Origin of the sequence: Micromonospora sp. AKA38, assembly GCF_027925725.1 — a bacterium.
In the GTDB taxonomy this organism is placed as follows: Bacteria; Actinomycetota; Actinomycetes; order Mycobacteriales; family Micromonosporaceae; genus Micromonospora.
Genome location: NZ_BNEI01000001.1, coordinates 1 through 113,116 on the forward strand (window position 1 = coordinate 1; position 113,116 = coordinate 113,116).

Genomic DNA, 113,116 nt, shown 5'->3' on the forward strand with positions numbered 1-113,116 from the left:
ACCTCGTGGTCGAGGTCGGCACGCGGGCCGGGACCCGGCCGGGCAAGCCGGCCATGATGCTCGAATTCAACGAGCGCGCCTACCAGACCGTCGCCCTGGACCTGAGCCACTCGACGCTCTACCGGGGGCCGTCCTTGACCTCGGCGGCACCGTGGTGGCCCGCCAGCAGGTCGAGATCGAGGGCAGCACCGGCGCCGACGCCCTGGCGAAGGTGACCGGTCTCGTCGAGGCGCTACACCGGCAGGTGACCGCGCCGCTCCTCGGCATCGGCATCGGCACGCCGGGCATCGTGGACCTCGGCGGCGTCGTCCTCAGCGCACCCAACCTGGGCTGGCAGGACATCCACCTCCAGGCGCTGCTCAGCGAGCGTTTCGCCTGCCCGGTGGTCGTGTCCAACGACGCCAACGCCACCGCGCTCGCCGAACGCAGCTACGGCGAGAGCGCCGCGGACACGCTCCTCGTCCGGGTCGGCGTCGGCGTGGGGGCGGGTCTGCTGCTCGGTGGCACCCCGATCCTGGGCAGTCGGTTCGCGGCCGGCGAGATCGGCCACGTGGTCGTGGACGCCGGCAGCGAGCGACCCTGCGTGTGCGGCAAGACCGGCTGCCTGGAGACCTGGCTGTCGACCCGGCGCATCCAGGAGGACCTGTCCGGGGCCCGCACCGACGCGGAGCGCGCCCGGGTGCTGACCGTCGCGGGCGAGGCGCTCGGCTCCGTGCTGGCACCGATCGTGGCCGCGCTCAACATCTCCGAGATCGTCCTCAGCGGACCGCACCGGGTGCTGGAGGGGCCGCTGGCCACGGCCGCGATGGAGACCATCCGCCGGCGCGCCCTGACCGAGGTCCACGGCGACATCGTCCTCCGGCTCTCCGAGCTGGGCGACGACATCGTCCTGCGCGGCGCGACCGCCATGGTCATGAGCCAACAGCTCGGAATCGCTTGACCCGACGCCGACCGGCGCTGGCTTTGCAGCAACAGAAGGGAACATGGTGCAACTACCCCGCACGCTGACGGCAGCGCTTGCCGCAGTCGCTCTCGCCCTCGCCGGTTGTAGCGGTGGCGGGCAGGCCAGTGAGGCCGGCTCCGCCCAACTCGTCCTCGGCAACAACGGCGACGTCCTGACCTGGGACCCGGCGGAGATGAAGGAGGGCGCGGTCATCCACTACGCGGAGGCCGTCTACGACCCGCTGCTCCGCAAGACCGCCGACTCGAAGATCGAAGGCAACCTCGCCTCCGAGTACGCGTACAACGACGACCTCACCGAACTCACGCTGAAGCTGCGCGACGGCGTCACGTTCAGCGACGACACCGCACTCGACGGCGAGGCGGTGAAGGTCAACATCGAGGCGCGGAAGAAGGGCGCCGGCAGCGCGTCCGAGGCGGCCCGGGCGATCGAACGGGTCGAGGTCGTGGACCCGAAGACGGTCCGTCTGCACCTCAGCGAGCCCAGCCCCGGCCTGCTCGCCGGCCTGGCGACGTACCTGGGATACATGGTGAGCCCCAAGGCGCTCGCTGCGGGCGGCATCGCCACCACCCCGGTCGGCTCCGGGCCCTACCTGCTCGACGCCGGCGCGTCCGAGAAGGGCGTCAGCTACAAGTTCACCGCGCGTGAGGGCTACTGGAACCGCGAGGCGTTCCCGTTCGAGACCGTGGTGATCCGTCCGTACGAGGAGTTCACCGCCCGCTACAACGCGCTCGCGACCGGTCAGATCCAGTTCATGTACGGGACCTCCGACATGGTGCCGAAGGCGAAGACCGACGGGCTCACCGTCAAGACGGTGCCCGGCGAGTGGCAGGGCATCATCCTCCAGGACCGGGCCGGCAAGGCGTCGGCGGCGCTCGGCGACGTGCGGGTGCGGCAGGCGATCAACCACGCGCTCGACCGCAAGGCCATCCTGGAGACCCACTACGGCGGGTTCGGCCAGGTCTCCACGCAGACGTTCAACCCGGCCAGCGAGGCGTGGGTGCCGGAGCTGAACGAGCGCTACCCGTACGACCCGGCGAAGGCGAAGGAACTGCTGGCGGCGGCGGGCTACGGCAACGGCTTCAAAATCAAGATCTCGTTCAGTGAGGGCTTCATGTCCCCGCTGGTGCCGATCGTCGCGCAGTACCTGTCCGACGTGGGCATCACGGTGGAGCAGGTGCCGGTCAACGGCTTCGCCAACGGCGGCCTGGAGACCCTGAAGGGCCAGCCGGCGTTCATGCTCTCCTTCTCCACCAACATCCCGGCCTGGACGGACGTGCTGAACAAGCTCACCCCGACGTCGCTGTGGAACAACTTCAAGTACACCGACGACACCGTCACCCGGCTGCTCAAGGAGATCCCCGCGGCGCAGGGCGACAAGCAGGCGGCGCTCTACAAGGAGCTGAACACCCACCTGGTGGAGCAGGCCTGGTTCGCCCCGATCGTCACGCAGGAGAACGTCTACCTGTTCAAGCCGGACATCGACGTGACCATGCAGCAGGCACAGCTCATGCCGAGCCTGCGCTTCTTCGCCCCGGCCAAGTAACCCGCCCGTCGATCCCCGGGTGGGCCGGTCACCACCGGCCCACCCGGCGGACCACCCCAGGTCAGCTAGGAGGTAGCAGGCATGTTGGGCTTCATCGGCCGGCGACTGGCCACGGGCCTGCTGTTGGCGTTCACGGTGGTGACGGGGATGTTCTTCTTCCTCATGCTCACCGGCTCCGACCCCGCCCGGGGCGCGCTCGGCCTCTACGCCACGGAGGAACAGGTCGCGGTCAAGCGCGCGCAGCTCGGCCTCGACCGGCCGGTCGTCCAGCAGTACCTGGACTGGCTGGGACACGTCGCGCGGGGCGATCTGGGTGTCTCGTCCGCGCAGAACGCCGACGTCATGGACCTCATCGTCTCGCGCCTGCCGGTCACCGTGTCCCTCGCGCTCGGCGCCGTCCTGGTGGCCGCCGTCCTGGGCGTCGTCCTCGGGCTGCTCGCGGCGACCCGGCCCGGGACGTTCGACCGCGCGCTCCAGGTGGTCATGGTGCTCGGCTTCAGCCTGCCGAACTTCTGGGTGGCGATCATCCTGGCGCTGGTCTTCGCCGTACGGCTGGGCTGGTTCCCCGCCACCGGCTACGTCCACCTGGGCGACTCACCCAGCGGCTGGCTCTGGTCCATCACCCTGCCGATCATCGCGCTGTCGATCGGGTCGATCGCCGCCATCGCCCAGCAACTGCGCAACTCCGTGATCACCGTCAACGGCCAGGCGTACGTCCGGACGCTCCGCAGCCGGGGCCTGTCGCAACGCCACATCCTGCTGGTGCACGTGCTGCGCAACGCGTCGCCGCCGGCGTTGACCATGCTCTCGTTGCAGTTCATCGCCGCGATGAGCGGCGCCGCCATCATCGAGCGGGTGTTCGGCCTCCAGGGCATCGGCGCGGTCGCCATCAACGCCTCGGGCAACAGCGACATCCCCGTCATCATGGGCGTCCTGCTCTTCACCGTGCTCGTCGTCGTGCTCGTCAACCTGACGGTCGACATCCTCTACGCCGCTTTGAATCCGAAGGTACGCAACGCATGAGCGCCGACACGACGGTCCGTGCGGGCCGCACCTCCAGAAGGCTCCGCGCCTTCCTCGGCAACCCGATGGGCGTGGTGGCCGGCGCCGTGCTGCTCGCCATCGTCGCCGCGAGCGTCCTCGCCCCGCTCCTCGCCCCGCAGGACCCCAACCTGGTGGTGCTCTCCGAGGCGCTCCGGCCGCCGAGCGGCGACCACCCGCTGGGCACCGACGGGAACGGCCGGGACATCCTCAGTCGGCTGCTGTGGGGCGGCCGGGTGAGCCTCCAGGCCGGCGCGATCATGGTGACCGTCGCGCTGCTGTGCGGGATTCCCGCCGGCCTGCTCGCCGGCTACCGCGCGAAGTGGTTCGACGGGGTGTCTAGCTGGATCTTCAACATGCTGATGTCCCTGCCCGAGATCCTGATCATCATCGTGGTGATCGCCTCGCTCGGCAGCGGCCTCGCCCCCACGATGATCACGCTCGGGGTGCTCGCCTCGCCGGACATCTTCCGGCTGACCCGGAGCGCCGTGATCGGCGTACGCGAGGAGCTGTACTTCGACGCCGCCCGCGTCGCCGGGCTGTCCGACGTCCGGATCATCTTCCGGCACGTGCTCTCCGTCGTGCTGGGGCCGGTGCTCGTGCGGTCCTCGTTCATCTTCGGCATGGCGATCATCGTGCAGTCCGGGCTGGAGTTCCTCGGCTTCGGTGACCCGCAGCGCCCGAGCTGGGGCGGCGAGCTGAGCAACGCGTTCCAGAACTTCCACCGCGCCCCCGAGCTGGTGATCGCGCCCGGCGTGGCGATCGGCCTCACGGTCATGGCGCTGGTGCTCTTCGGCACCGCGCTCGCCGACTCGCTCGGGATCAGCCTGCGGCGCAAGGCCAAGCGCGCGGCCCGCCCCGCCCGCACCGGCGACACCCCGGTCGACCGGATCGAGACCGGCGAGACGCCGGCCGACCGGGCCGCGTTCGGCGACGCGCCGCCCGCCGACACCCTCCTGCGCGTCGAGGACCTGGCGGTCCGGTACGTGGCGGAGGACGGCACCATTAAGGAGGTGGTACGCGGCGTGTCGCTGCACGTCGCGCGCGGCGAGGTCCTCGGCCTGGTCGGGGAGTCCGGCTCCGGGAAGTCCCAGACGTCGTTCGCGATCCTCGGGCTCCTGCCACCCGACGCCACCGTCTCCGCCCGGCAGCTCGCGCTGGACGGGCAGTCGCTCGTGGGATTGCGCGAGAGCGAGCTGCGCAAGCTGCGCGGCACCCGGATGGCGTACGTGCCGCAGGAGCCGATGTCGAACCTCGACCCGTCCTTCACGATCGGCGCCCAGCTCACGAAACCGATGCGGCACCGGCTCGGCCTGTCCCGGAAGGCCGCGACCGCGCGGGCGCTCGACCTGCTGGACCGCGTCGGCATCCCCGACCCCCCGCGTACCCTCGCCGCCCATCCCCATCAGCTCAGCGGCGGCATGGCCCAGCGTGTGCTCATCGCCGGTGCCGTCTCCTGCGACCCGGAGCTGCTCATCGCCGACGAACCGACCACCGCGCTCGACGTCACGGTCCAGGCCGAGGTCCTCGAACTCCTCCGCGGCCTGCAACGCGAGCGCGACATGGGGCTCGTCCTGGTCACCCACAACCTGGGTGTGGTCGCCGACATCTGCGACCGGGTGGCGGTCATGCGCGACGGCCTCATCGTCGAGCAGCAGCCGGTCGCCGGCCTCTTCGCGAACCCGCGACACGAGTACACCCGCATGCTCCTGAACGCGACCCTCGAAGACGCGCCGCCCCGGCGGGAGCGCGGCGACCTCCAGGAGGTGGGGTCGTGAGCGCCCCCGACGACACCGGCACGCCCCTGCTCGACATCCGCGACGTCGACGTCGTCTACCGCGGCGCCGGCTGGCGTCGCCCGTCGTTCCACGCGCTGCACGCCGTCTCGATGCGGGTCGGCGCGGGCGAGACGGTCGGTCTGGTCGGCGAGTCCGGCTCCGGGAAGACCACGCTGGGCCGTGCCGTGCTGGGCCTCGCCCCGATCACCGGCGGCACGGTCACGTTCGACGGCGTCGACATCACCCGCGCGAACCGGCGCGCCCGCCGCGCGTTGAGCCGCGACATCCAGGTCGTCTTCCAGGATCCGTACTCGTCGCTCAACCCGGCCATGACCGTGGAGACCATCCTCGCCGAGCCGTTGCGGGCCCAGGGCGTGGCCCGGGCCGAGGCCACCGCGCGGATCGGTGAGCTGCTGCGCCAGATCGGCCTGGAGGCGGACGCCGGCCGCCGGTATCCGCGCGAGTTCTCCGGCGGGCAGCGGCAACGCATCGCCATCGCGCGCGCCCTGGCGCTGAAACCCCGGCTCATCGTCTGCGACGAGCCGGTGAGCGCGCTCGACCTGTCCACCCAGGCCCGCATCCTCGACCTGCTCATCGACGTGCAGGAGAAGACCGGCGTCGCGTATCTCTTCATCTCCCACGACCTGTCGGTGGTCCGCTACGTCTGCCACCGGGTCGCGGTGATGCTCAAGGGCCGGATCGTCGAGACCGGCGACGGCGACGTGGTCACGTCCCGGCCGGAGCATCCCTACACCAACCGGCTCCTCATGGCGTCCCCCATTCCCGACCCGGTCCGCCAGGCCGAACGACGCCGCCGGTACGCCGCCCTCTAGGAAAAGGAAACATCGTGCAATTCGGCTTCAGCTCCTACTCCTTCTACCAGCACCTGCGTACCGGCCGGATGAGCCTCTTCGAGGTCATCGACTGGATCGCGGCCAGCGACGCCACCCACATGGAGATCGCGACCGTGTCGCTCTCCCCGGAGATCTCCAACGACACCTCCACCCTCGACCAGGACCCCGATCTCGTACGCGAGATCAAGACCCGCGCCGCCGACCAGGGCGTCACGCTGTCCAACCTGGTCGTCCCGGCCGACCTGCTCGGCGCCGACGCCGACCGGCACATGCAGCGGGTCAAGCGGCACCTCGACGTGGCCGCCGAGCTGGGCATCACGCTCTTCCGCCACGACGTCGCCAAGTGGGCGCACCGGGCCAGGGACGTCGCCGAGTTCGAGGCGCTGCTGCCCCGCATGGTCGAGGCGTGCCAGGAGATCGCCCGCTACGCCGCGCAGTACGGCATCACCACCAGCGTGGAGAACCACGGGCTGCTGATGAACGGCGGCGAGCGGGTCCGACGGCTCATCCACCTGGTCGACGAGCCGAACTTCAAGACCACGCTCGACGTCGGCAACTTCATGTCGGTGGACGACAACCCGGTGGTGGCGGTCGCCGGCAACGCGCCGTACGCCAGCATCGTGCACCTGAAGGACTTCTACGTCCGCTCGCAGTTCCCCGGCGACGGCTGGCACCACACCCCCGGCGGCACGTACCTGCTCGGCTCCATCGTCGGCTACGGCGACCTGGACATGCGCCGGATCGTGCGGGGGATCCTCGACGCCGGCTATGACGGTTTCGTCTCCATCGAGTTCGAGGGCATCGAGGAGTGCCTGATGGCGAACCCGATCGGCCTGGCCAACGCGAAGCGGCTCTTCGCCGAGGCGGGGGCCCCCTCATGAGCCGGCTCGGCGTGGGCGTGATCGGCGTCGGCAGCATCGCGGACATGCACCTGGGCGCGTACGCCGCCAACCCGGACGTCCATCTCGCCGGCGTGTTCGACGTCAACCAGGAGCGGAGCGCGCAGAAGGCGGAGACGTTCGGCGTGACCCGCGTCCATCCCACGCTCGACGGCCTGCTCGCCGATCCGGAGATCGACGCGGTGAGCATCTGCACCTGGAACGACACCCACGCGGAGATCGCCACCGCGGCGCTGGACGCCGGCAAGCACGTCCTGGTGGAGAAGCCGTTGAGTCGTACCGCCGGGGAGGCGCAGGCGCTCGTCGACGCGGTCGCGCGCAACGACCGCCATCTCCAGGTCGGTTTCGTCCGGCGGTTCGGCGCGAACGCGCTGGTGCTCAGGTCGTTCGTCGACGCCGGGATGCTGGGCGACGTCTACCACGCGCGGGCGACGAACATCCGACGGCTCGGCAACCCGGGTGGCTGGTTCGCCGACCGGGCGCGGTCCGGCGGCGGGCCGCTCATCGACATCGGCGTGCACGTCCTGGACCTCTGCTGGTACTTCATGGGCACGCCGCGGGCGGTCACCGTCAGCGCGGTCACCCACTCGCCGCTCGGCAACCGGGCGAACGTCACCTCGCTGTCGCGCTACAAGGTCGCCGACTACGACCCGACGCGCAGCGACGTGGAGGACTTCGCCGCCGCGCTGATCCGGTTCGACAACGGCGCGTCGTTGATGCTGGAGACCAGCTACTCGCTGCACGCGCTGGAGGACCGCCTCGAAGTGGCGGTCTTCGGCGAGCGCGGCGGCGCGGAACTCGAACCGGCGCTGCGCATCGCCACCGAGATGCAGGACACTGTGCTGAACGTGGCACCCCAGATCGACCATCTGTCGTTCGACTTCGCCGAGGGGTTCGCCAACGAGATCGCGCACTTCGTCGCGCTCTGCCTCGGCGAGGCCGAGGAGGTCGCGCCCGTCTCGCACGGCGCGGAGGTGATGCGCATGCTCGACGGGATCTACGAGTCAGCGCGGACCGGTCGAGAGATCAGGCTCTCCTGACATGGCCGACGCACGGGGACCGGTCCGGGTCGGCGTGGTGGGATGCGGCAACGTCAGTTCCCGGTACCTCGCCAACCTGGCCGGCCAGCCGGCCGTCACGGTCGCCGCCTGCGCCGACGCCGACCCGGCGCGGGCCCGGGCGCTCGCCGCCGCCCACCGGGTGCCGGCGGTGCTCCCGGTCGACGACCTGCTGGCGGATCCGGGTCTCGACCTGGTGCTCAACCTCACCCCGCCCCGGGCGCACGCCGAGGTGAGCCTGCGCGCGCTGGCGCACGGCAAGCACGTCTACACGGAGAAGCCGCTGGCCACCACCATGACCGACGCTCGCCGCGTCCTCGACGCCGCGCGGGCCCGGTCGTTACGGGTCGGCACCGCGCCGGACACGTTCCTGGGCGTCGGGGCGCGGACCTGTGCGGCGCTCGTCGCCCGGGGCGCGATCGGCACGCCGACCTCGGTGGCCGCCGCGATGATGAATCCCGGGCCGGAGCGGTTCCACCCGGAGCCCGAGTTCCTCTACCAGGAGGGCGCCGGCCCGCTGTTCGACATCGGGCCGTACTACCTCACGGTGCTGACCGCGCTGATGGGTCCCGTCGTCCGGGTGGGGGCGCTGGGCGGCACGGCGCGGGCGCAGCGGGAGGTGCTGACCGGGCCCCGCGCCGGGTCGACCTTCCGGGTGGAGACCCTCACCCACATCAACACCGTGCTGGAGTTCGCCGGCGGGGCGCTGGGCACGCTGGTGACCAGCTTCGACGTCGCGGCGACGCGTACGCCGCACCTGGAGATCCACGGCACCGAGGGCACCATCGTCGCCGCGCAGGCCAACTCGTGGGGTGGCCCGGTGCTGCTGAAGGGGCCGGGCACCGACTTCGTCGAGGTGCTCCCCGGCCCGCGGGGGTCCGACGGGTTCATGGGGATGGGGCTGGTGGACATGGCCGAGGCCATCCGGACCGGAAGACCGGCGCAGGCGACGGGCAACCGCGGGCTGCACGTGCTGGAGGTGCTCACCGCCATCGCCGACACCGCCCGCACCGGCGGCGGCTTCGCCACGATCGGGTCGACGCTGGAGACCGCCGGCTGAGCGGAGGCTTGCGCTGGAGCGAACTCCAGCGCCTGGCGTCGCCGCCATGGCACAGACGACAGGCATGGCACTGACGTCGCCCGGCGGAAGCTGGACGCCGTACACGTTCGAACGCCGGGCTCTGCGCCCGGACGACCTCGCGGTCCGCGTCACCTGGTGCGGGGTCTGCCACACCGACCTGCACGCGGCCGAGGCGCTGACCGCGGACGCCCCGCCGGGCCATTTCGTGGCGCTCGGCCCCGGCACCCGGAGCACTCCGCGCAGCGGCTGCGGATCCTTCAGGAGCAGGAGGAACGGCTGCACCGCCGCCGCGCCGAGCTGGACGAGGACCTGCGGGTGATGCGGCACAAGATGGCGGATTTCCGCGACCTGATGGCGCACGGCCGCACCTGCGAGGACGACGACCTGCCCGACGACTGCGGTGGCCCACCGTCACCACGGTGAGCCACCGCCTGTCGGTCAGTTGGCGACGAGCCGGAACTGCTGGTTGGCCTGGCCGTTGCAGTCGTAGAGCTGGACCTGCTGGCCGTTGGCGGTGCCCCAGACGTCGAGGCAGCGGCCGGACTGCACGCCGCTGATGGTGCCGTTGGAGTTGACGTTCCACTGCTGGTTGGCCTGCCCGTTGCAGGCGTAGATCTGGACCGCCGCGCCGTTGCCGGAGCCGGCCGCGTCCAGGCAGCGGCTGCCACCGTAGATGGTCAGTTGCTTGCTGCTGGTGTACGTCCACTGCTGGTTGGTCTGGCCGTGGCAGTCGTAGAGCTGCACCCGGGTGCCGTTGGTCTGCGACGAGTTGGGCACGTCGACGCACCGGCCGGACTGGCTGCCGACGATCCGGCTGGCGCCGCCGGACGGCGGCGGCGTGGTCGGCCCGGAGGTCGGCGTCGCGGTCGGCGAGGTGGTCGGCCCGGGGCCGTCCGCGTTGAGCGCGTTCAGGACCGAGGTGTACGCGGCCTTCTTGTTGCCGCCGCCGTCGAACAGCAGCGGGTTCTCGTTGGAGCGCCACGAGTCACTGTCGCGCACGCCCCCACACGGTGATGCCGATGCAACGCGGCACGTTCAGGCACGCCTGGGTCAGACCCTGGTACTGCGAGGTCGACGAGTTGGTGACGTCGACCTCGGTGAGCGCCACGTCCACGCCGAGCGCGGCGAAGCTGGACAGCGTGGTCTGGAAGTTGCTCGGCAGCGAGCTGCCGCCGGTGAAGTGGGTCTGGAGACCGACGCAGTCGATCGGCACGCCCCGGGACTTGAAGTCCTGGATCATCCGGTAGACACCCTGCGTCTTGCCGTACGACCAGTTCTCGATGTTGTAGTCGTTGTAGCAGAGCTTCACCGACGGGTCGGCCGCCCGCGCGGTGCGGAACGCCACCTCGATCCAGTCGTTGCCGGTGCCCTGGAGGTTGGAGTTACGGCGGCTGCCGTCCTCGTTGAACGCCTCGTTCACCACGTCCCACGCGGCGAGCTTGCCCTTGTAGTGGGCCATCACACCGTTGATGTGGTTGATCATCGCGTTGCGCAGCGTGCTGCCCTGCATGTTCTGCATCCAGCCGGGCTGCTGGGCGTGCCAGGCCAGCGTGTGACCGCGCACCTTCAGGCCACGCTGGGTGGCCCAGTTGTAGATCTGGTCACCGGAGTTGAAGTTGAACTGGTTCTGGTTCGGCTCCGTCGCGTCCGGCTTCATCTCGTTCTCGGCCGTGATCATGTTGAACTCACGCGCCGCGATGGTGCTGTACGTCGAGTCGTTCAACCGGCTCGCCGCGATGGCGGTGCCGAAGTAGCGGCCCGACTGCGCGGCGGCGGCGCCCAGCGTGCTGGCGGCCTGGGCCGGGCCGGGCACCACAAGTGCGGCCCCGGCCAGGGCCAGCGAGCCGGCGGTGGCGGCCAGCAGCAGGCGGTAGGGGCCACGCCTTAGTAGACGTTTCATGACACTCCTCTACATATCGGATGAGGATGCGCAAGGCTGTGTGCACGGACCGCGCACCTGGCGGGGACACCACCGGGACGGTGGTGCGCGGTCCGGGTCACCGGCCCCGAAACTTCCGGAAGACTACCGGTAACTTCACCGCAACATACTCGCGACATGTTGATCGGTCAACGTCAATGAGCCCAGAAGCTGGCTCGGCACAGTCGCCGAAACTTCCAGTCCCCGGGTGCCCCGCGTCAGGCGATGCGGGGACCGACCGAGATCCGTCAACTCGTCCGGACCGCGGCTCGCACCGCGCCCGACGACGATCAGCCGAGCGCGGTGTACTGCGGCGGGAACCGCAGTTCCAGCTCCACCGTCTGCGCCTCCGTCCGGCTGACGGTTATCGGCTCGGGTCGTCCGGTCCGGTAACCCTGGGCGAAGTCGACCCCGAGGTTCCGCAGCAGCTCGATGGTCTGCTCGTCCTGGACGTACTCGGCGGCGACCCGGATGCCGAGCGCCTCACAGAGCTTGACCAGCATGGACACCAGGGCCTGACTTGCCGGCGACTGGCAGAGGTCGACGATGAACGTCCCGTCGATCTTGACGAGGTCCACCGGGAGTTGCTTCAGATGGGTGAGCGTGCTGTAGCCGGTGCCGAAGTCGTCAAGTGCCAGGTGGCAGCCGACCTCTCTGATCCCCGTCGCGAAGGCCAGCGCCTCGTTCCGGTTCTCGATGAGGGCGGTCTCGGTGATCTCGAACGTCAGACACTCCGGCTTGACGCCGTGCCGGTCGATCGCCTCGGTCACGAAGGCGAGCAGCCCCGGGTCGGCGAGCGACCTGCCGGAGAGGTTGACCTGGTAGTGGGAGGTCTGGGCACCCCGGCCGATCAACTCCAGGGCGTGGTCGACGACCCACTTGTCCACCGTGAGGATCTCCCCGACCCGCTCGGCCATGTCGAGGAAGGCCCAGGGTGCGACCGGCTCACCGGTGTCACTCCGCACCCGCAGCAGGATCTCGTGGCGGGTGACCTGGTTGAGCTGGAGATCGACGATGGGCTGCGCGTACAGGGCGAATCTGTTCGCCGAGACCGCGTGCCGCACCCGGGAACGGCACCGGTCCGCCCGCTCGCCGTCGGCGACCGGCTGGTCGAGCACGGTGATGGAGGCCGCGTTGCGGCGGGCGTCGCGGGCCGCGTGCTCGCCGTCGACGAGCAGGTCGAATCCGCTCGCACTGATCCCACCGCCGAAATGCACCACGCCCGCCGAGGTGTTGAGTCGCACCGTCTTCTGCCGGACGCTGAACAGGTGGTTCCGGAACCGCTCGACGATCCGAGCCGCCAGGCGCTCGGCGTCGTCCCCCGCCGGCGTGAGGAGCACTCCCCACAGGCCGGAGCCGACCAGGCCCCCCGTCAGCTCGCTCCCGACGACCGTACGCAGGAGACGGGCGACCGCCGCGGTCAGCTGGTCGCGGTCCTCGTCGGTGAGTGCCTCCGGCAGCCGGGTGGCGGGTTCGGTCGCCACGACGACGACGGCGCCACCGGTGGTGCGGCGGGCCCGATCGACCTTGTCGATGACGTAGCCGCGGGTCGCCAGCCCGGTGAGGGCGTCCCGCGCGGCCGGGTCGGCGCAGAGCATGCGGCTGCGGACGGCGAGCCGGCGACGTTCGCGCCGGGCGAGTTCGAGCGTGGTGACGTCCTCACCGGTGGCGACGATTCCGGACGGCTCGCCCTGGTCGGTCGTGATCTCCAGGTGGCAGTGCACGTGGCGGATGCTGCCGCCGGGGCGGATCACCCGGAAGCCGACCTCGCCGGGACGCTTCCGCTCCCATACGGCCCGGACCGCCGCACGGACCCGCCCCGCGTCCCCGGGATGCACGAGGCCGAGAAGCGTGTCGGGGGTGAGCCGGAACGTTCCTGGCGCGTGCCCGAAGATCCGCGCCATCTCGTCCGACCAGAAGATCCGCCCGACGCCCTCGGTCCCACCGGCCGTCCAGGTGACGGTGCCCAACTTCGACAGTTGGGCGGCGCGCGCGACCCGGGCCGCCTCGTCTGCGTCGCAGGTCAACGGGTCGACGAGGTCGGCGTCGACCAGGATCTTGTAGCCCTCGGCGAGTGAAACGTCGTACTGGCTCTGCGCGGCGCGCGCGACCCGCCGCGCCCGGGCGAGTTCCAGCGGGCTGGGCGTGGTCTCGGCCAGGGCCAGGATGTCATCGAGATCCACGGCTCTCCCCCTGCCGCCGGTGACCGTCCGGGCCGGTGTAGCCGGCCTCCTCGGCCAACTCGCGCAGCCCTCGCCGGGCGGCCACCTTGTAGGAGCGGACGCTGTTCTCGGTCAGCCCGAGGATGCGGGCGATCTCCTGGTTGGAGAATCCCTCCTGCGCCATCTGGAACACCTCGGCGTGCCGCGTCGGGAGCTGGTGCAACCAGCCCCGCAGCGTCTCCTGCGCCTCCCACACGTCGGCGATGTTCGAGCGCGGCACCGGCGGCAGGTCCTCCGGGGCCATCGCGGCCTCCCGCTGACACCGCTGACGGTCCTTCATGATCTTGAACCGCGCGGTGACCACGATCCAGCCGATCGGCCGGTCGTGGGCCCGCAGCTCGGACCACTTGACCCGCCCGTGCAGGTACGCCTCGTTGAGCGCGTCCTCGACCACCTCGCGGTCCCGGCACGCCGACCTGAGGATCCGCTCGACCTGGTGGTAGGAGGCCTCGGCGAACACGGCGAACTCCTGGTCGTGCGCGGCCTTCACGCGAGCGGCCTCAGCCTTCCGTGCCGTCTCGCGGTCGGCCTGGTCCGTCGTCAGGACGGCGGTGCCCTCGAACTCCATCACGCCGCCTCCTCGACGGCCTCGGCCTTCGCCACGCCGCGGCCACCCAGCTCCACCTCGCGGTGCCCGTCGCGGTCGCGCTCCACGATCCGCACCATGTCGTGGTCGGTCTCCGCGAGCCTGATCAACCAGGTGACCCGGGCTGTGGTACGTGTCGTCGCCTCGCGTTCCTCCTGTATGCGTGCCCGGTACGCGACCCACGCGCGCACCAGTCCGGCCGCTGCCCCCGCGACGGCCACAGCCACGGCCATCACCTGATAGCCGGTGAGCGGTTCCGCCAGCGCTTCGTTCATCGTTCCCCTGCCCCCTTCGGTCGCCAATTACTATCCGTGGCGGGCAGCGGATGTAGACGCCTCCGCGTCCACAATGTTCTCGAAGATCGATGATCAAGGCTTCTGGCAGCGCATACAGCACAAAGTCATCTCATCGGAACGCTGCGCAAAGTGGTCATGACAATCCCATGGGGGCAATTTGCGCGCAGCTTTCCGTCACTCTCGGCTACCGATCAACCACCACGACCGGTCCCGCGCGCCCGGTCCAGCACCTCTTCGACCGTGAGCGGGCTGCGCGGGTGGTGGCTCAACGACAGCGGCGTGCGGATCTTCCGCGGCGCGGCGCCCTCGGCGGCGAGATAGAACTCGCCCACCGTCAGCCGGGAGATGTCCGGCACGTCCCCGCCCTTGGCCCGGGCCATCTCGCGAGCCGCCTCGATCTGGATGGGGCTGTTCATCAGGCCGTACACCTGGGTCGCCGCGTTGCCGGGGATGCGGTTGTGCAGCCCCTTCGGCGCCTGCGTGGCGAAGATCAACCCGAGCCCGTACTTGCGGGCCTGGGCGGCCAGCGCCAGCGTGCTCTGGGTGCAGGCGGTCATCGCCCCCGACGGGGCGAACGTCTGCGCCTCGTCCATCACGAGCAGCCCCAGCAGCGGCCGGTCACCGGCCGGGTGCTTCTTGATCCAGGCGAACAACGCCATCTGGAGCTGGTTGACGAAACTCTGGCGGACGTCGTCGGACGGCAGCCCCACCAGGCTGACGACCGAGACCCGGGACCGCTTGCCGGCGGCGGGGGTGAGCAGCACACCGGGGTCCATCGGTGTGCCCTCGCCGCCGAAGAGCGGGTCGTTCACCATGGCGGCGGTGAGCGTCTGGGCGAGGCCGAGACCGATCTTGTCGGCGTCCTCCAGGTGGATGATCCCGTCCGGCAGGTCGGCGAGCGTGTCGACGAGGCCCTTCAACCGGGAACCGCCGCGCCGGCCGTAGTGCTCGACGGCCTTGCGCAGCACCGCCAGCCCCAGGTGCGCCCGGGTGGCCCGTCCGGTGACCATGGCGCGTGGCGCGAGCGCCACGACAGCCGCCTCGACGGCTTCGCCGAACTCGTCCGGGTCGTCGCGCACGCTGGTGAAGTCGGGCAGCGGCTGGAAGCTCAGCGGACGGCCCGAGCTGCGGCGCGGCGTCCAGACCACCACGTCGGTGTGGGCCAGGTAGTCCGCCGCCCGGTCCGCGTCACCCGGCCGCCACTGCGGCGGCGGGTCGGGCCACGCCTCCCCGAGCCGGGCGAGGTCGTTGTTGGGGTCGAGCACGATGGCGGAGACACCCGCGAGGGCGCACTCCTCGACGATGCGGCGGATGAGCACGGTCTTGCCCGACCCGGAGCCGGCGAAGATCGTGGCGTGTTTCCGGAGCGCTTCCAGGGCCAGCGGGACCGGCGCGTCGTCGTCGTACCCGTGTCCCACCACGAACGCCGACCCGGTCGCCGCCGTGGGACCGCTCGCGGCCGAGGGCGGCGTGGGCCGGGTCGCGGGCCGGGTCGATGCGGGCGCCGGTGGCGGTCCGCCGGCCGCCGTCCACCCGTCGACGTCCGCCAGCGCGTGCCGCAGGAACGCCAGGCTCCGGGTCGGACGCCGCTCCGCCAGCCAGCCTCGCAGGTCCATGGTGGTCTCGGCGAGCATCACCCGAAGCGCCGAGAGGGTCCGCAGGTCCTCGTCGTCCAGGCCGATCGTCCGGCCGCCCGCCGCGTGGAACGCGTCGAGCGTCCTACGGGTGGCCGCGCTGGTCGACCAGTCGCGGTTGCGCAGCAGGAACAGTTTGCGTTTCGTCAGCCCGGTGTCCAGGGCCGACGCCACGCTCGCCTTGCGGAGCCGGGCCAGCGCCGCGTTGCCGTGGTGGTTGTCGCTGATTGCCCGGAAACACCAGTGCACCTGGTCCTCGGTGTGCTCGTTCAGCGTCAGGCGCAGCCGGGCGTGCAGCGGCGGGTCCGTGCTCGGCGGCGGATCGACGCTGAACGCCGCCCCGGCGTCGCCGCGTTCCAGGATCCAGGCGGTGAGCCCGGCGGTCAGCAGTGCCGGCATCGTCCCGTCCTCCGACGCCCGATCGCGCGGCGCGACGAGGTCCGCGGCTGCTCGCAGCTCCGCGAAGCGGGCGTCGTAGCGGTCCGTCTCCTCGGCGGTGGCCGTCGCCGGAGTGGGCCGGGGCACCCGGGACGACGCGGCGGACGGTTCGCCCAGGCCGGTCATCTCCCGGACCTCGTCGTCGGCGAGGCAGGCCCGGATGTGCCCGTCAATCTCGATCAGCAACTGGCGCGGGGTGAACGATCCGGCCCCGGCGAAGGCGCGCGGGGACACCGGCCACGAGGGGTACGGCGGGGAGAATCCGACCCCCTGGTAGCGCAGCGCGAACCGCTTCTCGACGATCGCCCGGCCCAGGTCGGCGTCGTCGATGCGGCGCAGCATCGGCGTCTCCCGGAACCGGTCGGCCACCGTGTCGGCGGCGGTGGACCGGATGATGGTCCACGAGTTCGGGATGCAGGCGAGCACGGTCAGCGTGCGCCGCGTCGTCTGGCGCAGCGACATCAGGCCGTCCGCCATCCGGGCCAGCGTCAGCGCCTGCTCCGGGCTCATCGCGGCGCCCACCACGGCCGGGTCGCTCTGGATCGCCAACTGGGCGATCAGCGTGTCGATCTGGTCGATCGCCACCACGGACGGGCCGGTGAGCGCCAGCAGCCAGGACAGGTCCTGCACGATCTGCTGGGCCGGGCGCGGCACCCGACGCATCCCCCAGGCCGCGCGTTCACCGGGCGTCATCTCCTCGCCGGAGAGGAAGTAGTTCTCCGCGACGTCCCGGTGGGAGATGTTCTCGGAGGCGCTCAGCGCGAGCGCCCGCGCCGTCTCCTGGCAGGTACGGGCCGCGTGCCTGTCGAAGTCGCCAAGCCCCTCCAGGAACGCGTCGAGTGCGGCGCGGGTGAGTTCGGTGTCGCCCATCACCGCCCGGCGGGCCGTCCGGGGCGCGCCCACCAGCGCCGACAGGCGCCGCAGCAGCAGCTTGAGCTGCGTCTCCGGGCTACCGGGCACCGGCCGGGCCAGGCCGTCCAGCATCGCGGCGAGCACCCCGTCCCAGAAGCTTTCGGCGTCGAGCAGGCCGACCAGGAAGAAGTAGCCGCCCCGCTCCTGCACCCGCTCGCGGATCACGCCCAGCAGGTGGGTCTTGCCGGACCCCCGCTGACCCTGGACGACCAGGCCGAGCGGGCTGCCGTGCGGGTTCGACGCGGCCTCGTCCACGCCGGCGAGGACGTCCCGGACGACCGGGAGGTGCAGGCCGTCGACGTGGAAGGGCAGCGGGCGCCACACGTCGTCGGGCACCGGCGCCCAGTCGAACCGCAGCGCTGCCAGCGCGGCCCGTTCCGCCTCGTCCATCACACGCCGATCGCCAGCAGGTGGTTCTCCTGCCCGCCGAGTCGCAGCGCCGCCACGTGGTCCGCCTCGGTGAGCGTCTTCTGGTTCGACTCCGGTGCGATGCTCACGCCGTCGCTCCGGCTGAGCCCGCGCAGCGCCTCGTCCAGGTGCTCCCGCGACACGTCGGCGAAGAACGGGCGCAGCCGGCGCAGGCTCACCCAGGCCCCCGGCTCGTCGGCGAGCGCCCGGTAGGCGCTGACCACGCGCGCCTCCATCGACCCGGTCGGCCCGGCCGCCGGAGCGGATGCCGGAGCGCGCACGTCGGTCAGGGCGAACAGCTCAGCCAGCGTGGCGCAGCCGCTGCGCGCCAGGACGCGTTCACGCAGATTGGTCTGGAGGGCGGCCAACGCGGCACCGAGCGCGGACGCGCCGCGCAGCGTGAAGTCGAGGTCGGTCTGCATGCGTACCCAGCCCTTGTCGTCGAGCTGGAGGGCGTACGTCGACCCGCTCCGGCGGCTGGCGACGTACTGCAGACGGGTGAGCTTGTCCCGCTGCGGCTTACGTACGTCAAGCTGGTAACGGTCGCGGAGTTCGGTGTTCAACACCTCCCGCGCCTCGGCCATGAGCACGACGAGGATCGCGCTCTCGGATGCGGTCAGCTCATCGCCGGCCATGCTGCCGTCCTTCCGCCATGTCCCGGCGACGGGCCCGCAGATACGTGCCGATCTGCTGGACCACGGCGCCGACGTCGTGGATCACCCGGGCGTTCGTGAAGCGCAGGACCGTGTAGCCGTCCAGTTGGAGCTGGACGTCGCGCTGCCGGTCCGCCTCGTAGTGGACCGGACGGCAGTGCTCCGGCCCGTCGATCTCCACCACGCACCGTTCGTCCGGCCACAGTAGATCGAGTCGCACCGGCGTGGCCAAGCCGTGCGACTGAAAGCTCTGGTTCCACCGTCGTCCGGCCGCCCAGCTCTCGGCCGCGAGTGCCGCCTCCAGCCGTTTCTCGACGTCGCTGCCCGGATGTGGCTTCCCCACCGCCGGGCCGCCGGGGAGCAGGGCGCGCGGTGGCGCGAGCCGGAACGCCGGCAACCCTTCCGGCCCGGCCGCGCCGGCCCCCACCAGCCAGACGGCCGGACCGCCGTGCTGCCCGAGCCAGGTGGCCCCGGCCGCGACCACCGCGCCGTCGGCGGCCGCCGGTTCGACGAGCAGCACCACCCGCCGCCGCCCGAACGCGCCGGCGACGAGGCGGGCCAGCGCCGCCGCCCGGGTACGCACCGGAAGCGGCGTGGTGGTGTTGGTGGTGGCCCGTCGGCCGGTCACCGCGTAGCGGGCCAGGTCGGGCAGGAACGTGCCGGGATACCGCTCGCGGCGGGCCCGCGCGGTGGCCGCGGCCCGGACCGCCGCCAGCCCGGCCGTGTCCGGGCGGACCCCCTCGGCGATCTCGGGCAGCCAGGCCGGCAGCAACTCGACGGCGACCTGTTCGAGCCGGTCCAGCGCGGCGTGCACGACGTCCGCCGGCATGACGGGTCGAGTGGCCGGGCGGTGCACCACGGCGGCCAGGTCCGGATGGTCGCGGGCGATCAGCATGGCCAGCGCGTCGGTCTCCGCGTCGGGCAGGGCGACGACGCGATCGGTGGGGACGTCGGCGAGGCTCCGGTTGGACAGCAGCGCCAGCCCTCCCCACCGTCGACCGAGACGTCCCGGATCAGGGTACGAATCCGATTCGGACCACGCCAGGCTGTCGCACTGACCGCAAACCGACAGTGCCCCGGACCTCACTGGGGTTCCGGGGCTCCTTACTCCTGCTCGTCGAGGTGTGGCCGGTACTCGCGGATCCAGGCTTCGATGTCCTCGGTGCGCCACACGCGCCCCGTCGCGAGCGTCTCGTACGGCTCCGGCCAGTCCGGGCGCTTCATCAACTGCTCCACGCGCTGACGGCTGACGCCCAGCCGGGTACGGATCTCGTACGCACCCATCAGACGGCGTCCCATGCTCGGGACGCTAGACACTCCCTCACTAGGGCGTACCCTAGTTGGGCGAGGCCCTACTAGGGCCTTGACTAGAGGGTAGGGTTCGCACACCCTGGGGTGATGACCGGTCAGTACACCGCCCCCGGGCAGGACCGCAGCCGCCGGGCAGTCCGTCCGCACGGGCCCATGCGACCCCTCTGGCGATGCCGGGTGTGCGCAGCACCGTGGCCGTGCCAGCCGGCCCGCCTCCTGCTGCTGATGGAATACCGGCGTGACCGGGTGGCCTTGTCGATGTACATGGCCGGCTGCCTGTTCGATGCCACCGCCGACCTGATGAAACTCAATGACAACCCGGGGCCGTCGCCGGTCGAGTTGTTCGAGCGGTTCCTCGCCTGGACGGCTCGCCGCACCCCGGGCAGCGACCGGTAGCGGCCCGGCCCGGAGACGATCCCCGGACCGGGCCGATCCCCCGTTCTTCAGCCGAGCGCGGCGGCGAACATGCCGGCCTCGTACGAGCCGCCCGGCTGGTGCGCGATCACCGCGACCCGGTTCGCCGCGTTGATCAGCCCGACCTGGCAGACCAGCGCCGCGAGCTGGTCGTCGTCGAAGTGCTTGCGCACCTGCGCCCACGTCTCGTCGGAGACCCCCTGGTGGGCGTCGGCCAGCCGGGTGCCCTCCTCGGCGAACGCCAGGGCGGCGCGTTCGGCATCGGTGAAGACGGTCGACTCGCGCCAGGCGGCAACCAGGTGCAGCCGGACCGCGCTCTCCCCGGCGGCGGTGGCCTCCTTGGTGTGCATGTCGATGCACCAGCCGCAGCCGTTGATCTGGCTGGCCCGCAGCGACACCAACTCCTGAACGGAGTGCGGCAGCGACGACTGTTGGATCACCAGACCCGCGTTGGCGAACCGCTTGAAGAACTTGGCGGAAATCGGGTTCTCGAACAGGTTGATTCGGGTTTCCATGGGTTCGCCCTCTCCGGTGGCGTGGCGTTCGGTCGAACACGAGATGCCGGCGGCGGGGGCGGCGTGACACCGTGACCGGGTGACGCCGGCCACAGGGATGAGGTGTCACATCGTGCCGGCGGCCGGCGTCTGGTGGGGAACGCAACCGAGCAGTGGAGGAGCCAGCCATGACGGACCCGGCCACCGAGGAGTTCCTCGCCCACCGGAACCTGCTCTTCACGGTCGCGTACGAGATGCTCGGCTCGGCCGCCGACGCCGAGGACGTGATCCAGGAGACCTGGCTGCGGTGGGCCGGCGTCGACCTCGACGAGATCCGGGACCGGCGCGCCTACCTGGTCCGGATCACCACCCGCCAGGCGCTGTCCCGGCTGCGCGCGCTCGGCCGGCGCAAGGAGTCGTACGTCGGGTCGTGGCTGCCCGAGCCGCTGCTGACCGCGCCCGACGTGGCCGACGACGTGGCGCTGGCCGACAGCGTCTCGATGGCGATGCTGCTGGTGCTGGAGACGCTCGCGCCGACCGAGCGGGCCGTGTTCGTGCTGCGTGAGGTGTTCGACGTCGGGTACGACGAGATCGCCGAGACGGTCGACCGGACGCCGGCCACGGTGCGGCAGATCGCGCACCGGGCGCGTGCCCACGTGGCGGCGCGCCGGCCCCGCCGTACCGTCTCCGCGGCCGAGACCCGCGACGCGCTCGACGCGTTCCGGCGGGCGGTCGAGACCGGCGACCTCCGGTCGTTGCTCGCGGTGCTCGCCGAGGACGTCGTGCTGGTCGGTGACGGCGGCGGGATCAGGCAGGCGATCCCGCGCCCGGTCGCCGGCGCCGACAAGGTGGCCCGCCTGCTGGCCGGCGGCTGGCGTCGGGTCGCCGAGGCGGCGTCGATGGCGCCGGCGCAGGTCAACGGCTATCCGGCGCTGCTCGTGCGGCTCGACGGCGAGCTGGACACGGTCGTGGCGGTACGCCTCGACGACGGCCTGATCACCGGGCTCTACGCGGTGCGCAACCCGGAGAAGCTGTCCCGGATGACCCGGGAGACCACGCTGAGCCGACGTGCGACGATGCCCGGATGAGCAGCGACGCCCCCGCCCGAGCCGGGATGAGCAGCGACGCCCCGCCCGACGTCACCGCCCTCGCCATCAACGTGGCCGTTCCGGAGGCGCTGCGCTGGACCGACACCCGGCGCGGCGAGGAGTTCACGCTGACCACGCTCAACATCCGGCTGCTACCGGACGGCCGGCTCGCCGCGAAGGCGTACGGCCGGCCCACGGCGGGTGGGCGCGGCGCGTACGTGTCGTTCCGGGTGCCGGACCGGCCGGAGCTGGCCGCGCTGGTGGCGGCGGCGGCCGACCGGGCCGCGGCGCTCTGGGCCGCCCACCGCGGCCTCGGCTGAGCGTCACGCCGGCCGGTTCCGCTCCGCCCGGCGCACCACCTCCGGCGTCACCAGTCCCACCACCAGGAACACGCCGCCGAGCAGCAGCCAGCCGGGCGCGCCCCAGGTGATGCAGCACAACGCCAGCACGGTCGGTGCCACCACGTTCGCCAGCCCGGCGCCGAACCCGAACACGCCCATGTACTGCCCCTGCGCGTGCGCCGGGGCCAGGCTGAAACGCAGCTCCATCGAGCCGGCGGTGTGCCACAGCTCGCCGACGGTGTGCACGCAGACACCGAGCCCGATGCCGGCGACGGCGAGCCAGGTGGGCAGCGTGGCGGTCGCGGCGACGACCGCCATCCCGGCGAGGAAGGCGACCCCGGCCCGGCGTACGGCCCGACCGGCCGCGTCGCTGCTGTCCACGCCCCGGCTCGCCCGGACCTGGAGCAGCACCACGAGCGCGGTGTTGGCCAGGGCGGTCGCGCCGACCAGCCAGCGGGGCGCGTCGGTGTGCCCGACGATCCACAGCGGCAGCGCGAAGAGCAGCACCTGGTGGTGGATCGACATGACGCCGTCCAGCACGGTGACGGCCACGTACCCCCGGTCGCGCAGGGCCGTCCAGCGGCCGGCGCGTGGCGGCGCGGGCACCGGCGGCAGCGCCGGCAGGGCGGCGACCACGGCCGCGGCGGCGACGAAGCTGAGCGCGTTCGCCAGCACCAGCGCCAGGTAGGCCGGGCGGCTGTCGAACTGCACGGCGAACCCGGTCGCGATCGCGGCGCAACTGCCGGCCAGATTGGCGACCGAACGCAGGTACGCGCGATATCTCGGTAGGTCGTCGCCGCCGATTCCGCGAACGAGTGGTCCCCGCGCCGCGCCCCCGGCGGAACGGGCCAGTTCACCGACGCAGAGCGCCACCAGGACCAGCCAGAAACTGCGGACGACAAGCAGCGCGCCCATCGCCGCGCCCTGGATCACGAGCATGCCCAGGTAGACCTCCCGGGGCCCGCGCCGGTCGGCGAGATGCCCCACCGGTACGCCCGCGAGCAGGCCGGCGCCGGCGGCGACGCCCATGCCGAGGCCGACCTGGGCCAGCGGCAGACCGACCACGCGGGTGAAGAACAGCGCGGCGGTGACCATGAAGACGCCGCTGCCGATCATGTTGACGAACGTCGCCAGCGCGAGAATGCGCTGCGGTCGCGTCTCCGGCACGAGTCCTCGCCGGACCAGTGGCGGAACACGCTTCTCGATTGTGGGCACAGTGGACATCGGTGACCTCCCCGTCAGATCAGCTCGGCGAATCTAACGAGGATTTCCGCCCGATCTGATCGGTTCGTCGGCCGATACCGCAGATGCCCGATGCTTGCTAACTTGGATGTCGTGGGGAGGTCAGCGCCGCACGCCCACCCCGCCGTAACCGTGCGACACCGCCGCTCGCGGCTCGCCGTCCGGCCGCCAGTCGGCCAGCCGGACCAGACCGGGCTCGACCAGGTCGTACCCGTCGAGGAAGCGGGCCACGTCGGCGTGGGTGCGGGGCACCAGCGGCGCGCTGCTGCGCCGGTAGACCTCGGTGCCGGCCCGCGCGGGCAGCGGCGGCGCGCCGTCCAGCGTCAGGTGCGACAACGCGAGCAGGCTGCCGGGCGCGGTGGCGTCGCGCAGGCGGGCCACGGCCGCCCACGGGTCGTCCGCGTCGGGCACGAAGTGCAGCACCGCGACCAGCAGCAGCGCCACCGGCTCGCTGAGGTCGAGCGTCGCGCGCAGCGTCGGGTCGGCCAGCAGCTCGTCGGGCCGCCGCAGGTCACCGCGGACCACCACGGTGCGACCGCCGTCGGTGGGCAACAACCACCTGGCGTACGCGACGGCCACCTCGTCGGTGTCCACGTAGACCACCCGGGCGTCCGGGTTCACCGCGCGGACCACCTCGTGCACGTTGCCCTGGGTGGGCAGCCCGGCGCCGACGTCGAGAAACTGGCGTACGCCCCGCTCGGCCGCCCACCGCACGGCCCGGCGCAGGAAGGCGCGGTTGGTCTGGGCCGCCACGCCGGTGTCCGGAAAGATCTTCAGGATCTCCTCCGCGGCGGCCCGGTCGGCCGCGAAGTTGTGGCATCCGCCCAGGTAGTAGTCGTACATCCGGGCGACGTTGGGTCGCGTTTCAGCAGCCGTCACGCCCTGATGTGTAGCACCCTGGGCGACGAACCGCTGACCCGTTGTTCCCAGGAGGTACCGATGACCGATCGGCGGCAGACCGTGGAGGTCGACCCGGTGCTGTTCCGCGCCGTCTACGACTCGCCTGCCTCGCTACCGGGGCGGCACCGGTGGACCACTCCCGAGTCGGACGTACGCCGGATGGAGCGACTGCTGAACATCCCGGCGCACAGCATCGGCGCGCCGCTGTGGGTCAGCGGCGACGAGCCGGACTGTCCGAAGTGCGGACGCCGGGTGACCTGGTACGACATCGTCTCGTCCGCGCTGCACGGGGTGCACGACACGGCGATGATCGCGCGGGTGGTGCTCGGCGAGCGCAAGTACGTCAACACCGAGGTGCCGGACGCGGTGCCCGGTGTCCACTGCGCCGACTGCCGTACCCCGATCACCGGGCTGCGCAGCTTCAAGTGCCACAACTGGGCGTACGCGTTCGAGGCGCTGGAGAAGATCGTCGAGCGGATGTCCGGCGTACCGGCCCAGCCGCCGGGTGACCGGGGCACGGATCGTTAGGCGGGGCCCCTTCTCTACCGCAGGCGTTAGGCGGGGGCCCGTCCTTACCCGCCGCCGGTGGTGAGCACCAGCGTGGCGGCGGTGCCGAGGATGAGGAACGGCCCGAACGGCAGGTGACTGCGCCAGCGGACCCGCCGGGCGGCGAGCAGCACCAGCCCGGCCAGCGCGGCCAGGGTGACCGCGAGCACCAGCCCGGCCACCAGGACCGGCCAGCCGTACCAGCCGAGCAGCGCGCCCGCGCCGAGGGCCAGCTTGGCGTCGCCGAGGCCGAAACCGCGCCGGCCGAACAGCACGGTGGTGGCCGCGAAGCCGGCGCCGAGCGCCAGCCCGGCCGCGACGGCCCGTACCCAGGGCGCCGGACCGGGTCCGGCCAGGGCGGTCGCCCCGAGCAGCACCGCGGTGCCGGCGGCGGCCGGCCAGGTCAGCCGGTCGGGCAGCCGGTGCGCCGCGGCGTCCACAAGCGCCATCGGCACCGCCCAGGCGAGCCACCAGGCCAGCGCCAGACGCGCGCCGGGCAGCCCGCCGGCCAACGCCAGCACCGCGACGGCGACCGCGAGCGCCACCTCCGCCACGGCCGGTGGCGCGCCGATCCGCGCCCGGCACCCGGGGCAGCGGGCCGCCGGACCGAGCGCCGGCCACGGCCGGTCCAGCCCGATCGGCGTGCCGCAGGCGTCGCACGTCGTCCGGTCCGGGCGGTCCGGCGGTACGGCGTAGCGGGCCACCGCCAGCCGGACCGGCGGCCCGACCGCGAGGGTGGCCAGCAGCCGGACGAGCGGGCGGCGGGTGACGGCCGGCGGGTCGGGGTGGCGGACCCGTTCGGTGGTCATGCCGGCTCCCCCGTCCGGTCGCCGGTGGTTCCACTGCGGAGCACGCAGAGTGACGTCACGGTGATCGGCGTGTGGCGGATGGCGCGGAAAGTGGCGTCCGGCGGGGCCCCGGGGCGTCCGGTGCCGGCGACGGGTGCCGGGCCCGGCCGGCCGACGGGACGGATCGGACGAGCGGGGTGCACCCCACCCATACCGATGGCGCGGCGGCCGGCCGGCGCGGGCGGGTGGACGGGTGCGGGTGAGCGCACACCGACTGTCGGGGCGGCCGGGGAGGACCCGCTCGTCACCGTCCGGAACGCCACCGGCCGCCACCACCCGTCTTCACTCAACGTGTTCACGTGAATTGCCTCTGTTGCATCGGCGGACGTCAGCCTATGCTCGCCCCTTGGGTACGACGCAACCCCCCGCTCAATGGCGTCGGAGGCGGACCGGAGACATCACTTCCACATTTGACGAAGATCAGCACAGGTAAATGCACACGGTGGCGGTCGAGGTCCGGTCCGACAGATCCGGGCGTGCTTCCGCATGCCCGGAGCGCTCCGCGCGACCGCACCGGGCCGGCACCGAGGAGGGCTCGGCGTTGCGCACATGGCAATCCCGCCGATGGGAAGGCGGCCTGCTCAGCCTCGTGCTGGCGGTCGGCGCCGCCGGCTGCGGCACCGGGCCCGAGGCGACCACCGGCCCACTGACCGGCCGCGCCGCGGCGCCCGCCGCGCATTCCACCGCCGAGGAGAAAGCGGCCGAAAAAGCGGCACTCACCGCCTATTCCGGCTATCTCGCCGCGTCCCGGGCGGCGAGCGCCCGCAGCGATCCCGGCCATCCCGCCCTCGGCCGATTCCTGGCCGACCCGCTGCTGACCCAGGTTCGGTTGGCAATTCGTGACGCGAAGGAGCACGGCGCGATGCGTACCGGAAAACTGGTTTCCACCCCCACGGTGGTCTCGGTCGACCTGGCCGCCGAAACGCCTACCGTCGAGATCCAGGACTGCCTGGACGCGACCGGCTACCGGCTGGTCTACGTCAAGAACCGCAAGCCCGTGCCCGGCACCGACGGCGGCCGGTACCTGGCCACCGCGACCGCGGCCCGCTATCCCGACGGTCGGTGGCTGGTCAACGCCGGCGCCGCGCACCGGGACCAGCCGTGCTGACCTGGGGAGGAGGGAGCGTCCCGGCCGACCGGGTCGGGACGCCCCGCCGGTGGTTCGTCGCCGGCCTGGTGGCGGTGCTGACGCTGGCCGGCTCCCCCGCCCGCGCCGCCGACCCGGGCGGCTCGTGCCCACCCGACCAGACCAACTGCGACGTCTGGGACGACGACCCGGGCGTTCCGGGCGGCGGCGGCGGGCCGGGCGGCGGCGGGAACGACGGCGGCGGGAGCGGCACCGGCGGAGGCACCGCGAAGTGCCAGTGGAACGGCCAGGTCGTCAAGTGCTACGACGACGTGATGGGCTGGTTCAACAACAGCGACGGCTGCTACTACAAGCTGGCCGAGCCCCAACTCCCCGCGCCCGACGGCAAGCAGTGGTACACCGCCAGTTGCGTCGGCGGCGCCACCGGCCAGCAGGGGAACGTGCTGCTCGACGCGCCGCCGGGCGGCTTCGGCGCCCCGCCCGACCCGGAGGAACTGGCCCGACGCGCGCTGGCCTCGATCTCGCTGCTGCCGCCCCGGGCGGCGGTCGCACCCCGGCGCAGCAAGGGGCCGGGGCTGGTCGGGCTGCCGGTCTGGATGTGGGCCAGCCCCGGCAACTCCTACTTCGGACCGTTGAGCGCCTCCGCGTCGGAGCGGGGCCTCACCGTCTCGATCACCGCGAAGGTGAGCCGGATCGTCTGGCACATGGCCGACGACCTCGACGTCACCTGCCACGGGCCGGGCACGCCCTACAGCTCCAGCGGGCCGCACGCCGGCGCCCCCTCGCCCGACTGCGGCCTGCCCAACGGCTACTCCAAGGCCGACACGTACCAGGTCTACGCCACCACGTTCTGGACCGTCACGTGGTCCGGCGGCGGGGAGAGCGGCGTGATCGACCAGAGCCGGGTCAGCGGTGTCGTCCCGGTGCAGATCAACGAACTTCAGGTGGTGACCCGATGAGTGTCGTGGCGGCCCGGAACGGGACCCCGGTGGAGGCGCCGGTGGCGCCGCCCAAGGTGGTCCGGCAGCGGCGCATCCGGCCCGGCCTGCTCGGCCTGGCGATCCTGCTGATCGCGCTCGGCGGGCTGGGCGCGGCGTTCGCGGTCACCTCGGTCCGGTCCACCGGCAGCTACCTGGCGGTGGCCCGGCCGGTCGAGGTGGGACAGCAGCTCACCGCCGACGACCTGGTGCCGGTCCGCGTCTCCGGCGGGCGCGAGCTGCGGCCGGTGCCGGCCGACCGGATGAAGGAACTGATCGGCCTGCGGGCCGCCGTGCGGCTCACCCCCGGCACGCTGCTCACCCCGGCCCAACTCACCGACGCGCCGCTGCTCGGCCCCGGCCAGCAGCAGATCGCGCTGGGGCTGGCGGCCGACCAGGTGCCCGCCCGCAAACTGCACCCCGGCGACAAGGTGCTGCTGGTCAGTACGCCGACCGCCGGCACCAGCGGCTCCGACGCGGCCCGGGGCGGCGGCACCCGGTTCGCGGCCACCGTGATCGACACCGCCACCCCGGAGAACGGCGACGTGGTGGTCTACCTGGCGCTACCCGTCCGGGACGTGCCGGCGGTGGTGGTGCTGGCCGCGGACGACCGGATCGCGCTCGTGCTCACCGAGGCGGCCTGATGGCGATCATCGCCCTGGTCTCGGCGAAGGGTTCGCCCGGCGTCACCACCACCACGCTGGCCGCCGCGCTGAGCTGGCACCGCCGGCTCGTGCTGGCCGAGTGCGACCCGTCGGGTGGCTCCATCCTCGCCGGCTACCTGGGCGGCGCGCTCGACGGCCCGCGCGGCATCGGCGAGCTGGCCGTCGGCGAACTGCGCGACGGCAGCCTGGAGAGCACGTTCTGGTCTCAGCTCGTCGACCTGGACGCGCCCCGCCGCGAGCGGCTGCTGCTGCCCGGCGTGGTCGACCCGGCCCAGGCCGGCAGCGTGGTCCCGCTCTGGCAGCGCTTCGCCGACTACTTCACCGGGCTGGAACGCGGCGTGCCCCCCTACGACGTGCTGGTCGACTGCGGTCGGCTGGCGGTCGCCGGTCCACCCTGGCCGCTGCTGCGGGCCGCCGCGGTGGTGCTGCTGGTCACCCGCGCGCACCTGCCCGACCTCTCCGCCACCCGGGCCACGGTCCGGGCGATCGAACGGGACCTCACCGAGCACCGCGTCCCCCCGGGCAACCTGCGCCTGCTGGTGGTCGGCGACGGGCACGGCACCAGCGAGATCAGCAAGGCGCTGCGGCTGCCGGTGATCGCCCGCCTGCCGCACGACCCGCGTACCGCCGAGGTGCTCGGCCGCGGCGGCACCGTACGCGCCAACCGGCCGCTCATGCGCGCGGCCGGCGCGTTGGAGGTGCCGGTCCGGGCGCTGCTCGACCGGCGTCGGGCCCGGCTGTCCTGGCCCGGCGTGACCGCCGCGGCAGCGGTCAGCGCGCCGACCGCGCCGGGGGTGCCCGGTGCGGTTTGAGCCGGTCTCGCACGACCCGCGCGGGCAGCAACCCGGCGTCGTCTCCACGGTCCCGCCGCTGGCGCCGCCGAACGGACGGCACCACGTGGCCGGCCCGGCGCTCCCCGCCGCACCGCCCGCCCCGCCACCCCGTCCCCGGGTCGACTTCGCGGTCGTCCGCGAGCTGCGCCGGGAACTGAGCGAACGACTCACCCACTGGCAGCGCGGCCAGGAGTTCGACGCCGACGCCGAGGAGGTCGAGCGGGCCCGACTGGCGGTCGCGGTGGTCTCCGCGTACGCCGACTCGGTGCGCCGGGCCGGCACGCCGATGCCCGCCGACGCGGAACGGCTGCTGCTCGACCAGGTGACCGCCGAACTGGTCGGGCTGGGCCGGCTCCAGACGCTGCTCGTCGACGACACCATCGAGGAGGTGCACATCCTCGGCTGCGACCAGGTGCGCATCACCCGGCACGGCGGCGGCGTCGACTGGGCCGAGCCGATCGCCGAGACGGACGACGAACTGGTGGAGATCCTCCAGGCGGCGGCCCGCCGGGCCGGGGCCACCGAGCGGTCGCTCTCCACCTCCAAGCCCACGCTCGACCTGCAACTGCCCGACGGCAGCCGGCTCGCCGCGGTCTTCCTGGTCAGCCACCGCCCGTACGCGGTGATCCGCAAGCACAACACGCTGGACGTGAGCCTGGAGGACATCGCCGGCGGTCGCCCCGACCTGGACGAGATGATCGATCCGCTGCTGCGCGACTTCCTCCGCGCGTCCATGCGCGCCGGGTTGAACATCATGGTCGCCGGGCTGGCCGGGGCCGGCAAGACCACTGTCATCCGGGCGCTGATGGACGACATCCCGGCCGACGAGCCGTACGTGCTGCTGGAGGAGAGCCGGGAACTGCTGCCGGCCCGGCGCGGGCACAAGCACCGGGCGGTGATGAGCTTCGAGTCCCGGGAGGGGCACGGCGAACGCGGCGCGGACGGGCGACCGGCCGGTGAGGTGAGCATCGCCGACCTGATCCCGGTGTCGCTGCGGATGGGCGTGCTGCGGATCATCGTCGGCGAGGTGCGGTCCCGGGAGATCGTGCCGATGCTCCAGGCGATGACCACCAGTCGTGGGTCGATGTGCACCATCCACGCCCGTACCCCGGCCGGGGTGAGCGAACGGATCATCGAGCTGGCGCTCTCCCACGGCCGGGAGATGACCGTCGACCAGGCCCGCCGGATGGCCGGCAACGCGCTCGACCTGATCGTCTACGTCACGGTCGAGGACGAGACCGCGATCGGTGGCCGCAAGCACCGCTTCGTCTCGCACGTCGAGGAGGTCATCGGCGTCGGCGAGGGCAACCGGATCACCACCACCACGGTCTTCGGTCCCGGGCCGGACGGCCGGGCGGTCCCCCGCCACCTGCCGGAGCGGATCCGCGACCAGTTGATGCGCGTCGGCTACGACTCGCGCCTGCTCACCCGGTTCGTGGAGGCCGGCGTCGGCGCCTGGCGTCGGCCCCGGCACACCCGCCTCGGGCGGCGGCCGAACGGGGGGCCGGCGTGACGCAGATCGAGCTGATCGCGCTGGTCTCCGGCGCGGCCTGCGTGGCCGGGCTGGTGCTGGCCGTGGTCGCGCTGGTCGGCACCCGCCGGCCACCGGGGTCGACGCCGGGCAGCGCCGGGCCGGGTCTGAGCCGACTCTGGACCGGCGCCGGGGCCGGTCGCGCCGACCAGCGACGTCACCAGCTCCTGCTGGGCGGCGCGGTGGCCGCCGGCGCGTTGGCGTTCCTGCTCACCGGGCTGCCGGTGGTGGGCCTGCTGGTGGCGCTCGCGGTGCCCGGGGTGCCGTGGCTGTTCGCGGTCGGCCGGGCCGAGCAACGGGCCATCGCCCGGGTCGAGGCGGTCGGCGAGTGGACCCGGCGACTCAAGGACATCTCGGCCACCGGGCAGGGGCTCCAGCAGGCCATCGTCGGCACCATCACCACCGCGCCGGAGGAGATCCAGGAGGAGGTACGCACGCTGGCCGCCCGCCTCCAGGCCGGCTGGCTGGCCAAGTCCGCGCTGCTGGCGTTCGCCGACGAGATCGCCGACCCGGTGGCCGACCAGGTGGTGGCCGCGCTGATCCTGCACCTCACCGACCGCGGCGAGCGTCTCGGCGACGTGCTCCGCTCGATCGCCGGCGCCGCGTCCGCCGAGGTGGCCACCCGGCGCGAGGTGGAGGCGAAGCGGACCCAGCCCCGGTTCGCGGTCCGCTTCCTGACCGGCATGACGCTCGCCACGCTGGCGTACGGGCTGGTGAACAGCGACTACATCCGCCCCTACGGCACGCTCACCGGCCAGCTCGTGATGGCGGTGCTCGGTGCGGCCTTCATCGGCCTGCTGGTCTGGGTGCGGTCGATGAGCCAGCCGCCCCGCCCGGCGCGTTTCCTGCCGGCGCCCGACCCGGAGGAGGCGATCGCATAGTGGTCCTCAACTGGCAGCTCGCGGTGGCGGTGCTGGGCGGATCGGCGATCGGGCTCGGTCTCTTCCTCGTGGTCCGCGAGGCACTACCGGCCACCCCGGCGCTCGGCCCGGCGCTGCGCCGGCTGCACCAGCCGCCCGGTCAGGCCCCGACGGCCGGCGCGGGACCGGACTGGCTCGGCGGCTTCGCCCGCTGGCTGCGCCCGCCGACCCGGCAACTCGCCCTGCTCGACCAGACCCCCGAGCAGTACGCCCTGTCGGTGCTGCTCTCCGCGCTGATCGGGTTCGTCACGCCGGCGGTCCTCTCGGCCGTGCTCTTCCTGGGCGGGGTGTCACTGCCGGTGGTCGTGCCGGTGCTGGCCAGCCTCGGGATGGCGCTGCTCGCCGGCCTGGTCGCGCACCGCTCGGTGCTGACCAGGGCGGCCGCCGCCCGGGACGAGTTCCGCCAGGCGGTCTGCACCTACCTCGACCTGGTGGCGTTGCAACTCTCCGCCGCGCACGGCCCGGTGCAGTCGCTGGAACGCGCGGCGGCGGTCTGCGACGGCTGGGTGTTCGACCGGATCCGGGAGGCGTTGCGGCTCGCCCAGCTCCAGATGCACTCGCCGTGGGACGAGTTGCAGGAGCTGGCGGACCGGATCGGTATTCCGGAGCTGGGTGACGTGGGCGCCATCATGCGCTCCTCCGGCAGTGAGGGTGCCCAGGTGCACGAGACGTTGCGGTCCCGTGCCGACTCGCTGCGCGACCAGATCCGTACCGACAACCTGACCCGCGCCGAGGGGGTGACCAGCAAGTTGGACATTCCCGGATCGCTGCTGGTCTTCGTCCTGCTCGGCTTCGCCGTCTATCCGTTCCTCGCCCGCCTGTGAACCCCACCCCCGAGAAGGAGAAGACCATGCACCTCTATGCCTACCTCTACGCGACGGTGAGTACCCGCCTCGCCGAGCTGCGCCGGGACAGCGAGCGCGGCGACAGCCCGGTCCCGACCGCCGTGATCATCTTTGGCTTGGTCGCGGTGGCCATGGCGGTCACCACGCTCGCTCTGACCAAGGCGAACGACTGGATGAACGCCATCCCGAACAACACCGCGCCGTGATCTCCCACCCCGCCCGTACGGCCCGGAGCCGACCGGCACCCGCCGGTCGGCCCGGTCCGCGCGGTCCGGGGCGGATCGCCGCCACGCTGCGCGCCCGCCTCGACGCGGGCGGGCGCGAGCGGGGCGCCAACCCGGTCGAGCTGGCCGTGATGATGCCGGCCATCCTGGTGCTGCTCTTCGGCTCGATCCAGGTCGGCGTCTGGTTCGTCGCCCGGTCCACCGCGCTCAACGCGGCGCAGACCGGTGTGAACGCGCAACGCACGTTCGACGCCGGGCCGGACGCCGGCCGGGCACAGGCGATCACGTTCCTGCGCCGCTCCGGCGACTGGCTGGTCGGTTGGGACAAGAACGGACCGACCTGCGTGGAGACCGCCGTCGACGTCACCTGCACGGTGCGCGGGCGCTCCCTGTCGGTCGTCCCGGGCGTCGACTTCGAGGTCACGCAGACCGCGCACGGTCCCGTCGAACGCTGGACCACGGGATGAGGCCGGCACCGCGGGACCGCGGTTCCGTCTCGATCGAGGTGGCGGTGCTCGCCCCCGCCTTCATCGGGCTGATGGTGCTCGCCGGGGTCGCCGGCCGGACCGCCGTCGCCGACGAGGCGGTGGAGTCCGCCGCGCACGACGCCGCCCGGGCCGCCTCCCTGGCGCGCGACGCCCGCGCCGGCGAGAAGGCCGCCGAGCAGGCGGCCCGCGACCAGCTCAACTGGTCCGGCCTGCGCTGCACCGCCCCGCCGAGGCTGGACCTGAGCGGGTCGGTGGCCGGGCAGGAGACCACCTTCGCCACCGCGTACCGGAGCGCGGCCGGCGTGCCGGCGACCGTCACGGTGACGGTCACCTGCACCGTCTCCTTCGACGACCTGCGCGCGCCCGGTCTGCCCGGGGTGCCGGGCGGCAAGACGGTCGAGGCGCGCTTCACCTCGCCGCTTGACACCTACCGGAGCCGCGGATGACCGGCCGGCGCGAGGCGGAGAGCGGCCGGGTGAGCCTGTTCCTGGCCGTGGCGATGACCGGCGTGCTGGCCGTCGTCAGCCTCGCCTACGACGGCGCCGGGCAGCTCCGGACGCTGCAACGCGCCGACAACCTGGCCGCCGAGGCGGCCCGCAGCGGCGGCCAGATGATCGACCGCGCGAGCGCCATCGAGGGCGGTCCGAAGCGGATCGACCAGGTCGCCGCCCGTGCGGCCGTCGCCGACTACCTCCGCGCGGCGGGTGGGGTCGGTGGCCACGACGTCGACTTCCCCGTGGTCGGCCTCGAGACCCAGATCCGGGTACGCGTCCGGATCACCTACCGCCGGGACCTGATCGGGCTCTTCGGCGCGCAGAAGACCGCCACCGTCACCGGTGAGGCCACCGCTCGGGCGCTCACCGGACCGTAGGAAGGGAAGGCCGCCATGGGTGCACCCCGACGCTCCGCCGTCCACCGCGCCGGCCAGGTTCTCACCGGGCTCGGCGCTCTCGTCGTGCTCGTGGGGCTGCTGGCCGGCGGACCGGTCGCCCTGCTGGCCTTCGCCGGCAACCCGCTGCCCGACCACCTGCCCACCCTGGCCGAGGTGGGTACGGCGTTGACCAGCCGCGACGACGGGCAGCTCTTCCTGCGGGCGCTGGCCGTGGTGGGCTGGTTCGGCTGGGCCACGTTCGCGTTCTCGGTCGTGGTGGAACTGCTCGCGTCGGCGTTGCGCCGACCCGCGCCGAAGCTGCCCGGCATGCACCGCCAGCAGCGGGCCGCCGCCGCGCTGGTCGGCTCCGTGGCGCTGATCCTGGCGGCGAGCCCGGCCGCGGCCAGCGCCGCGACGCTGGCCGCCCCGCAACCGGTGGTCGCCGCGCCGGCCGTCACCACGGCGTACACCGCACCTCAGCTCGCGACGCCGACTTCTGCCGCACCGGACGCCACCGGCCCGGCGGTGTACCGGGTGGCGAAGGGCGACTACCTGGGCGAGGTGGCCGACCGTTACCTGGACGACTTCGACCGCTACCGGGAGCTGGCCCGGCTGAACCGGCTCGCCGACCCGGACCGGATCCGCCCCGGCCAACTGCTCGAACTGCCCGGCGGCGCGGTGGACGAGGGGGCCCGCCGACACGCCGCCGGCCGGCTGGTGGTGACGCCGGCGAAGCCCGCCCCGGCAAAGCCCGACGGGGGCGGTACGTCCGCGATGGCGCCGAAACCGAAGCCGAAGCCCGCGCCGCACACGCCGGCGCGGGACACCACGCCCACGGTGGAGGCACCGGAGGGGCAGCCGCCGGCCATGGCGGCGGGCGCGTCCCGGGCCACGGCCGAGGAGGGCATCAACCGCCCGTTGGCCATCTCGGCGGTGCTGGCGGTGGCGAGCATCGTGGGCGCCCAGATCGGTGCTGTCCTCGGGCTGCGCCGCCGGCCGGTGCCGGCCCGCGCGTTGGGCAGCCGCGCGCTGGGCAACGGACGGCACCGCCGCGACTGAGGCGGTGCGCCGCCGCCGCGACTGAGGCCGGTGCGCCGCCGGTCGCCGGGTGCCGGATGCGCCGCCGGCGCGGGCGGCCGGATCAGGGCAGCCGGGCCTCGACCCGGCCGGAGACCACGCGGGTGGGCAGCACGACCTGGTCGTTGGCGGCCGGGCCGTGCACCACCTCGCCGCCGTTGAGGCGGAACGCGCTGCCGTGCCACGGGCACACCACGCAGGCGTGGCCGTCGATCTGCCGCACCTCACCCTCGCCGAGCGGGCCGCTCTGGTGCGGGCAGCGCTCCAACATCACGGTGACGTCGTCACCGTGCCGGTAGAGGATCACCGAGACGTCGTCGATCTCCCGGGTGACCAGTTCGCGCTGCGGCAGGCTGTTCAGGTCGCCCACCGGGTGCCAGCCGTCGCCGATCAGGTGCAGGTCGGAGACGCTCTGGCTGACCTGGGCCCCCTGCGTGTAGGCGAGGTGCCCACCCAGGTACGCGCCGCCGCTGGCGGCGGACAACCCCAGGTAGGCCAGCGCCCGGCCGAGGCCGTGCCGCCCGTTCAGTCGGGCCGCCAGCGAGCCGGCGTAGAGCGTGAGGCCGACGATGTTGGCCCCGGCGTGCACGAGCCCGATCCGCCGCTGGTCCCGGGAGAGCGCCGCCCAGTCGTTCCACCCGGCGACCGCCGCCGGCAACGCGCTGACCGTGCCGAGCCCGACCAGCGCGGTGGCGGCTCGGCGCTGGCCGGGCAGCAGGTCCACCACGGCGGCGGAGATCCACGCGCCGACCGGGACCTGCACCATGGCGGGGTGCAGCGGATGGCCCAGCCAGACGCCGTGCAGCGCGTCCCGGACGCGTTGCGAGCGCAGCGTGCCCTGCACGACGCGCTGGACCCGGTCGCCGACCCGGTCGAGCCCGGAGGCCTGTTCGAGCTTCGTCAGTAGTTGGCGCACCTGTTCCGACTTCCCGGCAGCAGAGCCCCCAAACCGGACGCCGGCATTCCTCGCCTGCAAATTCACGGAAAGAGTGCTCATCGCGCGCTGGATGGGCACTCTTTCCGTGAATCGGCGCGGCCAGGCTTTGCTGGCGTGCCCGGCGGGGGCGCGGGCATGCTGAGGGGATGGGGGTGCGGGTTGAGCATGTGGGTGCGGTGACCACGGTGATCCTGGACCGGCCGGAGGCCCGTAACGCGGTGGACGGGCCGACCGCCCGGGCGCTTGCCGACGCGTTCCGCGCGTTCGACGCCGACCCGGACGCGGCGGTCGCCGTGCTCTGGGGCGCGGGCGGCACGTTCTGCTCGGGCGCCGATCTCAAGGCGATCGGCACGGCGCGCGGCAACCGGGTCGAGGCCGAGGGCGACGGTCCGATGGGCCCGACCCGGATGCGCCTGTCCAAGCCGGTCGTCGCCGCGATCTCCGGGTACGCGGTGGCCGGCGGCCTGGAGCTGGCGCTCTGGTGCGACCTGCGGGTCGCCGAGTCGGACGCGACGCTCGGGGTGTTCTGCCGGCGGTGGGGGGTGCCGTTGATCGACGGCGGGACGGTCCGGCTGCCCCGGCTGATCGGGGAGAGCCGGGCGATGGACCTGATCCTCACCGGACGGCCGGTGCCGGCCGACGAGGCGTACGCGATGGGGTTGGTGAACCGGCTGGTCCCGCCCGGTGCGGCCCGGGCGGAGGCCGAGCGGCTGGCCGCCGGGATCGCCCGGCACCCGCAGACCTGCCTGCGCAACGACCGGGCGGCGGTGCTCGACGGCGCCGGCCGGCCCGAGCCGGAGGCGCTCGCCGTGGAGCTGGCCTACGGCACGGAGTCGCTCGCGGTCGACGGGGTGCGTGGCGCCGGCCGGTTCGCCGCCGGTGCCGGCCGGCATGGTGCGCCGGCCGGCTGAGGCGTCACTTCAGGTTGCGCAACGCGTCCTCGATGGCCCGGTGGAACGTCGGGTACGTGTAGATCATGTGCCGGAGCTGGCTGATCGGCACCGCCGCGTGCACGGCCACCAGCAGCGCGGAGAGCACCTCGCCGCCGGCCGGGCCGGCCGAGGTGGCGCCGACCAGTACGCCCTGGTCGGCGTCGGCGACCAGCTTGACGAAACCGGCGTTGCCGGTCTTGTGGATCCAGCCCCGGGTGGACGAGGTCAGGTCGGTGTACCCGATCTGGACGTTGATGCCCCGGTCACGGGCCTGCTGCTCGGTGAGGCCGACGGCGCCCACCTCGGGGTCGGTGAACGTAACCCGGGGCAGCGCCCGGTAGTCGGCGACCGGGACGCTGCCCGGCGCGACCGTCGACCCACCCGCGCTCATCGCACCGCCGACGGCGCTGACCACGCCGGCCGCGCCGCCGACCACGCTCGCGGTGCCGCTGGCGTCCGGCCCGCCCCGGGTCCGCCGCGTGTGGTCGAGCACGTCGGCCACCACGATGCCGGCCTGGTACATGGCGATGTGGGTGAACGCGCCCTCGCCGGTGAGGTCGCCGACCGCCCAGATGCCCTCGGTGACGTGCATCCGGTCGTTGACCGGCAGGTAGCGCTGCGTGGCGTCCACGCCGACCGTGTCCAGCCCCAACTCCTCCAGGTGTGCCCGGCGGCCGGTCACCACCAGCAGCTTCTCGCCGCGGAACGTGGCGTCGTCGCCGTGGACGGTGAACTCGTCGCCGTCGTGGCTGACCCGGCCGGCCTTGACCCCGGTGTGGATCTCCACCCCGTCGGCGCGCAGCGCGTCGGCGGCGAGCGCGGACGCCTCCGGTTCCTCGACGGCGAGCACCCGGTCGCCGGCCTCGACGACGGTGACCCGCACGCCGAACCGGGCGAACACCTGGGCCAGTTCCAGCCCGATCGCGCCGCCGCCGAGCACCAGCATCGTGCCCGGCAGCTCCTCGACCTCGATGGCCTGGTGGTTGGTCCAGTACGGCGTGTCGGCCAGCCCGTCGACCGGCGGGATCGAGGGCCGGGTGCCGGTGCCGAGCACCACCCCGTAGCGGGCCTCGAAGACCTGGTCGCCGACGCGTACCCGGTTCGGGCCGTCGAGCCGGCCGCTGCCGCGTACGAACCGGCCGCCCTTGCCGGTGAAGCGGTCCACCGCCGCCTTGTCGTCCCAGGTGTCGGTGGCCTCCTGGCGGATCCGCTTCGCGACCGGCGCCCAGTCGGGGCGCACCTGCGCGGACCCGGCCAGCTCGTTCACCCGGTGCGCCTCGGCCAGCGCGTTGGCCGCCCGGATCATCATCTTGCTCGGCACGCACCCCCAGTAGGGGCACTCGCCGCCGACCAGGTCCCGTTCGATGCCGACCACGTCGAGGCCGGCCTCGGCGAGCCGCCCGGCCACCTCCTCGCCGCCGACGCCGAGCCCGACCACGACCACGTCCACCAGTTCCGGCTCTGCCATCCCGCCAGCATTCCGCACGGCCGGGGTCGCCGACCACCGGACCCGGCCGGAATTCCTCCGCCGGTAATGAGTGCGACCGCCTACCGTGACCGGATGCACGCGCGTTTCGCCCCGGTCCGGGACTGCTTCCACGACCTGTTCACCGCCGGCCGGGAGACCGGCGCGGCGCTGTCCGTCTGGCACGACGGCACACCGGTGCTGGAGCTGGTGGGCGGCAGCCGCGTGGCCGTACCGCCAGGTGCGGTGACGCCGGCCGTCGGGGCGGGTCGGCCATGGCTGCCGGACACGCTCGTCGACGTCTACTCGGTGGGCAAGCCGGTGGTGGCGTGCTGCCTGTTGTTGCTGGTCGACCAGGGTCGGGTCGACCTGGACGCGCCGGTGTCCGCGTACTGGCCGGGGTTCCGCGCCCCGGCCACCGTGCGGCAGGTGCTCGACCACACCGCCGGGTTGCCGGCCTTCCCGGTGCCCCGGCCCGCCGAGGCGGTCACCGACTGGGAGCTGCTCTGCGCCGACCTGGCCGCGGCCGAGCCCGAATGGGTGCCGGGCACCGTCGCGGGCGAGCACGCCTGGACGTACGGGCACCTGGTGGGTGAGCTGGTCCGTCGGGTGGACGGGCGGTCGGTGGGGCGTTTCCTGGCCGAGGAGATCGCCGGCCCGTGGCGGCTGGATCTGGCCTTCGGACTGGGCCCGGCCGACCGACGGCGGTGCGCCGACCTGTCGTACGGCGATCCGGGCTGGCCGGACCGGACGCGCGGTGAGCCCGGCTCGCTGCGGGCCCGGGCGCTGGACAACCCGCCGGGCGGGCGGGACGTCGCCGTGGTGAACGGCGACGCGTGGCGGGCCGCGGAGATCCCGGCGGTGAACCTGCACGCCACCGCGTCCGGGCTGGCCCGGTTCTACGCGGGTCTGCTCGCCAGCGGCATCCTCGACGGGATCCGGCTGTTCGGTCCGGACCTGGTGGCCGAGGCGACCCGGGTGCAGTACGCCGGCCCGGATCTGGTGCTGGACCGGACGGCGCACTGGACGCTCGGCATGCAGTGGGAGCCGGACGGCAGTTGGGGCATGGGCGGGATCGGTGGCAGCAGCGCCTGGGCCGACCCGGCGCGCGGCTACACGTTCGCCTACGCCACCGCGCGGCTGGCCGACCACGACCGGGTGGACGAGCTGGCCGAGGCCTTGCACGCCTGCCTGTGACCGGGTGCGGTCAGCGCATCCAGACCGGGTCGCTGCCGGGGACGTCCAGCGGCGGCGGGTAGTCGAGGCCCCGGCGGGTCTCGTCGGGCAGCCGCCACGGCTGGTGCACCGCCTTGCCCGGCACCGACTCCAGCTCCGGCACCCAGCGCCGCACGTACGCGCCGTCCGGGTCGTAGCGCTCGGCCTGCCGCACCGGGTTGAAGCCCCGGTACGGCCGGGAGTCGTTGCCGGTGCCGGCCACCCACTGCCAGTTGCCGGAGTTGTTGACCCGGTCGCCGTCGAGCAGCCAGCGGAAGAAGACGTCCAGGCCCGGCCGCCAGTCCAGCCCGAGATGCTTGGTCAGGTAGCCGGCCGTGATCAGCCGGGCCCGGTTGTGCATCCAGCCCTGGGCGCGCATCTGCCGCATGCCGGCGTCCACGATCGGCATCCCGGTGCGCCCCTCCGTCCAGGCCGCCAGCGCGTGGCTGTCGTCCCGCCAGTCCTCCCGGGCACCCCGTCGGTAGGCGGTGGTGGACAGGTCCGGGAAACCGGCGACGACCTGGTGGTAGAAGTCGCGCCAGCAGAGCTGCCGGACGAACGGCCCGTCGCGGTCGCCGGCCCGGTTCGCCACCGCCAGCGGGGAGACGCAACCCCATCGGAGGTACGGGCTGAGCCGGGAGGTGTCGTCGCCGGCCATGTCGTCGTGGATGTCGTCGTACCGGTCGAGGGTGGGCAGCCAGGCGGTGAGGCGGCGCCGGGCGACGCTCTCCCCGCCCTCGGCGGCGTCCGGGCTGTCGCCCTTCGGCGGTTCCGGCAGCCGGCCCGGGTCGACGCCGTCGGGCAGCCGGACCCGCTTCGGCGCGGCCAACTCCTCCCGGAGCTGCACGCCCTGCCAGGCGCGGAAGTAGGGGCTGAACACCCGGTAGTGGTCGCCGCCGGTCGGCCGCAGCGCGCCCGGCTCGACGATGGTCAGCCCGGGGAAGAGCCGGAGGGAGATCCGGTGCCGCTCGCACTCGGCGCGCAGGCGGCGTTCCCGCCGGTGGGCGTACCGGGTCACGTCGGCGGAGAGCCCGATGCCCTCGGCGTCGACCCGGCGCGCCAGCTTGACCGTCTCGGCCACCGGGTCGCCGCGTCGGACGACCAGGTCGCCGCCGCGTCTGCGCAGCGACTCGCGCAGCTCGGCCAAACTCTGGTGGAGGAAGCGGGTGCGGTTCGGGGAGAGCGTCGCAAGCGTCGGGTCGAGCACGTAGAGCGGCACCACCCGGTCGAACGCCGAGACGGCCGCCGCGAGCGCCGGGTGGTCGTGCACCCGCAGGTCGCGGGTGAACAGCACGACGGCCGTACGCTCGGTCATCCGGCCAGGGCCGGGGTGAGCGCCGGGCCGGGCACCCGCACCGGCGTGCCGGTCGGGGTGAGCAGCGACCGGGCAGCCACCGACATCCGCCGCCGTTGCGGCACCAGGGCCCGGCGGACGAAGACGTCGAAGTCCTGGGCGGCGACCTCGTCGAGGATGCCGCCGTAGAGCGCGTACGCGGTGCGCATGCACGCCTGCGAGGCGGGGTTGAGCAGCGGGATGCCGGGCGCGGCGGCGAGGTAGTGGGCCTGGGCGCGGGTCACCTCGTACTCGATCAGCTCGCGGATCGCCGGCGTGGTCCGCCCGGCGGCCTTCGCGGCGAGCAGGTCGTCGCGGGTGACGTCGAACTTGGCCAGGTCCTCGTCGGGCAGGTAGGTCCGGCCGCGGTCGAGGTCCTCGGCGACGTCCCGGATGAAATTGGTGAGCTGGAACGCGAAGCCGAGCTGGCGGGCGGGTTCCCGGGCGGCGGCCGGATCGGAGCTGCCCAGGATCGGCAGCATCATGGTGCCGATGACGGCGGCCGAGCCCTCCATGTAGTCGAGCAGGTCGTCGTAGGTCGGGTACGACATCACCGTCAGGTCCATCGCCATGCTGCGCAGGAACGACGCGAAGTCGGCGCGGTCCAGGTCGAACACGGCGATGGTGTGCAGCACGGCGGGGAGCAGCGGGTCGTCGACCGACGCACCGTGCAGGCCGGCGACGAACCGGTCCGACCATTCGCGCAACCTGGCGGCCCGCTCGGCGGGCGGCAGGTCCTCGGTGCGGTCGACGATCTCGTCCGCGTAGCGGGTGAAGCCGTACAGGGCGTGCACATGCCGCCGTTTCCAAGCGGGGAGCAGCCGGGTGGCGAGATAGTAGGTACGGCCGTGACGCCGGTGCAGCTCGCGGCAACGGTCATAGGCAGCGGTGAGATCCGTGTCCACCGACCCTCCTCGGTTTCGACGCAGCAATCGACGCAACTCGTAACCCTAGGGTACGCTCCCTCACATGGCCAACGACGCAGTTGCGGGTAATGCGCTCCGCGTCGCGCCGGCACAGCCGGAAGCGACGGACGATCCGGTCCGCGGCGTACTGGCCGCGTTCACGAAAGACCTGGTCAGGGGCGTTGACGACACGTTGACGGCATTCCTGGCCGCCGAAGTCGACGCACTGACCGAGATCGACGCAGCCATGGGTGGTTTCGCCGCGACCGCACGCGACTGCGTGCTGGCCGGCGGCAAGCGGGTGCGCCCCACGTTCGCGTACTGGGGCTGGCGCGGGGTGGTCGGCGGCGACGCGCCGCTCGGCACGGTGCTGCCCGCCCTGTCCGCGCTGGAGCTGCTGCACGCGTTCGCACTGGCGCACGACGACGTGATGGACGGCTCCGACACCCGGCGCGGCCGGCCCACCGCACACCGCGCCGCCGCCGCGCGGCACCGGGCCGCCGGGCACACCGGCGATCCCGACCGGTACGGCGAGGCGGTGGCCGTGCTCATCGGCGACCTCTGCATGGTCTGGGCCGACCGGCTGATGGCACACGCCGCCGTGCCCGCGGACCGGCTGCTCGACGTGCGCCGCTGCTACGACCAGATGCGGGTGGAGACGGTCGCCGGGCAGTTCCTCGACGTGCTCGGCGAGAACGACGCGGCGAGCTGGTCGGTCGACCGGGCGCTGCGGGTGGCCCGTTACAAGACCGCCAGCTACACCGTGCAGCGACCGCTGCTCTTCGGCGCCTGCCTGGGCGGCGCGGACGCGGACGGCCCGCTGATCGCCGCGTACACCCGCTACGGGCTGGCCGTCGGTGAGGCGTTCCAGCTCCGCGACGACCTGCTCGGCGTCTACGGCGACCCGGCGACCACCGGCAAGCCGGCCGGGGACGACCTGCGCACCGGCAAGCCGACCGCGCTGCTGATGCTGGCCCGGCAGCTCGCCGACCCGGCGCAACGCCGCACGCTGGACCGGGCCGGCACGGTCGCCGACGCGTCCGAGGTGGCCCACCTGGCCGACCTGGTCCGGGACACCGGGGCCACGGCCCGGGTGGAGCTGATGATCGCCGAACGGGTGACCGAGGCGCTGGCCGCGCTCGACACCGCACCTATCGACGAGACCGCGCGCACCGCGCTGACCGGCCTCGCCACCGCCGCCACCGCGCGGCGGTCCTGATGAACACCTTCGTGAGCACGAGCAAGGGAGCCGGAATGCGGACCGTGAACGGACGGACCGACCGGGTGGTCGTGGTCGGCGCCGGGCTGGGTGGGCTGGCCTGCGCGCTGCACCTGGCCGGCAGCGGCCGTCAGGTGACCGTGCTGGAACGCGAGCCGGTGCCCGGCGGGCGCGCCGGCCGGCTCAGCGTCGACGGGTACGAGTTCGACACCGGGCCGACCGTGCTCACCATGCCCGACCTGATCGCCGAGGCGCTGGGCGCGGTGGGCGAGGAGCTGGGCGACTGGCTCGACCTGACCCCGCTCGACCCGGCCTACCGTGCCTACTACCCGGACGGGTCGACGCTCGACGTCATCACCGACACCACCCGGATGGCCGCCGAGATCGCCAAGGTCTGCGGCCCCCGGGAGGCGGACGGCTACCTGCGCTTCGTCGACTACGCGCGCAACCTGTGGAAGTGGGAGCGGGCCGACTTCATCGAGCGCAACCTCGACGCGCCGACCGACCTGCTCACCGGCAACCTGCTGAAGCTGTTCGCCAACGGCGCGTTCCGGCGACTCCAGACGAAGATCAACCAGTTCTTCCGCGACCCGCGTACCCAGCGGATCTTCTCCTTCCAGGCGATGTACGCCGGCCTGTCGCCGCACGACGCGCTGGCCATCTACACGGTCATCGCGTACCTCGACTCGGTGGCCGGGGTCAGCTTCCCGCGCGGCGGCATCCACGCGGTCTCCCGCGGCATGGCCGGCGCGGCCGAGAAGCACGGCGTGCAGATCCGGTACGGCACCACGGTGACCCGGGTCGAGACCGCCCACGGCCGGGCCACCGGCGTGATCACCTCGGACGGCGAGTTCGTCCCGGCCGACGTGGTGGTGCTCAACCCGGACCTGCCCGTCGCCTACCAGGAACTGCTGCCGGAGAGCCGGCAGCGCAAGCTCACCTACTCGCCGTCCTGTGTGGTCCTGCACGTCGGTTCGACGCAGGGCTATGGCAAGATCGCCCACCACAACATCCACTTCGGACGCGCCTGGAAGGGCACGTTCGACGAGGTGATCCGGCGAGGCGAGCTGATGACCGACCCGTCGCTGCTGGTGACGAACCCGAGCCGCACCGACCCGTCGGTGGCCCCCGCCGGCAGGCACACCTACTACGTGCTGGCCCCGGTGCCGAACCTCGACCGGGCGCCGTTCGACTGGGCCGGTGACCTCACCGGGCGCTACGCCGACCAACTCGTGGCCACGCTGGAGGAGCGCGGCTACGTCGGTTTCGGCGACGGCATCGAGGTGCTGCGCACTGTCACACCGGCCGACTGGGCCGCGCAGGGCATGGCCGCCGGCACCCCGTTCGCCGCCGCGCACAGCCTCTTCCAGACCGGCCCGTTCCGGCCGTCGAACCTGCACCGCACGCTGGGCAACGTGGTCTTCGTCGGCTCCGGGACCCAGCCCGGCGTGGGGGTGCCGATGGTGCTGATCAGCGGCAAGCTGGCCGCCGCGCGGATCACCGGGCAGTCCCGGTGAGCGCGAGGAGCGCAGCGAAGCGGAGCCCCGCAGTCGCGAACGAAAGGCGGGCCCGGTGAGCGCGAGGAGCGTAGCGAAGCGGAGCCCCGCAGTCGCGAACGAAAGGCGGGCCCGATGACCGGGCGGGAGAAGCACCTGGTCGAGCTGGTCGACGACGGTGGCCGGGTGATCGGCGAGACCACCGTGGCCACCGCCCACCAGCCGCCCGGCCGGCTGCACCGGGCCTTCTCGGTGCTGCTCGTCGACCCCGCCGGCCGGGTCCTGCTCCAGCGGCGGGCCGCGGTCAAGACCCGGTTCCCGCTGCGCTGGGCGAACTCCTGCTGCGGGCACCCGCTGCCCGGCCAGTCGCTGGCCGACGCCGCCAACCGCCGGCTAGGTGAGGAGTTGGGCGTCGATCCGGTCAGCCTGACCGAGGTGGGGACGTACCTCTACTACGCCGAGGATCCGGCCACCGGCCGGGTCGAGTTCGAGTACGACCACGTGCTGCGCGCCGACGTGCCCGCCGACCTGCCCACCCGGCCCGACCCGGACGAGGTGGCCGAGTTGCGTTGGGTGGATCCGGGCGCGGTGATCGCCGACCTCGACGCCGACCCCCGGGCGTACGCGCCCTGGCTGGGCGGCGTGGTGAACCGGCTCCTGCATCCGGCCGATCCGGCCCGGTCGGGCGGGCCCGCCGAATCATCCCGGTCGGGCGTGCCCGCCGCCGAGGCACCGGAGCGGTCGGGTGGCCGATGAGGCGCTGAGCGCGGGGGCCGTCGCGCGCCGGTTGGGCGTGGCGGTCACCACGCTGCGCACCTGGCACCAGCGGTACGGTCTCGGCCCCAGTGAGCACGTGCCCGGCCACCACCGGCGCTACACGCCCGCCGACCTCGCCCGGCTGGAGATCATGCGGCGGCTCACCGTGGAGGGGGTCTCGCCCGCCGAGGCGGCCCGCTGGGCCCGGCAGGCGCCGGCCGTGCCGCCGCCGGAACGGGCCGGCCTGAAGGCCGGCGTCAGCACCGCCCGGGACGGCGGCGGGGCCACCATCCCGGTCGGGCGGGCCGGCCCGGTCGCCCGTGGCCTGGCCCGGGCCGCCATGCGGCTGGACTCGGTGGCGATCGGCCGCACCATCGCGGACTCGCTCGCCGCGGACGGCGTGGTGGCGACCTGGGAGGGGCTGCTCCGGCCGGTGCTCGCCGGCATCGGGGAGCGGCACGCCGCCACCGCCGGTCTGATCGAGGTGGAGCACCTGGTGTCCCGGTGCGTCTCCGAGGCGTTCGCGTCGGTGGCGCGCGCGCACCCGGCCGTCGGAACGCCTCGGATCCTGCTCTCCTGCGCGGACGAGGAGCAGCACTCGCTACCCCTGGAGGCGCTGGCCGCCGCGCTGGCCGAGATCGGTGTGAGCTATCGCATGCTCGGGGCCCGTGTGCCGACGCCCGCCCTGGTCGAGGCCGTCAACCGGACCGGGCCGGCGGCCGTGGTGGTCTGGTCGCACATCCGCGCCACCGCCGATCCGCACCAGCTCATCGCGCTGCTGGCCGCCCCGCGCCGGCCGCTGCTGGTGCTGGCCGCCGGGCCGGGCTGGCGGGCCGACTCGCTACCGGCCGGAGTGGTCCGCCCGGTCGACCTGGCCGAGGCGCTCTCGCTGGCCGTGGCCGTACGGGATTCGCTGGATCAGTCGACGGCGGGCTGAGGCCCCACTCCCGCTCCGGGGGTGGCGTCCACTACGGTCGGAAAGTCCGTCTGACCCGACCCCCTCCGGGAGCGACAGATGCCTCGACGCACCCTGTTGGCGTTCGCCCTCGGCCTGGTACTCCTCGTCACCGGCTGCGGCGGCCCGGGCAAGACCCCCCAACGGGTCACCGCCCAGCCGTCCGTCCCGGCCGCGCCGCCGCCGACGCCGACGCCGACACCCAGTCCGAAGCCCCAGCCGAGCCGCACCACCCCGAAGCCGAAGCCGACGCTGCGTCCGCTGCCCAAGAAGCTCCCGGCCGGGCTGCACCGGCGCAGCGGCAGCCCCGGGGTGGCGCTCACGTTCGACGACGGGCCGGATCCCCGCTACACGCCGCAGATCCTGGCCCAGCTCCGGGCGGCCCACGTCACCGCCACGTTCTGTCTGGTCGGTAAGCAGGCCAAGCGCTACCCGCACCTGGTGGCCCAGATCGTCCGCGAGGGGCACCAGCTCTGCAACCACAGTTGGCGGCACGACGTGGACCTCGGCCGGCGGCCGGCGGCCGAGATCCGGGCCGACCTGGAACGGACAAACCGGGCCATCCGCGCCGCCGCGCCCGATGCGCCGATCACCTGGTTCCGCCAGCCGGGCGGCCGGTGGACCGCCGAGGAACTCACCGTCGCCCGGCAACTGGGCCTGCGCCCGCTGCACTGGAGCGTCGACCCGCAGGACTGGGACCACCCGCCGGCGAAGAAGATCATCGCGCGGGTGGAGTCGGCCGCCCATCACGGGTCGGTCGTGCTGATGCACGACGCGGGCGGCGACCGAACCCAGACCATGGCCGCGTGCCGGCGCCTGATTCCCGATCTCAAGCGGCGGTACGGCATCGTCCGGCTCCGGTGACACCGCCACTGAGCTGCGGCTTCGCTCGGCAGTGTGCGGGCGGCCATACCGGTTTGGTCGTCCGAGGAGGGATGGCATATGCTTCTCCTGCCTCCGGCGGGGCCGGATGGGAGCAAGTCCGCTTGAAGTTGCGAGTGTGCAATGATGGCGGGGCCGCCCTCATCGTCTAGCGGCCCAGGACGTCGCCCTTTCAAGGCGGTAGCACGGGTTCGAATCCCGTTGGGGGCACGGTCCGGCTCGCGCCGGATGCAACATCAGCAAGGTCCTGTGGAGCAGTTGGAGTGCTCGCCGCCCTGTCAAGGCGGAGGTCGCGGGTTCAAGTCCCGTCAGGACCGCAAGCGCTGACGCCGCGCACCTCATGCGCGGCGTTCTGCGTATCGGCTGTGCGGTAGCATGTGCCGAGCACCACGGCCAGGTAGCTCAGTTGGTACGAGCGTCCGACTGAAAATCGGAAGGTCGGCGGTTCGACCCCGCCCCTGGCCACATAGCCTTTCGCCGGGCTACAGGAGCGCCGACCAGCGGAAACGCCGGTCGGCGTTTCGCTGTAAACACACCGATCCCGTCGCACGACTCGCGGGTTCCGTAGGAGATCTTGGAAGCTCCGGGCCCCTCCGAGGGCCATTTCCTTCCAAGATCTAGCGCAGCCCGCGCCGCAGGCGGCGCTTCGGGGACGGCCGGGCTGAGCGCGCGTTCACCGTCTCGGGCGGTGCTGGCCCATGCCGCCCTGGATCGCCTCCCAGACACTCCGGCCGGCCTGCCGCAACGTCTGCCCGGCCTGCCCGGCCAACTGGGCTGCCCCGGCACCGGGCGGTTGGCCCGACCCGCCCGACCCGGTCTCGCCGCCCGACCCGCCGGGCCCGGCCGCCCCGCCCGACCCGCCGGGCCCAGCCTCGCCGCCCGACCCGCCCGCCCCGCTCGGCCCGCCCGACCCGGCCTCGCCGTCGGCCCGCGAGGCACGGGCGGCGGACGGCGGTCCGGTCCCCGGCCCGGCGTCACCTCCGGACCCCGCGTCATGGGGGAAGGCGACGCCGGCTTCGGCCCCCGAGGGGGCGGCCTCACCTTCCGCCTCCGACGCAGGCTCGCGCACCGACCCGGTCTTGGCCGGCCGAGCACTGCCGGCCGGCCATTCCGCTGCCGGGGCTGAGGATCCCGCCTCCGGCCCGCCCCCGGACGGTGCCCGCGCACCCGCCCCGGAGGGAGTCCTCCGCTCGATCTGGCCGGCCCGGTCGACCACCTCGCCGGCCTGGGCCACCTGCCGTCCGGCCCGGTCGAGCACCTCGCCGGGCTCGGCCACCTCCTCCACGACCGGCACGGCGACCCGGCCGGCCGCACGGTGCACGTCGTCGACCGTCACTCCGACGGAACGGGCCAGCGCGTCGATCAGTTGCGGGTTGCGGTCGATCGTCGTCAGCGCCCGGTCCAGGATCTGCACCAGCTTCTCCAGCCGTACCTTGAGCAGGGCCTCGGCCCGGACCCCGGTGACGTCCAACTCGACGCCCTCCAGGTGCACCCGCACGCCCGCGTCGAGTTGGAGCAGGTTGGCCAGCCGGGCCCGCAGCGAGAGGTCCGCGTCGAGCCCGTCGACCGCGAGCCGGATCTCGTCGACCGACAACTCCGGCACGTCGAGCAGGACGTCCGGCTCCGGCTCGGCCGCAGCCCGGGAGACGGTCGGCTCCCGGGCCCGTTCGGTGGCTCCGCTGTCGCTCATGCTCCGCTCCCCCATGGGTCGGTCCGGGCCAGCGGCGGTTACCCGCTTTCGGATACGACATCCGCCGGGCGGTTCACGGTCGGGAACCGGCGTTCCCGCTGTCCGGAAGCAGCCGAAAGCAAAGCTGCACAGCGAGACATCAGCCGGTATGGTCCGGGCTTATGGGACAGGAGATGGCCGATCCGGATGAGGTCCGGCAGGAATCCGACCGCTTCTACCTCCGCAGCAGCATCCTCGTCCCGGCATCCGGCGAGCGGGCGTACGCCGTCTTCACCGGCGCGCTGGCCGACTGGTGGGTGCGCGAATACACCTGGTCCGGGCCGGAGGCGCTGGCCGGGCTCGGGGTCGAGCCGAGGGCCGGCGGCATGCTCTACGAGATCGGCCCGTACGGCTTCCGCAACGACTGGGGCCGCGTGCTGACCTGGGATCCGCCCCGCCGGCTGGTCTTCACCTGGCAGATCGGGCCGGACCGGGTGCCGGTGCCGGACCCGGCCCGGGCCAGCGAGGTGGAGGTGCTCTTCCACCCGGAGGGCCCCGACTCGACCCGGGTGGACGTCGAGCACCGTTACTTCGACCGGCACGGCTCGGCCGCCGAGGGCTACCGCGAGGCGCTCACCGCCGGCTGGCACGAGCTGCTCTGCCGCTACCTGGCGACGGTCACCCGGACCACCGACTGACCGACCGCCACGCGACCGCGCGACTCAGCCGGCGATGCCCCGGCTCGCGCCGCTGCCGGTCAGTCCGGTGTCGCCCAGGTCGGCCCGGCGGCCCGCGGCGGCGCCCGAGCCGAAGCCACCCCCGGCGAGCCGGCGGCGCGGGGCGGTACGCAGTCGCGGGTACGTCTCGGCGACCCGGCGCTGGACGCGGTCGGAGCGGTCGGCGAGCACCAGCGCCACCGACGGCACGCCGGCCTCGGCGGCGGCGCCGGCCTCGGCCGCGCGGAGCCGCTCGGCGATCACCTGGGCGAAGCCGGCCAGCCAGGTGCGCCGGAACGCGGCCGGGTGCTCCCCGACCGGCACGGCGGCCCCGGCCAGCCCGTGCGCCGCCTGGACCAGCAGCGAGGTGAAGAGCAGCTCGACCCGTTCCAGGTCGCTGGCGAAGCCGAACAGGTGCATGACGAAGCCGTTGCCGTGGCGGCGGCGGACGCAGCGGCAGCGCAGCGGGTCGGCGACGGCGGCGAGCAGGCCGGCCTTGTCCCGGGCGTACGGGGCGACCACCTCGACCGTCCGGTCACCGACCGGGTCGACGGCCGGGTCCCGGGCGGCGAGCAGCGCCCGGTCGACGCCGTACCGGGCGATCAGCTCGGTGGCCTTGGCCATGAACGTGGCCGCCTCGGCGGGCGTGCAGGCCGGGTCCTCGGCCTGGGCGAGCAGTTTGCGCACCTTGCTGAGCATCGCCTCGGACATCAGTCAGGGTTACCACAACGAGGCGACGGCTGGTCAGTCCTCCCGGCTGCGCAGCGTGGCGATGGTCGAGCCGGCGAGCGTGAGCAGGCAGTCGGGCAGCAACCCGTCGGCGGCTGCCGCACCGAACAGCGCCTCGCCGGTGTCGGCGTCGTCGTTGGCGTACGCGCTGACGAACCGGGCCACCCAGCGGGTGTCGTAGTCGGCCTGGTCGATGTCGGGGAAGTCGAGCGCGGCGGCGCCCGCCGGGGCGTCGTCGCCGAGCATGGTGGCGGCCAGGCACCAAGCCACCCCGTACGCACCGGCCAGCCCGGAACGGTCCACCACCGCGTCGAAGGCGCCGACCACACCGGCGCCGTCGCCGGCCAACGCCGAACGGAGCACGGCGGTGGCGTCGTCCAGCGTCTGCTGTGCGTCATCGGTCACCTGCGGAACAGTAACCTCGGGGGTCAAGCGGTGACCCGGAACCAGCATGTCGATCACCGAGAGTGATACCCGCAGTCGGGGTGCCGACGGAGCCCGGTCCACAGTCCCGCGTGCCGCGCCGGCACGCTAATGTGCGCAGCGGACCTTCGCCGGAGGAAGGACGACCATGCTTGGAAATCGCACGTCGCGCGCGGCCCTGTCCATGGCCTGCGCGGCGCTCCTGCTCGCTACCAGCGCCTGCGGGAGTGACGAGCCGAAAGACGCGGGCACCACCCAGGTCCGCCTCTACGGCACCGACGGCAACATGCAGAACTCCTTCGCCGCGGAACTCAAGGACCGGGCGAATCTCCTCAACGGCATGAAGGGCACCACCCCGCTCACGCCGCTGCCGGAGAGCTTCAAGGAGCGACTACGCAACGTCAATCCGAAGCTGACGGACTATCTCTACTCCGCCGAGTCGTACGACGCCGTGGTGATCAGCGCGCTGGCGGCCCAGCTCGCCGGCACCACCGCGCCGGCCGAGATCGCCAAGCAGATCGTCGGCGTGACCACCGGCGGCCAGCGCTGCGACGAGGTGGCGACCTGCCTCCAGCTCGCCCGCGCCGGCCAGGACCTGGAGTACCGGGGGGTGTCGCTGACCCGGGCCGGCTTCACCGACAACGGCGAGCCGGCCACCGCGAGCTACGGCACGCTGCACTTCGACAACCAGCAGCTCGACGACGCGAAGACCGAGTTCGTCGGCGCCGGCGAGGAGTCCGGGGCGAGCAGCAAGACGCCGCCGCGCGGCCGCAAGCCCCGGGGCGGCAAGGCGAAGGACGCCCCGCTGGTGCTCGGCGGCCTGCTGCCGAAGACCGGTGACCTGGCGTTGGCGTACCCGCCGATGGCCGCCGCGGTCACGCTCGCGGTCAACGAGATCAACGCCGGCGGCGGGGTGCTCGGCGAGCCGGTGAAGTTCGTCGAGGGCGACGACGGCACCAACCCGGCGGTGGCGAAGGCGACCGTGGCCACGCACGTCGCCCAGGGCATCCCGGTGATCATCGGCGCCGGCGCGTCCGGCATCTCCCGGGCGGTGCTGCCGGACGTGGTGGCCGCCGGGCGGATCCTCTTCTCGCCGTCGAACACGGACGCGGGGCTGAGCACCGTGGACGACAAGGGGCTCTACTTCCGCACCGCCCCGCCGGACAGCCTCCAGGGCCGCGCGCTCGCCGACGTGATGCTGCGGGACGGCCCTCGCAAGATCGTGCTGCTCGCCCGTAAGGACTCCTACGGCGAGGGCCTCCAGGAGAACGTCCGGGCCGAGCTGGAGAAGGCCGGGGTCGGGGCGGACCGGGTCAAGCTGCTGACCTACACGCCGCCGGACGACCCGAAGACGCCCGTCGACTTCACCGGCATCGCCGGGGACATCAAGAGCTTCGGCCCGGAGGCCGTGCTGGTGATCGGATTCGGCGAGTCGGCGGCCGCGATCACCGCGCTGGCCGACGCCGGGGTGCAGATCCGGAACTGAGCCCGACGAGCATCAAGGGCCGCGCCGGGACTCCCGGCGCGGCCCTCGGCGTTCGCGGTTCAGCGCGCCCGGCGCCGCTCCAGGAACTCGGTCATCCGCCGGTGCTTCTCCTCGTCCTCGAAGAGGACCGCCTGGCTCAGCAGGTCGAGCTGCGGGTGCGCGGCCGACGGCGCGTCCACCGCCAGCTTGGTCAGCCGCAGCGCCAACGCCGAGCCCTTGGCCATCTCGTCGAGCAGGCCGTGCGCGGTGGGCAGCAGGTCCGCCGGGTCGTCCACCACCCGGTTCACCAGGCCGATCCGCAGCGCCTCGTCGGCGTCCACCCGCCGGCCGGTGAAGAGCAGCTCCTTGGCCCGGGCCTCGCCGATCAACGCCGGCAGCCGGTAGGTCGCGCCGGCGCCGGCCAGGATGCCCAGCCGCACCTCGGGCTGGCCGAAGACCGCCCGGCCCGTGCACACCCGAAGATCGCAGGCGTACGCCAGCTCGGCGCCGCCGCCCAGCGCCGGGCCGTCGACGGCCGCCACGGTGGGCATCGGCAGCGCCCGGATGCGCGCGAAGACACCCTGGTTGATGGCGGCCAGCGCGTCCAGCCGGCCGCGTTCACGGAGCTGCCCGATGTCCGCGCCGCCGGCGAAGATGCCCGCCGCCCCGCCGGTGAGCAGCATCAGCCGGGGACGCGCCTCCAACTCGGCGCAGACCGTGTGCAGCTCGCCGACCAGGTCGGCGTCGATCGCGTTGCGTTTCTCCGGCCGGTCCAGCGTGACCACGAGCCGGTCCGGCAGTTCCTCGATCCGCAGCCCGCTCACTGTTTGACGCCGCCTTCCCAGGTGTAGAAGCCCTGACCGGACTTCTTGCCCAGCTTCCCGGCGGCGACCATCTCCACCAGCAGCGGCGGCGGCGCGAACCGGTCCCCGTACGCGGCCTGGAGCGTCCGCGCGATGTCGAGTCGGACGTCCAGCCCGACCAGGTCGGTCAGCTCCAGCGGGCCGACCGGGTGCCGGTAGCCGAGCACCATCGCCTTGTCGATGTCGGCCGGGGCGGCCACCCCGTCGGCCACCATCCGGATCGCCTCCAGACCGAGCGTGACGCCGAGCCGGGAGGTGGCGAAGCCGGGCATGTCGCGTACCACGACGGGGTCCTTGCCCAGCCGGCCGGCGAGCGCGACCGCCGCCCGGGTGGTCTCCGGCGCGGTGGCCGCGCCGACCACGACCTCCAGCAACGCCATCGCCCAGACCGGGTTGAAGAAGTGCAGCCCGAGGAAGTCCGCCGGGCGGTCCAGCCCGTCGGCCAGCTCGGCGATCGGGATGCTGGAGGTATTGCTGCCCAGCAGCGCCGGCCGGCGACCCTCGGCCTGGCGGAGCACGGCCCGCTTGAGGTCGAGCCGCTCCGGGACCGCCTCCACGATCACGTCCGGTCCCTCGGCCACCTCGGCCAGCCCGGCCCGCAGTGTCACCCGGACCCGGTTGGCGGTGGCCGCCTCGGCGGTCAGCTTGCCCCGCTGCACGGCGCGGTCCCACAGCTCGCCGAGCCGCCGGACCGCGTCGGCCCCCCGGTCGGGGTCCACCTCGACCAGTTCGACCGCGTACCCGGCGCCGGCCGCCACGTACGCGATGCCGAGGCCCATGGTGCCGGCCCCGACGACCACAAAACGACCACTCATCGTGTCCCCTCGCCGCGGCGGTGGCGCGCGGGGTCTCCGCCGCGCCGGGCCGGCCGCTCGCTCGTCCCTGGATGCGACCCTATGCAGGACGGGCCCGTCGGGCATGCGTGGGGGCCGGCCGGATGGGGTAAAGACCGGCGTCAACGCCGAAGGAAGGAACGAGATGAGCCAGGCACCGGAGAGCGCGGAGCGCACCGAGACGGTCGAGACGCGCGGTGACGAGCGGGTGGACCTGCTTCGTGCGGACACCAACAACGACGGCAAGACCGACGTGTGGGTGGTGGACACCGACGGCGACGGCAAGGCCGACCTGTTCCAGTTCGACACCGACGGCGACGGCAAGGTGGACATCACCATGGTCGACATCGACGAGGACGGCACGCCGGACGAGGTGGTCGACGGCGACGGCGGCCTCCCCCCGGAGGAGACCACCCCCACCGTCCAGGTCTGAGATACAAGGAGGGGCCCCTTCTTATCGCGTGGGCGATAGAAGGGGCCCCTCCTCAACGGCGCAGCGCCAGCGTGGCGAGGTAGTACGGACGGTCGGTGTCGTCCACGTCGGTCAGTCGCCACGGGGAGCCGTGGACCAGCTCGGCGAACTCGTCGGGCGAACACACCAGGTAGTCGAACCATTCGGTGCCGAGCAGCCGGTAGCGCAGCCGCAGCCGGAGCTGCCCGCCGAGCCGGCCGCGCCGCCGGTTCGCCTCGTGGTAGCCGGTGTGCACCGGATCGGTGGTGCCGTACGGGTCGGTGCCGTGCGCGATCACCCGCGCGCCCGGACGGGCCAGCGCGGCGAGCGCGGCCAGCAGCGCGGGTGCGCGCTCGCGCCCCTCGAACAGGCCGAGGTTGTTGCCGAGCAGCAGGAACGTGTCGTAGCGCCGGCCGTCCGCGACGTGCTCGTCGACGGTGCCGTGCACCAGCTCGCGGACGCCCCGGTGGCGGCTGACGCGCAACGCGCCGAGCGAGGTGTCCAGTCCGGTGACCGGCACGCCGCGCTCCTGGAGGTGCAGCGCGATCCGGCCGGCGCCGACGCCGACGTCGAGCACGTGCCCGTGCACCCGGTCGACCGCCCGGTGGTCGTGCGGCTGCCACTGCTGCGGCGGGTCCAGGTAGTGCCCGGCGGGCGCGCCGTTGACCAGCCCGTCGTCCCGTTCGATGATCTCGATGACCGGCCGGGGCAACCGCCCACCGGCCATCGGCCGGGGGCCGACGCCGGTAGCCACCGCGTACGCGTCGCGGATCATCTCGCCGAACACGTCGCCGATCGTGGGGTCCCCGGTCATGGGTGCACGCTATCCGGGCTCGGTTCCGCCGTCGCAGCCGTATCCTGGGCGGCGTGACCGACCTGGACCGCCTGGCGGCGGAGAAGTACGTCCTGCTCACCACGTTCCGCAAGGACGGCCGGGCGGTGCCGACGCCGGTGTGGGCCGTGCGCGACGGCGACGCGTTGGCGGTGTGGACGGTGTCCGACTCCGGCAAGGTGAAACGGATCCGGCGGGACGGCCGGGTCACGGTGGCGCCGTGCGACGTGCGAGGCCGGCCGCACGGCGAGGCGGTGCCGGGGCACGCGACGATCGACGACCCGGAGAGTACGCGTCGGGTCCGTGGGCTGCTCAAGCGCAAGTACCGGCTGATCGGCCGGTTGAGCCTGCTGGGCAGCCGGTTGCGTCGGGGCGAGGGCGGCACGGTGGGGCTGCGGATCATGCTGGACGCGCCGACCTCCGGACACGACTGAGGGCGGTGGATCGTCGCTGTCGCGACGTCCCACCGCCCCTGATCGGAACGCCTGAGAGATCGTCCGGGTCGTCAGTCCCCCTGACGCTGCTGGGGGATCTGCCCCTGCAGCAGGGCCCGAACCTCCGACTCGCGGTAACGGCGGTGGCCGCCCAGGGTCCGGATGGCGCTGAGCTTGCCAGCCTTGGCCCACCGGGTCACCGTCTTCGGGTCGACACGGAACATCGACGCCACCTCGGCCGGTGTGAGTAGCGGCTCGGGTTCGTGCGTTCGCGATGCCATCGGGGTCACTCCTCCACATGTATAGACATCGGCCGGGGTCCCGCCGGCCGACGCGTCTCCCATGGTCCGGCTAGTCCCCGATGTCCGACATGGGCCGAACGGCTGAAGGTCCCTAGACGGACGGATGAACCATGCCCGATTTTTACGACTTTTACACTGCAGAAAGTACCTTAATAGGACTCATGATCACGGTTCGTGATGCGTCAATTACGAGACACTCTCACAGTGCCCACCAGCGAAGGGGACAAACCGGGTGTCAGTTGCAGCGCTCCAGGAGCTGCACCGCACGCCAGCGGGCGACCAACCTGTCGTACGCCGCTGAGGCCTCCTCGGCCTCGCCCCGGGACAACCCGGCGAGGCCCGCCGCGACCAGCTCGGTCGAGTCGTCGGCCGCCAGCGTCTCGTCCGGCAGCAACTGCACCAGGCCGCCGTAGTCCAGCTCCACCACCGAACGCGGATGGAACTCCTCCAGCCAGCGGGCGGCCTCCTCGACCGCCTCGGTGATCGGCGCCTCGCCGACCGACTTGCGCAGCACGGACAGCGCCCGGGACGAGCGGCGGCGCGCCTTGGAGATCTCCGTGCGGTAGCGCAGCGCGCGTCGTTCCGGCTCGGTGACCAGGTGCCGCTCACCGGCCTCGAACAGCACGAACCAGCGCAGCGGCACGCCCCAGGTGGCGACCTGCTCGTGGACCCGGGGCACCCCGTGCTCCAGCACGCGCGCCCCGCTGCGCCAGTCCTCCACCACCGCCTTGGCCTGACCGGCCAGGACCGGCGGCACGAACGCGTCGGCGAGCACCGACGGCACCCCGTCGCGAGCGCTCAACGCCGCCTCGGCGACCCGGATCCGCAGGTTCCAGGGGCAGACCAGCAGCGCGTCGTCGGATTCCAGCACGTACGCCTCGTCGGGCAGGTCGGGCAGCCGGGTCCAGCCCGCGCCGAGCGCCTCGATCACCGAGGTGCGCTGCCGGCCCGGCCCGTCCAGCGGGGCGATCGCCCGGCCCTCGCTGACGTACCGGCGCCAGTACGACTGCCGGTCCCGGTCGAAAGCGGTAAGCGGCTCGTACACGCGCAGGTATGAAGCGAAGAGCGACGGCACGGCGCGATCCTCCCACGAGACAGGGCCGTACGTCGCCGCCGTCACACCCGGCGGCGTGACGTGCGCGACAGCACGGTTCCGGCCGATATTAGGCTCAACGGCACCGGCACCATCCCGCCGGCGTGCCACCTCAGGTTCCGCGCCCCACAAGGGCGCACACCGACACAGGAGTCAGCCATGGGCGTATTCGCCAGCACCGACGACCCGTCATCCTCGGGTCACGAGCAGGTCGTGTTCTGCCAGGACAAGCAGTCCGGCCTGAAGGCGATCATCGGGATCTACTCCACCGCGCTGGGCCCCGCCCTCGGTGGCACCCGGTTCTACCCGTACGCCAGTGAGGCCGACGCCCTCGCCGACGTGCTCGACCTGTCGCGGGGCATGGCGTACAAGAGCGCCCTGGCGAACCTGGACCTGGGCGGCGGCAAGGCGGTCATCTGGGGCGACCCGGAGCAGCTCAAGAGCGAGGCGCTGCTGCGCGCGTACGGCCGCTTCGTGGAGTCGCTCAACGGCCGGTACTACACCGCGTGCGACGTCGGCACCGACGTCAGCGACATGGACATGATCGCCCGGGAGACCCGCTACGTCACCGGCCGCAGCGTGGCGCACGGCGGCGCGGGGGACTCCTCCGTCCTCACCGCCTGGGGCGTCTACCAGGGCATGCGGGCCGCCGCCGAGCACGTCTGGGGCAGCCCGACGCTGGCCGGCCGCCGGGTCGGCGTGGCCGGTCTGGGCAAGGTCGGCAAGTACCTGACCGCGCACCTGCTGTCCGACGGTGCGGAGGTCGTGGCGACCGACGTCAACCCGCGCGCCCGGGAGTGGGTGCGCACCACCCACCCGCAGGTCACCCTGGTCGACGACACCGCCGAGCTGGTCGCGTCCGACATCGACGTGTACGCCCCGTGCGCGCTGGGTGGCGCGCTGAACGACGAGACCGTGTCGGTGCTGCGGGCCAAGGTGGTCAGCGGCGCGGCGAACAACCAGCTCGCCCACCCGGGCATCGAGAAGGTGCTCGCCGACCGGGGCATCCTCTACACGCCGGACTACGTGGTCAACGCCGGCGGCGTGATCCAGGTCGCCGACGAGATCGAGGGCTTCAACTTCGAGCGGGCCAAGCTGCGTGCCACCCGGATCTTCGACACCACCCGGGAGATCCTGCGGCTCGCCGACGACGAGGGCGTTCCGCCGGCGGTGGCCGCGGACCGGCTCGCCGAGCGGCGGATGGCCGAGGTCGGCCGCCTGCGCACCATCCACCTGCGCTGAACCGGTGCCCGGGGGCGGGCGTCGGTCCACCCCCGGGCCGCACCCGGGCCCGAGTTGGGCGTTAAGCTTTTTTTGTTTTTACGTAGCAGTTCATCCGCTGTCACGGCCGGCCCCGGCATCCACCCCTTACCGGGTACACTGTGTGACGGCCGGAACACTGCGACGCGCTGGGCCGGTCGACGGTGACCCGAGGTGCCGAACGGTGGCATCCCCATGTACCGTAAGAGCCACGAGAGATGCCTGACGTCATCGGGGCCCGCCTTCGGGCTGCCCCGCATTCTGTGCGAGGGGGTCGAGCCATGGGGCGCGGCCGTGCTAAGGCCAAGCAGACGAAGGTGGCCCGGGAGTTGAAGTACCACTCCCCGAACACCGACCTAACCGCCTTGCAGCGTGAACTGGCGGGTAGTGGTAAGTCTGAGCACAACTTCGACGACGACTACAAAGAGTATGTCGACGACGATGACGAGGACCATGCGGACGACGATCCGGACCCCTGGGCCCGTCCGACCCGCTGACCTCCGGTCACATCTGAGCACGCGGTAGCCCCCGCGTGCTCACGCATGTGCTCAGCCGGAGCCGACGGAGCACCGACGATCAGGGACCTGCCGCACCGGGACGCCTCCCCGGCTGCGCCGGCAGGTCCTTGATCGCGGACCCGGCACTCAGCGCGGGCGGTTGTTCCAGTTGTAGAACGTCGGAATGTTCTCGAAGTGGTTCCACGCGCACACCGCGGTGCCGCCGTCGCCCGGCGCCTCCGCCCGCAGCAGGCGCGCCGCCTCCGCCTCGTGGAGCAGCGCGGTCAGCCCCGCTGCGGCGTCCCGCACCCGGCCGGCGACCGTTTCCCGGTCGGTGTCACTGGTGATCTCGGGCATGCTCCAACACTCCCTCCAGTAGGCGGATCTTGCTGTTACGGCAGTGCTCGGTCTCCGTACCGTCGAACCGCCCCTGCTCGAAGTAGCGGTTGGCGGCGTGGCCCCCGCCGCAGAAACCGAAGTACGGACAGGACGCCCGGCACGCCTCCACGCCGGTGAGGAACTCGCCGACCCAGGGCGTACGCCCCGCGCCGGCGAGGATCTCGCCCAGCGGGGTGGCCAGCACGTTTCCGCTGCCAAAGTCGCCGTACCTCGGATCGGTGAAGCCGGCCAGCTCCGGCGAGAGCACCACCACCGAGCCGTCGTGGCCGACCGTCGGGATCGGGTCGAGCCGACGGGGCAGCAGATCGTCCGCGGCACCGGCCAGCACCGCGCCGGCGTACCGCAGCGACCACTCCACCTCGCGCAGGTGGATCCGGGGATCCCGACGCCAGGCGGCGACCAGCTCGGCCCAGAACCCGGTGACCGAGGCGCCGTCCCGGGCGTTCGACCGGGTGTTGACCCCCTCGGTCTCCTCGATGTTCACGCCCAACACCTCGCAGCCCAGGTCGAGGAAGTAGGCGTACAGCTCGGCCGCCAGGCCCGGCTCCGGCCGGGAGACCACCGCCAGGGCCGAGAACGGCAGCCCGTGCCGGCGCAACGCCGCCACCCCGGCCACGATCCGGTCGTACGCCGGCCGGCCGCCCCGGGTCACCCGCTCGGCGTTGCGCGCCCGCGGGCCGTCCACGCTCACGCTCACCCGCACCCGGTGCTCGGCGAAGAACGCGCACCAGGCGTCGTCGATCAGCGTGGCGTTGGTCTGTACGTGGTGCTCGACCTCCGCCCCGAACGGGGCCAGCAGCGCGGCCAGGTGCTCCCGGCCGGCCGCGAGCGGCTCCCCGCCGTGCCAGACCACCGAGCACCGCCCCTGGGCCGCCCACCGGTTCACCGACGCCGCCACCGCCTCGGCCACCGCCACCGACATCCGCCGGTCCGCCGCGCGCAGCGGCAGGTAGCAGTAGGCGCAGTCGAGGTTGCACAACGTGGTCGGCTGCATCACCACGTACGAGGGGACGGCGGCGATGCCGCGCATCCCTCCGGGCGTGCGTGCAGCCATCGAACCTCCCCCGCGCGCCGAAAAAAGCGAACCTTCAGGCTAGGCGGAGGCGGCCGCTCGGGTGAACCCCCGATCAGGTGCCCGGCTGATCAGCGCAAGGTGACCAGCGCGATCAGCCCCGGGTGTGCTGCCCGACCATCTGCACGTTGCCGGAGCCCTCGATGATCTCGCCGGCCTGCCACGCGTCGACACCGCGACCGGTCAGGGTGGCCAGCGCCCGGTCGGCGTCCTCGGCGGCGACGATGGCGAACATGCCGACGCCCATGTTGAACGTCGACTCCATCTCCGGGTCCTCGATCCGGCCCTTGGACTGGATCAGGTCGAAGATCGGCTGCGGCTTCCAGGTCGACCGGTTGACCACCGCGTCGACGTGCTCCGGCAGCACCCGGACCAGGTTGCCCGGGATACCGCCGCCGGTCACGTGTGCCAGCGCCCGCACCTCGGCCTCGGCGATCAGCTTGAGGCAGTCCTGCGCGTAGATCTTGGTCGGGGTGAGCAGCTCCTCGCCCAGCGTGCGCTGGCGGCCGAAGTCCTCGATCACCACGTCCAGCCGCATCCGGCCGGCGCCCAGCAGCACGTGCCGGACCAGCGAGTAACCGTTGGAGTGCAGGCCCGAGGAACGCATGGCGATCACCACGTCGCCCACCTCGACCCGCTCCGGGCGGAGGATCTCGCTCTCCTCCACCACGCCGACACCGGTGGCCGAGATGTCGTACTCGTCCGGGCGCAGCACGCCGGGGTGCTCGGCGGTCTCGCCGCCCAGCAGCGCACAGCCGGCGTACCGGCAGCCGTCGGCGATGCCGGCGCCGATCTCGGCGACCCGGTCCGGGACGACCTCGCCGGTGGCGATGTAGTCGAGCAGGAACAGCGGCTCGGCGCCGCAGGCGACCAGGTCGTCGACGACCATGGCGACCAGGTCGATGCCGACCGTGTCGTGGATGTCGAGCTGCTGGGCGATCACCAGCTTGGTGCCCACCCCGTCGGTGGAGGAGGCCAGGATCGGGCTCTTGTACTTCTTCGTGTCCAGCCGGAACAGGCCGGCGAAGCCGCCCAGGTCACCCATGACCTCCGGGCGCCGGGTCTCCCGGACCTTGGACTTGAGCAGCTCGACCGCGCGGTCGCCCGCCTCGATCGACACCCCGGCGTCGGCGTACGAGACCGAGCGTTTGCGCTGCGTGCGACCGGACCCCGCCGACCAGGGCTGGCGGTCGCCGCCGGCGCCCGTCGGGCTGGATCCTGCGCCGCTGCGCTCGGACACGTGCGTCACGGTTCTCCCCTTTGTGGTTCCGCGGGGCCGGAACGCCGGACCCGCGTCGGTGGTGCTACGGGTGATGGGTCGGTGTGGCGACGAGCGGGCCGGTGGGCTCGGCCGCCGCCTCGGCGACGACCCGGCGGCCCACTCCCTCGAGCACGTGCTTGCCGATCAGGTTCCCGGCCGGCAGTTCGATCGGGTACTCCCCATCGAAGCACGCCCGGCAGAGTCGGGTCTTCGGCTGCTCGGTCGCCGCGATGAGACCGGGCAGCGAGACGTAACCCAGCGTGTCGGCGCCGATCGACCGCCGGATGCCATCGTTGTCCAACCCGTTGGCCAGCAGTTCGGCCCGGGTGGCGAAGTCGATGCCGTAGAAGCAGGGCCAGCTGACCGGCGGCGAGGAGATCCGCACGTGCACCTCCAGCGCGCCCGCCTCGCGCAGCAGCCGGACGATGGCCCGCTGGGTGGTGCCCCGGACGATCGAGTCGTCCACCACCACCAGCCGCTTGCCGCGGACGTTCTGCCGCAGCGGGTTCAGCTTGAGCCGCACGCCGAGCGCGCGCAGCGTCTGCGAGGGCTGGATGAACGTGCGCCCGACGTACGGGTTCTTCATCAGGCCCTGGCCGTAGGTGATGCCGGACTCCTCGGCGTAGCCGATGGCCGCCGGGGTGCCGGACTCCGGCACCGGGATCACCAGATCCGCCTCGACCGGGTGCTCCTTGGCGAGCTGGCGGCCGATCTGCACCCGCGCCGCGTGCACGTTCCGGCCGGCGATGGTGGCGTCCGGCCGGGCGATGTAGACGTACTCGAAGAGGCAGCCCTTGGGCTCCGGCGCGGCGAACCGGCTGGAGCGCAGCCCGTCCTCGTCGACGGCGATCAGCTCGCCCGGCTCCACCTCGCGGACCACGCTCGCGCCGACGATGTCCAGCGCGGCGGTCTCGCTCGCCACCACCCAGCCGCGCTCCAGCCGGCCGAGCACCAGCGGGCGCACGCCGTGCGGGTCACGCGCCGCGTAGAGCGTCGACTCGTCCATGAAGACGAAGCTGAACGCGCCGCGCAACTGCGGCAGCACCTCCAGCGCGGCCGCCTCGACCGAGAGGTCGGGCCGGCTGGCCAGCAGCATGGTGACGAGCGACGTGTCGTTGCTCGACCCGTCGGAGTCCAGACCGCGGGCGGACACCTCGCGCTGCAACTCGGCGGTGTTGACCAGGTTGCCGTTGTGGGCCAGCGCGATCGTGGTGCCGGCGCTGGTGGCCCGGATCGTCGGCTGGGCGTTCTCCCAGGTCGAGCCGCCCGTGGTCGAGTAGCGCGCGTGCCCGATCGCGACGTGCCCGCGCAGGCTGGCCAGCGTCGGCTCGTCGAACACCTGGGCGACCAGGCCGAGATCCTTGTAGACCACCACGCCGGAGCCGTCGCTGACCGCGATGCCCGCGGCCTCCTGGCCGCGGTGCTGGAGGGCGTAGAGCCCGAAATAGGTAAGGTTCGCGACTTCCTCGCCGGGCGCCCAGACACCGAAGACGCCGCACGCGTCCTGGGGACCGGGTCGCTGGGGGTCAAGGTCGTGGCTCAGCCGGCCATCGCCTCGGGGCACCTGCCGCTCCCTCGTGCTGGGGGGTCTGGACTGGCCTGGCGGATTCTGTGGGCAGCTCCGCACCGTGGGCCGGGACCGTCGTCGGCCACCAGTGTACGCGAACCCGCGTCGCCACCGACAGTCACGAAGTGTCCGCTGAGCGTGGCTCGGAACGCCGACGCCGGGCGGTTAAATCGGGAGGTACGCGGAGAGGTCGGCGCGGTTGCCGGAGACCCGGACGCGACCCTCGGTGACCGCCTCCGCCCAGCCGAGCCGGCCGGTGGCGATCGACAGCCAGGTGCCCGGATCCATCTCCACCACGTTCGGCGGGGTGCCGCGGGTGTGTCGCGGCCCGGCCACGCACTGCACCGCGCCGTAGGGTGGGACGCGCACCTCCACCGATCGGCCGGGAGCGCGCTCCGTGAGGGCGGTCAAGAGCATCCGGACCGCTTCCCGGAGCACCGGCCGTTCGGGCGTACGCCCCTCGTCCAGTGCCGCCAGAGCGGTGAGCACCGAGTCGGAATAAGCGTGCGGAGAGGACACGACGGGACGATACGACCCGGCAGAAGGCGGCCCGACGCCGGCCCTGGGTAGAGATGATCCGGTCAGACAAGGCATAGTTGCCGACGGCGTAATTCGTACCGTGAGTGATCAACCCGGCCGGACCGGCCGGCGGGAAGATCAGACCCGGAAGGCGGTGGACGTGTCCACACACCGACGTGCCTGGCAGCATCGGGCCGGTGTGGTCGTAGCGCTGATCTTCGGCGCCCTGCTCACCGTCCCCGCCACACCCGCCCTCGCGGCTGACGTCAGCGTCTCGCCGGGCTCGGTCACGGTCAACGCCGGCAGCGACACCACAGTGACCGTCCGGGTCACTCCCGGCGAGGGTGACCAGAACGCGCAGATCGGCATCACCGGCCTGCCCTCCGGCGTCAGTTGCGTCTCCGGCTGCGGCCAGGTCAACTTCGCGCCGGGCAACCCGATGCCCAAGACGCAGCTGCTCACCATCCGTGCGAACGACAACGCCGGGGACGCCAACGGCTCGGTGACCGTGCAGGTGCAGCCGGACAAGTCCGACGCGGCGACCGGCAACTTCAACCTCACCGTCAAGGGCAAAGCCGCGCCGCCGCCCCCGCAGCAGCCCCAGACCGTCAAGACGGTCTCCGGCAAGGTGGTCGACTCCAACGGTGAGCCGATCTCCGGCGCACTCGTCATGCTGCGCGACAGCGCCGGCAAGGAACGCCGGACGAACACGAACGGCAGTGGCAACTTCAGTTTCGGCGGCTCCGCCGACAACCCGATCGCGCCGGGCCGGATCGACCTGGGCGCCTCCGCGGACGGCGCGACCCCGAGCGCCAAGTCGATCAACGCCGCCGCCGGCCAGTCCGTGACCGGCGTCCGGATCGGCGTGGCGCTCAAGGCGTCGGCGAGCCCGAGCGCGACGCCGTCCGCCAGCGAGTCCGCCCCGCCGTCCGAGGAGGTCACCGAGGAGGAGGCCACCGAGGGCCCGGCCACCGAGGCCCCGGCCGCCCAGCAGCCGTCCGCCAGCGAGGACTCCGGCGGCTTCGGCAACTGGCTGCTCATCCTGCTCGGCGGGCTCTTCGTCGCCGTCGGCGTGGGCACCATCGTGCTGCTCTACATGCGCCGCAAGAACGACGACGGCGACGGCGACGGTCCCGACGGACCGGCCGGTCCGGGTGGTCCCGGCGGCGGCGCGGCGGGCGCGATCCCCGCGGCCCGCGGTGCCTACCGGGGCGTGGACGACCAGACCCGGGTGGTCAACGGCATGGGCGCCGGGCCGGCTCCGACCATGGTCGGGGGTGCCGCGATGAGCGAGGCGCCGACCATGCTCCAGCGCCCGGTGGTGGACGACGTCCCGCCGGACCCGTACGGCGCGCCCCCCGGGCCCGCGTACGGCGTCGGGGCGGGGCAGGCCGGCTACGGCTACGGCGACGACGCCCCCGGTCAGGGCGGCTACGGCTACGGCAACGCGCCCTCCTCGGGTGCCGGCAACGGCTACGGCAACGCGCCCTCCTCGGGCGGCGGCTACGGCAACGGCCCGTCCTCCGGCGCCGGCTACGGCAGCCCCGACTACGCGGCCGGTGCTGCCGGGGCGGCCGGGGCGGCCGGCTACGGCGCGGCCCAGGGCGGCGGCGGGTACGCCAACGAGCGTTTCAACGAGCCCACCGGCCGCTACACCGGCGACAGCACCCAGTACGCGCCGGCGGCCGACCCGTATCCGACCAGCACCTACCAGCAGGAGCAGGGTCGGGGCTACGACCAGCCCGGCCCGGGTCAGTACGGCCGGGGTGCGGAGCAGGCCGACGGCTACGGCGCCGGGGCTGGCTACGGGGCCGCGTCGGGCGGCGGCTACGACGGCAACCCCGCCGGCGGCTACGACGGCGGCCGGCAGCAGGGCGGCTACGGCGACGCCCCCGGCTACGGCGACAGCCGGCCGGGTGGCGGCTACGGCGACGCGCCCACCGGCGGCTACGGCGGTGCGCCGGCGGGGGGTGGCTACGGCGACGCCCCCACCGGCGGCTACGGCGACGCCCCGGGCTACGGCGACAGCCGGCCGGCCAGCGGCTACGCCGACGCGCCCACCGGTGGCTACGACGGCGGCCGGCAGCCGGGCGGCTACGGCGACGCCCCGACCGGCGGCTACGGCAGCCACCAGGGTGGCGGCTACGACGGCCGGCAGCCGGGCGGCTACGACGGCGGCCAAGCCGGCGCGGCCTACGGCAACGCCCCCGGCGGTTACGACGGCGGTCACCAGCAGGGCGGCTACGACCAGCAGGGCGGCTACGACCAGCGCGGCGGGTACGGCCAGCAGGGCGGCTACGGTCAGGAGCCGCCGCAGCAGCGCGGTCCCGGCTACGACAACCAGGCCGGCTACCCCGACGATTCGGCGCAGTCCGGTCGGGGCCGTGCGGACGGTACGCCGGATCGGGGCGGGCGACGCCTCGACTGGCTGGACGACTGACCCGCGTTCTCCGCGCCACCCGTGGCCGTCCGGCACCCGCCGGACGGCCACGCTCGTCAGGTCACCAAAGCGCCGGCACGGCCCTGATGCTCCCGCCAACGGCGGTCCATCGGCCCAAAGATCTGCGGCGGAAGCTCTCAGGCGGGGGCGAAGTAACCCTGGCGGAGCACCGGCACCACGTCGGAGACACCGATCTCGGCGGCGACCTCGACATCCTCGGCGAACCCGCCCTCGGCCAGCTCCCGGCCGGAGACGCAACCCCGCACCGCCGCCGGCACGTCGGGCGTGCTGGCGAGTGCCGCCAGCGCCATGGCCGCCTCCACCGAGAGGCCACCCGGCACGCCGGCCAGGGCGTCCAGCACGCAGGCGGCCCCGAGCTGGTCCTCCACGCTGGGGCGCAGCGACCCGTCCGGCCAGCGCTCACCGGCGGCCACCACGCCCACGGCGGCGTCGTTCGTGCCGTACCCCTGGTGGCGGAGCCATCGCCCGACAGCGCGTGCGTTACGCAGGCACGCCGCCACCACCGGCATCCCGGTGGCGCTCGCCGCGGCGCTGATCGCCGAGCCGTTGGGCGACGGCAGCACCAGGTCGGCGACCACAGGTGCGGTCCGCAGCGCCGCCGGGGAGAGCGACCACGGATGCTCCGGGGTCGTCTGCCGGCGGCCCACCGCGGCGACGGCGCCGACCCGGCGGGCGTACTCGGCCGCCTGCTCGCCCCACGGGAACGGGTGCACCCGTGAGCCGCGGCTCACCGCCACCTCCACGGCGGTGGTGAACGACAGGACGTCCACCACCACCAGGACGGCGCAGACCCGGCCGAGTTCCGCCGCTCCGGTCAGGCCCCAGTCGAATCGGGCGCCGGCACCGGGCTGCGTGAAGACGCCCACGTTCGTGACCTCAGCGCTGGTCCGGCTCACCGGCAGCCGGGCGGACATCGCCCGGGGTGGAGTCGGACGGCGGCCCGGTGACCTCCGCCGGGGACGCCTCGGCCCGTGCCGTGGCCGGCCCGGCCGGCTCGTCGTCGACGCGCGCCGGAGCGGACCCGCCGGACTGCGGCTCGGCCCGCGCCGGAAGCGACCCGGACGACCCGGTGTCGCCCCGCGACGGGTCGGCGGAGTCGGTGCCGGCCGCCGTCGCGGTCGGACCGGTCGGCGGCGCGTCCCCGGCTGCGGGCGAGCCGGCTCCGGCCTCGGGCGAGACCTCCCGGGCCGGGGCGGACCCGGTGCCCGCGTCCGCCCGCGTCGGGCCGCCCGACGGCGCCGGCGCTTCCGCGTCCGGGGCCGTCCGGGCGATGGGCTCCGCGTCGACCCGGGCCGGATCCACCCCCACCGGCTGCTCGGCGGTGGCCGGCAGCACGGTGGTGGTGCCGGTACGGGTCGCCGCCACCTCCACCCGCGGCGCCTCGGCGTCGCCGAACAGGCGCGGCAGCGTCGCGCCGTGCGCCTCACGCAGCTCGTCCAGGCCGATCCGGAACTGGCCGCGCACCTCCAGCGCGCCACCGGCCGGGTCGGTCACGCCGATGTACTCCCACGGCACCCCGCGCTCGGCGCAGAGGGCGGTGAACGCCTTCTCGTGCCCGCGCGGCACCGACACCAGCACCCGGCCGGCGGACTCGCTGAACAGGAACACGAACGGCATCGAGCCGTCGGCGAAGTGCTCCGGCAGGGTGACCCGGGCACCGACGCCGCGACGCAGGCTGGACTCGACCAGGCTCTGCGCCAGGCCGCCGTCGGAGAGGTCGTGCGCCGAGCTGACGTGCCCCACCCGGGCCGCCTCGGCCAGCAGCTCGCCGAGCTGCCGCTCGCGGGCCAGGTCCACCTGCGGCGGGATGCCGCCCAGGTGCTCGTGGGTCACCCAGGCCCACTCCGAGCCGGACAGCTCGACGTGCGTCTCGCCCAGCAGGAAGAGCTGGTCGTGGTCGCCGGCCGGCCGCGGCACGAAGCCCATCGGCACCCGCGCGGCGACGTCGTCGAGGATGCCCAGCACGCCGACCACCGGGGTCGGGTGGATGGCCGCCGCGCCGGTCTGGTTGTAGAAGCTGACGTTGCCGCCGGTCACCGGGATGCCCAGCTCCAGGCAGCCGTCCGCCAGGCCGCGTACGGCCTCGGCGAACTGCCACATCACGCCCGGGTCCTCCGGCGAGCCGAAGTTGAGGCAGTTGGTCACCGCGATCGGCTTCGCGCCGGTCACCGCCACGTTCCGGTACGCCTCGGCCAGCGCCAGCTTCGTCCCGTGGTACGGGTCGAGGCGCGCGTACCGGCCGTTGCCGTCGACGGAGAGCGCGACACCGAGGCCGCTGCGCTCGTCGATCCGGATCACGCCGGAGTCCTCCGGCTGGGCGAGCACGGTGTTGCCGAGCACGTACCTGTCGTACTGCTCGGTCACCCAGGTCTTGTCGGCCAGGTTGGGCGACGCGATCATGCGCAGCACGGTCTCCCGGAGCGCGTCCGGGGTGCTCGGGCGGGGCAGCGTCTCGGCCCGGTCGGCCTGGAGCAGGATCAGGTCGGCCGGCTCCCGCATCGGACGGGCGTAGACCGGCCCGTCGTCGACGAGCGAGCCCGGCGGCACGTCCACCACGAGCTGGTCGCGCCAGGTGATGACCAGCCGGCCCGGCCGGCCGTCCGGCGACGGCGCGGTGACCTCGCCGATGGCGGTGGCCCAGACGCCCCACTTCTCGGCGGTCTTGAGCACCGCCTCCAGCTTCTCCGGCGTGACGACCAGCAGCATCCGCTCCTGGGACTCGCTGGCCAGGATCTCGTGCGGCTCCATCGAGGGCTCGCGCAGCGGCACCCGCTCCAGCCACACCCGCATGCCGGTGCCGGCGGAGGCGGCGGTCTCGGTAAGCGCGCAGGTCAGGCCGGCGCCACCGAGGTCCTGGATGCCGACGACCAGTTCGGCGTCGTACAGCTCCAGGCACGCCTCGATGAGCAGCTTCTCCATGAACGGGTCGCCCACCTGCACGGACGGGCGGCGCTGCTCGCTGCCCTCGTCGAAGGTGGCGCTGGCCAGCACCGACACGCCGCCGATGCCGTCGCGGCCGGTCCGGGCGCCCATCAGCACCACCACGTTGCCGGGGCCGGTGGCGTCCTTCTTCTGGAGCCGGTCGACCGGCAGCACGCCCAGGCAGAGCGCGTTGACCAGCGGGTTGCCCTGGTAGCAGGGGTCGAAGACCACCTCGCCGCCGATGTTGGGCAGGCCGAGGCAGTTGCCGTAGCCGCCGACGCCGGCCACCACGCCGGGCAGCACGCGGGCGGTGTCCGGGTGGTCGGCCGCGCCGAAGCGCAGCGGGTCCATCACGGCCACCGGGCGGGCGCCCATGGCGAGGATGTCGCGGACGATGCCGCCGACACCGGTCGCCGCGCCCTGGTACGGCTCGACGAAGCTCGGGTGGTTGTGCGACTCGACCTTGAAGGTCACCGCCAGCTCGTCGGAGACCCGGACCACGCCGGCGTTCTCCCCGATGCCGGCGAGCAGCCGGTCGCTCGGCGGCGCCTTCTCCCCGAACTGACGCAGGTGCACCTTGCTCGACTTGTAGGAGCAGTGCTCGCTCCACATGATCGAGTACATGGCCAGCTCGGCCTGGGTCGGCCGGCGGCCGAGGATCTGCCGGATCCGGTCGTACTCGTCGTCGCGCAGGCCGAGTTCGGCGTACGGCTGAAGCTCCTCCGGCGTGCCGGCGGCCTGCGGCACGGTGTCCACGCCCGGCGCCCAGTCGTCGGTCGGGCCGGCCTGCGGCGCCACGCCCTGCGGCTCCCGCAGGGCCGGGTCCGGATGGATGGTCATGACGTCTCCTTGCTGCGCTCGCCGTCGGGACGGCGGGTGAGCCGACCGATGGTCACGCCGGGGCTCCCACCAGGTGCTTGAGCACCGAGGTGAAGAAGCCGAGGCCGTCCAGGGAGGGACCGGTGAGCGCCTCCACCGCGTGCTCGGGATGCGGCATGATGCCGACGACGTTGCCGGCCTCGTTGGTGATCGCGGCGATGTCGCGCTGCGAACCGTTGGGGTTGCCACCGACGTACCGGGCCACGACGCGGCCCTCGGCCTCCAGCCGGTCCAGCGTGGCGGCGTCGGCGACGTAGCAGCCCTCGCCGTTCTTGACCGGGATGAGCACCTCCTGGCCCGGCTGGAACGTGTTGGTCCAGGCGGTGCCGGTGGCCTCGATCCGGAGGACCTGGTCCCGGTTGCGGAAGTGCAGGTGCTGGTTGCGGGTGAGCGCCCCGGGCAACAGATGCGCCTCGCAGAGGATCTGGAAGCCGTTGCAGATGCCCAGCACCGGCAGGCCGCCACGGGCGGCGTCCACGATCGTCTCCATCACCGGCGCGAACCGGGCGATGGCGCCACAGCGCAGGTAGTCGCCGTAGGAGAAGCCGCCGGGCAGGACGACGGCGTCCACGCCGTGCAGGTCCGGGTCGCCGTGCCAGAGCCGGACCGGCTCGGCGCCGGCGATCCGGACGGCCCGGGCCGCGTCCCCGTCGTCGAGCGAGCCGGGGAAGGTCACCACACCGACCCGGGCGGTCACGAGTGCGCGCCCGCGGTCTCGTCGGCCTCGACCACGCGGACCGTGAAGTCCTCGATGACCGGGTTGGCGAGCAGCTTGTCGGCGATCTCGCGGGCCCGGTCCAGGTCCGGTTCGCCGGTGAACTCGATCTCGATCCGCCTGCCGATCCGGACCGAGGCGACGTCACCGACGCCGAGCCGGGGCAGTGCGTTTGCGACGGCCTGGCCCTGCGGATCGAGGATCTCGGGCTTGAGCATGACGTCGACGACGACGCGAGGCACTGGGCACTCCTGACTGTGTACGCAGTTGGGTGCCGGCCCACAAACGGCCGAGCGCAGCCAGCCTACCTGGCAGATACCGCCCGACCCGCACCGGCCGGGGCCAGTTCGAGCGGTGGACGGCGGGACCCGGGAGACCGTTGCGCGTTCGTTGCGGCGTCGATACGTATTCGTTGCGCAGCGCCTCCGCCCAGAGGCCGGGGCAACGGCTCTCACCAGGCATTTCACGTCCCACCGCCGGGCGAACGGGGCCGGTTTTCCGACAGCGGGCCGGCACGCCCCGAGACATCGAGTCAATCCGATTCACGTCTTGTGACGGGACTCGCCCCGGCCGTAGCATGCATCGTCAGATGTCGATGTGAGTGATCGATGTCTCCCGCCGGCCCACCCCGCCCGGCGGGCACCGATCCGCACCCGGGGATCCCGGGTGTCGCGCAGAAGGAGCCCCGACATGCGCCTCCGTCCCCTGCTCGCGGTGCTGACCACCGCGCTCGCCGGCGTGCTGGCCACCGCATCCGGCGCCGGTGCCGCACCGGCCGGTCCGCAGCCGATCATCGGCGGCAACACCGTCTCGTCCGCGCCGTGGGCCGCGGCCGTCTTCAGCAACGGCTCGTTCACCTGCTCCGGCAGCGTGATCGCGTCCCAGTGGGTGCTCACCGCCCGGCACTGCGTCAGCGGCACCATGTCGGTACGGGTCGGCAGCGTCTACTACGCCTCGGGCGGCGTCACCCGCAGCGTGAGCGCCTCCTACACCCGCAACGACCTGGCCCTGCTCCGGCTCTCCAGCACGGTCAGCACCTCCGCGGTGTCGCTGGCCAGCAGCAACCCGCCGGTCGGCTCCACCAACTCGATCTACGGCTGGGGCATGACCTGCTACAGCGGCTGCGGCGCGTCGCCCCAGCTCAAGACCGCCAACGTCCAGGTGACCAGCACCAACGTCACCGACGCGTACGGCGGCCAGGCGATCCGGAGCACCCGGATCAACGGCAACGCGTGGCGGGGTGACTCGGGCGGCCCGCAGTTCTACAACGGCCGGCAGGTGGGCGTGGCCTCCACCGCCGACGGCTCCAGCATCCAGAACTACGGCAGCGTCGCGTACAACCGGTCCTGGATCACCTCGGTGGCCGGTGTCTGACGGTTGGTGCCGAAGCGGCGCGGATGGCCGGGAGTCGCCCCGGCCGTCCGCGCCGCGCCGTTTTGCAGCATCCGATCGGGTGCCCACGGCACCCGAACGCCTCCGCCGACGGCTGACAGCATCGAAACCGTGCTGGTCGTGACGACGGATCAACTGCCCGGCTACGAGATCCGCCAGATCCTCGGCGAAGTGGTCTCCTCGATGGCGAGGACCCGCAACCCGTACCGCGAGGGGGTCAAGAACCTGCGCGGTGGCGCCTACGACCCGATGGCCCCGGACAACCTCACCCGGTGGCGGACCGACTCGGTGGCCCGACTGGGTGAGGAGGCCCAGCGGCTCGGCGCGAACGCGGTGATCGGGATGCGTTTCGACAGCCGCGACTGCGGCGAGATGTGGATGGAGATCTGCGCCTACGGCACCGCGGTGATCGTCGTGCCGAAGATGCCCGACGTCATGCCGCCCGACCAGCCGATGATCGCCGCCGAGACGGCCCACGGCCCGGAGATCGCCAGCGCCCCCGGCGGCATCGCCGAGCCGGCCAGCGCCCCCAACCTGTCGACGGCCGCCGAAACCCCCACCGGCCCCTGACCCATCCGGTGATGCGGCGAACGGGTGGTGTCAGAGGATGGGGGGCGGCGAGTAGGCGGCGGCCTCGGGGTGGGACTGGACGATCTTGGTGACGCGGGCCACCAGGTGGGACACCTGGGTCTCGGCGGCGCCGACGAAGGCGTTGCGGTCGGCGACCAGCGCGTCGATCTCGGCCCGGGTCAGGCCGAGGCGGCCGTCGGCGGCCAGGCGGTCGAACAGGTCGTTCTCCGGCGCGCCCTGCTCCCGCATGGCCAGCGCCACGGCCACCGCGTGTTCCTTGATCACCTCGTGGGCGACCTCCCGACCGACGCCCCGCCGCACGGCGGCGACCAGGATCTTCGTGGTGGCCAGGAACGGCAGGAAGCGCTCCAGCTCCCGGTTGATCACCGCCGGGTACGGGCCGAACTCGTCAAGCACGGTCAGGAACGTCTGGAACAGGCCGTCGGCGGCGAAGAACGCGTCCGGCAGCGCCACCCGCCGCACCACGGAACAGGAGACGTCCCCCTCGTTCCACTGGTCACCGGCCAGCTCGCCGACCATCGACAGGTAACCCCGGATGATCACGGCGAAGCCGTTCACCCGCTCCGAGGAGCGGGTGTTCATCTTGTGCGGCATCGCGCTGGAGCCGACCTGCCCCGGCTTGAAGCCCTCGGTGACCAACTCCTGCCCGACCATCAGCCGGATCGTGGTGGCCAGCGACGACGGCGCGGCGGCCACCTGCGCCAGCGCGGAGAGCACGTCGAAGTCCAGCGAACGCGGGTAGACCTGCCCGACGCTGTCCAGCACCCGGGCGAACCCCAGGTGCCCGGCCACCCGGCGCTCCAGCTCGGCCACCTTGTCGGCGTCGCCGTCGAAGAGGTCGAGCTGGTCGGCGGCCGTGCCCACCGGCCCCTTGATCCCGCGCAGCGGGTAGCGGTCGATCAGGTCCGTCAGCCGCTCGTACGCGATCAGCAGCTCCTCCGCGGCGGACGCGAAGCGCTTGCCCAGCGTGGTGGCCTGCGCGGCGACGTTGTGCGACCGGCCGGTCATCACCAGGCCGGAGTATTCACCCGCGTGCCAGGCCAGCCGCGTCAGCGTGGCGACCAGCCGGTCCCGGATCAGCTCCAGCGACGCCCGGATCTGGAGCTGCTCGACGTTCTCGGTGAGGTCCCGGGAGGTCATCCCCTTGTGCACGTGCTCGTGCCCGGCGAGCGCGCTGAACTCCTCGATCCGGGCCTTCACGTCGTGCCGGGTGACCCGCTCGCGAGCGGCGATCGAAGCCAGGTCGACGTCGTCGACGACCCGCTCGTACGCCTCGACCACCCCGTCCGGCACCGGCACGCCGAGGTCCCGCTGGGCCCGGAGCACCGCCAGCCAGAGCCGGCGCTCCATCCGCACCTTCTCCTCCGGCGACCAGAGGGCGACCAGCTCGGGCGAGGCGTAACGGTTGGCGAGCACGTTCGGGATCGTCGTCACGTACCGCATTCTTTCGTACGTCCCGGAAGGCCGGCCACCAGGCCGGTCCCGGCGGCCGTTCCGGCGGGATGTCGACGATGCGACAGTCACGCTCCGGCGCGAATTCCACGGATATGCTGTCCGCCCTCCGTCAATGATCCTCGATCCGGGAAGGCGTCCCCGATGTCCCAACCCGTAACCGATGTCGACACTCTGCCCTTTCTGGTGTCCGTGGACGTGTCGGACGACCCGGACACCATGGGGTTGTTCCGCAGGGGCGAACGGGAGGTGGCGGTCCGGAACATCCCGATCGCCGTGCTCCGGGAGAGCGTCCGGCACACGGTGGCCGCGCTGCGCACGGTCTTCGACGAGGTGACCGAGGAGACCGGGCGGCTCCGGCTCGCCGAGGCGCAGTTCAGCTTCGAGGTGTCGGCCAAGGGCGGTCTCAACCTCGTCGGCACCACCGAGATCGGCTCCAAGGGCACGGTCACGCTGACCTTCCGGGAGTAGCCGTCGTGGCCGCCTTCCGCGCTCTCCTGCTCGGCGTCGCGGAGTACGACGACCCGCAGATCGTGCCGCTGCCCTTCGTCCCGAACGACATCGGTGCGCTGAGCGTGGCCCTGGAGGAGACCGGGTACCGCGTCCGAACGCTCGACGGTGGCCGGCTCAGCCGGCCGAAGATCTGCGCCGAGGTGGGCCAGTTCCTCGGTGATGCCCGCCCGAACGACAACCTGCTCGTCTATCTGAGCGGGCACGGCGCCCACACCGAGGGCGTCGACTACCTGGTGCCGTCCGAGGCCGATCTGCGGATCCCGCTGCGGGAGTCGATGGTCCCGCTCACCTACTGGGCCGGTGCGCTGGAGCGCAGCCGCGCCGGGCAGGTGCTCTTCGTGGTGGACGCCTGCCGGGAGGGGTTCGACCAGCAGTCCATGGCGGTGGAGCTACAGCGGTGGAGCACCGGGCGGATCAGCCACGTGGCGCGGCAGCGCGTCGCCTTTCTGTTCGCCTGCGGGCCCGGGGAGAAGGCCCAGTTCGTTCCCGGTACCGGAGATTCCTTCAGCATCTTCTCCCGGGCTCTCCAGCAGATCCTGGTCAACGGTCAGGCCGGCCGGACACTGGACGATCTCGTCACCGCGGTCAACGAGCAGATGCGGGAGCTGGCGGCTGTCCACGACCGGCGGCCCCAGACCGCCCTCGTCCATCCGGACGGTGCGGAGATCACCCCCTTCCCGCTGTCGTCGCGCCGGGCGACGCAACGGTCGTTCGACTGGGTGGCCCAGGCGCAGTCCCACCGGGCCTGGGACCTGGTCTCGCCATCCCTGGTCAGCGAGGAGCTACGGTCCTCCACCATCAGCCTGGTCGAGCACGTGGTGCGCCTACGCCGGGACGCCGCACGGGCGCTGACGCACGATCCGTGGCACGAGCCGGACCTCGCCACGCGCATCAGTCGTCGGGTCGAGTTCCTGGCGAACCTCCTCGCCTACCCCGGCGCGACCTCCGCCGACGAGCTGCGCCTCTCCGCGGCCGAGGCCGCGCTGCTGGTCGCCGGCCCCTATCTGTACGACACGTGGTGGGCGCTGCGCGCTGCCCGAGCCGCCCACGTCGATCCGGCCAACTGGCCCGCGCCCGAGCAGCCCGATCCCGACAGCGACTCCTACCGGCGCTTCGCGCAGAGCTTTCCGCGGCTGTGGCGCCGCCTGAACGGCCAGGCGCAGAACCCGGACGTCGCCGGGCAGATCGGCTGGTGGTTGCTGCACCGCTGGATCGCCCGGCAGTCCCTGACCCGGTCGTCCGACCGTGACGTCGCCGAGCTGATTCCGCTCGGCGTCGCGTCCCTGCACCTGTCCGCGCGGGTCTTCGAGGAGCCCCGGGTGATCGAGCTGATCAGGAGCCTGCGCGGCGGCCCGGGCTTCCTCACCCGTACCGACCGGCCCGGACGGCTCCGGAGTCGTTGCACGGTCGGCGCGGGAACCGCCGACGAACAACCGGTACGGGAGCGCCTGGTCGCCTACCTCCTGGCTGCGGGACGCGCCATGGCCATCGAGGCCGCCGCGCTGCCCGAGGTGGTCGTCGAGCACATGGGGATCAGCGATCCGGTGTCACCTGACGAACTGCACGCCTCCATCGACGCGGTGGAGTGGGAATCCCGCGGGCCGGTGCGGGTGCTGCGCACCACCTGCGCCCACCCGGCCATCGAGATCGCCCTGCGGGCCCACGTCGAGTTCTTCGACACGCTCCTGGTCGAGATCCAGGACGGCGCCGCCGAGGACACCCATCTCCAAACGCTCTCGGCCCTGCCGGCACACGCCTCGGCGGACCAGGTCCGCCCGAGCGAGGGGCCGGAGGGGCGGGCCTACCAGTCCGCCGGCGTGCGGTTCCACCTCGCCGAGGACCGGATCCAGGAACTGCTCATGGGCGAGCAGCTCTACGGCGATCCGCTCCTGGCCGTCCGGGAGCTGTACCAGAACGCGCTCGACGCGTGCCGCTACCGAGCCGCCCGGAACGAGTATCTCAGGCGTACCGGCGGGGCCGTGTCCCCGTGGGAGGGCCGGATCGACTTCGTCCAGGGCCGGGACGAGCAGGGCCGCGCCTACCTGGAGTGCTCGGACAACGGCGTGGGCATGGGGGTCCGCGAACTGACCGACGTGTTCTCGCAGGCCGGCACCCGCTTCGTCGAGACGTCCGAGTTCGTGGAGGAGCAGTCGCGGTGGGCACGCCTGGCACCGCCCATCGACTTCTTCCCGAACAGCCGCTTCGGGGTCGGCGTCCTGAGCTACTTCATGCTCGCCGACGAGATCACGGTGGAGACCTGCCGATTCGGCCAGGAGGGGCGTCGCGGCAGCCGCCTCTGGGTGTCCATCGCCGGACCGGGCAACCTGTTCCGCATCCGGGAGACCGGGTTGGGACAGGATGCCGGTACGAGGGTCCGGCTCTATCTCCGGAGCGACACCGAAAATCTCTCCAGCGCGAACTTCCTGCGGCGGCTCCTCTGGGTGGCGGAGTTCCGGACCACCGTGACACTCGACGGTGAGGCCCTGCGGTGGGAACCGCGCCGGCTGTCGTCGATCGCCCCGTTGGGTGCCGCCGAACCGCTGGAGTCGAGCGAAGACGTCGCCGTCCCGTCACGCCGGGACCCGGTCGTGATCGGCTCGGAGCCTCATCCGGTGTGGTGGTGCGATCGTTCCGGCGCAATCCTGGTGGACGGCATCTGGGTCGAGGCATCGGACATCACCGCCGTGGTCAACCTGTACGGCACGCGCGCGCCACGGCTGTCGGTCAACCGGACACAGCTGTTGGACGACGAGTCGCAGCAGGTGACCGAACTCCTCAAGAATGCGGCCGAAGCCGCCGGTGCCGCCGACAGTCCACTGTTCAACCACGCCTGGCTCTCGGAACTCGCCACCCGCGTACCGCTGGTGGCGGATGCGGTGTTCGAGTTGGCGCTGCGGGCGGGTCGGACGTCCTGGCCCGGAAGCCCGCTGGTGGACGAGCTCCGCACCGTCGGCTGCTATCCGCCCGACGCGGGAGTGCCGGTGTTCCGCCTCAACCCGCCGGCAACAACCCGCCCCGGAGGGGAAGCCGCAGATCTCACCGAACTGACCCAGCCGGACGGAATCTGGCGCCTGGTCGCATGGATCGCCGCCGGCCTCTACGGCCCCGAGCTGACGGTGGCCCACGGAGGGATCGTCCGGGCGAGACCGAGCGACTCCCTGCTCACCCGGACCGACGGCAACAGACGCTCGCTCGATCCGGCCCAGCCACTCCCGATCGGTCACCTCATCGCGAGGGCGACCAATCCCGGCCCTTCCCTTCCGGCGGTTGTCGAGCGACTCGTCGAACTGGGTTTTCCAGCGCCTCGGCACGATCTGCCCGATCTGTCGAGCCCGATCGACCGGCTGCTGCTGAGCCAAGACCTCGACGGGCGGGAGCCGTGGTTGGACCAGGCCGATGAGGTGGCGGTCCCGCACGTCATGGCAGCGGCGGTGGAGGCGGGCATCGCCGCCGACGTGGCCGCCGATCGGCTCCGCCGGCTCGGCTTCACCGTACGTGACGCTCCGACCGGTGACCTGGACATGATCGACTACGTCGTCGCGAGCGTCCGGATGAACGGCCAGCGGCCGTGGCTCCCGCCCGACCAGGCCGTCTCCGGTGGGCATGTCGTCGTCGCCGCGTTCGTGGCCGGTACCCCGGCGGAGGAGGTCGTCGGCCGGCTACGTCGGCTCGGGTACGTCGCCGTGGTCCCGCCGCCCAGCAGTCTGCCAGCCGAGGTGGAGATGAAGCTGGTCTGGGAAGCCGACGACCTGCCGAGCGCCGCACCCCGCGTACCGTCGGTCAAGCTCTCGACCGACCGCCCCGGCCCCCGGGGTCGCCGGTACGGCTCTCCCAGCTTCGACGTGATGCTGGACACGGCAGAGCCCCTACCCTCGCACGCGGTGGCCGAGGCGGCCTCCCGCAGCGAGCTGAGCCCGCGCCGGGCCGCCGAACGGCTACAGCAACTCGGTTACCGGCTCGTCGGACAGCAATTTCCCGACGCCCCGGCCGAGAACGATCTCGTGCTCCTCAGTCAGGATCTCGACGGGCGGGATCCGTGGCTGGACCCGGAGGCCACCGTCCTACCCTCCCACCTCGTGACCGCGGCGACCCGACTCGGGGTGACTCCCGCCGAGGTGGCGTCGCGGCTCGCGGAGTACGGCTTCACCATTCCGGCGGTGATGCTCCCGACCGCCGTCACTTTCACGGACGTCGGCCTGCTCAGTCGCGACCTGGACGGAGACACGCCCTGGCTGGACGGGACGAGGACCGTCCCTCCGGGCCACGTCCTGCTCGGCGCGAGACGCACCGGGCTCACCCACGCCCAGGTGCACGAACGGCTCCAGGGCTTCGGCCTCACCACCCGGCCGGACCTGCCGCCCGACGACGTCACGTCGGCGGATCTGATCATTCTCAGCGTACAGCTGGACAGTGAGCCCCCCTGGCTCGACGCGGACCTGGAGGTAGCGGTCGGCCACCTCGTTGCCGCGGCGCACCGCACCGGCCTCACCCCGGCCCGGGTCGCGGAACGGCTCCGTGCTCTCGGCCACGCGACATCCGAGCACTCACTGCCGGAGTACGTCTCGGCTGACGACCCGGTGCTCGTCAGCCGGACCCTCAACGGTCACGCTCCCTGGACGGAACCGGCCGAGCCGCTCACCCTTGAGCGCCTCGTGCTCAGCTCCGACATCACCGGGCTCAGTCCGGCGCAGGTGTCGCGGCGGCTCGTGGAGCTCGGTTTCCAGGGCTTCGACGAGTGGCACGTCGGGCCTTCGGTCGGTCTGCCCGAGGGCGCCACCGTCCGGCTTGTCCCGCCGGCGATCAGGGCGGGGACGGCCGGCCGGTGAGCGCGCGCCAGAGCCCGTCGCCCGCCTCCTCCTCGGTGTCGAAGCGCTGCCGGACGTCGTACGTCCCGCGCTCGTAGGCGCCGATCTCCCAGCCGCCGGTGCGGGCGCGGCGCAGGAACCAGAAGTCGGGCGGGACCGGCACGTGTTCGTGCACGCCCTCCAGCGCGAACGCGTCCGGGGACAGCCCGGCCGCCAGCAGCGCGGCGCGTACCTGGTGCCGGTCCACACCCGACCTCCCGTCCCGTTCCAGGATCCAGCGGGGCCTGCGCTCACACCCCGGCGGTCAGATCCTCTTCCACCAGGAAACCGTTGTCGAGCAGCCACTGCACGGTCAGCGTGGCCCCGGCCTGCGGCAGGTACGCGGGGTTAAGCTGGAACTGGGTGCCCATGCCGGGCTGGGCGAACCACGACGCGATCGGGCCGGAGTCGACCGTGAACGGCTTGACCACGCAGTAGACGTGGTAGTTGGCCAGCGGCGCGTTCGCCGGCGTGTTCAGGCTCTGCGGGGTGAGCGCGCGCGAGCTGAACGGCGTGCCGAGCGGAGAGAGGAACGCGCCACCGGTGAAGCCGAAGCGGTCGAGCCGGTAGCCGGCCAGCAGGCTCTGCGCCTGCTTGAGCGGGCGGCCGTCCGGGGCGATGACGAACCCGTTGGCCGGCGGGTAGACGTACGCCGCCGGGGTCCCGGTGGTGTACTGCGCCAGGAACTGGCTCTCGGTCAGCGCCCCGAACCGCTGGTAGCCGGCGAGCAGCGGTCCGACCGGCGAGGCGGTGGGCAGCGTGGCCGGGCCGAGCATCGGGTTGTTGTCGTAGAACTCGGTGGTCGGCGGCGCGGTGGGCGGGGTGCCCGGTCGGCAGAGGCTCTGCGTGGGTGGGGGTTGCGGCTGTTCGGACGTGTCGCCGGCCGGGGCGAGGGCGACCGTCCGGGCGGCGAGTGTGGTGGCGGCGACCGCACCGACCGGTTGGGCGGCGCCGGGTACGAGAACGAATGCCGCCCCGGAGACGAGAGCGAGCAACCAATGACGTTTTTTCACCGAGAACCTCCAGTTTGAGATGGATAAGTGCGATCCATCCTGGGAGGTTCTCGGCCCCTAACGTGAGTCTTTGTCCGTTTGGCTACCCGATCGGGGTGTTGCTCCTGTTCAGCGCTCCAGGATCGCGGTCACGCCCTGCCCACCGGCCGCGCAGATGGAGATCAGGCCGCGTCCGCTCCCCTTCCGGTCGAGCAGCTTGGCCAGCGACGCGACGATCCGGCCACCGGTGGCGGCGAACGGGTGCCCGGCGGCCAGCGAGGAGCCGTTGACGTTCAGCCTGTCCCGGTCGATCGGGCCGAGCGGCGCGTCCAGGCCGAGGCGTTCCTTGCAGAACTCCGGCGACTCCCAGGCGGCCAGGGTGGCCAGCACCTGCGAGGCGAACGCCTCGTGGATCTCGTAGAAGTCGAAGTCCTGGAGCGTGAGGCCGGCCCGCGACAGCATCCGGGGCACCGCGTACGCGGGGGCCATCAGCAGCCCTTCGTCGCCGTGCACGAAGTCGACCGCGGCCGTCTCGGACCAGGCGAACCAGGCGAGCACCGGCAGGTTGTGCGCCCGCGCCCACTCCTCCGAGGCCAGCAGCACGGTCGACGCGCCGTCGGTGAGCGGCGAGGAGTTGCCGGCGGTCATGGTCGCCCGGTCGGCGTCCGGGCCGGTGGTGCCGAAGATCGGCTTGAGCGAGCCGAGCTTCTCCAGGGAGGTGTCCGGGCGGAGGTTCTGGTCGCGGGTCAACCCCAGGTAGGGGGTGATCAGGTCGTCGAAGAACCCGTCCTCGTACGCGGCGGCGAGCCGCTGGTGCGAGCGGAGCGCCAACTCGTCCTGGGCGGCCCGGTCGATGTTCCAGCGCAGCGCGCTCCGGGCGGCGTGCTCGCCCATGGACAGCCCGGTACGCGGCTCGGCGTTACGCGGGATCTCCGGCTTGAACGGCTGGAGGGGGCGCAGCTTCGCGGCCAGCCTGAGCCGCTCGCCGAGGGTCCGGGCGGAGTTGAGCTGGATCAGTGTGCGGCGCAGGTCCTCGTTGACCGCCAGCGGCGCGTCCGAGGTGGTGTCCACGCCCCCGGCCACCCCGACGTCGATCTGCCCAAGGGCGATCTTGTTGGCGACACCGATGGCGGCCTCCAGCCCGGTGCCGCACGCCTGCTGGACGTCGTACGCCGGGGTGTGCGGGTCGAGGCGGGAGCCGAGCACCACCTCACGGGTGAGGTTGAAGTCCCGGGAGTGCTTCAGCACCGCGCCGGCAGCCACCTCGCCGAGCCGCTCGCCGGCCAGCCCGAACCGGGCGACCAGCCCGTCGAGCGCCGCGCCGAGCATGTCGGCGTTGGACGCGTGCGCGTAGCGCGAATTGGAGCGGGCGAAGGGGATGCGGTTGCCGCCGACCACCGCGACCCGCCGGACACTCTGCACGATCGGCCTCCTCGAAGCTTTTGCCCGTACCCTACTCACCAGTAGGCTACGCCCATGACCGACAGGTACGCGAGCTTCGTCCAGACGGGGGCCGGTCGCGCGCTGGTCAAGCGCCTCGGGCTGCCCGACCCACCCCGACTGCGCCGGCACACGCCGGGCGACCCGCTCGTCCCCGGGCCGGTCCTGCTCGGCTCCTCGACCGGCGGCCAGCTCACCGAGCCGGTCCGCCAACGCCTGGCCGCCGCCGGGGTCGAGCTGGCCGACCCGGCTGCCACCGCCGCCGACAGCCGCTTCGCCGCCCTGGTGTACGACGCCAGCGGCGTCACCGACTCCACCGAACTGCGCCAGCTCTACGACTTCTTCCACCCGCAGGCCCGGTCGCTGCTGCCCAGCGGTCGGGTGATCGTGCTGGGCACGCCGCCGGCCGAGTGCGACTCGCCCCGGCAGGCGACCGCCCAGCGCGCGCTGGAGGGGCTGACCCGCAGCATCGGCAAGGAGTTCGGCCGGGGCGTCACGGCCCAGCTCGTGTACGTCACCCGGCACCGCGACCCCAGTACGCCGGTGAGCCTGGAGTCCACGCTGCGCTTCCTGCTCTCCGGTCGCTCCGCGTACGTCTCGGGTCAGGTCGTCCGGGTCGGCGTCGGCAACGCCGTCGCGCCGGCCGACTGGGACCGGCCGCTGGACGGGCAGGTGGTGCTGGTCACCGGCGCGGCCCGGGGCATCGGCGCGGCGCTGGCGAAGGTGCTGGCCCGCGACGGCGCCCGGGTGGTGGCGCTGGACGTGCCGGCAGCCGGCGACGAGCTGGCCGCGGTGGCCAACGACGTCGGCGGCAGCGCCGTGCAGCTCGACCTGACCGCGCCGGACGCGCCGGCCCGGCTGGCCGAGCACCTGGCGTCCCGGCACGGTCGGGTCGACGTGGTGGTGCACAACGCGGGCATCACCCGGGACAGGACGCTCGGCCGGATGGACGCCGACCGTTGGGACTCGGTGATCGACGTGAACCTGTCCAGCCAGGAACGGATCAACGACGTGCTGCTGGAACGCGACCTGATCCCGGCCGGCGGGCGGATCGTCGCGGTCTCCTCGATCGCCGGGATCGCCGGCAACCGGGGGCAGACCAACTACGCGACCAGCAAGGCCGGCGTGATCGGTCTGGTCGACTCGCTGGCCCCGGTGCTGCGCGAGCGCGGGATCAGCCTGAACGCGGTCGCGCCCGGGTTCATCGAGACCCGGTTGACCGCGCGCATCCCGCTGACCATCCGGGAGGCGGGCCGCCGGATGAACAGCATGGCCCAGGGCGGCCTGCCGGTGGACGTGGCCGAGACGATCGGCTGGCTCTCCTGGCCGGCGACCGGCGCGGTCAGCGGCAACGTGGTCCGGGTCTGCGGCCAGAGCCTGCTGGGGGCGTGATGGCACCCCACGACCACGACCGCGAGGACCTGACCCTGCCCGACCTGATCGAGGGCCCCACCCGGGACCTCACCTCGGCCCGCGCCGCCGCGCTGGCCCGCTCCGGCGATCATGAAGTTGACGGCACTTCCGGAGATCCACGAGGCCGCCAACTTCATGATCAACCGAGCGGGGAGCCGGGCGGGCGACGTCAGGAGGCGCTGGGGCGGCTGCCGGCCACCGGCGGGCTGTACCGGCGGGCGCTGCTGGGGGCGGTGCCCGGCCTGGGCGGGCGGCGGGGGCGGGAGCTGCCGGCCGTCGAGCTGACCGTCGCCGGGGTGCCGGTGGATCCGGCACACCTGGCCGCCTACGACCGGGTCTGCGGGTTCCGGCTGGCCGACCGGCTGCCGGCCACGTACCTGCACGTGCTCGGGTTCCCGCTGTCGCTGCGGCTGATGACCGCCGCCGACTTCCCGATCCCGCTCACCGGCGTGGTGCACGTGGCCAACCGGATCACCGTGCACCGACCGGTCCGGGTCGGCGAGACGGTCGACTTCCACACGTACGCGGAGAACCTGCGCCCACACGAGCGGGGCCGGCAGCTCGACGTGGTGCTGGTCGGCTCGATCGACGACACGGAGGTGTGGCGCGGTGTGTCGACGTACCTCGGGAAGGAGCGTGCGGCCGGCGGTGGCCCGCGGCGCGACCGGGGTGACCGCCCGGCGCCGCCGGCCTCGTCGGCGCAGTGGCGGGTGACGCCGCGGGTCGGTACGGACTACGCGCGGGTCTCCGGCGACCACAACCCGATCCACACCTCGAAGCTGGGCGCGCGGCTGTTCGGCTTCCCGCGCCCGATCGCGCACGGCATGTGGAGCAAGGCGCGTTGCCTGGCCGCGTTGGAGGCCCGGCTGCCGGACGAGTACACCGTGGACGTGGCGTTCAAGCTGCCCGTGCCGCTGCCGTCCACGGTGGCGTTCCGGGCCGCCGCCGACGGCACGGGTTGGGACTTCGGGCTGCACGGCGCACGGGACGGACGACCGCACCTGGTCGGCACCGTCCGCTGAGGAGAGGGGGGCTTGCCGGCCCCCTCTCTCGTGCGTTAAGTTGTTCTCAGATTGAGTTGTTCTCAACCTGAGAGAGTGGGCGCCGTGAACGAGCAGGACTTCCTCGCCGGATACGACCCCCGCGACTACCCGGCGGTCGCGGTCACCGTCGACGTGGTGGCGCTGACCATCCGCGAGGACGCGCTCCACCTGCTGCTGATCCGCCGCGGCGCGCCGCCGTACGAGGGGCACTGGGCGCTGCCCGGCGGCTTCGTCCACCCCGACGAGGACCTGGCCGCCGGCGCGCGACGCGAGCTGGCCGAGGAGACCGGGCTCGGCGGCGAACGGCTGCGCCGGGTGCACCTGGAACAGCTCGGCAGCTACGGCGCACCCGACCGGGACCCGCGCATGCGGGTGGTCTCCGTCGCCCACCTGGCGTTCGCACCCGACCTGCCCGACCCGGTCGCCGACAGCGACGCCGACGAGGCGATCTGGCTGCCGGTGACGGCGCTGACCAGCCGGCAGCTCGCCTTCGACCACGGCCGGATCATCGACGACGGGTTGGAGCGGGCCCGCTCCAAGCTGGAGTACACGCCGCTGGCCACCCGGTTCCTCGCCCCCGAGTTCACCGTCACCGAGCTGCGCGCGGTCTACGAGACGGTCTGGGGACACCCGCTGCACGCCGGCAACTTCCACCGCAAGGTGCTCTCCGTGCCGGGCTTCGTGGAGAGCACCGGCGCCAGCACCGAGCGCGGCGGCGCACGCGGCGGCCCCCGCGCCAAGCTCTACCGCCCCGGCGACGCCCGCCTCCTCCACCCCGCCCTGCTGCGCCCCGCCCGCGAGGAGTCAATCCGATGAGGTGCAAGGAAGGGCCCCCGCTTAACGCCTCCGGTAGAGCAGGGCTCCCCTCTCACCGGCAGCTCAAGGCACCGCAGCATCCGAGCGACAACGACCTGATGGCCCGCGAGGCACGCGCGCTGCGACGGATCGCCGCGCGGGGCGACGCCCGCCACCTGGCGTACGTGCCCCGGCTGGTCGACTCCTATCCGGTGCGCGACCCGTCGACCGGCGCGGAACTGCTGGTCAACGAGTTGGAGACGGTCCCCGGGCTGCACAGCCTGGAGGACGTGCGCCGGGCGTACCCCGATGGGGTCGACCCCCGCGACGCGGCCTGGATGTGGCGACGGCTGCTGGTCGCGCTCGGCCTGGCCCACCGGGCCGGCGTGGTGCACGGCGCGGTGCTTCCCCGGAACGTGCTGATCGAGCCGGACGCACACGGCCTGGTGCTCGTCGACTGGTGCTTCTCCACCGAGCCCGGCGGGCTGGTGCCGGCACTGGTCACCGGCATGGCCGACTGGTACCCGCCGGAGGTCACCGGGAAGCGGCCCTGCGGCCCCGGCACCGACATCGCGCTGGCGGCCCGCTGCCTGACCTGGCTGATGGCCGACCGCGCGCCACGCGAGCTGCGCGCGTTCGCGGCCGGCTGCCGGCAACCCGCGCTGACCGCCCGGCCGGACGACGCCTGGCGGCTGCTCCGCGAACTCGACGAGGTGCTGGAGCGGCTCTACGGGCCGCGCACCTTCCGACCCTTCACCCTCAACCCCTAGGGAGGCTGCCATGGGCAGCGGAATCTGGTCCACCGACGTGTACGACGCCGCCGACCGTTACCGGCGCCGGACCGGCAAGAGCGCGTTCTCCTACAGCGACAGCGGGGCCCGGCAGGTGCACCCCGCACTCGACCCGCGGGACGCGACGCGGGAGAGCCGCGACTCCGCCGAACACCCGCAGTCGACGCCGATCGCGGTGCTCTTCGACGTCACCGGCTCGATGGGGCACGTGCCCCGGGTGCTCCAACGCAAGCTGCCGCAGCTGCTCGGCCTGCTGCTCCGCCAGGGGTACGCCCGCGACCCGCAGGTGCTGTTCGGCGCGATCGGCGACGCCACCTGCGACCGGGTGCCGCTCCAGATCGGGCAGTTCGAGTCCGACAACCGGATGGACGACGACCTCGGCCGGATCGTGCTGGAAGGCGGCGGGGGCGGCCAGATGATGGAGTCGTACGAGCTGGCGCTGCACTTCATGGCCCGGCACACCGCCACCGACAGTTGGGAGAAGCGGGGCCGACGCGGCTACCTGTTCATCATCGGCGACGAGCTGGCGTACCCCCGGGTGAAGGCGCGTGAGGTGACCCGGCTGATCGGCGGCGGCCTGGCCGAGGACCTGCCGATCCGGCAGGTGGTGGACGAGGTGACCGCGCGGTGGGACACCTACTACCTGCTCCCGGCCGGCAGCCACTACGCCGGCAACCGCAAGGTGCTCGACTTCTGGCGCGGCCTGCTCGGGCAGAACGCGGTCGAGCTGGACGACCTGGACGCGGTCTGCGAGACCATCGCGCTCACCGTCGGCCTCGGCGAACAGGCCATCGACCTGGACGCCGGGCTCAGCGACCTGGACCGGGCCGGCTCGACCGCCGCCCGGACCGTCTCCCGGGCGCTCGCCGGGCTCGGCGGCGGCCGGCGCGCGGTGGCGGCGCTGCCGTTCGCCCCGACCGACGGCGGGAACGGGGTCACCCGGCTGTGAACCACGTGCTGGTGGTCGACCTCGGCTACGGCGACGCCGGCAAGGGCACCGTCGTCGACGCGCTCTGCGCGACCCGGCCGGTGCACACCGTGGTCCGCTTCAACGGGGGCGCGCAGGCGGCGCACAACGTGGTGCTGCGCGACGGGCGGACGCACACGTTCGCGCAGTTCGGCGCCGGCACGTTCCGTACCGGGGTGCGGACGCACCTGGCACGGCACGTGGTGGTGGACCCGCTGGCGCTGGCCGCCGAGGCCGACCACCTCGCGTCGGTCGGCGTGGCCGACGCGTTCGACCGGCTGACCGTGGACGGGGAGGCGCTGCTGGCCACGCCGTACCACCGGGCCGCCAACCGGGCCCGGGAGATCGCCCGGGGAGCCGACCGGCACGGCTCCTGCGGGCTCGGGGTGGGCGAGGCGGTCGCGTACGGCCTCGCCCACCCCGACGAGGCGCCCCGGATCGAGGACTGCCGCCGGCCGGCGGTGCTGCGCCGCCGGCTCACCGCACTGCGCGACCGGCTCACCGCCGAACTGGGAGCGCTGGACGCGCCGCCGGTCGACGACTGCCTGCCCGCGTACGCGGCGTTCGCCGACCGGGTGGCGATCGTCGACCGGAGTTGGCTCACCGGGGCGCTGCGCGCCGGCACCTGCGTGTTCGAGGGCGCGCAGGGCGTACTGCTGGACGAGTGGCACGGCTTCCACCCGTACACGACGTGGAGCACCACGACGTTCGCCAACGCCGAGACGCTGCTCGCCGAGGCCGGGATGGCCGGGACCGCGCAGCGGCTCGGGGTGCTGCGGGTGACCACCACCCGGCACGGCCCCGGCCCGCTCGTCACCGAGGACCCGGCGCTGCCGTTCACCGACCCGCGCAACCCGACAAACGCATGGCAGGGCCGGTTCCGGTTCGGGCACTTCGACGCCGTCGCCCACCGGTACGCCCTCGACGTGGCGGGCGGCGTGGACGGGCTGGCGCTGACCCACCTCGACCTGGCCGGCCCTCGCCTGCGTATGTGCCGGCGGTACGCGGACGGGCTCGACCGGCTCGTGCCCGGCCCACCCGGGGACCTGGACCGGCAGGCCGCGCTCACCGCCCGGCTGATGCTTGCCCGGCCGGTGCTGGACGAGGCGCCCACCGACTGGCCTTCAGCCGTGTCGGAGGCGCTCGGCGCCCCCGTGCTGCTGACGTCGCACGGCCCCACCGCCGAGGAGAAGGAGGGGCCCCTTGTTAACGCATTTTGTATAGGAAGGGCCCCCGTTTAACGCCCAGCGTCGAGCATGGGGGCATGGGGGACGTGCTCGACCTGCTGCACCAGACGGTGACCTCGCCGTGGGTGTACCTGGTGATCGTCGCGGTCACCGCGGTCGACGCGTTCTTCCCGGCGGTGCCGGGTGAAACCGTTGTGATCACCGCCGGCGTGTTCGCGGCGAGCGGCGAGCCGCACCTGGTGGCGGTGATCGTGACCGCCGCGCTCGGCGCGCTGGTCGGCGACCACGTCTCGTACGCCATCGGGCGCGGCGGGGGCGCGCACCGGCTGGCCCGGTTGCCCGCCGACAGCCGGCGGCGGGCGAGTTCCGAGTGGGCCCGCCGGGCGGTCGACAGGCGTGGCGGGATGATCCTGACGACCGCGCGCTACGTGCCCGGCGGTCGCACCGCGGTCACGCTCACCATGGGCGCGGTCCGCTATCCGCTGCGCTCGTTCCTGCTCTACGACGCGTTGGCGTGCGGCACCTGGGGGATCTACTGCGGGCTGCTCGGCTACTTCGGCGGGCTGGCGTTCGAGCACAACCCGGTCACCGGGCTGCTCGCCGGCATCGGCATCTCGGTGGCGGTCACCGGCCTGTTCGAGGCCGCCCGCTGGGCCCGCCGCCGGGCGCGCGCCCGGGCCGCGGCGCGACGCGGCGGTTGTTGAGAAGGGGCCCCACCTATACCGCAGGCGTTAACAGGGGGCCCCTCCTTACACCGCGCCCGGGTGCCAGGTGATGCCGCGCAGGAGTTGGTCGGCGCCCAGCCAGGCGACGTTCATCATCCGGGTGGCGGTCTTCTCGGCGTCGGCCTCGGGGTGGTCGGCCAGCCAGTCGGCCAGCGACTCGGACGCGCCCACCAGCGCGTACGCCACCACCTCCAGGTCGGTGGCGCCGACCTCTCGCCCGGAGGCGCGCAGCGCGTGGTCGAGCATGCCGGCGACCACCTCGACCAGCCGGCCGCGCATGGTGGCCAGCTCGGCGGCGAACGGCTGGGAGCCCCGGGCCTGCCGGTAGAGCACCGCCCAGCCGTCCCGGTGCGCGCCGACGAAGCCGAAGAACGCGCGCAGCCCGCGCCAGAGCCGCTCGTCGGCCGGCAGGTCGGGGGCGGCGGCGCCGGCGATGGCCTCCATCATCCGGGTGCCCTCGCGGTGCAGGCAGGCGACGAAGAGTTCCTCCTTGGTGCCGAGGTAGGCGTAGACCATCGGCTTGGAGATGCCGGCGTCGTCGGCGATCTCGTCCATGCTGGCGGCGTGGAAGCCGCGTCGGGAGAAGACCTTGACCGCCGCGTCGAGCATCTGCTGCTCGCGTACGGCGCGGGGAAGGCGCTTGAACGTCGGTGTGCTGGACACCCTTGCAAGCATACCTACTCGTGCGTAAGGTTACGCCGGAGTAACCAAAATCGAGAGGTGTCTTCCATGACTGACTTCGACCCGGCCAACTTCGCGAACGTCGGCCCGAAGGAGTTCGCGCAGCTGGTCAAGTCCACGCCGGACGACAAGATCGCCGAGATCATGTCCGGTGACGCGCGCGGCAAGATCCTCAGCGAGGTCTTCAACCGGATGCCCACGCTGTTCCGGGCCGACCGCGCCGGCTCCACCAACGCGGTCATCCACTGGAACATCACCGGCCGTCCGGACGGCGGCACCGACACCTACGAGATCGTCATCGAGAACGGCGCCTGCACCGTCTCGGACACCCCGACCCGGGACCCGAAGCTCAGCCTCACCATGGGTCCGGTCGAGTTCCTGAAGATCGTCTCCGGCGGCGCCAACCCGGTGATGATGTTCATGACCGGCAAGCTGAAGGCCAAGGGCGATCTCGGCCTGGCGGCCAACATCGCCAACCTGTTCGACATCCCCAAGGCCTGACCATGGCCGAGTTCTCGCTCGACCTGAACGAGGAACAGCGGGACCTTCGCGACTGGGTGCACGGCTTCGCCGCCGAGGTCGTGCGCCCGGCCGCAGCCGAGTGGGACGCCCGGGAGGAGACTCCCTGGCCGGTCATCCAGGAGGCGGCGAAGGTCGGCCTGTACGGGTTCGAGTTCCTCGCCACCTGCTGGGCCGACCCCACCGGCCTCTCCCTGCCGATCGCCAGCGAAGAGCTCTTCTGGGGCGACGCCGGCATCGGCCTGAGCATCTTCGGCACCGCCCTCGCGGTCGCCGGCATCTACGGCGCCGGCACCCCGGACCAGCTCGTCGAGTGGGTGCCGCAGTGCTTCGGCGACACCGACCAGCCGGCCGTCGCCGCGTTCTGCACCACCGAGCCGGAGGCCGGCTCCGACGTCGGGTCGATGCGGACCCGCGCCGTCTACCACGAGGCCACCGACGAGTGGGTGCTCAACGGCCAGAAGGCGTACGCCACCAACGGCGGCATCGCCGGGGTGCACGTGGTCACCGCCTCCGTCGCGCCGGAGCTGGGCTCGCGCGGGCAGGCCGCGTTCGTCGTACCGCCGGGCACGCCCGGCCTCAGCGCCACCCGCAAGCTGCGCAAGCTCGGGCTGCGCGCCTCGCACACCGCCGACGTCTTCCTCGACGACGTCCGGGTGCCGGGCCGCTGCCTGCTCGGCGGCCGGGACGCGCTCGACGAGCGGCTGGCCCGGGCCCGCGCCGGCCAACGCGCCTCCGGCCAGGCGGCGATGCGCACGTTCGAGCTGTCCCGGCCGACCGTCGGCGCGCAGGCGCTCGGCGTGGCCCGCGCCGCGTACGAGTACGCGCTCGACTACGCCAAGGAGCGGGTGCAGTTCGGGCGGCCGATCATCGAGAACCAGGCGGTCGCGTTCGCGCTCGCCGACATGCGGATGGAGATCGACGCCGCCCGGCTGCTGGTCTGGCGGGCGTCCTGGATGGGCCGTAACAACCGGCCGTTCACCGCCGGCGAGGGCTCGATGTCGAAGCTCAAGGCCGGCGAGGTGGCGGTCTCGGTGACCGACAAGGCGGTCCAGCTCCTCGGCGGCGCGGGCTTCCTGCGCGACCACCCGGTCGAGCGGTGGTACCGGGACGCCAAGATCTACACCATCTTCGAGGGCACCTCCGAGATCCAGCGGCTGGTCATCTCCCGGGCCATCTCCGGGATGCAGATCCGCTGATCGCCGCCGGAGGACGGCCCGCGACGGCACGCCGTGCCGGGCGTACCGATGCGCGCGGCCGGGGTCGCCCCGGTCGCCGTCGGCGCCGTCGCGGGCCGGGCCCCTCGCACGACCGACCAGGTCGGATGCATGATCGGGAGACCTCGAACGCGAAGGAGGTTGCGCCGTGGACCTGCCGTTCATCGTCGCCACGCTGACCCGACGCGGACTGCTCACCCCGGGCCGCCCGATCCGGGTGGCCTCGCAACTGAACGCGCTGCGCCGGTGGGGCTGGAGTCTCGCCGGGGAGCTGCGCCAGGCCGCCGCCCGCGACCCCGGCCGGGTCGCCGTGGTGGACGAGCACGGCGCCGCGCTGACCTACCAGGAGTTGCTGGACCGCTCGGAGCGGTTGGCCCGGTCGCTGCGCTCCGGCCTCGGCGTGCAGGCCGGCGACCGGGTGGGGCTGCTCTGCCGTAACCATCACGGGCTGATCGAGGCGATCGTCGCGTCGATGCTGCTCGGCGCGGACGCCGTCCTGGTCAACACCGGCCTCTCCGCGGCCCAACTGGTCACCGTCGCCGACGAGCAGGGCCTGCGCGTGCTGGTGCACGACGCCGAGTTCGCCGACCGGGTGCTCGGCCTCCCGGCCGAGCTGCACCGGGTCGACGAGCGACGGCAGGAGGAGCTGATCGCCGGCGCGGTCCCCGGCGACAGGCTCCAGCCGCCGGAACGCGACGGCCGGACCATCGTGCTGACCTCCGGCACCACCGGCACGCCGAAGGGCGCCCGCCGGCCCACCCCGCACGGCTTCGGCCCGCTGGTGTCCATCATCGACCGGATTCCGCTGCACGCGCGGGACGTCGTCATGATCGCCGCCCCGATCTTCCACACCTGGGGGTACGCCGCCCTCCAGGTCTCGTTCGCGCTGCGCGCCACGGTCGTGCTGCACCGCCGCTTCGACCCGGCCGCCACGCTGGCCGCGCTGGTCGACCAGCCGTGCGACGCGCTCTTCGCCGTACCGGTGATGCTGCAACGGCTGATGGAGGTCGCGCCGCCGCCGCACCGGCCGCCGCTCAAGGTGGTCGCGGTCAGCGGCTCCGCCCTGCCGGGCAACCTGGCCACGGCCTTCATGGACCGCTACGGCGACGTGCTCTACAACCTTTACGGCTCGACCGAGGTCTCCTGGGCGTCCATCGCCGGCCCGGCCGAGCTGCGCGCCGCGCCCACCACGGCCGGCCGGCCGCCGCACGGCACCCGGCTGGAGATCGTGGACGAGGCGGGCCGGCCGGTCCGTGACGGTCGGGTCGGCCGGATCTTCGTCGGCAACGAGATGCTCTTCGAGGGCTACACGTCGGGCGCCGGCCGGGAGAGCCGCGACGGGCTGCTCGACACCGGCGACCTGGGCCGGCTGAGCCCGGAGGGCCTGCTCTTCGTGGACGGGCGGGCCGACGACATGATCGTCTCGGGTGGCGAGAACGTCTTCCCCTCCGAGGTGGAGGATCTGATCGCCCGGTTGCCGCAGGTCCGCGAGGTGGCCGTGCTCGGCGTGCCCGATCCGGAGTACGGGCAGCGGCTGGCCGCGTTCCTGGCGCTGCGCCCCGGCGAGACGCTCGACCCGGAGGCGGTCCGCGAGTACGTCCGGCGCTACCTGGCCCGCTTCTCGGTGCCCCGCGATGTGATCTTCGTCAAGTACCTGCCCCGTAACGCCACCGGCAAGGTGCTGAGTCGGGAACTACGCCGCTACTTCGGCTGATCGGCTGACCACAGAGGACGGAGCATGGTGCTACCTTTGCCCGCGTTTCAGTGGGTGAACGGGGAAAAACACCATGGTCCGACTCCGCCGACGAACCGCCCTCGGCCTCCTCCTCGGCGGCGCGTCCGCCTCCGCGCTCGGCCCCCTCGAGCCGGTGCGCGGCGAGCACCGCGAGAGCGCTCCGGTCCCGCGGCAACTCCCGCCGGTCGAGATCGAGAACCGCGCGGCCGGCGCGCCCTGGTGGCCGGCGGACGGCGGCCGGGCCGCTGACGACCGGCGACGTCAGATCCAGGGGTACGCCTCGACGACGAGCGTCGCCCCCGGCGAGACGATCGACTTCCACGTCGCGGTCGACCCGGCCGGCCCGTTCCGGATCACCGTGCACCGGATCGGCTGGTACGCCGGCACCGGTGCCCGCACGCTGCTGACCAGCCCCGAGCTGGCCGGCGAGCCGCAGCCGGTGCCGCCCGCCGATCCGACCACCGGCGTGCTCGACTGCCGGTGGCCGCGCTCCTGGCGCCTGCGCGTGCCCGAGGGCTGGGCCTCCGGCCTCTACCAGGCGGTCTTCACCTCGGCCGCCGGCTGGCGGGCGGCCACCCCCTTCGTGGTACGCGACGACCGGCGGGCCGCCGCGCTCTGCGTGGTGCTGCCGGTGACCACCTGGCAGGCGTACAACCAGTGGCCCCGCGACCGGCGGGCCGGTCGGAGCCTCTACAACGGCTACCGCCCGAACGGGCGACGTGATCCCGAGCTGCGGGCCCGGGCGGTCTCCTTCGACCGCCCGTACGCCGGCGCGGGCCTGCCCACCCAGGCCGACCGCGACCAGGACGCGATCCGGTGGCTGGAACGCAACCGCTACGACGTCAGCTACGCGACCAGTTTCGACCTGCACTCCGGTCGCCTCGACCCGGCCCGGCACCGGGGCCTGGTGTTCTGCGGGCACGACGAGTACTGGTCGGCGGAGATGCGCCGGGCCGTGGAGGCCGGGCTGGCCGGCGGCACCAGCCTCGCCTTCTTCGGCGCGAACAGCGTCTACTGGCACGTACGCGTGGCCGCCGCCGCGGACGGCCGCCCGGACCGCCTGGTCGAGTGCGCCAAGACCCGCCCCGACCCGGGCGAGGACGCCGCCGGCCCGACGGTCACCTGGCGCGACCTCGACCGGCCCGAGCAGGCGCTGCTCGGCGTGCAGTACAACGGCATCGTGCTGACCCCGCAGCCGCTCGTGGTGCGCTCGGCCGACCACTGGGTCTGGGCCGGCACCGGGGTGGCCGACGGGGACCGCATCCCCGGCGTGGTGGCCGGCGAGGCGGACGGCCTGAACGCGGGCGTCCCCCGCCCCGGCGGGACGATGCTCAGCTCGTCGCCGTACCCGGCGCAGCAGGGTGGCCGGCGGCTCCAGGGCACCCACGTCCACGAGACGCCGCAGGGCGCGGTCGTGTTCGCCACCGGCACGCTCGGCTGGACCATGGCACTGGACCGGCGCGGCCACCGCGATCCACGCATCGAGCGGGCCACCGCCAACGTGCTCGACCGGATGGTCGCCCGGGACCGGTCCGCGCCCGCCTGACGGCCACCTACGGGACTTCCACCCAGGACCGACCGCGGGTGCGGTGCGGGCGCATCCACGGCCCGCACGCCCACGGCTACCAGGCCGTCACCCGGGACGGACGGACCGAACTGGTGGACGCGACGGTCTGGAGCCAGACGTTCACGCCGGCCGGTGTTCGCCGACGACAGCATCGGCGAGTACAGCGCCGGGCTGACGGCCATGTCGGTGGGCGGGCAGACGCTGTGGCTCAAGAGCGGCAGCCGGTTCGGCTACCTGGCCGGTGTCGCCGCCACCCGGGACGGCCGGTTCCGGGTGGAGTAATCGATCACCGCGACGAACGCCAAGGGCGAGGAGCTGAGCCCGACCGCCCAGGCGGTGATCCGCGCGGCACTCGCCATGCTGCCGCCCGCGCCCCCGCTCAGCCCGGGATCGTGATCCGGCCGTCCACCGCCGCCGCCGCGATGTCGGTGCGGTGGTGGGCGCCGGCCAGCTCGATGCCGCGTACCAGCGCGTAGGCGGCGTCGCGCGCGGCGGCCAGGTCCGGGCCGGTGGCCGTACCGCAGAGGACCCGGCCGCCCGCGGAGCGCAACGTGCCGTCGGCGTCCCGCCGGGTGCCGGCGTGGATGATCCCGGCGCGGTCCGCGCCGGTGATCACATCATCGGTACGCGGGCCCGCCGGGTAGCCCTCGGCCGCGACCACGACGGTGACCGCCGCGCCGTCGCGCCACCGCAGCGGCGGGTGCGCGCCCAGCGTGCCGGTGGCGGCGGCGTGCAGCAGCCCGGCCAGCGGCGTCTCCAGCAGGGCGAGCACCACCTGCGTCTCCGGGTCGCCGAAGCGCGCGTTGAACTCGATCACGCGAGGACCCTTCGTGGTGATCGCCAGGCCCACGTAGAGCAGGCCGGCGAACGGGGCGCCCCGGCGGCGCAACTCGGCCAGCGTCGGGTGCACCACGTCACGCATCACGTCGTCGACCAGGCCCGCCGGCGCCCACGGCAGCGGCGCGTACGCGCCCATGCCGCCGGTGTTCGGCCCGGTGTCGCCGTCGCCGACGCGCTTGAAGTCCTGCGCCGGCAGCAGCGGCAGCGCCGCCTCGCCGTCGGTGACCACGAAGAGCGAGACCTCGGGACCGTCGAGGAACTCCTCGATCACCACCCGGCCGCACTCGGCGGCATGCCGCTCGGCGACCGCCCGGTCGTCGGTGACCACCACGCCCTTGCCGGCGGCGAGCCCGTCGTCCTTCACCACGTAGGGCGCGCCGAAATCGTCCAGCGCCCGCGCCACCTCGGCCGCGTCGACGCAGGTGTACGCGCGGGCGGTCGGCACGCCGGCGGCGGTCATCACGTCCTTCGCGAACGTCTTCGAGCCCTCCAGCCGGGCCGCGTGCGCGCCGGGGCCGAACACGGCGATGCCCTTGGCGCGTACCGCGTCGGCGACGCCGGCCACCAGCGGCGCCTCCGGACCGATGACCACCAGGTCGGCCGCCAGCTCGACGGCGAGCGCGGACACCGCGGCCGGATCGGTGGGAGTCACCTCCCGCAGCGCGGCGACCTCCGCGATCCCCGGATTCCCCGGTGCCGCGACAAGCGCCTCCACGGCCGGATCACGAACCAGCCCGAGCGCGAGCGCATGCTCCCGCCCCCCACCACCCACAAGAAGAACCCGCACGACCGGCATCCTACTGACCCCACCACCCCACCCCGTTGATCAAGGAGTTCGCGTCTCATTTCCGGCCCTACGTGACGCAAACTTCTTGATCAACGGGGGCGACGGAGGGCGCGTGCGACGGTGTGGGGGATGTAGTCGGGGCGGAGAGTGTCTTGCCAGGTGAAGCGAAGGACCGTCCAGCCGGCGTTGGCCAGGCGGTTCTGTCGGGTGCGGTCCTCGTAGATCGCCCGGGGTGACCCGTGCGCGGCCCGGCCGTCCGCCTCGGCGATGACGCGGGTGGTGCGCCAGCCCAGGTCACCCACGCCGAGCAGGTAGCCGTCGTCGTCGCGGACCTCCACCTGCAACACGTCGGGCGGCACGCCGCCGTCCACGCACCGCAGTCGGACGCGCGTCTCCAGGGGTGACTGGGCCCGACCGTCCGACTCGGCCAGGTGGCACCGGGCCGCCACGGCACCCCGCCGCCGGGCGATGAGCGCCGCGATCAGGGACAGATCCGACTCGTCGATCAGCTCCCGGTTGAGCGCCGAGTCGACGACGCACACCGCGGGGTAACGATCGGCGCGGAGGATCACATCCGCCACTGTGCGGGCGGGGGTCGTGACTGCGACGCCGTCGGTGGTGCAAGCATCGTCAGGACCGAGGGTGAGCTGGTGCACCACCAGATCGGGGTCGGTCGGGCGCTGCGGACGCGGACGGTCCGGAGGCACCGACACGTGGACCGCCGGCGTGGCACGCAGGCCGCCGATGCGGTGCAGCTCGGCGGCGGTGTCCAGCACGGCGACGGCACCGGCACCGAGGCTCTCCACGGCAGCCCGGATCCTGGCCCGCCGGAGTGACGCGACGTCCACCTGCGGCACCGGCACGAAACAGCCACGAGCGACCCGGATCCACCGCCCGGACCGAGCGAGATGACGCACTTGGTCCCGACTGAAACCCAGAGCGAGGGCCTGCGCGGCGGTCACCACCCCGCCCTGCCGAGCAGCCACCCGCCCCAACGTCACACGATCAGCCACCACCCCAGGCTGGCCCCCGAACCACCCCCTCCAGAACCCCTGTGGACAAACCTGTGGACAACCCCCACGCCGGAGCGTCGTTGATCAAGAAGTTTGGGTCTGGATCAGCTCGGATCCTGACGCAAACTTCTTGATCAACTCGGGAAAGGGTGGGGGTGGGGGTGGGGGTGGGGGTGGGGGTGGGGGTTTGGGGTTAGGGGAGGAGGGGGTGGCGGAGGACGTTTTCCTCGCGGCCGGGGCCTACGCCGACGACGCTCACCCGGGTGTTGGTGAGTTCCTCGATGCGGGCGATGTAGCGGCGGGCGTTCTCGGGGAGCTCGTCCTCGGTCCTCGCCTTGGTGATGTCCTCCCACCAGCCGTCGAGCTCTTCGTAGATCGGCGTGGCGTGGTGGAAGTCGGTCTGCGTCATCGGCATGTCGTCGAAGCGCTCGCCGTTGATCTCGTAGCCGACGCAGATCGGCACCTTGGGCAGGCCGGTCAACACGTCCAGCTTGGTCACCACCAGGTCGGTGACGCCGTTCAGGCGGCAGGCGTACCGGGCCACCACGGCGTCGAACCAGCCGCACCGGCGCTCCCGACCGGTGGTGGTGCCGTACTCGTGGCCGACCTTGCGCAGGTGCTGCCCGTTGTCGTCGAACAGCTCCGTCGGGAACGGGCCGGAGCCGACCCGGGTGGTGTACGCCTTGCTCACCGCGATGACCTTGGTGATCGCGGTCGGCGGGATGCCGGCGCCCACGCACGCCCCACCGGCGGTCGGGTTCGACGAGGTGACGAACGGATACGTGCCGTGGTCCATGTCGAGCATGGTGGCCTGGGCGCCCTCCAGCAGCACGGTCTCGCCGCGGTCGAGCGCGTCCCAGAGCATCACCCGGGTCTCGGCGATGTACGGCCGCAGCCGCTCGGCGTACGCGAGGTACTCCTCGACGGTCTCGTCGACGTCGATCGCCTTGCGGTTGTAGACCTTGAACAGCGTCTGGTTCTTCTCCCGGAGCGCCAGCTCCAGCTTCTTGCGCAGGATGCCCGGGTCGAGCAGGTCCTGGAGCCGGATGCCCATCCGGGCGACCTTGTCGCCGTACGCCGGGCCGATGCCCCGGCCGGTGGTGCCGATCCGGGAGCTGCCCAGGTAGCGCTCGACCACCCGGTCCAACGCCCGGTGGTGCGGCATGATCAGGTGCGCGTCGCCGGAGATGCGCAGCCGGGAGACGTCCACGCCGCGCTCGGCGAGCCCGTCGATCTCCTGCAGCAGCACCTTCGGGTCGACCACCACACCGTTGCCGATGACGATCATCGCGCTCGGCGAGAGCGCGCCGGACGGCATCAGGTGCAGCGCGTACTTCTGGCCGTCCGGCGTGATCACGGTGTGGCCGGCGTTGTTCCCGCCGGAGTAGCGCACGACGTAGTCGACCCGCCCACCCAGCAGGTCGGTAACCTTGCCCTTGCCCTCGTCGCCCCATTGGGCGCCGAGGAGCACGATCGCTGGCATCTTCTCCGCCTCCAGAAGGCTCGGGTGCCAGGTGGCGACCGGTCGGCGAGCCCGGGGTGTCAGGCTAACAAGTAGTGACGGCGGGACCGGCAGGGGTTCGTCGAGAAGCAGGAGGCTCGTTCGTGTACGACGTGGTGCTGCTCACCCTCGGCTCGGAGCGGGACGCTCCCGGTGCGGGCTGCGGCAGTGGCGGGGCCTGCTGCGGTGGCGCGGACGAGACCGTCGAGGCAGCCGGCGAGGAGCGCTGCGAGACGCCGCGCGTACCGGTGCTGGCCTGCGCGGACGCACTGACCGCCCGGGGCGCGCGGGTGACCACGGTGACCGCCCGGTCGGATGCGGAGATCGACGAGGTGCTGGCCCGCCTCGACGGCCCACCCCGCCCCGACGGCCTCACCTGGCCGGACCCCGACGGCAAGACCCGGCTGATCGTCGCCACGGCCAGTGACGGCCAGTTACGCGCCGTGCTGCGCCGGCTGGTCCGCCGGTACGCTCCGCCGCCCAGCCGCCGCCCCGCCGACCTCGCCGAGGACCGCACGCTGCCCGACCTGCCCCCGGTCGGCGTACTCCCGCTCGATCCGGCCCGGGCCGGGACGGCGCGGGACCTGGCCGCGCAGCTCGGGCTGCCGCGTGACCCGGCGGCGGTGGCCACGGCGGTGCTGGACGGCACGGCACGGCGACTGGACCTGCTGCGCAACGACGGCGGCTCGGTGACGCTCGACGGCGCGCTGCTCGGCGCCGCCGACGACGCCGGGCGGCCACTGCACTGGCGGGCCCGCGTCGAGGTCGACGGCGCGGTGCTCAGCGACGGCACCGAGCCGATCACCGCGTGCGCGATCGGCAACGCCGGCGGGTACGCGCGCCTCGGCGAGGTGACGCTGCTGGCCGACCCGGATCCGACCGACGGCCGGATCGCGGTGGGCGTGGCCGTGCCCGTGGTCACCCGATCCGCGTTGGGCCGGAAGAGGGTCCGGCTCGAGGTGCGCCGGGCCCGGGGCCGGGCCGTGGCGGTCGTGCCCCGGGACGATCGGGTGCCCTTCCTCGACGACGGCGTCGAGGGTGAACTGAGTCGGAAACGGTCCTGGTGGACCGAGCCGGGCGCCTGGGCGGTCTGGACGGGCTGACCCTGATCGATCCGTGCCCGGGCCACACCGCTGGCCGGACCGCCTATCCTCGGCGGGAGGGATCTGGAGGAACCGTGGTGCACGAGAACGACGACCGGGCCCACGTACCGGGCCGACCGCAGGTGCCGGAGCGGGACATCGAGCCGCTCTGGCCGCCCGAGGAGATCGACGGGGTGGTCACCGCGCCGCCGTGGGCGGCCCCGGCCCAGCCGGCCGTGCCACCGTGGCCCCTCCCGCCGGCCGACGCCCCGGTCCCGTCGCCACAGGCCACCCCGAGCCCATCGCCACAGGCCACGCCGAGCCCATCGCCACAGGCCACGCCGAGCCCATCGCCACAGGCCACGCCGACGCCCGTTCCGGGCCGGGGTGGGCCGCCGGCTCCGGCGTGGGCCGCCTCGACAGCCGACGTCGATCGAGCCGGGCCGGCGGCACATCCGTACCGGCCGGCGACGCTGCACGACCAGCCCGCTGCCCCGACGAACGGCCCCGGGGCCACCGCCGCGGCCGTGAGCGACGCCGGTCCAACCCTGATCCCGACGCGGGTGAACGGTGGCGGTGACGTCCCGGCGAACGGCCGGACCGAGTCACCGTGGGCGCAGCCACCGCAGCGCGCCACCGTCGAGGCCGCCACCGCTCCGGTCGGTTCGGCACCCGTGCACGGTCCGCAGCCGGCGGCCGGGCCGGGCGTACCGGCCGAGGAGTCCCCGCCCCGGCTCGGCCCGTTCCCGCCGTCGCCGGGTGTGCCCCTGCCGCAGCAGCCGCACGGCACCGGCACCGGCACCGGCACCGGCACGGTCTACCCGCCGGTCACCTACCCGCCGCAGCCCGGTCAGCCGGGTTGGTACCCGCCGGGATGGCCGCCGCCGCAGCCGGGAGCGCCACAGGAGGCGGGTGGACCGTCTCCGGCCGGCGGACCGGTCCAGGCGGGAGCACCGCCATACGGCGGCGTACCGCCACAGGCGGTCAGGTCGGCCCAGGCCGGGGTGCCGCCGCACGCGGGGATGCCGCCACAGGCCGGGATGCCGCCACAGGCCGGGATGCCGCCACAGGCCGGGATGCCGCAACCGGGTGTGCCGGCGCAGCCGCCGCCGGCGTCCGGCCCACCGGCAACCGGGACGGCGCACCCGCAGGCGTCCGGCCCACCGGCAGTCGGGGCGGCGTACCCGCAGGCGTCCGGCCCACCGGCAGTCGGGGCGGCGCACCCGCAGGCGTCCGGCCTGCCGACGACCGGGACGGCGTACCCGCAGGCGTCCGGCCCACCGGCGCACGGGGCGGCGTACCCGCAGGCGTCCGGGCTGCCGACGACCGGGGCGGCGTACCCGCCGCTGCCCGGGCCGGCGCGTCAGCCGGCCGTGCCGCCCGGGGTGTACCCGGAGCAGGGCTGGCCGGCGCCGCAGGTGGTGCCGCCGACGGCGGAGGACTTCGCCCGGCGGCGTCAGGTCCGGCCGGTCGACCCGGTGGCCACCATGGGCGTCCGCGCGGTGGTGAACCGGATCGGGCTGGTCCGGCTCGCGCCCGGCCGGCACGAGCAGGAGATGAAGCGCGACATCGAGATGGTCCGCCGCAACTTCGGCGGGCTGCGCCAGGTGACCGTGGTCAACCCGAAGGGCGGCGCCGGCAAGACGGTGGCCATCCTGCTGCTCGCCATGACGTTCGGCCAGAAGCGCGGTGGTTACGTGCTGGCCTGGGACAACAACGAGACCCAGGGCACCCTCGGCATGCGGGCGCAGCAGGACTTCCACGCCCGCACGGTGCGGGACATGCTGCGCGACCTGGGCCAGTTCCAGGGTGCGCAGGGACGCGTCGGCGACCTGTCGCAGTACGTCCGCTCGCAGGGCGAGGGGATGTTCGACGTGCTCGCCTCGGACGAGTCGGCGACCGGCGGTGAGATGCTGACCGCCGCCGCGTTCGCCGAGATCCGGGACGTGGTCAGCCGCTTCTACAAGCTGATCTTCGTGGACACCGGCAACAACGTCCGGGCGCAGAACTGGCAGGCCGCCATGGACGCCACCGACCAGTTGGTGGTCACCATGTCGGCGCGGAACGACTCGGCCGAGACCGCCGCCCGGATGCTGGACCATCTGGAGCAGAGCGGCCGGCAGCGGCTGGTCCGGCAGGCGGTCACGGTGGTCTCGATGCCACCGTCGCGCAAGGAGATCGACCTGCCGGCCATCCAGGCCCACTTCGCCGCCCGCACCCGGGCGGTGCTGCTGGCGCCGTACGAGCGGCTCATCGACACCGGCGAGCCGTTGCGCTACGGCCAGCTCTCGGCCGCCACCCGCGACGCCTGGCTGAAGATCGCCGCGTCGGTGGCGGAGGGGCTGTAGGACGGCGCGACGGCCGGCCCGGGGTCCGGGCCGGCCGTCGCGGGACGGATCAGTCGCTGGCCAGCGCATCCCCGGCGGCCGGGTCGCAGTCGCGGAGGAACTGGGCGCAGCGGGCCGCCTCGTCCGCCTCGCCGATCTCACCGGCGGCCCGGGAGAGCACGTAGAGGCAGCGGAGGAAGCCCTGGTTGGGCGCGTGCGACCAGGGCACCGGGCCGTGTCCCTTCCAGCCGCTGCGGCGCAGCTGGTCCAGGCCCCGGTGGTAGCCGGTGCGGGCGTACGCGTACGCCGGGACGACCTGGCCCGCGGCGAGCGCGCGGCCGGCCAGCGACGCCCAGGCCGCACTGTAGGTCGGGAAGCGGGCGGCGACCTCGGCGTACGCCTCTTCGGTGCCCTGCTCGACCGCGGCGGCGAGCGCGGCGTCGGCCTCCTCGGAAACCGGGAGCAGCGTGGCCGGTGGCTCTGGCAACAGGTTCTGCATCGCCCCATTCAACCCGCTTCGCCCTGGCGCGCGCGAGGGGGGCCGGCCGGCCGGTCGGCTGAACGGCTGAGGGTTTCGTCACGCCTCGGCGGGACCACACGTACCCGCGGCCCATGCCGCCGCGGTGGTTCTTGCACTACAACTACAGGTCCGGAGCCTCCCCAGGACCGGTTACGCAGGAGCCCGGCGGCGCACCCGCCGGGCTCCTGTCCGTACCGCCCGGGTTTGCGAGGTTGCCCGGCCGGGGCAGGATGATCTGGTGCCGACCCCACCACCCGCGGACGTCATCGAGCCGCACGCGCCCCACGTCGACGAGGTCCAGACCCGGACCGAGTTCGATCACCGGCTGGCCGGGGGGACCCTCGCCGGCCTGACCGTGCAGGGTCTCCGCCTCGACCTGGATCCGGTTCCGGACCTGCGCGACGTCGACGTCGCCGGCACGCTCTTCGTCGGCTGCCGGTTCGCCGACCGTGAGGTGGGCGCGGACCTGGTCCGCCGGGGCGCCAACGTCGTGCCGCCGTTCTCCGGGCTGCCCTACCCGACCCAGCCGTCGCACCTCTACACCGCCGAGGACCTGGCCGCCGGCTTCGCCGAGGGCGGGTTCGCCGAGATGTACGACACCCGGGTGTACGCGCACTTCCGGGCGCACGGCGGCGCGCTGCCGGACGTCCGCGAGGCGCTCGGTCAGCGGCTGCACGACCACGGCGTGGACAACGCGCTCGCCGACGCGACCCGGGCGTGGCTGGCCGTGCACGGGCCGCAGTCCGTGGTGGGCGTGATGGGTGGGCACGCGGTGCCGCGCGGCAGCGCCGCGTACCGGATGGCGGCGGTGCTGGGTTGGGAGCTGGCGCGCGCGGACCGCCTGGTGGTGACCGGCGGCGGTCCGGGGGTGATGGAGGCGGCGAACCTCGGCGCGTTCCTGGCGGCCTGGCCGGCCGAGGAGCTGTCCGCCGCGATCGACGTGCTGGCCGCCGCGCCGGACTTCACCGACCACGACCGTTACACGGCGGCGGCGCTGGCGGTACGCAAGCGGTACGCGGACGGCCCGTCGCTGCCCTCGCCCCGGCCGGCCGCGCCGGACACCGGGTGGGCCCGCTCCGGCGGCCTGGCCATCCCCACCTGGTTGTACGGCCACGAACCGGCGAACCTGTTCGCCGGCCGGATCGCCAAGTATTTCTCCAACGCCATCCGGGAGGACACCATCCTGCGCCTGGCCCGGGGCGGCATCGTGTTCGCGCCCGGCAGGGCCGGCACCGTGCAGGAGGTGTTCCAGGCCGCCACCAAGACGTTCTACGGCACCGACGGGGCCAGCGGCGCGTACGTCTTCCTCGACCGCGCGTTCTGGACCACGGAGCTGCCGGTGGAGTCGCTGCTGCGGCCGTTGTTCGCCGCGTCCCCGTTCGGCGACCTGTCCCGCACGATCCACCTCACCGACGACGTCCGCGAGGCGGTCACGCTGCTGGTGAAGTGAAAGGAGGGGCCCCTTGTTGACAGACGTCTGTTAACAAGGGGCCCCTCCTTTCACGCGGAGCGCGTTACTTCATCCGGGTGCCGGTGGAGCGCAGGTGCTCGCAGGCCTCGACCACGCGGGCGGCCAGGCCGGCCTCGGCCAGCTTGCCCCACGCCCGCGGGTCGTACTGCTTCTTGTTGCCGACCTCGCCGTCGATCTTCAGCACGCCGTCGTAGTTGCGCAGCATGTGGTCCGCGACCGGGCGGGTGAAGGCGTACTGCGTGTCGGTGTCGATGTTCATCTTCACCACGCCGTAGTCCAGCGCCTCCCGGATCTCCTCCAGCAGCGAGCCGGAGCCGCCGTGGAAGACCAGGCTGAGCGGCTTCTCCTTGCCGTACTTGGCGCCGACCGCGTCCTGGATCTGCTTGAGCACCTCGGGACGGAGCTTCACGTTGCCCGGCTTGTAGACGCCGTGCACGTTGCCGAAGGTCAGCGCCGCCATGTAGCGGCCCTTCTCGCCCAGGCCGAGCGCCTCGACCATGGCCAGGCCGTCGTCCACGGTGGTGTAGAGCTTGTCGTTGATGGCGTTCTCGACGCCGTCCTCCTCGCCACCGACGACGCCGACCTCGATCTCCAGGACGATCTTGCCCTTGGCGGCCTCGGCGAGGAGCTGCTCGGCGATCTCCAGGTTCTCCGCCACCGGCACGGCCGAGCCGTCCCACATGTGCGACTGGAACAGCGGCTCCTGGCCGTTCTTGACCCGCTCCTGGGAGATGGCCATCAGCGGCCGGACGAACTTGTCCAGCTTGTCCTTCGGGCAGTGGTCGGTGTGCAGCGCGACCGTCACCGGGTAGTTCTTGGCCACCTCGTGCGCGTACGCGGCGAACGCGGTCGCGCCGGTCACCATGTCCTTGACCGACGGGCCGGACAGGTATTCCGCGCCACCGGTGGAGACCTGGATGATGCCGTCGCTCTCCGCGTCGGCGAAGCCCTTGAGCGCCGCGTTCAGCGTCTGGGAGGAGGTCACGTTGATCGCGGGGTACGCGTACCGGCCGGCCTTGGCCCGGTCCAGCATCTCCGCGTAAGCCTCGGGGGAAGCGATGGGCATGTCGAACGCTCCTTACTTACCGCTCTCGGCCGTACAGGCCGTCGTCTTTCCTCGGGTGCGCCGGACCGCGCTGTCCACCGCGGGCAGTATCCCGTAGAAGCGAACGCGGGACACAACCGACCCGGGCACCGCTCACCGTTCCTCCAGACGGTCCGGCACGGCGACGCTGATCAGCCAGCTCACCACCGACACCACGATGGCCCCCCAGAAGGCGGCCCAGAAGCCGTCGACGTGGAACGGCAGGCGCAGCACGCCGGCGATCCAGTCGGTCAGCAGGAACAGCAACGCGTTCACCACGAGCGCGAACAGACCGAGCGTGAGCAGGTAGAACACACAGCCGAACACCTTGATGAGCGGCTTGAGCACCGCGTTGACCACGCCGAAGACGAGCGCCACCACGATCAGCGTGAACACCGTGTTGCCGCCGTTGCGGCCGGTGACATGCACCCCGGGCACGATCAGCGTGGTCACCCACAGCGCGACCGCGGTGATCGCCAGCCGGATGAGGAAGCCCACGTGACCATCCTGGCATTCCGGCCACGCGCCGGGTAGCGCAATCGCCGACTCCGCGCTTCGCCCGGCTCCGAGCGGTGGCCCGGACCAGCCCGTACGGTGGTGGGGACACGGTCGGAACGAGACGCAGGGAGGGACGATGGGACAGCCCGACGAGGACTTCGCCCCGAGCGACCACCTCGCTCCGGAGGAACGGGACCCCGAGGCGGAGCCGGCCGACGCGGTCGAGCAGGCCGCCCCGGCCACCCTCGACGACACCGACGGTGAGCCGCACCGGGGCCTGGAGGTCGCCGACTGGGACGCCATGGAGCAGGCCCGCGTGGTGGGCGCCGACGAGGACGACTACCGCTGACGATGGTCAGCGCAGGCTGACGACCTGCGCCGGGTGGGCGGCGGTCCAGTCGGCCAGCCGGTCGCCACGCAACGCGGCCAGGAAGCCGTCGACGAGTGTCGGGTCCGCTTCGAAGCCGCGCGCCGTCCATTCCTGGTAGCGGACCGGCAGGCCGAGCGCGACCGGGTCGGCGGTGCCCGCCCGAACGGCCACGGAGAGCAGCGCCGGCAGGGACAGGTCACCGGTGTCCGTGGTCAGGGCCGGGCCGACCTGGCCGACCAGCCGGCCGAGGCGTACCGGATCGGTGGTGATCCCCTGCTCGTGTATCTGGCGGAGCAGGCCGGCCGCGTACCGGAGCGCGTTGCGTTCCCGGTCCAGCACGGCGTCGCGCAGGCCGTACCGCTGTCGGAGCAGGTCCACCGCCTGCGCGCCGTCGAGGCGCTGACAGCCGGCCGGGAAACGCCTGTCGGTGTGCACCGAGCGCACCGCCGCCGGCAGGCAGACCGGTACGCCGCCGACCGCGTCGGTGAGCGTCCGGGTGGCCTGGTAGGTGAGCACCGCCCCGGCGTCCACCCGCGCCCCGGTCAGCCGGGTGACCGCCTGGCGGGTGGCCCGGTAGCCGGCCGCCAGGTCACCCGACCCGGCACCCAGGGCGAAGGTCGCGCTGAGCTTGTCCGTCCCGCCGCCGGGCATCGGCACGAGCAGGTCACGCGGGATGGACACGAGGTAGAGCCGGCTCCGGTCGGCCGGCACGTGCACCAGCACGATCGAGTCGGCCCGCCGGCTCGCGTCCGCCTGGTCCAGGCCGAGCAGCAGCACGTTCAGCGCGGTGGCGGGGGGCGGCGACGGCGCGGCGGTGGCGAGAGGCGTGGGCTGTGGTGGTCGGGGCGCCACCACGGTGAAGCCGACGAGCGCGACGGCGGCCACCGCCAGCGCGGTGCCGGCCAGGCGTACCCGCCGACGGCGACGACGTCGACGGGCCACCGCCCGGTCGATGGCGGCCCGGACCGGGCCGGTGGACGGCGTCAGCGCCTCGTACCGGGCGAACGCGGCCCGCAGCTCGTCCTCGATCATGAGCAGACCTCCACGTGTTCGGCTCGGAGCGTGGCCAGGGCGCGCGAGATGCTGGACCGGACGGTGCCGACGGCGCAGCCGAGCACGTCGGCGATCTCCGCGTCGGACAGGTCCTCGTAGTAGCGCAGCACCAGCGCGGCGCGCTGCCGTCGCGGCAGCCGGGACAGCCAGGACCAGACCTGGTCCCGGTCCACCGCGGACTGGGCGTGGTCGGCGGGCGCGGGCACCGCGTCGTCCGGCTCGCCACGCAGCAGCACCCGGCGGGCCCACGAGCCGCGCCGCCAGTCCACGAACTGGTTGGTGAGCATCCGGCGCACGTACCGTTCCGGCGCGTCGGCGCGGGCCACCCGTCGCCAGTGGAGCTGGACCCGGACCATGGTCTCCTGCACCAGGTCCTGGGCCTGGTGCGGGTCGCCGGTCAACATGACCGCGTACCGCAGCAGCGCGCCCAGCCGCGCGTCGACGAACTCCTCGTACGTCACTGCACCTCCCGGTGTCCCGCTCGATAGACGGGCCCGGGGGCACCGAACATTGCGGCGGCGGTGATCAACCGTTCGGTCAATGTTCGCCGTTCGGGGCACCGGGCCGGCTTAAGGAATCTTTAAGCTCCACGGGCTCCACCTGATCATCCCCACGGGAGGACCCCCTACATGCTCAGCAACTCCACCCGGCGCTGGCTCGCCGGGTTGGGCGTCGCAGGCGCGTTCGTCGCCGCCTCCGCCACCCCTGCCGTCGCCGCGGCTCCCCAGATCAAGCTGGGCCTCTACTTCAGCGACACCACGATCGCGACGAACTCCGACGGCAAGATCGGGGACAGCCGAATCTTCAGCTCCGCCCCGACCGTGCTGCACGACGTCGCGGTCCGCTACGACTTCTCCGACCTGGCCGGCAAGGTGACCGTCAGCAACGAGGACGACCCCTACTGCAGCGCCCCGTCGGAGTACGTGCTGCTCTGCGCCGACCCGTTCGACATCGACGCTTACGAGTGGGGTTCGACCGGCATCTTCGAGGTGCAGCTCAAGGCCACCGCCAAGGCGAAGGACGGCGATGCCGGCACGCTGAAGGTGACCATGACCGCGGCCGGCTACGACCCGGTCTCGCACGACGCGAAGATCCGGGTCGGCGAGGGCGTCGACCTGGCCGCCGGTCCCGAGACCAAGACGTCGGTCGCGCCGGGTGGCACCTTCACCGCTCCGGCCACGGTCAGCAACGCAGGCGAGCTCACCGCCAAGGGCGCAGTCGCCATCTTCTACAACGACTACGGCCTCAACGCGGCCAAGCACTTCAACAACTGCACCTACGCGGGCGACGAGCTGCGCACCTGCACGTTCGACGAGGAAATGCCCTCGGGCAGCACCTTCAGCGCGTCGCTGCCGTACGTCCTCGGCGCGGACACCTACGCCCCGAGCTCCAAGTACGGCGAGATCATCTGGATGACCCCGGCCGAGTTCGAGGACTTCCAGAAGGACGTGGGCTTCTACCAGGAGACCATCGGCAAGCCGGGCACCGACGGCGAGCTGGCCCTCACCCAGGTCCCCGGCAAGGCGACCGCCCGGGGCTTCCAGGCCGATCGGCAGCCGGAGAACAACGGCGCGATCATGACGGTGACGGCAACCGGTAAGAACGGCACCGATCTCGAGGCCCTCGGCACCTCGGTGACCGGCAAGGCCGGCGCCACGGTGAAGGCGAACTTCGGGCTGCGGAACAACGGCCCGGCGACGCTCGACTACAACCGGGCGGGCAGCTCGGTCACCTACCTGAACTTCGACGTGCCGCAGGGCACGACGGCGGTCGCCGTACCGGAGAACTGCATCACCCGGAACGGCGAGGAGTGGGGCGAGCCGGGCGAGCCGGGCCAGCGCCACTACTTCTGCTACTTCGGCAGCGTGCTGAAGGCCGGCGAGTCGGCGATGCTGGACTTCTCGCTCCGGATCGACAAGGTGATCGCCAACGCGACCGGGCCGGTGAAGATCAATGTCACATGCCAGTGCGACGGCGGCTTCATCCGTGACCTGAAGCCGGCCAACGACACCGCCAAGGTCGTCGTGAACGCCGCTCCGGGTGGTGGCGACGGCGGCCAGGGTGGCGGTGACGGCGGCACGCTGCCGATCACCGGTTCCTCCACCGGCCTGATCGCCGGCATCGGCGCGCTGCTGCTCGCCGCCGGCTTCGGCGGCTACGTGGTGGCCCGCCGCCGCAAGACCCGCTTCGTCGCCTGACCGAACCACACCGGGTGCCCCGCCGACCACCACATCGGCGGGGCACCGCCACATCCAGAGCACCCCGAAGAAGAAAGACCCCAGAAGCAGCACGGTCCGAAGGAGAACGACCACGACAGGGTTTCCGGGGGAGCCCGACCCGCGCAGGGATCAAGCCTGACCGCCCGGAGCGGGTCGGGCTCCCCCGGAAACCCCCACGACACGACGGCAAAGATCAAGGAACATCAACCCCGTGCTGCTGACCCTCACCACGACCCACCGCCCCGCCACCGACCTCGGCCACCTCCTCGTCAAGCACCCGGACCGCGTGCAGAGCTTCGACCTGCCCGCCGGCACCGCGCACGTGTTCTACCCGGAGGCGGACGAGGCGCGGTGCACGGCGGCGCTGCTGGTCGAGGTGGACCCGCTGAAGCTGGGCGGGGGCCGGGGCCGCCGACAGTCGACCTCCCCGGAGGGCTTCACGCTCGGGCAGTACGTCAACGACCGCCCGTACGCCGCCTCCAGCCTGCTCTCCTCGGCGCTGACCAAGGTGTTCCGCTCGGCGCTGCGCGGCGAGTCCCGGGACCGCCCCGAACTGGCCGCCACCGACCTCCCGCTGACCGTACGGGTGCCGGTGCTGCGCTGCCGGGGCGGTGCCGAGCTGGCGGTACGCGTCTTCGCCCCGCTCGGCTGGACCGTGACGGCCACCCCGGTCCCGCTCGACGAGACGTACCCGGACTGGGGTGACAGCCGCTACGTCGACCTGACGCTGACCGGGACGCTGCGGCTCGCCGACGCCCTCAACCACCTGTACGTGCTGCTGCCGGTGTTGGACGACGCCAAACACTACTGGGTCGCCCCGGACGAGGTGGACAAGCTGCTGCGGGCCGGCTCCGGCTGGCTGGCCGACCACCCGGAGCGGGGCCTGATCACCCGCCGCTACCTGGCGCACCGCCGGGCCCTGGCCGGCGCGGCGCTGGCCCGCCTGGCCGAGCTGCGCCTGGCCGACGAGCCGTCCGCCGACGACAGCGTCGACCCGGGCGCCGCCGAGGACGCGCCGGCCGGGGACGCGGACCCGCGTCGCACGTCGCTGGCGGTACGCCGGCGGGAGGCGGTGCTCGCCGCGTTGCGCGACAGCGGCGCGAGCCGGGTGCTGGACCTGGGCTGCGGTGGTGGCGCGCTGCTCACCGCGCTGGCCGCCGACCGGCGGTTCACCGAGGTGGTGGGCGTCGACGTGGCCGACCGGTCGCTCGCCATGGCGGCCCGCCGGCTGCGGCTGGACCGGCTGCCGGAGCGGCAGCGGGACCGCATCCACCTGCGGCAGTCGGCGCTGACCTACCGGGACGACCGGCTGCGCGGCTACGACGCGGCGGTGCTGATGGAGGTGGTCGAGCATCTCGACCCGCCCCGGCTGCCGGCGCTGGAGGACGCGGTGTTCGGCCACGCCCGCCCCGGCACGGTGGTGGTGACCACCCCGAACGTGGAGTACAACGTCCGCTACGAGGGACTCGCGCCCGGCCGGTTCCGGCACGCCGACCACCGGTTCGAGTGGACCCGGCCCGAGTTCGCGGCCTGGGTGGCCCGGGTGGCGGCGGCGCACGGCTACACCGCCACGATCGGCGGCGTCGGCGACGACGACCCCGAGGTGGGCAGCCCCACCCAGCTAGCGGTCTTCACCCGGAACGACCGCGACGACCGGAAGGAGGAGACGAGCCGATGACCGTTCTGGACATTCCCGAGCTGGCGCTGGTGGCGCTGGTCGGCGTCTCCGGCGCCGGCAAGTCCACGTTCGCCCGCCGCCACTTCGCGCCCAGCCAGGTGCTCTCCTCGGACATGTTCCGTGGCCTCGTCGCCGACGACGAGAACGACCAGTCGGCGTCCGCCGACGCGTTCGACGCGCTGCACCACGTGGCCGGCATCCGGCTACGACGCGGTCGGCTGACCGTGGTGGACGCGACGAACCTCCAGCCGCACGCCCGGGCCGGGCTGATCCGGGTGGCCCGGGAGCACGACGTGCTGCCGGTGGCGATCGTGCTGGACGTGCCGGAGACGGTGGCCTGGGAACGCACCGAGGCGCGCACCGACCGGACGCACGGCCGGCAGGTCCTCACCCGGATGCGGCGTGACCTGCGGCAGTCGTACGGGCGGCTGGCCCGGGAGGGCTTCCGCAAGGTGCACGTGCTGCACGGGGTCGAGGAGATCGACGCGGCCGAGGTCCGCTACGAGAAGCTGTTCAACGACCGCCGCGAGCTGACCGGCCCGTTCGACATCGTCGGGGACGTGCACGGCTGCCGCGCAGAGCTGGAGGCGCTGCTGTCCCGGCTCGGGTACGCGCTGCGCCGCGACGACGCGGGCCGCCCGGTGGACGCGTCACACCCGTCGGGGCGTACCGCGGTCTTCGTGGGTGACCTGGTGGACCGCGGCCCGGACTCGCCCGGCGTGCTCCGCCTGGTGATGGGCATGGTGGCGGCCGGGCACGCGATCTGCGTGCCGGGCAACCACGAGCAGAAGCTGCTGCGCAAGCTGCGCGGCCGGGACGTGCGGCTCACCCACGGCCTGGCCGAGACGATGGCGCAGCTCGCCGCGGAGCCGGCGGAGTTCGTCGCCGGGGCGGAGGCGTTCATCGACGGCCTGGTCAGCCACTACGTGCTCGACGGCGGCCGGCTGGTGGTGGCGCACGCCGGTCTGAAGGAGGCGTACCACGGCCGGGCGTCCGGCCGGGTGCGGTCGTTCGCGCTCTACGGCGAGACCACCGGCGAGACGGACGAGTACGGCCTGCCGGTGCGTTACCCGTGGGCGCGCGACTACCGGGGTTCGGCCATGGTCGTGTACGGGCACACGCCGACGCCGGAGCCGGAGTGGGTCAACAACACGATCTGCCTGGACACCGGCTGCGTGTTCGGCGGCAAGCTGACCGCGCTGCGCTACCCGGAGAAGGAGCTGGTGGCGGTCCCGGCGGAGCGGGAGTGGTACGCGCCGGCCCGCCCGCTGGTCCCGCCCGCCCCGGCGCGGCCGGACACCGTGCTGGACGTGGCGGACGTGACCGGTCGGCGGCACCTGACCCACGCGTACGGGTCGCTGACCGTGCCGGCCGAGAACGCCGCCGCCGCGCTGGAGGTGATGAGCCGGTACGCGCTGGACCCGGGCCGGCTGGTGTGGCTGCCGCCGACCATGGCGCCCTGCTCCACGTCGACCGTGGAGGGGTTCCTGGAGCACCCGGCGCAGGCGTTCGCCGACTACCGCGCGGCCGGCGTCGACCGGGTGGTGTGCGAGGAGAAGCACATGGGCTCCCGCGCCGTGGTGCTTGTGGAACGGGAGCCGGGCCGGTTCGGCGGCGGGGCGGTGCACACGCGTACCGGCCGGCCGTTCTTCGGGCCGCCGCTCGACCACGAGCTGCTGGCCCGGGTGCGCGCCGCGGTCACCACCGCCGGTCTCTGGGCCGAACTGGACACCGACTGGCTGCTGCTCGACACGGAGCTGCTGCCCTGGTCGGCGAAGGCGGGCGGCCTGATCCGCGAGCAGTACGCCAGCGTGGGCGCGGCCGGCCGGGCGGCGCTGCCGGCGGTGCTGGCCACGCTGGACGCCGCGGCCGGGCGCGGGCTGCCGGTGGACGGGTTGCGGGCGCGGATGGCCGAGCGGGCCGCCGAGGTGACGGCGTACTCGGCCGCGTACCGGGCGTACGTCGGTCCGACGGACGGGTTGCGCGGCGTCACGCTGGCCCCGTTCGCGGTGCTGGCCGGTGCCGGGGCGAGCTACGCGGACCGGAACCACGGCTGGCATCTGGCGCTGGCGGACCGGCTCCGCACGGCCGACCCGGAGTTCTTCACGCCGACCCGGCGGCTGGTGGTGGAGCTGGCCGACGAGGCGGCGGTGTCGGCGGCCACCGACTGGTGGCTGGCGCTGACCGCCGCCGGTGGCGAGGGCATGGTGGTCAAGCCGCACTCCGGCCTGGCCGCCCGGTCGCCGAAGGGCTCGTTGCTCCAGCCCGGGATCAAGTGCCGGGGTCGGGAGTACCTGCGGATCATCTACGGTCCCGGGTACACCGAGCCGGCGCAGCTCGCCGCGCTGCGCAAGCGTTCGCTGGG

General features: G+C 73.1%; 107 protein-coding genes, 3 tRNA genes and 2 pseudogenes (1 of these 112 cut by a window edge). 65 read left to right on the forward strand and 47 right to left on the reverse strand.

The annotated features are described in order from the left end of the window. Positions 1-64: 64 nt before the first annotated feature. The 9 genes from TPA0908_RS00005 (at position 65) to TPA0908_RS00045 (ending at position 9,537) form a co-directional block, all read left to right on the forward strand. Entirely contained in the window at positions 65-940 is an 876-nt protein-coding gene (locus TPA0908_RS00005; RefSeq protein WP_281934601.1) for an ROK family protein, read from the forward strand. Between the two features lie 43 nt (positions 941-983). Next, positions 984-2,507, forward strand: coding sequence for an ABC transporter substrate-binding protein (locus TPA0908_RS00010; RefSeq protein ID WP_281933455.1), 1,524 nt, complete (start codon positions 984-986; stop codon positions 2,505-2,507). Between the two features lie 81 nt (positions 2,508-2,588). Beyond that, positions 2,589-3,530, forward strand: coding sequence for an ABC transporter permease (locus tag TPA0908_RS00015; protein ID WP_107157937.1), 942 nt, complete (start codon positions 2,589-2,591; stop codon positions 3,528-3,530). Beyond that, on the forward strand, positions 3,527-5,326 hold the full coding sequence (locus TPA0908_RS00020; protein ID WP_281933457.1) for a dipeptide/oligopeptide/nickel ABC transporter permease/ATP-binding protein: 1,800 nt from the start codon (positions 3,527-3,529) through the stop codon (positions 5,324-5,326). Before TPA0908_RS00015 ends, TPA0908_RS00020 begins: the two co-directional genes overlap by 4 nt. Then, positions 5,323-6,159 (forward strand): ATP-binding cassette domain-containing protein, encoded by an 837-nt coding sequence (locus TPA0908_RS00025; protein WP_281933458.1) that lies wholly within the window; start codon positions 5,323-5,325, stop codon positions 6,157-6,159. The genes TPA0908_RS00020 and TPA0908_RS00025 overlap by 4 nt, the downstream gene beginning before the upstream one ends. A 14-nt stretch (positions 6,160-6,173) precedes the next feature. Continuing rightward, positions 6,174-7,061, forward strand: a complete 888-nt coding sequence (locus TPA0908_RS00030) for a sugar phosphate isomerase/epimerase family protein (RefSeq protein WP_281933460.1) — start codon at positions 6,174-6,176, stop codon at positions 7,059-7,061. Beyond that, positions 7,058-8,119 (forward strand): Gfo/Idh/MocA family protein, encoded by a 1,062-nt coding sequence (locus TPA0908_RS00035; RefSeq protein ID WP_281933462.1) that lies wholly within the window; start codon positions 7,058-7,060, stop codon positions 8,117-8,119. Before TPA0908_RS00030 ends, TPA0908_RS00035 begins: the two co-directional genes overlap by 4 nt. Position 8,120: 1 nt before the next feature. Next, on the forward strand, positions 8,121-9,197 hold the full coding sequence (locus tag TPA0908_RS00040; protein ID WP_281933463.1) for a Gfo/Idh/MocA family protein: 1,077 nt from the start codon (positions 8,121-8,123) through the stop codon (positions 9,195-9,197). A gap of 46 nt (positions 9,198-9,243) precedes the next feature. Next, positions 9,244-9,537 (forward strand): alcohol dehydrogenase catalytic domain-containing protein, encoded by a 294-nt coding sequence (locus TPA0908_RS00045; protein ID WP_281933464.1) that lies wholly within the window; start codon positions 9,244-9,246, stop codon positions 9,535-9,537. Between the two features lie 119 nt (positions 9,538-9,656). On the opposite strand, the pseudogene TPA0908_RS00050 reads toward TPA0908_RS00045, so the two are convergent. The 8 genes and pseudogenes from TPA0908_RS00050 to TPA0908_RS00085 form a co-directional block, all read right to left on the reverse strand. Next, positions 9,657-11,118, reverse strand: a pseudogene (locus TPA0908_RS00050) (endo-1,4-beta-xylanase). A 308-nt stretch (positions 11,119-11,426) separates the two neighbouring features. Next, entirely contained in the window at positions 11,427-13,319 is a 1,893-nt protein-coding gene (locus TPA0908_RS00055; RefSeq protein ID WP_281933465.1) for an EAL domain-containing protein, read from the reverse strand. Continuing rightward, positions 13,306-13,926 (reverse strand): RNA polymerase sigma factor, encoded by a 621-nt coding sequence (locus TPA0908_RS00060; RefSeq protein ID WP_281934604.1) that lies wholly within the window; start codon positions 13,924-13,926, stop codon positions 13,306-13,308. Before TPA0908_RS00060 ends, TPA0908_RS00055 begins: the two co-directional genes overlap by 14 nt. Next, positions 13,926-14,219, reverse strand: coding sequence for a hypothetical protein (locus tag TPA0908_RS00065; protein ID WP_281933467.1), 294 nt, complete (start codon positions 14,217-14,219; stop codon positions 13,926-13,928). Before TPA0908_RS00065 ends, TPA0908_RS00060 begins: the two co-directional genes overlap by 1 nt. A 212-nt stretch (positions 14,220-14,431) precedes the next feature. Beyond that, a complete protein-coding gene (locus TPA0908_RS00070; RefSeq protein WP_281933469.1) occupies positions 14,432-17,614 on the reverse strand; it encodes a helicase HerA domain-containing protein in 3,183 nt (1,060 codons plus the stop codon). Continuing rightward, positions 17,614-18,267: a hypothetical protein gene (locus TPA0908_RS00075; RefSeq protein WP_281933471.1), complete on the reverse strand. Its 654-nt coding sequence runs from the start codon at positions 18,265-18,267 to the stop codon at positions 17,614-17,616. The genes TPA0908_RS00070 and TPA0908_RS00075 overlap by 1 nt, the downstream gene beginning before the upstream one ends. Then, the gene (locus TPA0908_RS00080; protein ID WP_281933473.1) at positions 18,254-19,180 is read right to left on the reverse strand and encodes an endonuclease domain-containing protein; all 927 of its coding nucleotides are present in this window, start codon (positions 19,178-19,180) and stop codon (positions 18,254-18,256) included. The genes TPA0908_RS00075 and TPA0908_RS00080 overlap by 14 nt, the downstream gene beginning before the upstream one ends. Positions 19,181-19,389: 209 nt before the next feature. Beyond that, positions 19,390-19,584, reverse strand: a complete 195-nt coding sequence (locus TPA0908_RS00085) for a helix-turn-helix transcriptional regulator (RefSeq protein WP_281933475.1) — start codon at positions 19,582-19,584, stop codon at positions 19,390-19,392. Between the two features lie 99 nt (positions 19,585-19,683). On the opposite strand from TPA0908_RS00085, the gene TPA0908_RS00090 reads away from it, so the two are divergent. Further along, positions 19,684-19,992, forward strand: coding sequence for a hypothetical protein (locus TPA0908_RS00090; protein ID WP_107158016.1), 309 nt, complete (start codon positions 19,684-19,686; stop codon positions 19,990-19,992). A 47-nt stretch (positions 19,993-20,039) separates the two neighbouring features. Here TPA0908_RS00090 and TPA0908_RS00095 read toward each other — a convergent pair whose 3' ends face one another. Then, a complete protein-coding gene (locus TPA0908_RS00095; protein ID WP_281933478.1) occupies positions 20,040-20,525 on the reverse strand; it encodes a carboxymuconolactone decarboxylase family protein in 486 nt (161 codons plus the stop codon). Positions 20,526-20,692: 167 nt separating this feature from the next. On the opposite strand from TPA0908_RS00095, the gene TPA0908_RS00100 reads away from it, so the two are divergent. Further along, the gene (locus TPA0908_RS00100; RefSeq protein ID WP_281933480.1) at positions 20,693-21,592 is read left to right on the forward strand and encodes an RNA polymerase sigma-70 factor; all 900 of its coding nucleotides are present in this window, start codon (positions 20,693-20,695) and stop codon (positions 21,590-21,592) included. Continuing rightward, on the forward strand, positions 21,589-21,912 hold the full coding sequence (locus TPA0908_RS00105; protein WP_281933482.1) for a hypothetical protein: 324 nt from the start codon (positions 21,589-21,591) through the stop codon (positions 21,910-21,912). The genes TPA0908_RS00100 and TPA0908_RS00105 overlap by 4 nt, the downstream gene beginning before the upstream one ends. A gap of 3 nt (positions 21,913-21,915) precedes the next feature. On the opposite strand, the gene TPA0908_RS00110 is transcribed toward TPA0908_RS00105, so the two are convergent. Together TPA0908_RS00110 and TPA0908_RS00115 are read right to left on the reverse strand one after the other, a co-directional pair. Beyond that, positions 21,916-23,100, reverse strand: a complete 1,185-nt coding sequence (locus tag TPA0908_RS00110) for an MFS transporter (RefSeq protein ID WP_281933484.1) — start codon at positions 23,098-23,100, stop codon at positions 21,916-21,918. Positions 23,101-23,277: 177 nt separating this feature from the next. Then, positions 23,278-24,054 (reverse strand): SAM-dependent methyltransferase, encoded by a 777-nt coding sequence (locus TPA0908_RS00115; RefSeq protein ID WP_281933485.1) that lies wholly within the window; start codon positions 24,052-24,054, stop codon positions 23,278-23,280. Between the two features lie 60 nt (positions 24,055-24,114). Between TPA0908_RS00115 and TPA0908_RS00120 the strand changes: the two genes are divergently transcribed. Continuing rightward, a complete protein-coding gene (locus TPA0908_RS00120) occupies positions 24,115-24,603 on the forward strand; it encodes a hypothetical protein (RefSeq protein ID WP_281933487.1) in 489 nt (162 codons plus the stop codon). Positions 24,604-24,647: 44 nt separating this feature from the next. Here TPA0908_RS00120 and TPA0908_RS00125 read toward each other — a convergent pair whose 3' ends face one another. Beyond that, positions 24,648-25,430, reverse strand: coding sequence for a prepilin peptidase (locus tag TPA0908_RS00125; RefSeq protein WP_281933489.1), 783 nt, complete (start codon positions 25,428-25,430; stop codon positions 24,648-24,650). 580 nt (positions 25,431-26,010) lie between these two features. Here TPA0908_RS00125 and TPA0908_RS00130 point away from each other — a divergent pair. From TPA0908_RS00130 to TPA0908_RS00185, 12 genes are all read left to right on the forward strand, one after another. Continuing rightward, positions 26,011-26,577, forward strand: a complete 567-nt coding sequence (locus tag TPA0908_RS00130) for a hypothetical protein (protein ID WP_308447804.1) — start codon at positions 26,011-26,013, stop codon at positions 26,575-26,577. Next, a complete protein-coding gene (locus TPA0908_RS00135; protein WP_374709153.1) occupies positions 26,571-27,515 on the forward strand; it encodes a hypothetical protein in 945 nt (314 codons plus the stop codon). Before TPA0908_RS00130 ends, TPA0908_RS00135 begins: the two co-directional genes overlap by 7 nt. Beyond that, the gene (locus tag TPA0908_RS00140; RefSeq protein ID WP_281933491.1) at positions 27,512-28,177 is read left to right on the forward strand and encodes an SAF domain-containing protein; all 666 of its coding nucleotides are present in this window, start codon (positions 27,512-27,514) and stop codon (positions 28,175-28,177) included. Before TPA0908_RS00135 ends, TPA0908_RS00140 begins: the two co-directional genes overlap by 4 nt. Next, positions 28,177-29,010: a ParA family protein gene (locus TPA0908_RS00145; protein WP_107157956.1), complete on the forward strand. Its 834-nt coding sequence runs from the start codon at positions 28,177-28,179 to the stop codon at positions 29,008-29,010. Before TPA0908_RS00140 ends, TPA0908_RS00145 begins: the two co-directional genes overlap by 1 nt. Then, entirely contained in the window at positions 29,000-30,544 is a 1,545-nt protein-coding gene (locus TPA0908_RS00150; RefSeq protein ID WP_281933493.1) for a CpaF family protein, read from the forward strand. The genes TPA0908_RS00145 and TPA0908_RS00150 overlap by 11 nt, the downstream gene beginning before the upstream one ends. After that, on the forward strand, positions 30,487-31,443 hold the full coding sequence (locus TPA0908_RS00155; RefSeq protein WP_374709164.1) for a type II secretion system F family protein: 957 nt from the start codon (positions 30,487-30,489) through the stop codon (positions 31,441-31,443). Before TPA0908_RS00150 ends, TPA0908_RS00155 begins: the two co-directional genes overlap by 58 nt. Further along, positions 31,443-32,306, forward strand: coding sequence for a type II secretion system F family protein (locus tag TPA0908_RS00160; protein WP_281933497.1), 864 nt, complete (start codon positions 31,443-31,445; stop codon positions 32,304-32,306). The genes TPA0908_RS00155 and TPA0908_RS00160 overlap by 1 nt, the downstream gene beginning before the upstream one ends. A gap of 26 nt (positions 32,307-32,332) precedes the next feature. Further along, positions 32,333-32,533 carry a hypothetical protein gene (locus TPA0908_RS00165; protein WP_281933499.1) on the forward strand — a complete coding sequence of 67 codons (201 nt, stop codon included), beginning with the start codon at positions 32,333-32,335 and terminating at the stop codon, positions 32,531-32,533. Positions 32,534-32,607: 74 nt separating this feature from the next. Then, positions 32,608-33,018 (forward strand): TadE/TadG family type IV pilus assembly protein, encoded by a 411-nt coding sequence (locus TPA0908_RS00170; RefSeq protein ID WP_281934610.1) that lies wholly within the window; start codon positions 32,608-32,610, stop codon positions 33,016-33,018. After that, a complete protein-coding gene (locus tag TPA0908_RS00175; protein ID WP_281933501.1) occupies positions 33,015-33,485 on the forward strand; it encodes a TadE/TadG family type IV pilus assembly protein in 471 nt (156 codons plus the stop codon). Before TPA0908_RS00170 ends, TPA0908_RS00175 begins: the two co-directional genes overlap by 4 nt. Then, positions 33,482-33,910 carry a hypothetical protein gene (locus TPA0908_RS00180; RefSeq protein ID WP_281933503.1) on the forward strand — a complete coding sequence of 143 codons (429 nt, stop codon included), beginning with the start codon at positions 33,482-33,484 and terminating at the stop codon, positions 33,908-33,910. Before TPA0908_RS00175 ends, TPA0908_RS00180 begins: the two co-directional genes overlap by 4 nt. A 15-nt stretch (positions 33,911-33,925) precedes the next feature. Then, positions 33,926-34,969, forward strand: coding sequence for a LysM peptidoglycan-binding domain-containing protein (locus TPA0908_RS00185; protein ID WP_281933505.1), 1,044 nt, complete (start codon positions 33,926-33,928; stop codon positions 34,967-34,969). An 82-nt stretch (positions 34,970-35,051) separates the two neighbouring features. On the opposite strand, the gene TPA0908_RS00190 is transcribed toward TPA0908_RS00185, so the two are convergent. After that, positions 35,052-35,903 (reverse strand): Rieske (2Fe-2S) protein, encoded by an 852-nt coding sequence (locus tag TPA0908_RS00190; protein ID WP_281933507.1) that lies wholly within the window; start codon positions 35,901-35,903, stop codon positions 35,052-35,054. Between the two features lie 167 nt (positions 35,904-36,070). On the opposite strand from TPA0908_RS00190, the gene TPA0908_RS00195 reads away from it, so the two are divergent. Further along, positions 36,071-36,835, forward strand: a complete 765-nt coding sequence (locus TPA0908_RS00195; protein ID WP_281933510.1) for a crotonase/enoyl-CoA hydratase family protein — start codon at positions 36,071-36,073, stop codon at positions 36,833-36,835. Between the two features lie 4 nt (positions 36,836-36,839). Here TPA0908_RS00195 and TPA0908_RS00200 read toward each other — a convergent pair whose 3' ends face one another. Continuing rightward, entirely contained in the window at positions 36,840-38,324 is a 1,485-nt protein-coding gene (locus tag TPA0908_RS00200) for a dihydrolipoyl dehydrogenase family protein (protein ID WP_281933512.1), read from the reverse strand. A 93-nt stretch (positions 38,325-38,417) separates the two neighbouring features. Between TPA0908_RS00200 and TPA0908_RS00205 the strand changes: the two genes are divergently transcribed. Continuing rightward, a complete protein-coding gene (locus TPA0908_RS00205; RefSeq protein ID WP_281933513.1) occupies positions 38,418-39,518 on the forward strand; it encodes a serine hydrolase domain-containing protein in 1,101 nt (366 codons plus the stop codon). 10 nt (positions 39,519-39,528) lie between these two features. Here the strand turns inward: TPA0908_RS00205 and TPA0908_RS00210 are convergent, their stop codons facing one another. Continuing rightward, positions 39,529-40,851: a cryptochrome/photolyase family protein gene (locus TPA0908_RS00210; protein WP_281933515.1), complete on the reverse strand. Its 1,323-nt coding sequence runs from the start codon at positions 40,849-40,851 to the stop codon at positions 39,529-39,531. Then, complete coding sequence (locus tag TPA0908_RS00215) at positions 40,848-41,774, reverse strand: phytoene/squalene synthase family protein (RefSeq protein ID WP_281933517.1); 927 nt, start codon at positions 41,772-41,774, stop codon at positions 40,848-40,850. The genes TPA0908_RS00210 and TPA0908_RS00215 overlap by 4 nt, the downstream gene beginning before the upstream one ends. Before the next feature lie 64 nt (positions 41,775-41,838). On the opposite strand from TPA0908_RS00215, the gene TPA0908_RS00220 reads away from it, so the two are divergent. The 8 genes from TPA0908_RS00220 (at position 41,839) to TPA0908_RS00255 (ending at position 47,547) form a co-directional block, all read left to right on the forward strand. Further along, positions 41,839-42,993, forward strand: coding sequence for a polyprenyl synthetase family protein (locus TPA0908_RS00220; RefSeq protein WP_281933519.1), 1,155 nt, complete (start codon positions 41,839-41,841; stop codon positions 42,991-42,993). A 35-nt stretch (positions 42,994-43,028) separates the two neighbouring features. Further along, positions 43,029-44,510, forward strand: a complete 1,482-nt coding sequence (gene crtI / locus TPA0908_RS00225) for a phytoene desaturase family protein (protein WP_281933521.1) — start codon at positions 43,029-43,031, stop codon at positions 44,508-44,510. Between the two features lie 114 nt (positions 44,511-44,624). Further along, complete coding sequence (gene idi, locus TPA0908_RS00230; RefSeq protein ID WP_281933523.1) at positions 44,625-45,245, forward strand: isopentenyl-diphosphate Delta-isomerase; 621 nt, start codon at positions 44,625-44,627, stop codon at positions 45,243-45,245. Then, positions 45,235-46,182 carry a MerR family transcriptional regulator gene (locus TPA0908_RS00235; protein ID WP_281933526.1) on the forward strand — a complete coding sequence of 316 codons (948 nt, stop codon included), beginning with the start codon at positions 45,235-45,237 and terminating at the stop codon, positions 46,180-46,182. Before idi ends, TPA0908_RS00235 begins: the two co-directional genes overlap by 11 nt. A gap of 78 nt (positions 46,183-46,260) precedes the next feature. Next, the gene (locus tag TPA0908_RS00240; RefSeq protein WP_281933528.1) at positions 46,261-47,064 is read left to right on the forward strand and encodes a polysaccharide deacetylase family protein; all 804 of its coding nucleotides are present in this window, start codon (positions 46,261-46,263) and stop codon (positions 47,062-47,064) included. Positions 47,065-47,219: 155 nt separating this feature from the next. After that, a tRNA-Glu gene (locus TPA0908_RS00245) sits at positions 47,220-47,292 on the forward strand. 33 nt (positions 47,293-47,325) lie between these two features. After that, a tRNA-Asp gene (locus TPA0908_RS00250) sits at positions 47,326-47,399 on the forward strand. Between the two features lie 74 nt (positions 47,400-47,473). Then, positions 47,474-47,547: transfer RNA gene (locus tag TPA0908_RS00255), tRNA-Phe, on the forward strand. 208 nt (positions 47,548-47,755) lie between these two features. Here TPA0908_RS00255 and TPA0908_RS00260 read toward each other — a convergent pair. Continuing rightward, positions 47,756-48,772 carry a hypothetical protein gene (locus TPA0908_RS00260; protein WP_281933530.1) on the reverse strand — a complete coding sequence of 339 codons (1,017 nt, stop codon included), beginning with the start codon at positions 48,770-48,772 and terminating at the stop codon, positions 47,756-47,758. 161 nt (positions 48,773-48,933) lie between these two features. Here TPA0908_RS00260 and TPA0908_RS00265 point away from each other — a divergent pair, with 161 nt between their 5' ends. Beyond that, the gene (locus TPA0908_RS00265; RefSeq protein WP_281933532.1) at positions 48,934-49,449 is read left to right on the forward strand and encodes an SRPBCC family protein; all 516 of its coding nucleotides are present in this window, start codon (positions 48,934-48,936) and stop codon (positions 49,447-49,449) included. Positions 49,450-49,473: 24 nt separating this feature from the next. Here TPA0908_RS00265 and TPA0908_RS00270 read toward each other — a convergent pair whose 3' ends face one another. Beyond that, complete coding sequence (locus tag TPA0908_RS00270) at positions 49,474-50,178, reverse strand: DUF2786 domain-containing protein (RefSeq protein ID WP_281933534.1); 705 nt, start codon at positions 50,176-50,178, stop codon at positions 49,474-49,476. 33 nt (positions 50,179-50,211) lie between these two features. Further along, positions 50,212-50,601 (reverse strand): hypothetical protein, encoded by a 390-nt coding sequence (locus TPA0908_RS00275; RefSeq protein WP_107157975.1) that lies wholly within the window; start codon positions 50,599-50,601, stop codon positions 50,212-50,214. 166 nt (positions 50,602-50,767) lie between these two features. On the opposite strand from TPA0908_RS00275, the gene TPA0908_RS00280 reads away from it, so the two are divergent. Continuing rightward, on the forward strand, positions 50,768-52,105 hold the full coding sequence (locus tag TPA0908_RS00280) for an ABC transporter substrate-binding protein (RefSeq protein ID WP_281933536.1): 1,338 nt from the start codon (positions 50,768-50,770) through the stop codon (positions 52,103-52,105). A gap of 59 nt (positions 52,106-52,164) precedes the next feature. On the opposite strand, the gene TPA0908_RS00285 is transcribed toward TPA0908_RS00280, so the two are convergent. Next, complete coding sequence (locus TPA0908_RS00285) at positions 52,165-52,908, reverse strand: enoyl-CoA hydratase/isomerase family protein (protein WP_281933538.1); 744 nt, start codon at positions 52,906-52,908, stop codon at positions 52,165-52,167. Beyond that, on the reverse strand, positions 52,905-53,762 hold the full coding sequence (locus TPA0908_RS00290) for a 3-hydroxyacyl-CoA dehydrogenase family protein (protein WP_281933540.1): 858 nt from the start codon (positions 53,760-53,762) through the stop codon (positions 52,905-52,907). The genes TPA0908_RS00285 and TPA0908_RS00290 overlap by 4 nt, the downstream gene beginning before the upstream one ends. A gap of 163 nt (positions 53,763-53,925) precedes the next feature. Between TPA0908_RS00290 and TPA0908_RS00295 the strand changes: the two genes are divergently transcribed. Continuing rightward, positions 53,926-54,213, forward strand: coding sequence for a hypothetical protein (locus TPA0908_RS00295; protein WP_107157979.1), 288 nt, complete (start codon positions 53,926-53,928; stop codon positions 54,211-54,213). Between the two features lie 52 nt (positions 54,214-54,265). Here the strand turns inward: TPA0908_RS00295 and TPA0908_RS00300 are convergent, their stop codons facing one another. Further along, the gene (locus TPA0908_RS00300) at positions 54,266-55,045 is read right to left on the reverse strand and encodes a class I SAM-dependent methyltransferase (protein ID WP_281933542.1); all 780 of its coding nucleotides are present in this window, start codon (positions 55,043-55,045) and stop codon (positions 54,266-54,268) included. A gap of 53 nt (positions 55,046-55,098) precedes the next feature. Between TPA0908_RS00300 and TPA0908_RS00305 the strand changes: the two genes are divergently transcribed. Continuing rightward, positions 55,099-55,497: a PPOX class F420-dependent oxidoreductase gene (locus TPA0908_RS00305; protein ID WP_281933544.1), complete on the forward strand. Its 399-nt coding sequence runs from the start codon at positions 55,099-55,101 to the stop codon at positions 55,495-55,497. 71 nt (positions 55,498-55,568) lie between these two features. On the opposite strand, the gene TPA0908_RS00310 is transcribed toward TPA0908_RS00305, so the two are convergent. Beyond that, the gene (locus TPA0908_RS00310) at positions 55,569-55,778 is read right to left on the reverse strand and encodes a BldC family transcriptional regulator (RefSeq protein WP_007073996.1); all 210 of its coding nucleotides are present in this window, start codon (positions 55,776-55,778) and stop codon (positions 55,569-55,571) included. A 256-nt stretch (positions 55,779-56,034) separates the two neighbouring features. Beyond that, entirely contained in the window at positions 56,035-56,874 is an 840-nt protein-coding gene (locus TPA0908_RS00315) for a hypothetical protein (RefSeq protein WP_281933546.1), read from the reverse strand. A 177-nt stretch (positions 56,875-57,051) separates the two neighbouring features. Here TPA0908_RS00315 and TPA0908_RS00320 point away from each other — a divergent pair, with 177 nt between their 5' ends. Then, complete coding sequence (locus TPA0908_RS00320; RefSeq protein ID WP_281933548.1) at positions 57,052-58,134, forward strand: Glu/Leu/Phe/Val family dehydrogenase; 1,083 nt, start codon at positions 57,052-57,054, stop codon at positions 58,132-58,134. Between the two features lie 299 nt (positions 58,135-58,433). Next, positions 58,434-58,649 carry a DUF3073 domain-containing protein gene (locus tag TPA0908_RS00325; protein ID WP_107157984.1) on the forward strand — a complete coding sequence of 72 codons (216 nt, stop codon included), beginning with the start codon at positions 58,434-58,436 and terminating at the stop codon, positions 58,647-58,649. Between the two features lie 147 nt (positions 58,650-58,796). On the opposite strand, the gene amcA is transcribed toward TPA0908_RS00325, so the two are convergent. From amcA to TPA0908_RS00350, 5 genes are all read right to left on the reverse strand, one after another. After that, positions 58,797-59,006, reverse strand: coding sequence for a multiple cyclophane-containing RiPP AmcA (gene amcA, locus TPA0908_RS00330; protein WP_281933550.1), 210 nt, complete (start codon positions 59,004-59,006; stop codon positions 58,797-58,799). Beyond that, a complete protein-coding gene (gene amcB / locus TPA0908_RS00335; protein ID WP_308447805.1) occupies positions 58,987-60,078 on the reverse strand; it encodes a cyclophane-forming radical SAM peptide maturase AmcB in 1,092 nt (363 codons plus the stop codon). The genes amcA and amcB overlap by 20 nt, the downstream gene beginning before the upstream one ends. Positions 60,079-60,214: 136 nt before the next feature. Continuing rightward, complete coding sequence (gene purM, locus TPA0908_RS00340) at positions 60,215-61,369, reverse strand: phosphoribosylformylglycinamidine cyclo-ligase (RefSeq protein ID WP_281933554.1); 1,155 nt, start codon at positions 61,367-61,369, stop codon at positions 60,215-60,217. A 55-nt stretch (positions 61,370-61,424) separates the two neighbouring features. Then, a complete protein-coding gene (gene purF, locus TPA0908_RS00345) occupies positions 61,425-62,945 on the reverse strand; it encodes an amidophosphoribosyltransferase (protein WP_281933556.1) in 1,521 nt (506 codons plus the stop codon). Positions 62,946-63,113: 168 nt separating this feature from the next. After that, positions 63,114-63,437: a sterol carrier family protein gene (locus TPA0908_RS00350; protein WP_281933558.1), complete on the reverse strand. Its 324-nt coding sequence runs from the start codon at positions 63,435-63,437 to the stop codon at positions 63,114-63,116. Between the two features lie 190 nt (positions 63,438-63,627). Here TPA0908_RS00350 and TPA0908_RS00355 point away from each other — a divergent pair, with 190 nt between their 5' ends. Then, complete coding sequence (locus TPA0908_RS00355; protein ID WP_281933561.1) at positions 63,628-65,907, forward strand: carboxypeptidase-like regulatory domain-containing protein; 2,280 nt, start codon at positions 63,628-63,630, stop codon at positions 65,905-65,907. Positions 65,908-66,044: 137 nt separating this feature from the next. On the opposite strand, the gene TPA0908_RS00360 is transcribed toward TPA0908_RS00355, so the two are convergent. The 4 genes from TPA0908_RS00360 to purS are packed head-to-tail and all read right to left on the reverse strand — an operon-like array spanning position 66,045 to position 70,686. Beyond that, positions 66,045-66,842: a 2-phosphosulfolactate phosphatase gene (locus TPA0908_RS00360; protein WP_281933563.1), complete on the reverse strand. Its 798-nt coding sequence runs from the start codon at positions 66,840-66,842 to the stop codon at positions 66,045-66,047. Continuing rightward, complete coding sequence (gene purL, locus TPA0908_RS00365) at positions 66,805-69,690, reverse strand: phosphoribosylformylglycinamidine synthase subunit PurL (RefSeq protein ID WP_281933564.1); 2,886 nt, start codon at positions 69,688-69,690, stop codon at positions 66,805-66,807. The genes TPA0908_RS00360 and purL overlap by 38 nt, the downstream gene beginning before the upstream one ends. Positions 69,691-69,742: 52 nt before the next feature. Beyond that, positions 69,743-70,426 (reverse strand): phosphoribosylformylglycinamidine synthase subunit PurQ, encoded by a 684-nt coding sequence (gene purQ, locus TPA0908_RS00370; protein ID WP_281933566.1) that lies wholly within the window; start codon positions 70,424-70,426, stop codon positions 69,743-69,745. Continuing rightward, positions 70,423-70,686, reverse strand: a complete 264-nt coding sequence (gene purS / locus TPA0908_RS00375; protein WP_281933568.1) for a phosphoribosylformylglycinamidine synthase subunit PurS — start codon at positions 70,684-70,686, stop codon at positions 70,423-70,425. The genes purQ and purS overlap by 4 nt, the downstream gene beginning before the upstream one ends. Before the next feature lie 448 nt (positions 70,687-71,134). Between purS and TPA0908_RS00380 the strand changes: the two genes are divergently transcribed. Both TPA0908_RS00380 and TPA0908_RS00385 read left to right on the forward strand, forming a co-directional pair. Further along, positions 71,135-71,818 (forward strand): S1 family peptidase, encoded by a 684-nt coding sequence (locus tag TPA0908_RS00380; protein WP_281933570.1) that lies wholly within the window; start codon positions 71,135-71,137, stop codon positions 71,816-71,818. A gap of 6 nt (positions 71,819-71,824) precedes the next feature. Beyond that, a complete protein-coding gene (locus TPA0908_RS00385; RefSeq protein WP_281933571.1) occupies positions 71,825-72,406 on the forward strand; it encodes a YbjQ family protein in 582 nt (193 codons plus the stop codon). A gap of 30 nt (positions 72,407-72,436) precedes the next feature. On the opposite strand, the gene purB is transcribed toward TPA0908_RS00385, so the two are convergent. After that, positions 72,437-73,861, reverse strand: a complete 1,425-nt coding sequence (purB, locus tag TPA0908_RS00390) for an adenylosuccinate lyase (RefSeq protein ID WP_281933574.1) — start codon at positions 73,859-73,861, stop codon at positions 72,437-72,439. Between the two features lie 162 nt (positions 73,862-74,023). Here purB and TPA0908_RS00395 point away from each other — a divergent pair, with 162 nt between their 5' ends. Then, complete coding sequence (locus tag TPA0908_RS00395; RefSeq protein WP_281933575.1) at positions 74,024-74,350, forward strand: Pepco domain-containing protein; 327 nt, start codon at positions 74,024-74,026, stop codon at positions 74,348-74,350. 5 nt (positions 74,351-74,355) lie between these two features. Continuing rightward, positions 74,356-79,218 carry a wHTH domain-containing protein gene (locus TPA0908_RS00400; protein WP_281933577.1) on the forward strand — a complete coding sequence of 1,621 codons (4,863 nt, stop codon included), beginning with the start codon at positions 74,356-74,358 and terminating at the stop codon, positions 79,216-79,218. Here the strand turns inward: TPA0908_RS00400 and TPA0908_RS00405 are convergent. The 3 genes from TPA0908_RS00405 to TPA0908_RS00415 all read right to left on the reverse strand — a co-directional run bounded on the left by TPA0908_RS00405 (position 79,193) and on the right by TPA0908_RS00415 (position 81,650). After that, positions 79,193-79,444 (reverse strand): hypothetical protein, encoded by a 252-nt coding sequence (locus TPA0908_RS00405; protein WP_281933579.1) that lies wholly within the window; start codon positions 79,442-79,444, stop codon positions 79,193-79,195. The genes TPA0908_RS00400 and TPA0908_RS00405 overlap by 26 nt on opposite strands. A 43-nt stretch (positions 79,445-79,487) precedes the next feature. Continuing rightward, positions 79,488-80,249 carry a TNT domain-containing protein gene (locus TPA0908_RS00410; protein WP_281933581.1) on the reverse strand — a complete coding sequence of 254 codons (762 nt, stop codon included), beginning with the start codon at positions 80,247-80,249 and terminating at the stop codon, positions 79,488-79,490. 108 nt (positions 80,250-80,357) lie between these two features. Further along, complete coding sequence (locus TPA0908_RS00415; RefSeq protein ID WP_281933583.1) at positions 80,358-81,650, reverse strand: acetyl-CoA C-acetyltransferase; 1,293 nt, start codon at positions 81,648-81,650, stop codon at positions 80,358-80,360. Positions 81,651-81,704: 54 nt separating this feature from the next. On the opposite strand from TPA0908_RS00415, the gene TPA0908_RS00420 reads away from it, so the two are divergent. The 7 genes from TPA0908_RS00420 (at position 81,705) to TPA0908_RS00450 (ending at position 88,568) form a co-directional block, all read left to right on the forward strand. Then, positions 81,705-83,060 (forward strand): 3-oxoacyl-ACP reductase, encoded by a 1,356-nt coding sequence (locus TPA0908_RS00420; RefSeq protein WP_281933584.1) that lies wholly within the window; start codon positions 81,705-81,707, stop codon positions 83,058-83,060. Then, positions 83,060-84,103: a MaoC/PaaZ C-terminal domain-containing protein gene (locus TPA0908_RS00425; protein WP_281934612.1), complete on the forward strand. Its 1,044-nt coding sequence runs from the start codon at positions 83,060-83,062 to the stop codon at positions 84,101-84,103. Before TPA0908_RS00420 ends, TPA0908_RS00425 begins: the two co-directional genes overlap by 1 nt. Positions 84,104-84,187: 84 nt before the next feature. Further along, complete coding sequence (locus TPA0908_RS00430) at positions 84,188-84,940, forward strand: NUDIX hydrolase (RefSeq protein WP_107158027.1); 753 nt, start codon at positions 84,188-84,190, stop codon at positions 84,938-84,940. Positions 84,941-85,038: 98 nt separating this feature from the next. Then, positions 85,039-85,689 carry a BUD32 family EKC/KEOPS complex subunit gene (locus TPA0908_RS00435; protein ID WP_281933587.1) on the forward strand — a complete coding sequence of 217 codons (651 nt, stop codon included), beginning with the start codon at positions 85,039-85,041 and terminating at the stop codon, positions 85,687-85,689. A gap of 10 nt (positions 85,690-85,699) precedes the next feature. Next, the gene (locus TPA0908_RS00440) at positions 85,700-86,659 is read left to right on the forward strand and encodes a hypothetical protein (RefSeq protein WP_281933589.1); all 960 of its coding nucleotides are present in this window, start codon (positions 85,700-85,702) and stop codon (positions 86,657-86,659) included. After that, positions 86,656-87,918: an adenylosuccinate synthetase gene (locus TPA0908_RS00445; RefSeq protein ID WP_281933590.1), complete on the forward strand. Its 1,263-nt coding sequence runs from the start codon at positions 86,656-86,658 to the stop codon at positions 87,916-87,918. Before TPA0908_RS00440 ends, TPA0908_RS00445 begins: the two co-directional genes overlap by 4 nt. Before the next feature lie 23 nt (positions 87,919-87,941). Continuing rightward, a complete protein-coding gene (locus TPA0908_RS00450) occupies positions 87,942-88,568 on the forward strand; it encodes a DedA family protein (RefSeq protein WP_281933591.1) in 627 nt (208 codons plus the stop codon). Positions 88,569-88,613: 45 nt separating this feature from the next. Here the strand turns inward: TPA0908_RS00450 and TPA0908_RS00455 are convergent, their stop codons facing one another. Further along, positions 88,614-89,252: a TetR/AcrR family transcriptional regulator gene (locus TPA0908_RS00455; RefSeq protein ID WP_281933592.1), complete on the reverse strand. Its 639-nt coding sequence runs from the start codon at positions 89,250-89,252 to the stop codon at positions 88,614-88,616. A 66-nt stretch (positions 89,253-89,318) separates the two neighbouring features. Here TPA0908_RS00455 and TPA0908_RS00460 point away from each other — a divergent pair, with 66 nt between their 5' ends. The 5 genes from TPA0908_RS00460 (at position 89,319) to TPA0908_RS00480 (ending at position 94,590) form a co-directional block, all read left to right on the forward strand. Continuing rightward, positions 89,319-89,771 carry an SCP2 sterol-binding domain-containing protein gene (locus tag TPA0908_RS00460; protein ID WP_281933593.1) on the forward strand — a complete coding sequence of 151 codons (453 nt, stop codon included), beginning with the start codon at positions 89,319-89,321 and terminating at the stop codon, positions 89,769-89,771. 2 nt (positions 89,772-89,773) lie between these two features. After that, a complete protein-coding gene (locus tag TPA0908_RS00465) occupies positions 89,774-90,988 on the forward strand; it encodes an acyl-CoA dehydrogenase family protein (protein ID WP_281933594.1) in 1,215 nt (404 codons plus the stop codon). Positions 90,989-91,154: 166 nt separating this feature from the next. Beyond that, positions 91,155-92,720 (forward strand): AMP-binding protein, encoded by a 1,566-nt coding sequence (locus TPA0908_RS00470; RefSeq protein WP_281933596.1) that lies wholly within the window; start codon positions 91,155-91,157, stop codon positions 92,718-92,720. Positions 92,721-92,793: 73 nt separating this feature from the next. Next, positions 92,794-94,287, forward strand: a complete 1,494-nt coding sequence (locus TPA0908_RS00475) for a N,N-dimethylformamidase beta subunit family domain-containing protein (RefSeq protein WP_281933597.1) — start codon at positions 92,794-92,796, stop codon at positions 94,285-94,287. 153 nt (positions 94,288-94,440) lie between these two features. Next, a complete protein-coding gene (locus TPA0908_RS00480; RefSeq protein ID WP_281933599.1) occupies positions 94,441-94,590 on the forward strand; it encodes a hypothetical protein in 150 nt (49 codons plus the stop codon). 97 nt (positions 94,591-94,687) lie between these two features. Here TPA0908_RS00480 and purD read toward each other — a convergent pair whose 3' ends face one another. The 4 genes and pseudogenes from purD to TPA0908_RS00500 all read right to left on the reverse strand — a co-directional run bounded on the left by purD (position 94,688) and on the right by TPA0908_RS00500 (position 98,431). After that, complete coding sequence (gene purD, locus TPA0908_RS00485; RefSeq protein ID WP_281933601.1) at positions 94,688-95,935, reverse strand: phosphoribosylamine--glycine ligase; 1,248 nt, start codon at positions 95,933-95,935, stop codon at positions 94,688-94,690. An 89-nt stretch (positions 95,936-96,024) separates the two neighbouring features. Further along, the gene (locus TPA0908_RS00490; RefSeq protein WP_281934614.1) at positions 96,025-96,741 is read right to left on the reverse strand and encodes a DUF559 domain-containing protein; all 717 of its coding nucleotides are present in this window, start codon (positions 96,739-96,741) and stop codon (positions 96,025-96,027) included. A gap of 63 nt (positions 96,742-96,804) precedes the next feature. After that, positions 96,805-96,951: pseudogene (locus TPA0908_RS00495) on the reverse strand (type IV toxin-antitoxin system AbiEi family antitoxin domain-containing protein); the annotation flags it as partial. A 190-nt stretch (positions 96,952-97,141) separates the two neighbouring features. Continuing rightward, positions 97,142-98,431 carry an adenylosuccinate synthase gene (locus TPA0908_RS00500; protein WP_281933602.1) on the reverse strand — a complete coding sequence of 430 codons (1,290 nt, stop codon included), beginning with the start codon at positions 98,429-98,431 and terminating at the stop codon, positions 97,142-97,144. Between the two features lie 122 nt (positions 98,432-98,553). Here TPA0908_RS00500 and TPA0908_RS00505 point away from each other — a divergent pair, with 122 nt between their 5' ends. Both TPA0908_RS00505 and TPA0908_RS00510 read left to right on the forward strand, forming a co-directional pair. Next, positions 98,554-99,552: a diacylglycerol kinase family protein gene (locus TPA0908_RS00505; protein WP_281933603.1), complete on the forward strand. Its 999-nt coding sequence runs from the start codon at positions 98,554-98,556 to the stop codon at positions 99,550-99,552. A gap of 506 nt (positions 99,553-100,058) precedes the next feature. Further along, entirely contained in the window at positions 100,059-101,879 is a 1,821-nt protein-coding gene (locus TPA0908_RS00510) for a MinD/ParA family ATP-binding protein (protein ID WP_458575188.1), read from the forward strand. Positions 101,880-101,928: 49 nt separating this feature from the next. Here TPA0908_RS00510 and TPA0908_RS00515 read toward each other — a convergent pair whose 3' ends face one another. Continuing rightward, complete coding sequence (locus TPA0908_RS00515; RefSeq protein WP_107162633.1) at positions 101,929-102,357, reverse strand: DUF3151 domain-containing protein; 429 nt, start codon at positions 102,355-102,357, stop codon at positions 101,929-101,931. Positions 102,358-102,616: 259 nt separating this feature from the next. On the opposite strand from TPA0908_RS00515, the gene TPA0908_RS00520 reads away from it, so the two are divergent. Further along, positions 102,617-103,828 (forward strand): LOG family protein, encoded by a 1,212-nt coding sequence (locus tag TPA0908_RS00520; RefSeq protein ID WP_281933608.1) that lies wholly within the window; start codon positions 102,617-102,619, stop codon positions 103,826-103,828. 64 nt (positions 103,829-103,892) lie between these two features. Here the strand turns inward: TPA0908_RS00520 and fbaA are convergent, their stop codons facing one another. Together fbaA and TPA0908_RS00530 are read right to left on the reverse strand one after the other, a co-directional pair. After that, complete coding sequence (gene fbaA / locus TPA0908_RS00525; RefSeq protein WP_281933610.1) at positions 103,893-104,915, reverse strand: class II fructose-bisphosphate aldolase; 1,023 nt, start codon at positions 104,913-104,915, stop codon at positions 103,893-103,895. A 132-nt stretch (positions 104,916-105,047) separates the two neighbouring features. After that, the gene (locus TPA0908_RS00530; RefSeq protein ID WP_281933612.1) at positions 105,048-105,431 is read right to left on the reverse strand and encodes a phage holin family protein; all 384 of its coding nucleotides are present in this window, start codon (positions 105,429-105,431) and stop codon (positions 105,048-105,050) included. Between the two features lie 136 nt (positions 105,432-105,567). Between TPA0908_RS00530 and TPA0908_RS00535 the strand changes: the two genes are divergently transcribed. Further along, the gene (locus TPA0908_RS00535; protein ID WP_281933614.1) at positions 105,568-105,780 is read left to right on the forward strand and encodes a hypothetical protein; all 213 of its coding nucleotides are present in this window, start codon (positions 105,568-105,570) and stop codon (positions 105,778-105,780) included. 6 nt (positions 105,781-105,786) lie between these two features. Here the strand turns inward: TPA0908_RS00535 and TPA0908_RS00540 are convergent, their stop codons facing one another. Further along, positions 105,787-106,833 (reverse strand): LCP family protein, encoded by a 1,047-nt coding sequence (locus TPA0908_RS00540; RefSeq protein WP_281933616.1) that lies wholly within the window; start codon positions 106,831-106,833, stop codon positions 105,787-105,789. Continuing rightward, complete coding sequence (locus TPA0908_RS00545; protein WP_281933618.1) at positions 106,830-107,315, reverse strand: SigE family RNA polymerase sigma factor; 486 nt, start codon at positions 107,313-107,315, stop codon at positions 106,830-106,832. The genes TPA0908_RS00540 and TPA0908_RS00545 overlap by 4 nt, the downstream gene beginning before the upstream one ends. A gap of 168 nt (positions 107,316-107,483) precedes the next feature. Between TPA0908_RS00545 and TPA0908_RS00550 the strand changes: the two genes are divergently transcribed. From TPA0908_RS00550 to TPA0908_RS00560, 3 genes are all read left to right on the forward strand, one after another. Then, a complete protein-coding gene (locus tag TPA0908_RS00550) occupies positions 107,484-109,052 on the forward strand; it encodes an LPXTG cell wall anchor domain-containing protein (protein WP_281933620.1) in 1,569 nt (522 codons plus the stop codon). A gap of 232 nt (positions 109,053-109,284) precedes the next feature. Beyond that, positions 109,285-110,751, forward strand: a complete 1,467-nt coding sequence (locus tag TPA0908_RS00555) for a 3' terminal RNA ribose 2'-O-methyltransferase Hen1 (RefSeq protein WP_281933622.1) — start codon at positions 109,285-109,287, stop codon at positions 110,749-110,751. Then, positions 110,748-113,116: the 5' portion of a polynucleotide kinase-phosphatase gene (locus TPA0908_RS00560; RefSeq protein WP_281933624.1), read on the forward strand. 148 nt of this gene lie beyond the right edge of the window; 2,369 of the gene's 2,517 nt are visible here — the first part of the coding sequence; it begins with the start codon at positions 110,748-110,750; the stop codon falls past the right edge of the window. Before TPA0908_RS00555 ends, TPA0908_RS00560 begins: the two co-directional genes overlap by 4 nt.

Bases quoted from the DNA above. Each gene is read 5' to 3' on its own strand.
- TPA0908_RS00120 (WP_281933487.1), top strand. From the start codon at position 24,115: ATGACCGATCGGCGGCAGACCGTGGAGGTCGACCCGGTGCTGTTCCGC.
- TPA0908_RS00045 (WP_281933464.1), top strand. From the start codon at position 9,244: ATGGCACAGACGACAGGCATGGCACTGACGTCGCCCGGCGGAAGCTGG.
- TPA0908_RS00100 (WP_281933480.1), top strand. From the start codon at position 20,693: ATGACGGACCCGGCCACCGAGGAGTTCCTCGCCCACCGGAACCTGCTC.
- TPA0908_RS00125 (WP_281933489.1), bottom strand. From the start codon at position 25,430: ATGACCACCGAACGGGTCCGCCACCCCGACCCGCCGGCCGTCACCCGC.
- TPA0908_RS00500 (WP_281933602.1), bottom strand. From the start codon at position 98,431: ATGCCAGCGATCGTGCTCCTCGGCGCCCAATGGGGCGACGAGGGCAAG.
- TPA0908_RS00360 (WP_281933563.1), bottom strand. From the start codon at position 66,842: ATGTCCGCCCGGCTGCCGGTGAGCCGGACCAGCGCTGAGGTCACGAAC.
- TPA0908_RS00450 (WP_281933591.1), top strand. From the start codon at position 87,942: ATGGGGGACGTGCTCGACCTGCTGCACCAGACGGTGACCTCGCCGTGG.
- TPA0908_RS00095 (WP_281933478.1), bottom strand. From the start codon at position 20,525: ATGGAAACCCGAATCAACCTGTTCGAGAACCCGATTTCCGCCAAGTTC.
- fbaA (WP_281933610.1), bottom strand. From the start codon at position 104,915: ATGCCCATCGCTTCCCCCGAGGCTTACGCGGAGATGCTGGACCGGGCC.
- TPA0908_RS00295 (WP_107157979.1), top strand. From the start codon at position 53,926: ATGAGCCAGGCACCGGAGAGCGCGGAGCGCACCGAGACGGTCGAGACG.
- TPA0908_RS00060 (WP_281934604.1), bottom strand. From the start codon at position 13,926: ATGGAGTTCGAGGGCACCGCCGTCCTGACGACGGACCAGGCCGACCGC.
- TPA0908_RS00290 (WP_281933540.1), bottom strand. From the start codon at position 53,762: ATGAGTGGTCGTTTTGTGGTCGTCGGGGCCGGCACCATGGGCCTCGGC.
- TPA0908_RS00440 (WP_281933589.1), top strand. From the start codon at position 85,700: ATGGGCAGCGGAATCTGGTCCACCGACGTGTACGACGCCGCCGACCGT.
- TPA0908_RS00475 (WP_281933597.1), top strand. From the start codon at position 92,794: ATGGTCCGACTCCGCCGACGAACCGCCCTCGGCCTCCTCCTCGGCGGC.
- TPA0908_RS00460 (WP_281933593.1), top strand. From the start codon at position 89,319: ATGACTGACTTCGACCCGGCCAACTTCGCGAACGTCGGCCCGAAGGAG.
- TPA0908_RS00165 (WP_281933499.1), top strand. From the start codon at position 32,333: ATGCACCTCTATGCCTACCTCTACGCGACGGTGAGTACCCGCCTCGCC.
- TPA0908_RS00205 (WP_281933513.1), top strand. From the start codon at position 38,418: ATGCACGCGCGTTTCGCCCCGGTCCGGGACTGCTTCCACGACCTGTTC.
- purL (WP_281933564.1), bottom strand. From the start codon at position 69,690: ATGACCATCCATCCGGACCCGGCCCTGCGGGAGCCGCAGGGCGTGGCG.
- TPA0908_RS00040 (WP_281933463.1), top strand. From the start codon at position 8,121: ATGGCCGACGCACGGGGACCGGTCCGGGTCGGCGTGGTGGGATGCGGC.
- TPA0908_RS00270 (WP_281933534.1), bottom strand. From the start codon at position 50,178: ATGTCCGAGGCGATGCTCAGCAAGGTGCGCAAACTGCTCGCCCAGGCC.
- TPA0908_RS00015 (WP_107157937.1), top strand. From the start codon at position 2,589: ATGTTGGGCTTCATCGGCCGGCGACTGGCCACGGGCCTGCTGTTGGCG.
- amcB (WP_308447805.1), bottom strand. From the start codon at position 60,078: ATGCGCGGCATCGCCGCCGTCCCCTCGTACGTGGTGATGCAGCCGACC.
- TPA0908_RS00035 (WP_281933462.1), top strand. From the start codon at position 7,058: ATGAGCCGGCTCGGCGTGGGCGTGATCGGCGTCGGCAGCATCGCGGAC.
- idi (WP_281933523.1), top strand. From the start codon at position 44,625: ATGACCGGGCGGGAGAAGCACCTGGTCGAGCTGGTCGACGACGGTGGC.
- TPA0908_RS00320 (WP_281933548.1), top strand. From the start codon at position 57,052: ATGGGCGTATTCGCCAGCACCGACGACCCGTCATCCTCGGGTCACGAG.
- TPA0908_RS00425 (WP_281934612.1), top strand. From the start codon at position 83,060: ATGGCACCCCACGACCACGACCGCGAGGACCTGACCCTGCCCGACCTG.
- TPA0908_RS00210 (WP_281933515.1), bottom strand. From the start codon at position 40,851: ATGACCGAGCGTACGGCCGTCGTGCTGTTCACCCGCGACCTGCGGGTG.
- amcA (WP_281933550.1), bottom strand. From the start codon at position 59,006: ATGCCCGAGATCACCAGTGACACCGACCGGGAAACGGTCGCCGGCCGG.
- TPA0908_RS00395 (WP_281933575.1), top strand. From the start codon at position 74,024: ATGTCCCAACCCGTAACCGATGTCGACACTCTGCCCTTTCTGGTGTCC.
- TPA0908_RS00080 (WP_281933473.1), bottom strand. From the start codon at position 19,180: ATGCTGATCGCCCGCGACCATCCGGACCTGGCCGCCGTGGTGCACCGC.
- TPA0908_RS00535 (WP_281933614.1), top strand. From the start codon at position 105,568: ATGGGACAGCCCGACGAGGACTTCGCCCCGAGCGACCACCTCGCTCCG.
- TPA0908_RS00540 (WP_281933616.1), bottom strand. From the start codon at position 106,833: ATGATCGAGGACGAGCTGCGGGCCGCGTTCGCCCGGTACGAGGCGCTG.
- TPA0908_RS00435 (WP_281933587.1), top strand. From the start codon at position 85,039: ATGGCCCGCGAGGCACGCGCGCTGCGACGGATCGCCGCGCGGGGCGAC.
- TPA0908_RS00180 (WP_281933503.1), top strand. From the start codon at position 33,482: ATGACCGGCCGGCGCGAGGCGGAGAGCGGCCGGGTGAGCCTGTTCCTG.
- TPA0908_RS00300 (WP_281933542.1), bottom strand. From the start codon at position 55,045: ATGACCGGGGACCCCACGATCGGCGACGTGTTCGGCGAGATGATCCGC.
- TPA0908_RS00145 (WP_107157956.1), top strand. From the start codon at position 28,177: ATGGCGATCATCGCCCTGGTCTCGGCGAAGGGTTCGCCCGGCGTCACC.
- TPA0908_RS00515 (WP_107162633.1), bottom strand. From the start codon at position 102,357: ATGCAGAACCTGTTGCCAGAGCCACCGGCCACGCTGCTCCCGGTTTCC.
- TPA0908_RS00280 (WP_281933536.1), top strand. From the start codon at position 50,768: ATGCTTGGAAATCGCACGTCGCGCGCGGCCCTGTCCATGGCCTGCGCG.
- TPA0908_RS00085 (WP_281933475.1), bottom strand. From the start codon at position 19,584: ATGGGACGCCGTCTGATGGGTGCGTACGAGATCCGTACCCGGCTGGGC.
- TPA0908_RS00140 (WP_281933491.1), top strand. From the start codon at position 27,512: ATGAGTGTCGTGGCGGCCCGGAACGGGACCCCGGTGGAGGCGCCGGTG.
- TPA0908_RS00325 (WP_107157984.1), top strand. From the start codon at position 58,434: ATGGGGCGCGGCCGTGCTAAGGCCAAGCAGACGAAGGTGGCCCGGGAG.
- TPA0908_RS00465 (WP_281933594.1), top strand. From the start codon at position 89,774: ATGGCCGAGTTCTCGCTCGACCTGAACGAGGAACAGCGGGACCTTCGC.
- TPA0908_RS00010 (WP_281933455.1), top strand. From the start codon at position 984: ATGGTGCAACTACCCCGCACGCTGACGGCAGCGCTTGCCGCAGTCGCT.
- TPA0908_RS00260 (WP_281933530.1), bottom strand. From the start codon at position 48,772: ATGAGCGACAGCGGAGCCACCGAACGGGCCCGGGAGCCGACCGTCTCC.
- TPA0908_RS00265 (WP_281933532.1), top strand. From the start codon at position 48,934: ATGGGACAGGAGATGGCCGATCCGGATGAGGTCCGGCAGGAATCCGAC.
- TPA0908_RS00195 (WP_281933510.1), top strand. From the start codon at position 36,071: ATGGGGGTGCGGGTTGAGCATGTGGGTGCGGTGACCACGGTGATCCTG.
- TPA0908_RS00090 (WP_107158016.1), top strand. From the start codon at position 19,684: ATGACCGGTCAGTACACCGCCCCCGGGCAGGACCGCAGCCGCCGGGCA.
- TPA0908_RS00065 (WP_281933467.1), bottom strand. From the start codon at position 14,219: ATGAACGAAGCGCTGGCGGAACCGCTCACCGGCTATCAGGTGATGGCC.
- TPA0908_RS00310 (WP_007073996.1), bottom strand. From the start codon at position 55,778: ATGGCATCGCGAACGCACGAACCCGAGCCGCTACTCACACCGGCCGAG.
- TPA0908_RS00240 (WP_281933528.1), top strand. From the start codon at position 46,261: ATGCCTCGACGCACCCTGTTGGCGTTCGCCCTCGGCCTGGTACTCCTC.
- crtI (WP_281933521.1), top strand. From the start codon at position 43,029: ATGCGGACCGTGAACGGACGGACCGACCGGGTGGTCGTGGTCGGCGCC.
- TPA0908_RS00200 (WP_281933512.1), bottom strand. From the start codon at position 38,324: ATGGCAGAGCCGGAACTGGTGGACGTGGTCGTGGTCGGGCTCGGCGTC.
- TPA0908_RS00175 (WP_281933501.1), top strand. From the start codon at position 33,015: ATGAGGCCGGCACCGCGGGACCGCGGTTCCGTCTCGATCGAGGTGGCG.
- TPA0908_RS00105 (WP_281933482.1), top strand. From the start codon at position 21,589: ATGAGCAGCGACGCCCCCGCCCGAGCCGGGATGAGCAGCGACGCCCCG.
- TPA0908_RS00420 (WP_281933584.1), top strand. From the start codon at position 81,705: ATGACCGACAGGTACGCGAGCTTCGTCCAGACGGGGGCCGGTCGCGCG.
- TPA0908_RS00550 (WP_281933620.1), top strand. From the start codon at position 107,484: ATGCTCAGCAACTCCACCCGGCGCTGGCTCGCCGGGTTGGGCGTCGCA.
- TPA0908_RS00075 (WP_281933471.1), bottom strand. From the start codon at position 18,267: ATGGCCGGCGATGAGCTGACCGCATCCGAGAGCGCGATCCTCGTCGTG.
- TPA0908_RS00220 (WP_281933519.1), top strand. From the start codon at position 41,839: ATGGCCAACGACGCAGTTGCGGGTAATGCGCTCCGCGTCGCGCCGGCA.
- TPA0908_RS00070 (WP_281933469.1), bottom strand. From the start codon at position 17,614: ATGGACGAGGCGGAACGGGCCGCGCTGGCAGCGCTGCGGTTCGACTGG.
- TPA0908_RS00020 (WP_281933457.1), top strand. From the start codon at position 3,527: ATGAGCGCCGACACGACGGTCCGTGCGGGCCGCACCTCCAGAAGGCTC.
- TPA0908_RS00380 (WP_281933570.1), top strand. From the start codon at position 71,135: ATGCGCCTCCGTCCCCTGCTCGCGGTGCTGACCACCGCGCTCGCCGGC.
- TPA0908_RS00185 (WP_281933505.1), top strand. From the start codon at position 33,926: ATGGGTGCACCCCGACGCTCCGCCGTCCACCGCGCCGGCCAGGTTCTC.